The sequence below is a fragment of the Brevibacterium aurantiacum genome, assembly GCF_003932995.1.
Lineage (GTDB): Bacteria > Actinomycetota > Actinomycetes > Actinomycetales > Brevibacteriaceae > Brevibacterium > Brevibacterium aurantiacum.
In genome coordinates this window covers 2,247,578-2,362,920 of record NZ_CP025333.1, presented here as the reverse complement: position 1 = coordinate 2,362,920, position 115,343 = coordinate 2,247,578, and the positions used below count along the sequence as shown (strand labels likewise).

The window sequence follows — 115,343 nt, the reverse complement described above, 5'->3', positions numbered from 1 at the left end:
ATGGTCGAGGTGCAGCCAGATCCCACCGCCCTTGTCCCACCCCAGGGGGCGTGTCCTGTCGGTCGGCGGTGTCCCCGGGACGCGGTTGTAGTCGATGGCGATGATGTAGTCGAAGACCCGTTCGTACTCGGACCCGTAGGCCACCGTCGCCGATGAGGGGAGCCGATCATCCTGGGAGTAGGGGAGCTGGGTCCCCGGATCCTTTTTGTACCCGCCGGCATCGCTGAGAGTGAAGACTCCTATCGGTGAGGTCTTGTCGCCTTCCCGCCGATCGGCCAACCACCCCTTCTTCCCGTTGTGGATGTCGAAGGTCTTGCGCTTCTTCCAGTCGCCGTCGTCGAAGGTGTAGAAGCTCAGCTGTCCTGAATCGGAGCTCGCATCCGAGCCGCTGGCAACAAGGACCTGTGAGGTCTCGGCAGGGATCTGCGACGCAGTCTCCGGTCCGAGTCCTGGCACCGGTACAGAGTGGGCGGGCCCGGTTTCTTCTTTGGGTGCTGTTCCGGGCGGGGTCATCTGAGCAGGGGCGGCGAAATCACCGAGGTCGTTCTGCTGTGCGGGGGCCGCGACCACACCGGAGGGAACGGCGGCGCCGTCATCGTCTTCGCTGTCGGTCGGTGTCCCGCACGACGACAGCGTCAGAGCCAGAACAGCAACCGTCAGGCTGGTCCCGGTCCGGGTTCCACCACTGAACATGGGGTCATCTTCTCACGAACCTTGAGAACGCCGTGGTAATGACTATGCGAAAATGACCCCATGAGCATTCCACCTGTGCCGAACCACCCTCCGCGCCCCGGGCGTCGGAAGCCGGCCGAGGAGTCTCCAGATTCGATCACGACGCAGTTGTTCATCGGTCAGGACAAATCCCCGGCTGCTGATGGTTCAACCCAAGCACTCAGCTCCGAGGAGCTGGCCAGGCTCCGGTCGATGGTGTCCTCCGACGGCGCCGAGGCCACCGAGGTGCTCAGCCTCGACGAGCTGCGCCAGCTGGCCGCAGCAGAGAACGACGCATCCACCGGCAGCAGCGATCCGGTACCTCGAAAGGCAAGTTCCGAGGACATCGCCGAAGCCCAAGCCGCTTCGGCACCGAAACAGTGGAACCCGCAGGGTGCCTCGGCCCCGACCCCGCCGCAGCCCGAGCAGTGGGCGCCGGAATTCGGTGCACCCGGCCCTCCAGCCGGACCCCCACCACAGCAGCCGATCCCTCAACCACATCCCTCTGAACACCCCGGAAGTGAGTCCCACGTGCCCAACGGCGCATCAGCCTACGCCCCACATGCCGCAGCCGCCTACGCGGGAACCGGCGGTCCCGGACCCACGAACGGAGGCTATGGCCCCGGTGGTCCTGGCGGACCCGGTGGATATGGGCCGGGCGGGCCGGGCGGTCCGGGCGGTCCGGGTGGGCCCGGCGGGTACGGTCCCGGCGGTCCAGGCGGATATGGTCCGGGCGGGCCAGGTGGTCCGGGAGGCCCCTATCGACGGGACCCCGATACCAGGAAGGTCCCAGGCTGGCTCTGGGCGCTGGCTGCCATCGCTTTGATCCTCGCACTCGGCATCGTCGGATACATCGCGTGGGACGCAACACAGGGCAAGGACGACGATGCCACCGGCACGTCCTCCCAGGGACCGTCCGAGGGTGCGGGCTCCGAGACCGAGGACCCGGGTGCTTCGACGCCACCGGCCGCGGCAGAGTCGTTCAAGTCACCGTCGGGCAACATCTCCTGCACGATCGATGCAGACCGCACCAGGTGCGTGATCACGTCCTTTGACTACAAGGCTCCGGAGAAACCCGATGACTGCGAACTGGAGAATTGGGGCGCTGTCGTCGTGGCCAATTCCGAGGGCGCGGGCTTCTCCTGCGCGCAGGCGCCTGAGAATTCCGGCCCCGCTCGAGTCCTCGGCTACGGCGAATCGATCACCGCTGAGGGAATGACCTGCACCTCCACCCGAGAGGGCATGACTTGTAAGTCCGATGAGTCCGGCGTCGGCTTCAACATGCGACGAGCCTCGGTCGATTTCCTCGACTAGGCAGAGCCACTTCGGCGATGCAAGGACCTACCACCTCGGCGAGATCAGGACTACGATCTTAGGATTTGGACAGATTTGGGGCGGACGGAGCAACCAGGGCTATGTTGATGGTGTGGCTCACAGGTTGCTCCTCCTTCCTTGCCGCGACGAGTCCTGATCGGACAGCACACTCGTCGCGGAGTTTTTCATATGCTGATTTAGCACACGATGAATGATTGAGGAACCATGAAACTGCAGAAGCCCACTCCCATGCCGTTCAGCAAATACAAGTCCTTTCAGGACCGGATCGCCCTCGATATGCGCGACCGCACCTGGCCAGACCAACTGATTCGCAAGGCTCCGCGCTGGCTGAGCACGGATCTGCGTGACGGCAACCAGGCCCTCATCGATCCGATGACACCCGATCGCAAGCGCAAGATGTTCGACCTCCTCGTCAAGCTGGGCTTCAAGGAGATCGAGGTCGGTTTCCCCGCTGCCAGCCAGGTCGACTTCGATTTCGTCCGCGAGATCATCGAACAGGACGCGATTCCTGACGATGTGCGCATCTCCGTGCTGACCCAGGCGCGTGAGGATCTCATCGAGCGCACCGTGGAATCCCTCGTTGGTGCCAAGAAGCCGACCGTCCACCTCTACAACGCCACCGCACCGGTCTTCCGCAAGGTCGTGTTCGGCTTCGACGGTGAGGGCTTCGACCAGACTCGCGAAATCGCCACCCGCGGCACCCAGGCGGTCATGAAGCACGCCGAGTCACTCCTCGGCGACGCTGACTTCGGCTACCAGTACTCCCCGGAGATCTTCGTCGACACCGAACCCGAATTCGCTCTCGACATCGTCGGCAGCGTCCTCGACATGTGGCAGCCGGCCACCGATCGCGAAACGGTGGTCAACCTGCCTGCCACCGTCGAGCGCGGCACCCCGAACACCTACGCCGACCAGATCGAATGGTTCTGCCGCAACATGCCCTACCGCGACGAGGTGGCGGTGTCCCTGCACCCCCACAACGACCGTGGCACCGGTGTGGCCGCCGCAGAGATGGGCATCATGGCCGGTGCCGACCGCATCGAAGGCTGCCTCTTCGGCAACGGCGAACGCACGGGCAACCTCGACCTGGTCACCGTGGCACTCAACCTCTACACGCAGGGTGTTGACCCCGAACTGGACTTCTCCGACATCGACGAAGTCATCCATACCGTCACCGAATGCAACCAGATCGGCGTCCACGAGCGCCATCCATACGGCGGCGACCTCGTCTTCACCTCGTTCTCCGGCTCGCACCAGGACGCCATCAACAAGGCGTTCGCCGACCGTGAGAAGAGGGCCAACGAGCAGGGCGTGCCCGTGGACCTGATGGAGTGGGACATGCCCTACCTGCCGGTCGACCCGAAGGATCTGGGGCGCTCGTACGAGGCGATCATCCGCGTGAACTCGCAGTCCGGCAAGGGCGGAGTCACCTACCTGCTCAAGAGCGAGTACGGCCTGGATCTGCCGCGCCGCATGCAGGTCGAATTCTCCCGCGCCGTCCAGGCACACACCGAAGGCGGGGGAGAGGTCTCGGCCGAAGAGATCCGCCGCATCTTCAACCACGAATACCTGCCCAGCGATGATCCGGACAACGTCTGGGGCCGCTTCCAGATCGTGGGCCTGCGCACCGACTCCGGCACGGTTGATGACTCCGGGTCTGCCGAGCGCGTCGAGGTCGACCTCATCGTCGACGGCCAGGAACGTACCTACGAAGGACACGGCAAGGGTCCGATCGATGCGCTGGTGAAGATCCTCGTCGAGAACTTCGACGTTGATCTCCGACTCCAGGACTACACCGAGCACGCCATCGGATCGGGTGCCGACACCATGGCCGCAGCCTACGTCGAACTCGCTGTCGAGGACCGTGTGGTCTGGGGTGCCGGACTGCATTCCAACATCACCAAGGCCTCTCTCAAGGCCGTCGTCTCGGCGGTCAACCGGGCGGCACGCGACCGTGACGGAGAGCGCTGAGGTCTGACTCTCGAGACTGAGTCTGCCGGTCGGATCGAGGGCCGGCAGGGTGCAATCTCACAACTGATGTCTGAGTGCGGCGGGGATGATTCCCCGCCGCACTCTGCGATAATGGGCGGGTGCACAACTATCGTGATGAAGGCATCGTGCTCCAGGGGCACAAACTCGGCGAAGCCGACCGCATCGTCACTGTTCTCACCCGCAGCCACGGGCTGATCCGAGCAGTTGCGAAGGGCATTCGCCGCACCAAGTCACGCTTCGGTTCCCGACTCGAGCCCTTCATGCTCGTCGATCTGCAGTGCCACGTCGGCCGCAGCCTCGACATCGTCACCCAGGTCGAACTCATCGAACCCTTTGCCCGCGGCATCGGCGCCGACTATGACGCTTACTCGGCCGCGAGTGTGATGGCGGAGACCGCCGCTCGGATCACCGAGGTCGAACCCCAATCACGGACCCATTTCCTGCTCCTCGTCTCGGCCATCCGGTCCTTGTGCAACGGCGAGCATCCGCCGAGGTTGGCCCTCGACGCGTATCTGCTGCGGGCCATGTCCGTGGCCGGCTGGGCGCCGAGCCTGCTCGACTGCGCACAGTGCGGCAGTCCTGGACCCCACCGTGCGTTCTCGGCTTCCCTGGGCGGTGCCGTGTGCACCACCTGTCGCCCCAGCGGCGCGGCCCTGCCGGACACCGACGCACTCGAACACATGGCGGCGCTGCTCTCCGGTGACTGGGAGCGCGCGGAATCCTCTGATCTCCACGACCAGATCGACGGTTCCAAACTCGTCTCTGACTGGGTGTCGTGGCATCTGGAGCGCAATATCCGATCACTGAGAGTTCTGGAGAGCAGATGAGCTATCCCGCACCGCCTCCGCACCCCAGCGGAGCCCGACCCCCGCGCATCGAGTCGAAATTCGTCCCGAATCACGTGGCCGTGGTCATGGACGGCAACGGCCGATGGGCCAACGATCGTGGTCTGCCGCGCACCGAAGGACACAAGGCCGGAGAGGCCTCTCTTCTCGAAGTCATCCACGGAGCCATCGAGATGGGCGTCGACTATCTGTCCGCATATGCCTTCTCCACCGAGAACTGGAAACGGTCACCCGACGAGGTTCGTTTCCTCATGGGCTTCAATCGTGATGTCATCCGCCGCCGCCGCGATGAGCTCAACGCTTTGGGCGTGCGCATCGTCTGGGCCGGGCGTCGTGGTCGCCTGTGGCGCTCGGTCATCGACGAGCTTGAGACCGCAGCGGAGATGACCAAGCACAACACCGGACTGGTCCTCCAGTTCTGCGTCAACTACGGTGGACGTTCGGAGATTGTCGACGCGGTCAACCAGATCACCGCCGAGGTGGCTGCCGGGAAGCTGAAACCGGGCAAGGTCAGCGAGAAGACCGTTCGTTCCCGTCTCTACGCGGCCGAGGTCCCCGACGTGGACCTGTTCCTGCGCTCATCGGGGGAGCAGCGGACTTCGAACTTCCTGCTGTGGCAGTCCGCTTACGCCGAGATGGTCTTCCAAGACGTGCTCTGGCCCGACGTCGACCGTCGCACCCTGTGGTCGGCGATCGAAGAATACGCACGCCGTGATCGTCGCTTCGGCGGCGCCGTGGACCGCTCAGGCTCCTAGCCGGTCGCGCACGGTCTGAGCAAACACGACAGCCCAGAGGCAAACACGAGGTCCCGCAACGAAAACGTTGCGGGACCTCGTGTCATGTGTGCTCGCTGCGCCGAAGCCGGCTCAGCAGTGCCGGTGGATCAGCACGGCTGGGCGACTGCGCAGCGGCAGCGACTCAGTAGCGGTCGTGTGAGCGTTCGCCGCCGAAGCGGTCATTGCTGAACTTCTTGGCGCCTCCGCGGCGATCATTGCGGAAGTTGCGGCTGTCGCCGGGCTGCTTGTCGAAGTTGCGCTTCTTGAACGGACGAGCCGGACGGCCCGAATCCGGACGGATGTCGATCGGGCGACCCTGGATCTGGGTGTTGGAGAGCTTGCGCATGACCGAAGAATCGAGATCCTTGGGCAGATCGACAAGGGTGTGGTTCGACCGGATGTCGATGTGGCCGATCTCCTTCGAGGTGAGACCACCCTCGTTGGCGATGGCGCCGACGACCGCACCGGGCTGCAGACGCTCATTGCGTCCGATGGCCAGACGGTAGGTGGTCATGTTCTCATCACGCGGACGGGATGAGCGTTCACGGCCGGGCTTGCCGTCGCGTCCGCCGCTGTCGCGGTCACGACCTGGCTTGCCGCGCGAAGGCTCCGGCATGGGATCGGCCTTGAGGGTGTTCGACTCGAGCACCAGAGACGCCAGCGCTGCGGCGATGTCGGTCGCAGGCACGTTGCGGGAGAGCTCGTACTGTTCGATGACGGTCGCGAGCTCGGTCAGTTCGGTCGTGGCGAGCACATCGTCGATGCGCTTGGTGAACTTCTCCACACGGGTGTTCGTCAGCTCTTCGACGCTGGGCATCTTCAGCTGTTCGACCTTCTGCTTCGTTGCGCGCTCGATGGAGCCGAGCAGACGCTGCTCACGCGGGGTGACGAAGAGAATGGCCTCACCGGAGCGTCCGGCGCGGCCGGTGCGGCCGATGCGGTGGACGTAGGACTCGGTGTCGTGAGGAATGTCGAAGTTGACGACCAGGGTGATGCGCTCGACGTCGAGGCCGCGGGCTGCGACGTCGGTGGCGACGAGGATGTCGACCTTGCCGTTGCGCAGCATGTCGATCGTGCGCTCACGTGCCTGCTGGGGAATGTCGCCGTTGATTGCCGAGGCCTTGAAGCCGCGGGCACGCAGCTTCTCCGCGAGCTCCTCCGTGGCCTGCTTGGTGCGGACGAACATGATGATGCCCTCGTACTCCTCGACCTCGAGGATCCGGGTCAGGGCGTCGAGCTTATGGGAGTGCTGGACCATGTGGTAGCGCTGGCGGATGTTCGATCCGGTCTGCGACTTCGACGCGACCCGCACCTCTTTGGGGTTGTTGAGGTACTTGCCGGTCAGGCGGTGGATCGAGGTCGGCATGGTGGCGGAGAACAGAGCCACCTGACGTGAGTCACCGGACTGGCTGAAGATCTCTTCGATGTCTTCGGCGAAGCCCATCTTGAGCATCTCGTCGGCCTCATCGAGGATGAGGTGACGGAGGCTGCCGAGCTTGAGGGAGCCCTTCTTGAGGTGGTCGATGACACGACCGGGCGTTCCCACGACGACCTGAGCGCCGCGCTTGAGCCCGGACAGCTGCGGGCCGTAGGCCTGGCCGCCGTAGATCGGGAGGACGGAGAAGTCGTCGAGGTTCGTCGCATAGGAGGTGAACGCCTCGGCGACCTGGATTGCAAGCTCACGGGTGGGGGTCAGTACGAGAGCGAAGGGGCCGTCGTTGGCGCGACCCGCCTCGGCGAGGTCGGACAGTGCCGGCAGGGCGAAAGCGGCTGTCTTGCCGGTACCGGTCTGGGCGAGTCCGATGACGTCGCGGCCTTCGACCAGTGCGGGAATCGTTTCGGCCTGGATCGGGGTCGGGGTTTCGTAGCCCTGAGCCTGAACTGCCTGGAGGACGAGCGGGTGGAGACCCAGCTCGGAGAACTTCGGTGTTGTCGGATCGTCGGATGAGGACACATCGGTCATGAGTTTTCTCTCTCACGTCGGCACACACTTGATCGCAGATGACTGTAGTGGCGATCTACCCTGCGGCCGCTTGTGCAATCATCGTGAGCAATCCGGGCCGAAACCGTATGAGATCCAAGGCTTGCTTGGACAGACTTGAAAACCGTCAGTACGGAGAAAGGTTTGGGTGTACCTCAATCCTACATGCCACTTGCCCGCCGAGGTGGCTCTGCGGCCCGCTTTAAGTGTGAGTTCCGTCGCCCAGGAGTCGACAGCCACCGATCGCAGCCGAACCGATAGGCTGTACCTGCGAGCCACGGCAGCCGGCCGTCGGCGAACTACCTCAAGGAGAATAAACGTGGCACAGTCCAAGTTGGATGCCGTCATCGCACTGGCCAAACGCAGAGGATTCGTCTTCCAAGCCGGAGAGATCTATGGCGGTTCCCGTTCGGCCTGGGACTACGGGCCGTTGGGTGTTGAGCTCAAGGACAACATCAAGGCCCAGTGGTGGCAGACCTTCGTCCGCGGACGCGAAGACGTCGTCGGACTCGACTCCTCGGTCATCCTGCCCAAACGGGTCTGGGAAGCTTCGGGCCACGTGGCTACCTTCGTCGACCCGCTCGTCGAATGCCTCAGCTGCCACAAGCGCCACCGTGAGGACCACCTCGTCGAAGCCTACGAGGCCAAGCACTCCAAGGCACCCGAGAACGGCATGGCCGACATCGTCTGCCCCGACTGCGGAAACCGCGGTCAGTGGACCGAGCCGCAGGAGTTCTCCGGGCTGGTCAAGACCTTCCTGGGTCCGGTGGAATCGGAAGCGGGTCTGAACTACCTGCGGCCTGAGACCGCGCAGGGGATCTTCGTCAACTTCAACAACGTCGTGACCGCTGCACGGAAGAAGCCGCCGTTCGGCATCGGCCAGATCGGCAAGGCCTTTCGCAACGAGATCACTCCCGGTAACTTCATCTTCCGCACCCGTGAGTTCGAGCAGATGGAGCTCGAGTACTTCGTTCGTCCCGACGAGGCAGACGACTACTACCGCGAATGGGTTGAGGCCTGCTGGAACTGGTTCCTCGACCTCGGCATCTCCGAGGACAACGTGCGTCGCCTCGACGTCCCCGAAGATGACCGGGCACACTACTCGTCGGGCACGATCGACGTCGAGTACCGCTTCGGCTTCCAGGGCTCCGAATGGGGAGAGCTCATGGGTGTGGCCAACCGCACGGACTACGATCTCGGCACCCACACCGAGGCCTCCGGCGCGAAGCTGCAGTACTTCGACCAGGCCAGCGGTGAACGCTTCACCCCCTATGTCATCGAACCGTCCTTCGGACTCACCCGCTCGATGATGGCCTTCCTCATCGACGCCTACACCGAGGACGAGGCACCGAACACCAAGGGCGGCGTCGACAAGCGCATCGTGCTCAAGCTCGATCCGCGTCTGGCTCCGGTCAAGGCCGCAGTCCTGCCGCTGAGCCGCAACGAGAAGCTGTCCCCGCAGGCCAAGGAGCTCGCGGCTCGTCTGCGCAAGCGCTGGAACATCGACTTCGATGATGCCGGTGCGATCGGACGTCGCTACCGTCGTCAGGACGAGGTCGGCACTCCGTTGTGCATCACGTTCGACTTCGACTCACTCGACGACAATGCGGTCACGATCCGCAAGCGCGACGACATGAGCCAGGAGCGCGTGAGCATCGATCAGGTGGAGAACTACCTGGCCGAGCACCTCGGCGTCTGAGGCTCGCCTGGGCCCCGGCAGAATCTGCTGCCGGGGCCTGAGCGGAGACGCGAAACGGCCCCGATTCCTCGTATGAGGAATCGGGGCCGTTGTCTCTGGCGGGCCGTTGTTGCGGGAGCCCTGGCCGAGATCAGCAGATCAGAGCTTGGTCCAGGCTTCGGTCAGAGTTCCGCGGATGATCTGCTCCATCTCGTCGAACTCCTTCTGACCGACGGTCAGTGGAGGCGAGAGCTGGATGACAGGGTCGCCACGGTCATCGGCGCGGCAGTACAGGCCGTCGTCGAACATCTTCGCTGAGACGAAGTTCTTGAGGATGCGCTCCGACTCCTCCTCGGTGAAGGACTCCTTGGTGTCGCGATCCTTGACCAGTTCGATGCCGTAGAAGAAGCCCTCACCGCGGACGTCGCCGACGATCGGCAGGTCCTTGAGCTTCTCAAGCGTGAACTTGAACGCAGCAGCGTTCTCATGCACGTGATCGTTGAGCTTCTCCTTCTCGAACACATCGAAGTTCGCCATGGCGGCCGCACAGGAGACGGGATGTCCGCCGAAGGTGTAGCCGTGGTAGAAGGTCTCGTCCCCGCCGGGACCGAAGGGCTCGAACAGACGATCCGAGGCGATCATCGCACCGAGCGGAGCATAACCGGAGGTGATGCCCTTGGCGCTCGTGATGATGTCGGGCACGTAGCCGAAGTCGTTGCAGGCGAACATGTCGCCGATACGGCCGTAGGCACAGATCGTCTCGTCCGAGACCAGAAGCACGTCGTACTCGTCGCAGATCTCGCGGACACGTTCGAAGTAGCCGGGAGGCGGCGGGAAGCAGCCGCCGGAGTTCTGCACTGGTTCGAGGAAGACTGCCGCAACCGAATCGGCACCCTCGAACTCGATGGCCTCACCGATGCGGTCCGCTGCCCAACGGCCGAAGGCCTTCTCATCGTGGGCGTAGGGCTCGGGTGAGCGGTAGAAGTTCGTGTTGGGTACCTTGATCGCACCGGGGACCAGGGGAGCGAACTGCTCACGCAGATCCGGCAGCGAGGTCACGGACAGCGCGCCGTGAGGTGTGCCGTGGTAGGCCGTGGCACGCGAGATGATCTTGTGCTTGCCCGGCTTGCCCGTGACCTTGAAGTAGTTCTTCGCCAGCTTCATCGCGGACTCGACCGAGTCACCGCCACCGGAGGTGAGGAAGACACGGTTGAGGTCACCCGGGGCATAGCTGGCCAGGCGCTCCGAAACCTCGATGGCCTGCGGATGGGCGAAGGACCACAGGGGCATGAAGGGCAGCTTCATCGCCTGATCCGACATCGCCTTCGCGATCTCCTCGCGACCGTGGCCCACCTGGACGGTGAACAGTCCGGCCAGTCCGTCAAGGTACTTCTTGCCCTTGTCGTCGAAGATGTGGTGGCCTTCACCACGAGTGATGATCGGTGCTTCACCACCGTTGAACAGTGACTGGTGCGGAGCCATATGCATCCACACGTTGTTGCGGATGGCATCCTGATAGCTGGTGCCAGCTCTGGTGACATTCTCTGTCATCGCGTCCCCCAATTGTATTTTTGCTTTTCGAGTGAGAGGTACATGAAGAGCTCGGTGTCCACGACGGCGTCGATCGAACGCAGCTCTTCATTGACGAATTCGATCAGGTGGCGATCCGATTCGCAGACGATCTCGACCAAGATGTCGAACGACCCTGCGGTGACCACGAGATAGTCGATCTCGTCGTAGCCGTGCAGTCGATCGGCGACCTTGGAGATATCGCCCCGAACCTTGACGCCCACCATGGCCTGTCGGGCGAAGCCCAGGCTCAAGGGATCGGTCACGGCGACGATTTCCATCACGCCGGAATCGATGAGCCTGGAGACCCGCTGACGGACGGCAGCCTCGGACAGCCCCACGGACTTGCCGATGGCGGAGTAGGACTTGCGCCCGTCGTGCTGCAATTCGACGATGATCGCTTTCGACTTCTCATCGAGATTGCCCGGGCGGTGATTGCTTCCGCTCGGCATCAAGTGGGCCATTCTTCACCTCCGTGATTTGGTTCTCAACACAATCTACCATTGATTCCGTCGGAATGCGCAGATTCGTATGCGAATTCAGTCGAATACGAAAAACATTCATTCTGGATTCGTCATGAATTGGCATTTTCACCCCTGACAACACGCGTGTGACAGTGATTGACACGGTGTGAGCTGGCTCACCACACTGTAATCATGAATGAGGGTGAGCTGTTCTACGCCGGTGAAGACAACCGGCCGGACGTGCAGGGAATGCGGCCCGGAGCCGAGCAGGGCCGGGCAGGACAGGAAGTCAGGGCTCGCCCACAGCCGCGTCCCGGCGAGGTCGACACGATCGGCGCGAACGAGCTGTCGTTCTCCCCGGATGAGTACCTGGGGCGCATCGCTTCGGTGCGCAATCGCATGATCGACCAGGGTCTGTCTGCACTCATCGTCACCGACCCCGCCAACATCTATTACCTCACCGGGTACAACGCCTGGTCGTTCTACACCCCTCAGCTCCTCTTCGTCCCGGCCTCGGGACCGCTGACTCTGTTCATGCGCGACATGGATGCCCGAGGCGCTATGCACACCTCATGGCTGCCCCCGGAGGACATCGTGGGCTATCCGGAACGCTACGTGCAGCGCCCTCACATCCATCCCTTCGATTGGGTGTCCTTCGCGCTGCGGCAGCGCTGGGAAGTCGCCCGTGCCTCCTCCTCGCCGGTCGGGGTCGAGATGGACTCGCATTTCTTCTCTCCGCGTGCGTTCCGTTCACTGGTCAACGGTGTCCCGGAGTGGCGCCTGGTGGATTCCTTCGAGCTGGTCAATTGGATCCGCGCGATCAAGTCCCCAGCCGAAGTCGCACTGATGCACAAGGCCGCCGAGGTGACCACGGAGTCGATGAACGCTGCCCTGGCGACCATCGGCGACGGTATCGCACAGAATGAGGTGGCGGCTGAGATCGCCGCTGCTCAGGCCCGCGGACGCGGCAGTGCCTGGGGTGACTATCCGGCCATCGTTCCGCTCCTGCCCACGGGGGAGAGCGCGGACACCCCGCACCTGAGCTGGACGAATCGGAAGTTCGTTGCCGATGAGTCGGTGAGCATCGAGCTGGCAGGCGTCCACCGTCGCTATCACGTGCCCTTGGCGCGCACCGCCGTCGTGGGAAAGCCGAAGCAGGAGCTCATCCGACTCGAGGGTGTCGTCTCCGAGGCGCTGGCCGCGGTTCTCGACGTCGCCGCACCAGAGGTGCCCACCGCCGAATTGGCCCGCACCTGGAACCGGGTGCTGGCGCTGGCCGGTCTGGAGAAGCCGAGCCGGCTGGGCTACTCCATCGGCATCGGGTACCCACCCGACTGGGGCGAGCGCACGATCTCGATCAGGACCGAGGACGACCAGATCCTCGAAGCCGGAATGACCTTCCACCTCATCTGCGGCATGTGGATGAACGGCTACGGCTATGAACTCTCCGAGTCCGTCCTCATTACGGATACCGGCTGTGACACGTTCACCGACTTCCCACGCGAGATCATCCGCGTCTGAAGTCCGCGCTTGGGAGCTCAGACCATGAACTGAATCCAGAGGCCGAGGGCCACCGCGTTGATCCCAGCGACGGTCAGTGCCCGTCCCTGGACCCAGGCGATGTCATTCGCCGAGGCGGGGCTTGAGGGGTCTGCCATCTGCACTGACATCGCCACCCGTGGGGGAGCGGCTAGTGCCGCAAGCGAGGCGGCGGCGTTTCCTGCTGCCACCACCGGCAGTGAGGAGACGTGGGAGGCCGTGGCGACCGCGTCGATGGTGCCGGTGAACATGGAGTTGGCGCCGGTGTTCGATCCGGTCACGATGGCTCCGACCGCAGTCAGCCAGGGCGTGAAGAGGACGAGTCCGGCGGGCACCAGGGTCCCGATGGACGCGCTCATCCCGGTCGTCGTCATGATCCAGCCCATGAGCATGAAGGCGGCTGTGCCGGCGCCGATCGGCAGCCAGGAGCGAACGGCGGCGGAGGTGACAGCACCGCGAGAGGTGACCCTGAGCGCGGCGATCACACAGGCGGCGGCCAACCAGAACGGGGGAGAGGCCACGATCTGTGTCACCAGTGACGGGACTGCGGATTCCAGTGCGCGGGCCAAGAGCAGGCCTACGGTGAGGGTCGTGTACGGCAGGACCGCGAGACCCAGCTGACGGGTGAAGCCGGTTCTGCGGCGGCGGATGATGAAGCGGGTGCCCATGACGGCGATGACGAGGAGTGAGCCGATGATGCCGGCTGGGGCCATGCCGATGAGGATGTTTGCGGTGAGGATGCCGGTCCACATCAGAGCCGCGGCGGCAATGATTCCGAAGCAGGAGGAGAGGCCGGGGCGCATGATGAGAATCACCGAGGTCGCCACGATGATGACGGGGATCGCGTTGATCCAGGCCGTCGCGACGCCGAGATCGTCGACGTTGATGCCGGTGAGCGCGGCGGCGACCGTGGTTCCGGGGCCGAGTGCGCCCCAGGGGACGGCGATGAGGCCCAGCAGTCCGAGGATCGCCGACTGCCGCAGTGAACAGCCGAGCAGCCGCAGGACCGGGACTCCGATCGTCACGCCGATGCCGAACCCGGTGACCGACTCGGCGAAGGGGACGAGCCCGAACACGACGAGTCCGACTCCGAGCGCGCGACTGGGCGCCGCTGCTTCGACCCAGGCGGAGATCTCGCCCATCGATCCTGACGACTCGAGCAGGCGTGCCAGAACCATGCCGAAGAGAAGGATGAGGGCGACTTCGAGGATCAGAGGGAAGTAGTCAGCCCCCGATTCGACGAGAACCGATATCGGCGTCGGGAAGAAGAGAATGACAGCCAGGCAGGCGGCGATGACCCCGGCGGCAGCGGCGATCCAGGAGTTCTGTTTGAATACGAGCAGAGCGATCGCGAGCACAATCGGCGTCAGCGCCAGCAGTGGAGTCATGGGAACAGTTCCATCGTGTGAAGAAGTAAGACTTGGTAGAATTCACTCTACTATTCAAGAACAATCTATGATGTCACCATGGTGAACACAGAGGACCTCGGAGCTCGAGTATTCGGCGCGCGCATCAGGGCGCGCCGCAAGTACAACGACCTGACGCTCAACGAACTTGCTGTGCGCGCCGGAATCTCTCGAGCGGCCTTGTCGAAGATCGAACGTGGGGAACAGGACACATCGGTCTCGAACGCCATGGGGCTCTCCCGTGCCCTCGGCGTGGATGTGGGTGAGCTCCTCGCTCCGCCCGAGGTGGTCATCACCTCCAGTGCTGCCATTCCCGCTCACAGCGCATACGGCAGAGGCACTCTGCGCCGAGACCTCCCCGCTCCGCAGGAGAACATGGAGGTCGTGCACTACAAGCTTGATCCGCACTGCGAAACAGCATCCTTCGCCGCTCACCGCAGCGGCTCCCGTGAGACCTTCTTCGTGCTCGCCGGCACCATCGAAATCGTCACGATCGATCGCCGGACCACCCTGCGGGTCGGAGACTGTGCGCAGGCGCCCGGCGATGTTCCGCACCAGCTGTCCAACCCCGGAAACGAGCCGGCGGAGCTCATGCTCATCATCGTCTGAGGTTCGCAACAGCCCTTGACGAGGACAACCGACCTCCGGCATCCTTGACTTGACACATTCCCGGCGAAAGACAGTCATTTCGTGAAGTAATTCCTCATTTCCGCATCATGCGGGTGCTACGGACCCGCAGCGCACTTCTGTGCACGAAATGAGGACACACATGACTGCTGCCGTATCTCTCTCGAAACTCGGCTACCGCCTCGGCGATGACACCGAGATCTTCACTGCTCTCACTGCATCGATCCCGGCCTCCCCTGTCGGACTGGTCGGTGACAACGGGATCGGCAAATCCACCCTCGCCAGAATCATCGCCGGACAGCTTCGCCCCAGCGCGGGCTCCGTCACCGGCGCCGAGGACGCGGTGTACATCGATCAGCTGCTGCCCCATACCGACCTCAGCGTCGCCTCGACCCTGGGAATCAGCGAGATCAGATCGGCACTGTCGAAGGCCCTGGCCGGTGACGCCGATTTCGCCGACTTCGACGTCATCGGCGATGACTGGGACATCGAGGAACGGGCGCTGAGCGCCCTGGCCGATCTCGGACTCACACTCGATGCCGCGGCCCTTGACCGGCGACTGTCGACCTTCTCCGGCGGTCAGGCCATGCGCATCGGACTGGCGCGGGCGGCTCTGGCCGGTGATCGCTGGCTGATTCTCGACGAACCGAGCAACAACCTCGACGAGGTGGGACGTCGCCGGCTGGCCTCCCTGCTGCGGGACCGGACGGGGCCGACACTCGTGATCTCCCACGATCGTGCACTGCTGGCGGAAGTGACGACGATCGTCGAGATGACGGACCAGCTGCGCATCTACGGTGGAGACTTCGACGACTACGAACGCATGGTCGCCGCCGAAGAGGAGGCGAAGCTCGCTCACCTCGTCGACGCCAAGAAGTCCCTGGCGATCGAGAAGCGCCAGCGCATCGAACTCGAGACGAAGCTGGCCAGGGCCGATCGCAAGGCTGCCAAGGACAAGGAGAACAAACGCCGACCCAAGATCGTCATGAATGGTCTGACCGACTTCGCCCAGAAGAGCGCGGCGAAGCGACGCGGAGACAAGGCTGACGACGAGGAGGCCGCCCGTTCCTCGGTGCGCACCGCCAAGGACGCTCTGCGCAGGGACTCAAGCATCCGCCTGGACCTGCCCGAGACCGTGATCCACTCGGCGAAGCGTGTCCTCGAGGTCTCAGGTCCGGTGCTCGAGCAGCCACGTACGATCGTCGGTCCCGAGCGGATCAGGCTGACCGGTGCCAACGGCTCCGGGAAGTCGACCATGCTGTCGGCGATCGCCGGGCGATACGACACCGGTGCCCCGATCAACGAGCTGTTCCCCGATCTGACCTTCACCGTTCCCGTGTCCAGCGGCTTCCTCGACCAGCAGTACAGGCTGCCGCCGACGCTGACCGTCATGGAAGCCGTGAGGGAGGACAACCCTGGTCTCGGACCACACCGAGTTCATGAGGTGTTGGCCGCGATGGGGCTGAGGGCCGGACGGACCGAGCAGCTGTGTTCGACATTGTCGGGAGGGGAGCGCTTTCGAGTGGCTCTGGCGAAGAGTCTGCTCCAAAACCCCGCGCCCCAGCTGCTCATCCTCGACGAACCAGGCAACAACCTCGACCTTTCCTCGCTGACTGCGTTGGTGACCGCCCTGGACGGATTCGGCGGAGCGATGATCGTCATCACCCACGATGATCGTCTCGCCGAGGAGCTGCGCCTCGACGTCGAATGGGACATTCGGGAATTTCTTCTCCCCGAACAGGTTGAAGGAGACGAGCAGGTTGATGGAGACAGGAACGAGTTTGAGGAGGCCTCACATGCGCGATCGTGAGCGGGAGCCAGCCGCCCGTGCCAGTGATCCATCATTTGACTGCTCGGGGATAATGGCATGGTGAGTGTCATCAGCCCTGCCCCAGAATCAGTATCCCCAGCCGCTGCCGAGCCCCTGCGCATCGGTCCCATCGAGCTGTCCTCGCCGGTCGTGCTCGCGCCGATGGCCGGAATCACCAACACCGCCTTCAGGCGCCTGTGCCGCGAGTACGGAGCCGGCCTGTATGTGACAGAGATGGTGACGTCCAGGGCGCTGGTCGAACGCAGCCCCAAGAGCATGCGCATCATCCGGCACGAGCCGTATGAGACACCGCGCTCGGTCCAGCTCTACGGCGTCGACCCGGTGACGATCGGGCAGGCCGTGCGCATGCTCGTCGAGGAGGACCGGGCCGACCACATCGACCTCAACTTCGGATGCCCCGTGCCCAAGGTCACCCGGAAGGGCGGCGGCTCTGCCCTGCCGTGGAAGAAGGACCTGTTCGAGTCCATCGTCACCACAGCCGTGACCGAGGCAGATCGCGGCGGCATCCCCCTGACCGTGAAGATGCGCAAAGGCATCGACAAGGACCACCAGACCTTCCTCGACGCGGGTGAGACTGCCCGCAATGCGGGTGTGGCAGCGGTCGCCCTCCACGGTCGGTCCGCGGCGGATCTGTACTCGGGCCAGGCGGACTGGGACGCCATCGCCCGACTCAAGGACCACCTCGGCGACACCGTTCCGGTTCTGGGCAACGGTGACATCTTCGCGGCAGAGGATGCACTTGAGATGATGCGCCGCACGGGCTGCGACGGCGTCGTCATCGGACGTGGATGCCAGGGACGACCTTGGCTGTTCGGCGACCTCGCCAATGCCCTCAACGGCAGCGATGAACGCTTCCGGCCGGGTCTCGCCGAGGTGGCTCGCGCCGTCTACAAGCACGGCGAGTACCTGGCCGAATACTACGAGGACGAGTTCTACGGCGTTCGTGACCTGCGCAAACACATTGCCTGGTATTTCAAGGGCTATCCGGTTGGGGGAGACCTGCGGCGTCAGCTGGCGATGGTCTCCTCGCTCGAGGAGCTCGCGGGCCTGCTGGCTCAGCTTGATCAGGACGCACCGTATCCTGGTACGGACGCGGAAGGCTCCCGGGGGCGGACGACCCGCCCGAAGAAGCCGCATCTGCCCGAAGGGTGGCTCGACTCCCGCATCTTCGATGTGAGCGGAAAGTCACTGCTCTCCGAGGCGGAACTCGACATCTCGGGAGGATGACAATGCCATTCGAAACTCACCCACGCACCTCGGTGCGCTCGGGGACCGTGGCGGTCTACACGCCGTGGGACGAGGAACGATGGGTGAGCGAACCGGCGAAGAATCCACGCCGCTCGGCCTTTCAACGTGACCGGGCCCGGGTGCTGCACTCCGCGGGACTGCGGCGTCTGGGCGCCAAGACTCAGGTCGTGTCACCAGGCACTGATGATTTCGTCCGCACCCGGCTCACCCACTCTCTCGAAGTCGCTCAGGTCGGGCGCGAACTTGCCCGATACTTAGGCTGCGATCCCGACATCGTCGACACCGCGTGCCTGAGCCATGACCTCGGCCATCCGCCCTTCGGTCACCACGGCGAGACCATCCTCGACGCCCTGTGCATCGACATCGGCGGATTCGAGGGCAATGCGCAGACGCTGCGCCTGGTCACCCGGATCGAGCCGAAGGTGATCGCCGATGACGGCCGACCGGCAGGACTCAACCTCACGCGGGCCAGCCTCGACGCACTCACGAAATATCCCTGGTCACGGAGCGAAGCGTCCGCGGGGCGGCGTGACTCCGGCGTGCGGAAATTCGGTGTCTACGATGACGACAGGGGAGTCTTCGACTTCTACCGCGACGGGATCGAGAACGGCAAACGGTGTATCGAAGCCCAGGTGATGGATCTCGCCGATGACATCTCCTACTCCGTCCACGATGTTGAGGACGCGATCGCCGGGGGCCACCTGCATCTGGGTGAATTCGCTGCGGAGAGCCGTCGGGCTGAGCTCTTCGACATCACCCGCAAATGGTATCTGCCGACCACGAGCGACGAAGAGATGGACAAGGCGCTGTCGCGGCTGCAGGCGGCCGCGTACTGGCCCGCGGATGTCTATGACGGTTCCAGGAAGGCCCAGGCCACGCTCAAGCACATGACGAGTCAGCTCATCGGGCGGTTCGTCGGTGCGGCCGAAGCCGCAACACGTGAGGAGTTCGGCTGGGAGCCCCTGGCCCGTTACGCGGCCTCGCTGGTCGTCCCCGAGCCCACGGTCGTCGAGATCGCCGTCCTCAAGGGTATGGCGACGTTGACGGTGATGGTCGCCGAAGACCGTCTGCGACTCCATGACATCCAGTCTGCCGTCATCACCGAGTTGGCCCAGTGGTACTCCGCGATGCCGACCAAGCTCGACCCGATGTTCAGAGCCGACTACTTCGAAGCTGCCGACGATGCGGCACGGCTGCGTGTCGTCGTCGACCAGATCGCATCACTGACCGACCATTCTGCCTGGGCCCTGTACCACCAGCTCAAAGCAGGGGCGGGGGATCGTCTCTAGACCATGGCCGGACTGATCAAACGTGAGGACATCGACGAGCTGCGCAGTCGAACCCGCATCGACGAGGTCGTCGGTGAGTTCGTCACGCTCAAGACCGCGGGAATCGGCTCACTCAAGGGGTTGTGCCCCTTCCACGATGAGAAGACTCCCTCGTTCACGGTTCGCCCCCAAGTCGGGATGTATCACTGCTTCGGCTGTGGTGAGTCCGGCGACGTGTTCTCGTTTCTGCAGAAGGTCGAACAGCTCAGCTTCGTTGAGACGGTCGAGGCGCTGGCCGGCAAGATCGGGATGCATCTGCGCTACGAGGACGGCAAGGGCCCCGACCGTGAGCAGGCCAGCCGACGACAGCGGCTGCTGGAGATGCACGAAGTCGCACAGCGCTTCTTCACCCAGTGCCTGGAATCCGAGCAGGGGCAGATCGGTCGGGAGTTCCTCGAGGGTCGTGGCTTCCCACTGAGTTCGAGCAAGGAGTTCGGCCTCGGCTTCGCCCCCAAGTCCTGGGATTCTCTGACCAGCCAGCTCAAGCGGGCCGGCTTCACCGAGGAGGAGATCCTCGCCGGAGGTCTGGCCAGTGAAGGCGGCCGCGGCATCTACGATCGTTTCCGCGGCCGGGTTGTCTGGCCCATCAAGGACATGACCTCTCGGACCATCGGCTTCGGTGCCAGGCGACTGTACGACGATGACAAGGGGCCGAAGTACCTGAACACTCCGGAGACGGCTCTCTATCACAAGAACCAGGTTCTCTACGGTCTGGATCTGGCCAAGAAGGACATCGCGAAGACCAAGCGCGTGGTCATCGTCGAAGGCTATACCGACGTCATGGCCGCGCATCTGGCCGGCGTCACACAGGCGGTGGCGACCTGTGGAACGGCTTTCGGGCCTGAGCATGTGAAGATCGTTCGGCGTCTGCTCGGCGATGATCCGACAGGCCAGGTGATCTTCACCTTCGACGGCGACGCGGCCGGACAGAAGGCGGCTCTGCGGGCCTTCGAATTCGAAAGCGAGTTCACCGCTCAGACCTTCGTCGCCGTCGAACCCGATGGGCTCGACCCCTGCGATCTGCGGATGCAGAAGGGCGATGGGGCCCTGCGCGAGCTCATCGACGGTCGAAAGCCGCTCTTCGAGTTCGTCATCACCACCGCAATCTCTCGCTACGACCTCGACTCGGTCGAAGGTCGGATCGCAGCAGTCAAGGCCAGCGCCGAGGTGCTCGCTGACATCCGGGACCGCAATAGTCTCAGCCACTACTACCGTTTCGTCGCCGGCCGCATCGGTGTCGACATCGACGAGGTGGAATCTGCGGTCAGAGATGCCCGGAAACGTCCCAGCAGACCGCAGGCGAACCAGTCTCGTCAGCCTCAGCCTGCCCCGTCCCAGACCCCGCCCGGTGCCCCGCCAGTCGCATCGGGTCTGCCGGGGCAAGCAGGCGCGTCGCAGGCGCAGAGGTACGGATCTCAGGACCAGCAGAGGTCGGGTCATCCTGCATCGAGGCCACAGTCCTCGGGCCAGTACGCGCCGGGACAGCAGGCACGGGGTCAACAGCCATCCGGCCAGCCGACACAGGGACAGCAGCTTTCCGGCCAGCCCGCATCGGGACAGGGCCAGCAGCAGGGGGCGGACGCACAGCGGCCGTCCACGGGATTCGCACCCGCAGGGGGAGGTGCTGGGGGAGACGACACCGCCATCGAGTACGTCTACGATGAGCGCCCCGACGTGTCGAACTTGTCAGCACCGATCAGCCCCGCTCGCCTGAAGACAGAGAAGGGCGCCCTGATGGTGGCGCTGCAGCATCCCGAGTTCGTCAACGCCAAACTGTTCGATTCCCTGTCCGCACGAGCCTTCGAACACCCCGGCTATCGACGGATCCAAGCCGCGGTGAAGGCTGCCGGCGGCCTGAAGTCGGCCGGTGGTGCGCAGACAGCGGGAACCGCCGCCGCTACACGTTGGGCCGACGCGGTCCTCTCCGCCAGCGCCGAGGACCTTAAGCCCTACGTCACACAGCTGCTGGTGACGCCCTTGCCGGTGGCAGACGGCGTCAGCGCGGAAGGGTTTGCCCGCGGCATCGTGGCCCGTCTCTTCGACTACGATCTCGAACGCATCGCCAAGGAGCTGCACTCGCGACTGCAGCGCCAGGACACCACTGACACAGCTGCGCAGACGACTCTTCTGGGGCAGCTCCAGGTGCTCGAACAGCACCGGGCGCGGCTGAAGACTCTCATGTGAAGACACCGATGTGAGGGCTGCGATTCTCGCCTGAGAACGTGAAATAGTGCACAATTGCAATTTTGCAGTTGATGAAATGTTGCATGAGATGCAAAAATGGTCTCATGCGTGAATCCGAACCCGAATCCCTCCGTGCCAAAAAGGCCCGCCAGACGCGTCATGCGCTGCATGACGCGGCGATCACTCGGGTTCTCGATGAAGGACTCGAATGCGCGACGGTGGCGAACATCGCCGCCGACGTCGGCGTCTCCACACGAACCTTCTTCAACTACTACGCGACGAAGGAAGACGCCATCGTCGGACTCGACGAATCCAACATCGACGCCACACTGGTCGATGACTACGTCCACTCCGATTCCGGGGTGGAGAATCTGGCCGAGGACACTGCCCGCTTCGTCCGCGAGGTGCTGCTCATGGGATCGATGGATCCCAGCCTGCCGGCCCGTCGCAGGAAGCTGTTCGCCCGCTATCCGGAGCTGGTCAGCAAGCGCTTTGACCGGGCCGAGGCCCTGGAAGAGCTCGTGGCCGAACACGTGCTGGCGCGTCTGCGCTTTCTGGGCCAGGAGTTCTCCACTGAAGAATCGGCCTGGCGCAGCGCCAGGATGCTCACCCAACTGTGCCGGGTGCCCCTGAACCATGCTGGACAGACGGTCAAACGCTCACCCGAGCGCATTGACGAGAAAACCGGCACACAACCACTCTTCGAAGAATCATTGGGACTCTTCCTCAAGGTTCTGGACCGACTATGACAAAGGCTGAAATGAGAAGCAATCAAGGACTGCGAACCGGGGAGATGCCGAAGACCCCGGAAGACAGCAGCGAGCCAGAGCAGATGAAGACATCTGCGATCATCCTGCTCTTCGTGGGACTCATGATCGCCATGTTCATGTTCTCCCTCAACCAGACGGTGCTGGCGACCGCCCTGCCGACGATTGTCGGTGAACTCGACGGCGTCGACCAGATGCTGTGGGTCTCCACCGCATTCATGCTCGCCTCGACGATCATGATGCCCATCTACGGCAAGGTCGGGGACCTGTTCGGTCGCAAGCCGCTGTTCATGTTCGCGATCAGCTGCTTCCTGCTCGGCTCGGTCTTCGCGCTCATCGCCAACGATATGGGCATGCTCATCTTCGGTCGTGTGCTCCAGGGCATCGGCGGCGGTGGCATGATGATCCTCTCGCAGTCCATCATCGCCTCGGTGGTTCCCGCACGTGAACGCGGCAAGTACATGGGAATCATGGGATCTGCCTTCGCAGTGTCCTCGGTCGCAGGTCCCCTCATCGGCGGCTGGCTGACAGTAGGACCCGGCTGGCGCTGGGCCTTCGCCATCAACTTCCCACTCGGCATCATCGCTCTCTTCGCCGCAGCCATCTTCCTCAAGGTGCCCAAGCGTGCCCCCGGACCACGCCCGAAGATCGACGTCATCGGTATGGCCCTGATCTCGATCGTCACTTCCTGCATCGTCCTCGTCTCCGCCTGGGGCGGGCACGACTACGAATGGGGCTCATGGCAGATCAACGGACTCATCATCGTCGGAGCACTCTCCATCGTCGGTTTCATCTTCGTCGAGCTCAAGGTCAGCGAACCGGTCATCCCGATGTACCTGTTCAAGAACCGTGACTTCCTGCTGTGCACCATCGCCGGCCTGTTCATCGGCATCGGCATGTTCGGTGTCCTGTCCTACATGCCCACCTACCTGCAGATGGTCCACGGAATCGACGCCACAGTGGCCGGACTGATGATGGTTCCCATGATGGGCACGATGCTCATCTCCTCGACCCTCATCGGCTTCGTCGTCTCGCGCACCGGCAAGTACAAGAAGTACCCGCTCATGGGCATCCTGATCATGGCCGCCTCTCTGGTGCTGCTCTCGCAGCTCAAGGCCGAAAGCGCCGCGTGGGAGACCATGGGCTGCTTGGCTCTGCTGGGACTCGGACTGGGTCTGAGCATGCAGACGCTCGTGCTCGTCGTCCAGAATGCCTTCCCCGTTGCCATGGTCGGCACAGCCACCGCGTCGAACAACTACTTCCGCCAGGTCGGAGCGACCCTGGGCATGGCCTTCATCGGGTCGGTCTTCACTCAGCGCCTCCTGGACAACATCAAGGACGGGATGGGTGAGCTCGCCAAGGCCGCACCCTCACAGCCGCTGCCGAAGGTCTCCTCGACGGGGCTCACACCCCAGATCGTCGCCGACCTGCCTGAGCCGCTGCACAGTCTCATCATCACGTCGTACAACGACGCCCTGGTGCCGCTGTTCCTGTGGGTCGCCCCACTGGCAGTCCTCGGGTTCGTCTTCCTGTGCTTCCTGCCCAACACGCCATTGGCGCAGACGCTCAAGGCCGACCCTGCAAAGCGCGTGCTCGTCACGGTCGGGGCCGACTCCTCTGCAAGCCACGCGGATTCGTCCGCCTCTCACGCCGTCACATCCGATAGTCTGGCGGAGAAGGCTAGGCTGAAGGAGTCGACTCATGACGGTACTGACATTACTCAACGCCCCGGGGACGGAGATTCCCGACCAGCTGACTGACCTCGGTCACAGGGAGGGAGTCGAACTTCGGATCGTCGAGGCACAGGATCTCGGCTCTGCTCTCCCCGGCACTGATGTTCTCCTGCTCTGGGACTTCTTCTCCAAAGCGCTGCGCAGCGAGTTCGACCGTGCTGACAGCCTGAAGTGGATCCATGCGGCCGCGGCCGGAGTCGACTCGCTGCTCTTCGATGAGCTGTCGGCCTCGGAGGTCGTCGTCACCAATGCGCGGGGGATCTTCGACCGGCCGATCGCGGAGTTCGTGCTCAACTACATCCTCATCCATGCGAAGAACTCGCTGGGTTCGCTCCAGGACCAGAAAACATCGACCTGGAACCGTCGCTCGACGAAGAACCTCGCCGGATCTCATGCCATGGTCGTCGGAACCGGGTCGATCGGGAGAGAGATCGCCAGAGTACTGAGCGCGCTCGACGTCAACGTCACCGGCGCCGGCAGCCGTGCTCGGACCGGTGACGCCGACTTCGGAACCGTCATCGACTCGGCTCAGCTGAGTTCGCATCTGTCCGGAGTCGACTGGGTGATCAACATTGCACCGCTGACGGAGAAGACGAGGAACCTCATCGACGCCGAGGTGTTCGCCGCCATGGACTCGGATGCCTACTTCGTCAATGTCGGTCGTGGGGAGGGAGTCGTCACCTCCGACCTCGTGAACGCACTTGAGACGGGCCAGATCGCCGGCGCCGGACTCGACGTCTTCGACGAAGAGCCTCTGCCTGCCGATCATCCGCTGTGGCAGGCGGACAACGTCATCGTCACCCCGCACATGAGCGGGGACACCGACGGATGGCGCATGCGTCTGGCCAACCAGTTCGTCGACCTCTTCGACAAGCACATGGCAGGTGAGGCATTCCCGCACACGGTCGACAAAGCAGCGGGATACGTGCGATGAGCGAGAAGTCTGACCATGCTGACGAACGGGCATACCTCGCTCGAGTCGTCAGCGAGCTCATCGCGGTGCGCCGAGCGCGACTGCTGAGCATGCTGGTCTTGGCTCTGGCCATGCTCGTCGCCGGAATCGGTGCGGCGATGCAGGCGCAGGGGACTCGGGTGGACACGGTCCTGCTGTTCTCCGCGTTCAGCCTCATCATGATCGGAATCGTCTGTGCACTGGGGGCGATCCTCGCCTGGACGAGGATCAATCGTGACGTCCTTGACTCGGCGGCCTCGGCCAAACCCGCCCGCGCCAAAGCTCCGAGAACCCGCAATACGGGAATGGCGGTCGCGATCGGCTTCGCGGTGCTCGGGCTTCTGTTCGGATGGATGCTGTTCACGGCGACACCGATCCTGGCCATCGCCATCGTCCTGGCGTGTGCCGTTCTGGCCTGCCTGGGTCCGATCTGGGCCAATGAGCTCTCCACCGCCGATGATCGCTTCGCCGTCATCCTCGACAGCGACGACGAACTGGCCAAACGGTTCAGCACCTACACCCCTATCTGGCTCCACGAAGCGATGGAGAATGAGAAAGCAGGCCAGGACCGAGCCTGAGCGCGCATCCATCACCAAAGACTCAGAGACGAACAAACGCCCGCAGCCATTCAGGCTGCGGGCGTTTCATCTTCCGATCAGAGGAACGGACCGCTGACGATCAGATCAGGGGAAGGCGGGAACGTCGACCCCGGCCATCTTGGCCACGCAGCGGATCACCTGGCAGCTGTAGCCGAACTCGTTGTCGTACCAGACGTAGACGACGACACGGTCATCGTCGACGATCGTGGCCAGACCATCGACGACACCGGCCCGCTTCGAGCCGACGAGGTCGCTGGAGACGAGCTCGGGGGAGGAGACATAGTCGATCTGGTTGCGCAGTTCCGAATTCATCGAGGTCTCACGCAGGAATGCGTTGAGCTCATCGACGCTCGTGGCTTTCTCAAGGTTGAGGTTGAGGATCGCCATCGACACGTTCGGAGTGGGAACGCGGATCGCATTGCCCGAGAGCTTGCCCTTGAGCTCGGGAAGAGCCTTCGCCACTGCCTTGGCAGCACCGGTCTCTGTGAGCACCATATTGAGTCCGGCGGCACGACCACGACGGGAGCCCTTGTGGAAGTTGTCGATGAGGTTCTGGTCGTTGGTGAACGAATGCACCGTCTCGACGTGACCGTTTCGGACCCCGTACTTGTCATGGAGGGCCTTGAGCACAGGGGTGATCGCGTTCGTGGTGCACGAAGCCGCTGACATGACCGTGTCCTCTTCGAGGATGGCCGCGTCATTGACGCCGTAGACGATGTTCTTGACCTCGCCCTTGCCGGGCGCGGTGAGGAGGACCTTCGAGGCACCCGGGCAGGCCAGGTGCTTGGACAGGCTCTCCTCGTCACGCCAGATTCCCGTGTTGTCGACGATGATCGCATCGTTGATGCCGTATTCGGTGTAGTCGACCTGAGAAGGATCGTTGGAGTAGATGACCTGGATCAGGGTGCCGTTGGCCTGGATCGTGTTGGCCTCTTCGTCGATGACGATGCTGCCGTCGAAGCTGCCGTGAACGGAATCGCGGCGCAGGAGCGAGGCACGCTTGACGATGTCATCATCGCTGCCCTTGCGGACGACGATCGCACGCAGGCGCATCCCCGTGCCGCCGGCACGATCGATGAGGATGCGGGCGAGCAGGCGACCGATGCGACCGAAGCCGTAGAGGACGACATCGCGAACGGCGCCTTCTTCAGCATTGCCTCCGGTGACCGATGCCAGCTCCGTGGAGAGGAAGTCCTCGACCGAGGCCGACTGGTCCTGCAGCTTCTGGATGAGGCGACCCAAGTCGATTCGAGTGGGACCGAGATCGAGTTCGGTCAGAGCGCGGACGATCTTCAGGGTCTCTTCGATGTCGAGATCCTCGCCGAGGAAGTGGCGGGCATAACGGTGAGCCTTGATCATCCCGGTCACCGACTTATTCAGCAGAGAACGGCCGAACAGCGTCAGCAGCACATCGTTCTCACGGTAAAGTCGTCCGGTCAGTGGAATGAGTTCTTCGGCGGCAGTCTGCTTGTTCGCCCATTCGTTCAGGCGAGCCGTCGTTGCATCAGTCAAAGGTCGTGTCTCCTCGGTCAGTTGGCGAATTCTCGCTCAGTCTAACGCGTTGTCTACTCGTGTTTCGTCTGGCGCTCATCGAGTCGTCGGAATCCGAGCAGAGTCAGCGCGATGATGCCGGCGCCGGCCAGCAGCGCACCCAGGCTCTGGATCTGGACTCTCGGTTCGACGAAGCGGTATTCGGGCGTGGAATCCTCCTGCGGGCGCGGTAGCGTCGCGGTGCCGATCCAAGCGGCGACGAAGAGGATGATGCGGGCGAAGACATTCATCGTGAGCATGATCGCGATGATCGAACCGAAGACACCAGCAGCCTTGTTGCCGGAGAAGAGGTCGACGAGGACCGTGGCGAAGTTGATGAGAATGGTGAAGGCCAGAGCACCGATGAGGGAGCCCCGGATCTTGGCCCTTTTGCCCACCGGGTGGTCGGGCAGCATGGTGAAGAGGAACATGAAGATCAACCACGCGGCACCGAAGGTGATGAGGGGCGGGATGATGACCAAGAGGGCCCTCGCCCAGCCGGGAAGGCTGAGCAGGTCGCTGATGACGGACCCTAAGCCGGCGCCGACGACGGTCAACGCCACGGTGAGCAGCAGGCCGATGATAAGCCCCAGCAAAGTCACGACGTTGTTGAGGACCTTCTTGACGAACGACTTGTCTTCGATGACATCGTCGAAGTCCGCGTGGAGTTGAGCTCGCACAGCAGCACCGAGGTTGCCGATGAATCCCTGTCCTGTGTAGAGGGCAGCCAGGATGGCGATGATGCCGACCGACTGCCAACTGGTGAGGAAGCTCTCAAGCTGTTCCGTCAGTGACGAGTTGCCGCCTACCTGAGCCTCGATCTGCTCGACGACGACGGGGAGGAGCTCGGGTTTGAGGACATCGAGGACGAAACCGAGGCTCGCGAAGGTGAACATCGCGATGGGCATGACTGCGAGGACCAGGAAGTAGGTGATGGCCGCACCGAACTGGTTGCCCAACCGTTCACCGAAGCGCTTGACGGCCCGCATCAGGTGGGCGGGTCCCGGCTGGGTGATGGCGTTGTGGCCGACTTCGGCGACGGTGTTGCGTGAGGCCAGTACTTTGGCTGGTGCCACTTCGTGCTCCTTCGATCTTGACCCGCAGGTGTCTGTTTCAACACTAACCGCTGGGAGCGTCCTGAGAGGGGTGGGCCGCGCCTCCAATCTAGACTTTTGACCATGCCGACATTATTTTCGACTGCCCCGTCCACAGATCTGCTGCTCTCCGCTGGCTCCTCAGCGGCGGAGAATCTCAGTGGCTTCTCCGGCTGGGCGGTGAGGCTCATGGAGGCGCTGGGTCCTCTCGGCGTCGGGTTCTTGGTGTTCTTGGACAATATCTTCCCACCCATTCCCAGTGAGCTGGTGCTGCCGCTGGCGGGCTTCACCGCCAGCCAGGGAAGCATGAACATCGTCTTGGCGATCATCTTCGCAACAGTGGGCTCCGTCGTCGGCGCGGTGATCTTGTGGGCCCTGGGCAAATGGATCGGTCTTGAGCGCATCTCTCGCATCGCAGTGAAGATGCCGCTCGTCGACGTCGACGATGTGCACAAGACGGTCGGCTGGTTCGACAAGCACGGTGACAAGGCCGTGTTCTTCGGTCGGATGGTTCCGATCTTCCGGTCTCTGATCTCCATCCCCGCAGGCATGCGGAACATGTCGATCATCAAGTTCCTGGTGCTGACCACGGCCGGCAGCGCGATCTGGAACACCATTCTCATCGTCGCCGGCTTCTACCTCGGTGAGAACTGGTCGATCGTGGAGACCTACGCCGGTTACTTCCAGACTCTGGTCATCGTTGCTGTGGTCGTCTTCGTTGTGGTGTGGATCGTGCTCAAGATCCGCAAGCGCTCACGAGCCAAGGCCGCGGATCGCACCGATGCCGCCGGCGAAGACACCGAAGGCCCAGCCGACCCGTACGGGGGCTGAGCCTTCGGTTAGGTTCAGTTCGCAGCTGCGGCCATCACAGCCAGGCTGCTGCGGTGTGTTCCTCAGGAACTTCCTCACCGGCGCGCACCGGCCCGGGTGCGGTGCCTTCGCCGAAGGGTGAACCGCCCAGCTTCTCCCGACCGTGAGGCGAGAGCCAGCCGGAGAGGTCAGGGCCCTTGGGGACGACCTGCGTCGGGTTCACATCGACGTGGACGATGTAGTAGTGCTGTTTGATCTGGGTGAAGTCCACAGTGTCGCCGAATCCCGGCGTCTGGTAGAGATCGCGGGCATAGCCCCAGAGATTCTCGAAATCGCGCAGGGTCTGACGGTTGCACTTGAAATGACCGAAGTAGACCGGGTCGAAGCGAACCAGAGTGGTGAAGAGACGGACATCCGCCTCGGTGATGGAGCCTCCCATGAGATACCGGGAATGGCTCAGACGCTCTTCGATGGTGTCCAGGGCAGTGAACAGTCGGTCGAAGGCGGCTTCGTAGGCCTCCTGCGACCCCGCGAAGCCGCAGCGGTAGACGCCGTTGTTGATCTCGGTGTAGATCAGGCGCATGACCTTCTCCATCTCGTCCCGAGACTCCTCGGGCCAGAGATCAGGGGCGCCGGCGCGGTGATACTGCTTCCACTGTGAGGAGAAGTCTTCGGTGATCTGTGGGAAGTCGTTGGTCACCACTGCGCCGCTGGCGATGTCGACCATGGCAGGAACCGTGATTCCGCGCGGGTAGTCCGGGAACCGGGCAAAGAACGCCTGCTGCAGGCGCTCGATGCCCAGCACCGGGTCGACGCCGCCGGGATCGAGGTCGAAGGTCCACGACCGTGCATCGTGTGTGGGCCCCGGCATGCCGATGGAGATGACGTCTTCAAGGCCCAGCAGCCTGCGGACGATGATCGTTCGATTCGCCCACGGGCAGGCTCGCGCGGCGATGAGTCGGTATCGACCCGGCTCGACGGGCCACTGGGAGTCGGGATCGGCAAGGATTCGGTCCTCGATGTAGTTCGTGTCCCGGTCGAATGCCTCGCCCTTGGCCACATAGCTGTTCATCTGGCTGCTGTCATCGGACATTGTCATCTCCTTCGGAAAGTGCCTTGTTCATCTCGCACAGTCCCAGCCTACTTCCGTCGACCGCAACGCGGTCAGTCGGCACGGAGTCAGTCCACCGCGGAGCGGTCAGTCGGCATAGAGTCCGTCGATGTCGGCTGCGAAGTCTTTGCCGACGAGGTGGCGCTTGACCGACTGCTTCGCCGACAGGTATCCGTTGTCTTCGGAGAGCTCGACGGGCAGGATGGTGAACTTCTTGATGCCTTCGGCCCGTGACACCGTTCTGTTGACGGTTTCGACTGCCTTTTCGACGGCGGCTCGCACTGTTTCGTCGTCCGCTGCCTGAGGCAGATCCATCTCGGGCAGACCGTTGTTCTTCAACCAGGTGGGCAGCATCTCCGAGTCGAGGAAGATCAGCGCTGAGATGTACTTGCGGTTGTCGCCGACGACGACGGGCTGGCCGATGAGCGGGTGGCGACGCAGGGCATCTTCAAGTGGTGCCGGTGCGATGTTCTTTCCGCTCGAAGTGACGATGATCTCCTTCTTACGTCCGCTGATCGTGAGGTATCCGTCTTCATCGAGCGAACCGAGATCGCCGGTGGAGAACCAGCCGTCGTGGAACTCCTTGTCGGTGGCCTCCTGGTTGTTCCAGTACTCGCGGAAGACGGGGACGCCCTTGGCGAGGATCTCGCCGTCAGGGGCGATGGCCACGCTCACACCGGGCAGGGGAACGCCGACGGTGCCGATCTTGGCCTTCTCAGGCACGTTGACGGTGATCGGAGCTGTCGTTTCCGTAAGACCGTAACCTTCGAGGACGACGAGGCCGACGCCCCGGAAGAAGTGGCCGAGGTGGGCGCCGAGAGGACCGCCACCGGAGACAGCGGCGCTGACGTTGTTGCCCATGACCGTACGGAGCTTCGAATACACGAGCTTGTCGAAGAGTGCGTGCTGGAGCTTGAGTGAGACGGGGATCTTCTCGGCATCCATGGCCTTGGAGTAGGCGACTGCGACCCGCTCCGCCTGACGGAAGATCTTCTCCTTGCCGCCGGATTCGGCCGTGGCCAGTGCGGAGTTGAAGACCTTCTCGAAGACGCGGGGGACTCCGAGGATGAACGAGGGTCGGAAGCTGCCGAGTGCGTCTGTGAGCTTCGTCAGGTCGGACTGGTGGGCCAACAGGGCACCGGAGCTGACCGAGAGGACCTCGATGAAGCGGGCGAAGACGTGTGCCTGAGGCAGGAACAGCAGGGCGCGCATGCCGTGCGAGAAGATCTCGGGGATCTGTTCCTGGGCAGCCTGCACGGTCTGGACGAAGTTCCCATGTGTGAGGACACAGCCCTTGGGCTTACCTGTGGTGCCGGAGGTGTAGATGAGAGTGGCAACCGAGTCGCCGGTGACCTGTGAGCGTGCGGCCTCGAGCACATCATCACTGATCTGTCGTCCGGTGGTTTCGAGTTCGGAGAAAGCGCCCTGGTCCCAGACCCACAGCTGTGGGGCGGCAACTCCGGCAGCGGCTGCGGCGGCTTCAACTCGGTCGGCATGCTCACGGGTGCTGACGAGACCGCGTCCGACCGCGGCGTCCTTGATCATCCAGGCAAGCTGAGATTCCGAGGAGGTGTCGTAGAACGGCACGGAGATTCCACCGGCGAACCACACGGCATAGTCGCTGAGAGTCCATTCGAAGGAGGTGGGGCCGAAGATGGCGATCCGGTCTCCGACCTCGACGCCGGAGGCGATGAGCCCCTTGGCTGCGGTTCGGACCTGGGTCAGGAACTCTCCGGCGCTGACTTCGTCCCAGCCGTTGTCAACCGGTTTGGCCAGCAGCGGCAGGTTCGGGTCTTCGGCAGCCTTCGCGAGGAAGACATCGGTCGTCGATGACGTCGTATCAACCTTGAAGCCGACAACTGGAGTGGTCGATTGGGGCATTGTCGCTGGGCTCATGAGCTCTCCTTTGGGGCATAAGTTACTGCCCGGTCATACTACTGGTCCTGGGCTGTGAGGTGAAATCGCTCACGTTTTGCAGCTCAAACCCTCATCGCGGCTCTCTGGGCCAGTCTAGTCAAGCCGAAGCGGGGATTGTTCAGAGTACGATGGTCGAAACCCGCTCACGTCCATTCAGTGAAGGAAGGTAATGACGACGAACCCTGAAGAGACCGGTTTCCGCTACGATGCGGGGCTGGCCGAAAAGATCGAGAAGTCATGGCAGCACACATGGGAACAGGCGGGAACATTCCACGCCCCGAATCCCACCGGTGATCTCAGCCAGGCTGGTGCAGGTCTCGGTCTGCAGGACGTCGACTCCGGCTACGGACCGCCTAAGAACCTCGGCGAGCGTGAGTCCCTCTACATCATGGACATGTTCCCCTACCCCTCGGGAGCGGGGCTGCACGTCGGCCACCCCCTGGGATACCTGGGCACGGATGTCTACGGGCGGTATCAGCGGATGCGCGGGCACAACGTCATGCACGCACTGTCCTACGACGCCTTCGGTCTGCCCGCCGATCTGTACGCCGTCCAGACCGGGCAGCACCCGCGCATCACCACCGATGCCAACATCACCAACATGACCCGACAGCTGCGACGCCTGGGCCTGGCCCATGATGCCCGCCGCAGCTTCGCGACCACTGACGACGACTTCGTTCGGTGGACCCAGTGGATCTTCCTGCAGATCTTCAACTCCTGGTATGACCCGGAGGCAAGTACCGCAGGTGAGAACTCACGTGGTGCGGCGCGACCGATCGGAACCCTGATCGACCAGTTCGCCCAGGGCACCCGACAGACACCCGACGGCCGCCCCTGGACTCAGCTGAGCCCCGCCGAGCAGGAAGATGTCCTGCAGGGCTACCGCCTGGCCTACGTCTCGGAGTCGCCGGTCAACTGGTGCCCCGGTCTGGGCACCGTGCTCGCAAACGAAGAGGTCACCGCCGAGGGACTGTCCGAACGCGGCAACTTCCCCGTCTACACTCGCCGCCTGCGGCAGTGGAACATGCGCATCACAGCCTATGCCGACCGTCTCATCGACGATCTGGACTCGCTGGACTGGCCGAGCGCGGTGCGCAGCATGCAGACCAACTGGATCGGCCGGTCCAAGGGTGCCCTGCTGCGACTGCCCGTGGCCGCCTCGGAGACTCAGGTCGAGGTCTACACGACCCGACCCGACACCCTGTTCGGTGCCACCTACCTCGTGCTCAGCCCCGAACATCCGCAGGTGGAGCAGCTGACCGCGGCCCAGTGGGACGAGCAGACTCCCGAAGGCTGGCGCGGTGGAGAATCCACCCCCGCCGAGGCGATCTCCGCCTACCAGCGCAATGCGGCGGCCAAGACCGACGCGGATCGTCAGCAGAGCAAGGACAAGACCGGCATCTTCACCGGTTCATTCGCGGTCAACCCCGCAACCGGTGAACAGATCCCGATCTTCATCGCCGACTACGTCTTGATGGGCTACGGCACCGGTGCGATCATGGCAGTGCCTGCCGAGGACGCCCGCGACTGGGACTTCGCGAAGTCCTTCGGACTGCCCTATGTGCGCACCGTGCAGCCGCCTGCCGACCACGACGAAGACACCCCGTTCACCGGCACCGGCGTCATGATCAACTCAGCCAATGACGAGATCGACATCAACGGTCTCGACGTCGAAGCGGCCAAGGCCAAGATCACAGCGTGGCTGGCAGACCAGGGGCTGGCCACGGAATCGACCCAGTACCGGCTGCGGGATTGGCTGTTCTCACGCCAGCGCTACTGGGGCGAACCGTTCCCGATCGTCTACAACGAGGCCGGGACTCCCATCGCGCTGCCTGATTCTATGCTGCCCGTCGAACTGCCGGAGGTCGACGAATTCGCTCCGCGGACCTTCGCCGCCGATGACGCCGACAGTGAGCCGGAACCGGCCCTGGGCCGCAACCGCGACTGGGTCGAGGTCGAACTCGACCTGGGCGACGGGCCGCAGAAGTACTACCGCGAGACGAACACGATGCCCAACTGGGCCGGATCGTCTTGGTATCAGCTGCGCTACGCCGATCCGCACAACTCCGAACGCCTGGTCGATCCGGAGAACGAGCAGTACTGGCTGGGGCCCCGCGAGTCCAAGCCGCGCGGCGGAGCCGACCTCTACGTCGGCGGCGCCGAGCACTCGGTTCTGCACCTGCTCTACTCCAGGTTCTGGCACAAGATTCTGTTCGACCTGGGGCATGTCTCCTCCTCGGAGCCATTCCACCGCCTGGTCAACCAGGGCTATATCCAGGCCTATGCCTACACCGATGCGCGTGGCGTCTACGTTCCCGCCGCCGAGGTGGAAGAGACCGTCGCTGACAACGGTGAGTCGACGTTCTGGTACGACGGTGAGCAGGTCAACCGTGAGTACGGCAAGATCGGCAAGTCGCTGAAGAACTCCGTCTCGCCCGATGAGATGTACGACGCCTACGGTGCCGACACCTTCCGCGTGTATGAGATGTCGATGGGACCCATCGAACAGGCCCGCCCCTGGGAAACACGAGCAGTCGTCGGTGCGCAGAGGTTCCTGCAGCGCGTGTGGCGTCTCTTCGTGGACGAGACCACGGGTGAGTCTGTGATCAAGGACGGTGTCGCCGATCCTGAGACTCTCAAGGTCCTCCACCAGGTCATCGACGGTGTCCGTGAGGACATGGACCACCTGCGTTTCAACACCGCGATCTCGAAGCTGATCGTGCTCACGAATCATGCGACGAAGCAGGGCGGTGTCACGGCCGACGTGCTCGAGCCGCTGACCATCATGCTCTCTCCGTTCGCGCCGCACTTGGGCGAAGAGCTGTGGGCGAAACTGGGCCACACTTCGACGCTGACCTACGCGTCCTTCCCCGAGGTCGACCTACAGTATCTGGTCGCCGACCAGGTCACCTGTGTCGTCCAGGTCAAGGGCAAGGTGCGGGCACGACTGGAGGTCGACCCCGATATCTCTGCCGAGGAGCTGGAGAAGCTGGCACTGGAATCGCCGAACGCGCTCAAGGCGCTCGACGGGGCCGGAGTGCGCAAGGTCATCGTGCGTGCGCCCAAACTGGTCAATATCGTCCCCGACGCCTGAGATACGGCGTCTGTCCGGAAGGGTTGAAAACACATATGTCAATGGAAGCTACTCGGGACCAGATCCGGCACGCACTGGGTGTGAGACCGACAATCGATCCGGCGACGGAGATCGCCCGGCGGGTCGAGTTCCTCGCCGACTACATCCTGACCACCGGTGTCAGGGGGCTCACCTTGGGCATCAGCGGCGGACAGGATTCGACTCTGGCCGGACGCCTGTGCCAGTTGGCGGTCGAGGAGCTGCGGCGGCGGGGGGCAGCCGCCGAATTCTGGGCGATCCGTTTGCCGCATCATGTGCAGGCCGATGAGAGTGATGCTCAGGACGCGTTGGAATTCATCCGAGCCGATCATGAACTCGTCATCAACATCGGATCCGCCACAGACGCAGCCGCAGCCGAATACAATACCGCGACCGGAGAGGCCATCACCGACTTCGGCAAGGGCAACGTGAAGGCTCGGATGCGGATGATCGCACAATTCGAACTGGCAGGGGAGAAGCGACTCCTCGTCGCAGGCACCGATCATGCCGCCGAAGCCGTCACCGGCTTCTTCACCAAATTCGGTGACGGAGCCGCCGATGTGGTGCCGCTGGCCGGGCTGAACAAACGGCAGGGCCGTGCACTGCTCGACCACCTCGGCGCCCCAGAACATCTGGTGCGGAAAGTTCCGACAGCCGATCTGCTCGACGATGCACCGGGCCAGACCGATGAATCATCTCTGGGACTCAGCTACGACCAGATCGATGACTTCCTTGAGGGCAGAGACATCGAGAAGGCGGCCGCCTCTCTCCTCATTGAGAAGTACCGCGCCACCGAGCACAAGCGTCGCACCCCTGTGGCTCCGACAGATTCGTGGTGGATTCGCCACTGACGGTGAATACACTGCTGGCGACGAACTCAATCGAGTTCGTCGCCAGCAGTGTATTTCGGCTGTGTTTGACTCAGGCGACGAGCCCGAGCTCCAAAGCTGTCTGGTTGAACTCCCAGCGGGCGGAGACGAACCGGTCGCCGAGGCTCTCGCCGCGACTGCGTGCCTCCGTGTACTCTCTCCATCCGCCCTTGCGGGAGTCACCGGGCCGGATCTCTCGCTTCGTCTTATCGCTGGCAAGCTGCCGTGTCTCTTCGTTGACCCAGATCGACAGGGCCTCAGCTGCCCGATAGAGATTCATGAAAGCGGTGTGCGAACGCGGATTGTCGAAGCTGGACTTCGCGAATTCCTGCCTGAACGTGTGCAGAGGTTCGAGCTCGTCGACCTCGAGAGATCCGAAGGTCGCATCAAGACGCAGTGACTGCACCAGACCGGCCGAGTCCGGGAGCAGACCCAGGATCCGCTGTGCTCGCTCCTCGTCGGGCAGCGCAGTGACCTCCTCATCGACGTGTGTCAGTCCCAGTGTGTCGAGACGTCCGCGCTCGGTGCTGAGCAGTTGGCGCAGCGAATCGATCTGGATCTGCGCACGCCGCCACTCACCGTGGAAGAGGAGCAGGGCAATGATGACGCCCAGGCACAGCACGAGGCCGATGATCCAGGTGAACGGGTGCAGACCGGGAATGGCGAAGGCCACGATGCCCAGCACGCTGAGCACCGCGAACGTCACCGCGGCGGGGGAGTTGGTCAGGAAATCCAAGAAACGCTTCACATTTACAAGGGTACTGTTTCAACCTGCAGATATCGTGGAACCTAGTGGCATATAGTGTGGCTGAAATGCCGGGACGAAGCAGGGAGAACACGGGTTGAAGATTTCAGTCATCGGATGCGGATATCTGGGCGCAGTACACGCGGCGGCCATGGCAACACTGGGACACGAAGTCGTCGGCGTCGACGTCGACGCAGACAAGGTTGCGGCGCTGACCTCCGGCCGGCCGCCCTTCTTCGAGCCGGGACTGAGTGAATTGCTGGTGAAGGGTCAGGATCTCGGCAGCCTCGAGTTCACCACCGACGTCTCGCGTGTCGCAGACTCGCAGATGCACTTCGTGTGTGTCGGGACTCCGCAGAAGCCAGGAGAGTTCGCCGCCGATGTCACCTATGTCGATGCTGCAGTGAATTCGCTGGTTCCGCACTTGTCGTCGACGTCTGTGGTTGTCGGCAAGTCCACCGTTCCAGTCGGCACCGCTGAGCGTCTGGCCGCGATCCTCGCTCCCACCGGAGCGAGCCTGATGTGGAACCCCGAGTTCCTGCGCGAAGGCCATGCTGTCGAGGACACCCTGCACCCGAACCGTCTGGTCTACGGCGTTGCCGAGGGCGAAGCCGGTGAACGGGCCACAGAAAACCTTGATGAGGTCTATGCGACGATGCTCGAGGAGCAGACGCCTCGACTGGTCACAGACTTCGCGACGGCCGAGCTGGTCAAGACCGCAGCGAACTCGTTCCTGGCCACGAAGATCTCATTCATCAACGCCATGGCCGAACTGTGTGAAGCCTCGGGCGCGGACGTGACTCAGCTGGCGGATGCGATCGGAATGGATGATCGCATCGGTCGGAAGTTCCTCAATGCCGGACTCGGCTTCGGCGGCGGTTGCCTGCCCAAGGACATTCGAGCCTTCATGGCACGCGCCGGTGAGCTGGGTGCCGATCAGGCGGTGGCATTCCTACGCGAGATCGACTCGATCAATATGCGGCGTCGAGTGCGCATCGTCGACATCGCCCGGGACACCCTGGACGGGTCGTTCATCGGGAAGAAGATCACGGTGCTCGGCGCTGCATTCAAGCCCAACAGCGATGATGTGCGCGATTCGCCTGCCCTGGCTGTGGCACGCCTGATCGCCACCCAGGGCGGCGTGGTGACAGTGACTGATCCGCAGGCAATCGACAATGCCGCGAAGACGTTCCCCGAACTCAACTATGTCGCGGATGCTTCGCAGGCGCTGGCCGGAGCCGATGCGGTGCTGCTGCTCACCGAATGGCAGGAGTATCGGGATCTTGATCCCGTGGCCACGGCATCGCTGGTGGCCGGCAAGGTCCTCATCGACGGTCGGAATGTGCTCACCCCAGAGGTATGGCGTTCGGCAGGCTGGACGTATCGGGCGCTGGGCCGTCCATGAGAATCGGCCTGGTCACCGATTCGACCGCGCAGCTCTCTGCCTCCGAGGAGGCAGGGCTGCGCGATGTCACCGGTGACCTCTTCGCCGTCGTTCCGCTGACGGTTCTCGTCGGAGGCGTCGCCTTCGCCGACGGTGAACTGGACGCCGGGGATCTGTGCCGGAGGATGGATGAGGGCACCGAGGTTTCGACCTCCATGGCCACTCCCGCCCAATTCACCAACGCCTATTCGACACTGATCGACCATGGTGCTGAGGCGATCATCACTGTGACGATGTCGGGCGAGCTCTCCGGGACCCGAGATTCCGCCGTCGCGGCAGCCGAGAACGAGGACCTGCTGATCAATGTCGTTGACTCCCGGACCACCTCGGCGGGCTTGGCCGGGGCCGTGTCGATCGCGGCCGCCGGAATCTCACAGGGTCATGACGTGGCATCGATTGCCGGCACCGTCGCTGATTGGTGCGCCGCCGAGACCCGTACCGCGTTCGCCCCGGCGACCCTGGAACACCTGCGCCGAGGTGGTCGCATCGGGGCCGCCTCCTCGCTCCTGGGCAGGGCCCTGCAGATCGTCCCGGTCCTCGGACTCAACGCCGGGGTCGTGGCACCCGTCGCACGAGTCCGCACCCGCACGAAGGCACTTGAGCGTATGGCCGTGTTGGCAGGCGAGGCCGCGGCAGAGATCGCCTCAGACGAGCAGGACGTGTACGTAGAGATCCAGCACGCAGACGGCGAGCCCTCCCACCCTGATGTGCTTGCGCTGCAGGAGAAGATCGAAGCCAGTGGTCTGCCGACGACGTTTCGGACACTCTCGGCCATCATCACCGCCCACGTCGGATCCGGCACGATCGGAATCACGGTTCAAAGACGACCCTGAGCAGGCCCCACCCACTCGCGGTCGCCGTCATGTGGATGACTGGCCGACTCATGTGCCCATGACCTGTGGATGTGCAGACGGTGTCCACAGGCAGCAATCTGGGCCTGGTGCCCTCGTGATCGCCGAGCATAGCTTGTCGACATGGCTGTCTCTCCCGATGATCGCTTCGCAGGCCTCATCAACTCCAGCGCCGAGCGCGGCGGCTGGGTCCCCGGAGACGTCTTCGGCAGCGACAGCGAAGGAGAGGACGAACCGGTAGAGCCGCGTCGAGTGCGCCTGCCCATCCTCGTAGCTCTGGCAGTTGTGACCATTGCTGTGCTCGTCATCGCCTTTCTCCTCTTCCGGCCGGCCCCACAGCACGCGGCGTCTGAGGATCAGGCGGGTACTGTCGACGATCACGGCTCCGCCTCTCACGATGGACCGGGTACCGCCTCCGGCGACAAGGGTGGGCCCGAAGTCGAAGCCGCATCTGCAGCCCCCAGCACCGAGTCCGGCGATGTCATCGTTCACGTCACCGGGGCGGTGCAAAGCCCCTCTGTGGTGATCTTGGCACCCGGTGCTCGAGTCCAAGATGCGGTGGAGGCGGCTGGCGGTCTGAAGAGCGAAGCGGATGCGGAGGCGATCAATCTCGCTCGGGTGCTCCAAGACGGTGAGCAGATCCATATTCCTATGCGCGGAGAGGACCCAGGACCGGGCGCATCCGATGCAGACAGTGCCGGCACGAACGCGGCAGGGGGTGCCGAGCAAGGCGCAGGAGGCGGTGCTGGACAGGACGGCAGCTCCGGCAGCGCAGGCAGTTCCGGTACCTCGGACAGTGCAGGTGCGTCAGGCAGTGCGTCCGCAGATCCGAATTCGGGTACCGCCGTCAATCTCAACACCGCTGACCTCACCACCCTGGAGACATTGCCGGGGGTAGGACCGGTCACTGCTGAGGCGATCATCGCCTACCGGGAGGAACAGCCCTTCGCCACCGTCGACGACCTGCTGCTGGTCCCAGGGATCGGGCCCAAGACCTTTGAAAGCCTCAAAGACCTTGTCATCGTCGGGTAGGGCCGAAGCGGCGAAGGAACGGCTGAGGGGTGCACTGGCGTGGGTGCGCGGTGCTGCGAAGGTCTGGCCCGGGTCCTTCCGCCTGCTCATCTGTGCGCTGAGTCTGTGGATCACCGCTCTGGCGGCACCCGGTCCCTGGGCACTCTTCACCGTCCCACCCCTCGTCTGTCTCGGGTTCCTCTGCCTGCGCAGACACCACCACCTCGGCGTGCTCCTCATCGTCTTCGCGTGCCTGCTCACGGTGCAGACCACGATGCTCGGGTCTGCACGCGGGCCCGATGAGGCTACCGAGGTGGAGGGCATCGCGGTCGGGCACAGCCAGCCGGGTGACTCGGGGTGGTCACGGCTGACCGTGCTGACGTCGACAGGGATCACCGAGGTGCTCAGCCCCTCGGCGCCACCCGACGGTGCCCACGTGTCACTGCGCACCGAAGCCCTCGATGACATCCGCATCAGCAACGATGACGCTCGCATCATCCGTGCGCCCAACGGAGTCTGGAAGTGGCGGGCAGATCTGCGCCTGCAGCTGCGCCACGACTCGCTGGCCTCGGGGCACAGCGGGGGCGCACTGCTGCCGGGTCTCGTGGTCGGAGACACCGAACCCCAGGATGCGCGAATGGAAGATGACATGCGCGTTGTGTCCCTGACGCACATTTCTGCTGTCTCGGGCAGCAATGTCACGATCGTCAGCCTCGGCGCCGGACTGCTTGCCGGACTGTGCCGGGCGGGCCCTCGGACACGGGTGGGCGTCGGGGTGCTCACCTGTGTGGGATATGTCTTCATCGTCGGATTCGAACCCAGTGCCATACGCGCTGCGGGTATGGCCATCGCGGTTGCTCTCGTGTTCCTGCGTGGGGGAGGGATCTCACCGGTGGCGGTGATGAGCTCAACCGTATGCATCCTGCTCAGCTTTGTTCCCGTGTTGGCAACCTCTGTGGGGTTCGTCCTCTCCGTCGTCTCCACCGCCGCGATCCTGTTCGTCGTTCCGATCATTCTGCGGCGTCTGAGCCTGCACTTGTCCATGGTCCCCACGATCGTCATCAGTGCACTCATCGTGCCCTTGGTTGCTCAGCTGGCCTGTACCCCGGTGCTCGTGGCGATCGACCCGCGGATCGGGCTGTGGTCGGTGGCAGCGAACGCGCTCGCCGCCCCTGCTGTCCTGCCGGCCACCGTTCTGGGGTTCGTGTCGATGGTGTGCGGGGGACTCGGGCTCCTCGGCGTTCCCGGCCTGCTGTGGTGTGCGCAGGTGCCCGCCTGGCTCGGTTCACTGTGCGCATGGTGGATCGTCGGCGTGGCCAGGATCTGTGCCGGACTGCCCGGGGCAGCCCTGGACTGGCCGAAACCTCCTGTGGGGACACTGGCAGCACTCGGGCTCCTCATCCTGCTGGCCGCGGGCCTATGGATGCTGGTGCGCAGGAAGCTGTGGGGGATCCCCACCGTCGTCGTCTGCATCTGCCTGACGGCGCTGATCATCGTCGTCGGCAGGACGAAGCCACCGGCCGATGACTGGCTGGTCATGATCTGCGATGTGGGGCAGGGCTCGGCAACGGTGATCAACCTCGGCGAGGGGGCAGGGCTCGTCGTGGACACGGGGAAGGATCCGAAGCCCGTCGATGTGTGCCTCGATGAGGGTGGGATCGAGGACTTCGACCTCGTCATCTCCCACTTCGACGCCGATCACAGCGCCGGGTATGCCGGGACCACCTGGTCGCGGATCCTCCATCGTCTGTGGGTCTCCAGCAACGTCAGTGGGGGAGCAGAGGTCCGCGGTCTCGTCGCAGACACCGGTGCGAAGGTAGTGCCGACAACACGTGGACGCAGCCTCGACGCAGATGGGGCCCGAATCGAGGTGCTCTGGCCGCCGGCGCGAGAGACCGCAGAGACAGATAGAGGGGAGGAAGCAGACGGGAATGAGGAGACAGACGTGGGTGAAGAGACAGTGGGGACCGAGGTGCGCAATGAAGACTCCCTGGTCCTACGGGTCGAACTCGAGGGGCTGAGCTTCCTCGTCCCCGGCGACATCGGCGAAGACGAACAGTTCATTCTCGCCCAGAGCCTGGAACCCGTTGATCTGCTCATCGCACCCCACCACGGTTCCTCGGACCTGGCAGAGGACTTCTTCACGGCAGCAGGCGCTCGCCTCGGAGTCATCTCCGTGGGCGAGAACAGCTACGGACATCCCACCCCGCGTGCCCAACGGGCATTCGGTCCGGTCCCCGTCCTGCGCACCGACCGCTGCGGCACCGTCGCCGTCTACGCACACGCGAAGTACAGCACCGCGCGAGACTGTCACGGGGACGAGCAATGAGCCTATCGAGGGAGACACCTGTGACCGTTGCGCATCGTGTCCGCGGCTGACGATAGGCTTGGCCCATGGCAGTGAAGAAGACCCTGATCCCGTGGAGTTCCGCGAAGCCCGCGCCCGTTGTGATGATCTCCGGGAACGAGCCGGTGCTCATCCGTATGGCTAAGGACCGGATCGTGGCTGCCGCACGGAAGAAGGACCCGGAAGAGGTGGAATTCGACGCCGCCGGATATCAGGGTGGAGAGCTGCTCATGGCCGCTTCACCCTCCTTGTTCTCCACTGCGAAGCTCATCATCGTCGACAGCGTTGAGAAGTGCTCGGAGGCGTTCCTGGCTGATGCGCTCGCCTACCTCGATGAACCCAATGACGACGCCGTCGTCCTTCTCCTCCACGGAGGCGGCAATCGCGGTGCCAAATTGGTCAAGAAGATCGAGGCCAACGGTTTCCCCCGGGTCGATGCGGCGGCACTGAAGAATGAGAGTGACCGGGCCAAGTTCGCTCAGGGTCGGTTCAAGGCCGCGAAGAGGCAGATCGACGAATCCGGGATGGCAGCGCTGATGTCTGCGCTCGGAGCTGATCTGTCCGAACTCAATGCCGGAGTCGAACAGCTCATCGAGGACACTGAGGGCACCATCACCGCTCAGATCGTCGATCAGTACTACGGCGGCCGAGTGGAGGCCACTGGCTTCAAGGTCGCCGACGCTGCAGTCGGGGGAGATGTGAAGAGTGCGCTGAGCCTGCTGCGTCACGCTCTGTCGACCGGTTCCGACCCTGTTCCCCTGGTGGCCGCCGTTGCGATGAAATTGCGGGGGATGGCCAAGGTGCAGGGCTTCTCTGGATCAAGCGGTGAACTGGCAGCGGAGCTGAAGATGGCTCCGTGGCAGGTCGACCGTGCCAGGCGTGAGGTGCGCCGGTGGAACGAAGTGGCACTGGGACAGTCTCTGATCGCGGCGGCCGAGGCTGATGAGGCGGTCAAAGGCGGCGGTCGTGACCCGGTCTATGCCGTCGAATGGTTCGTCTCCGAAGTCTGCCGGCTGGCTCGCCAACGCTGAACCGAACAGTGAGCCGAACCGAACGGTGAATAGTTGAGGGGCCCGATCCAAATGGATCGGGCCCCTCGAAGCTATAGCCTCAGTGATCGACTCAGAGAGCGTTGATCTGCGTGGCCATGCGCGACTTGCGGTTCGCAGCGTTGTTCTTGTGCAGAACACCCTTCGAAACAGCCTTGTCGAGCTTGCGGGCGGCAACAGCATAAGCCTGCTGTGCTTCGTCCTTCTTGCCGGCAGCAATGTTCTCGCGGACGACGCGGACGTGTGACCGAACCTCGGACCGCACAGCCTTGTTGCGCTGGCGAGCCTTCTCGTTGGTTTCAATCCGCTTGATCTGTGACTTGATATTAGCCAATTTCAACACTCTTTCGTGTTAGTGGAACATGGTCGTGAGGGCACATCTGACCGACATACTCATCTCCGCGGGGAAACACATCGACGATATCGAGCCTGATGGCATCTTCACCCGACCTAGACGAGACACACGCCATTGATGAAGATACACAGCCAACGATACAGGCTGAACCGGTCAAGCAGAAATTATCGGTGTCCGGGATTCGACTCAGCCCGCGTTGACGTTGTTCGCGACCTGTTCGAAGATCTCGCGAGGCATGATCGAGCCTTCGCGGCGGATGGTCTCCGGATCGAGTCGGATCACACGGTCGAGACGGATCTCAGAGGGCCTGCCCTGTGAGTCCCACTCTCCGCTGCCGATGTTCATCCACTTGGCGTGGCGGTCCTCGCGGACCTCTCCGACGCCACCTGGAATGTGGTCCGTGCTGGTGAGCATGAGTGCCAGTACCCAGCGTCCGTCTTTGCCCACGACCAAGGACGGGCGATCCTTGCCTTGGCTGTGGTCCTCTTCGAAGGGGATCCATCCCCAGACGACTTCGCCCGGATCGGCGTCGCCGTCGAGATCGGGTGCATAGGAGACGTTGACCGCGCCGCGGTAGTCACCGGGGTAGTCGCCTCCCTTCGCCGAGGCGGATCCCGACGACCGTCCATCACCCTGTGGGGGACCGCTGGGGCGCGGTTCCGAACCCTGCGAACCTGACTTCTTCCGCTGTGAATCTTTGTAGTATTTGACGCCTTCTCTGACGCCGATCCTGACGACGCGACTGACCAGTGATTTCCAACTCATGTGCACTGATCCTAATCGACGCGGCGCAGAACCGCTTCGACCGGAAAGTGGTCGGAGGGATATTCGCCACCAGCGGAGAAGGTATTGATCCGGGTCGACACGGTCTGCAGGTCTGATGTCGTGAGGATCCAATCGATGCGAGGGTCGCCGTCCTTCGGCCCCTTGTAGCGGTGGAAGGTGCCGATGTTCTCACCCGGGACGGCAGCCCCTGTGTCGGTGAGTCCCAGCTCGGTGCAGAAATAGTTGTACACGGGGGATCCGGTGGCGACATTGAAATCTCCGGTGACCACGCAAGGTCCGGCCGCCTCGGCGAGGTGATCGGCCATGATCTTCCCCGACTCCAGACGAGCCTCCTCTGATCTGTGGTCGAGGTGGGTGTTGAGCAGGCGCAGCGGCTGCTTGGTCACCAGGTCACGGAAGTCCACGACCGTCAGGGTCCGGGCATGGGAGACGCCCCAGGATTCGGAGGCGACTGTCTCCGGCTGTTCGGAGAGCCAGCTGATGTCGACCCTGTCGACGTCGAAGCGGGACGAATCGTAGATGACGGCGGTGAATTCCCCGGAGTTGCCGCCCGAATGGCCCTCGCCCAGCCAGACGTACTCCTTGGGGAGAAGACTGATGAGATTCTCGAGCTGGTCGAGTTCACCCTCCTGCGTGCCGATGATGTGAGGGCGAGCCTGGGTGATGAGCTCGGCGGCGATGGGCAGCCGTGTGGCCACGGGGTGCCCGTCGAGAGCGGGATATCTGAGGTTGAAGGTCATGATCGAGAAGTCGCTCATGGCACAATCTTCGCCGATCAGGGCCGAAAGTGGGGGATCAGAGCCCGAATTCTCGGTGAGTTCGTGTGACTTCGTCCCGACTCTATGTGTGGCTTTGCAGAGCAGGGGAGAGCACGCTCGGGGGTGCGGAGGATTCCAGTCTGGCGCACAACCCATGGAACAATGGAGATTCTGGTCTGTCGAAGGAAGGGCGTTCATGTCACCTCAGGTGAAGCCACAAGCACTCGAACGGATTTCTCCGTCCGCTACATCACCCGAGTTGATCCGCAATTTCTGCATCATCGCTCACATCGACCACGGCAAATCGACCCTGGCCGACAGGATGCTCCAGGTTACCGGTGCGGTTCAGCCGCGTGATATGCGTGCTCAGTACCTCGACCGGATGGACATCGAACGCGAACGCGGAATCACGATCAAGTCCCAGGCTGTGCGTATGGCCTGGGAGAACGAGGGCACTCCCTTCGCTCTGAATATGATCGACACTCCGGGACACGTTGACTTCAGCTACGAGGTCTCCAGGTCCCTGGCTGCCTGCGAAGGTGCCCTCCTCCTCGTCGACGCAGCACAGGGCATCGAAGCCCAGACGCTGGCCAACCTCTACATGGCCATGGAGAACGATCTTGCGATCATTCCAGTGCTCAACAAGATCGACCTCCCCGCTGCCCAGCCTGAGAAGTACGCGGAAGAACTCGCGAACCTCATCGGCTGCGAACCGGAGGACTGCCTGCTGGTGTCCGGCAAGACCGGCGAAGGCGTCGACGCGGTCCTCGACCGCATCATCTCCGACATTCCTGCACCTGTCGGCGATGCCGATGCCCCGGCGCGAGCCATGATCTTCGACTCCGTCTACGACACCTACCGGGGTGTCGTGACGTACGTCCGCCTCATCGACGGTGCCCTGCACCCGCGTGAGAAGCTGACGATGATGTCGACCGGCAGCACCCACGAACTTCTTGAGATCGGGGTCTCCTCTCCGGAGCCGAAGGCTACGAAGGGCCTCGGCGTCGGTGAGGTCGGCTACCTCATCACCGGAGTCAAGGACGTGCGCCTGTCCAAGGTCGGCGATACTGTCACCCTGAATTCCGCTCCAGCTACGCAGGCGCTCGACGGCTACAAAGAACCCAAGCCCATGGTGTACTCCGGGCTGTTCCCGATCGACGGTTCGGACTACCCGGTCCTGCGCGACGCGCTCGACAAGCTCAAGCTCAACGACGCTTCGCTGGCCTATGAGCCGGAGACCTCGACGGCGCTGGGCTTCGGCTTCCGCTGCGGGTTCCTCGGGCTCCTCCACCTCGAAGTTCTGCGCGACCGACTCGAACGCGAATACGACCTCGACCTCATTTCCACCGCACCCAGCGTGATCTACGACGTCACCCTGGAAGACGGAACGGAGATGGAGGTCACGAACCCCAGCGAGTATCCGACGGGCAAGATCAAAGAGGTCCGCGAACCCATGGTCAAGGCCACGATCCTCACCCCGAGCGACTACATCGGTGCGGTCATGGAACTGTGCCAGACGCGTCGCGGCAGCCTGCAGGGGATGGACTATCTGTCCTCAGACCGAGTCGAGATCCGCTACCGACTGCCGTTGGCGGAGATCGTCTTCGACTTCTTCGACCAGCTGAAGTCGAAGACCAAGGGCTACGCGACCCTCGACTACTCCGATGACGGACAGGACGCAGCGGATCTGGTCAAGGTCGATATCCTGCTCCATGGGGATCAGGTCGATGCCTTCTCTGCGATCGTCCACCGCGACAACTCTTACTCCTACGGCGTGCTCATGGCTGGCAAGCTGCGCAAACTGATCCCGCGCCAGCAGTTCGAGGTGCCGATCCAGGCCGCCATCGGTTCGCGCATCATCGCCCGCGAGACCATTCGTGCCATCCGCAAGGACGTTCTGAGCAAGTGCTACGGCGGCGACATCAGCCGTAAGCGCAAGCTGCTCGAGAAGCAGAAGGAAGGCAAGAAGCGGATGAAGGTGGTCGGCAACGTCGAGGTCCCTCAGGAGGCCTTCATCGCCGCGCTGTCCTCCGATGAGCCGGAGACCAAGAAAGACGCCAAGAAGTAAGTGCCGGCACAACCGACTGGGGAGACTCCACCGCTCGACGGTTCGCTGCCGGCGTCGGCCGGGGTCGGCGCGGCCGCTCGCGGCCTGAGCCTCTACGTTCACGTCCCCTATTGCCGAGTCCGCTGCGGCTACTGCGACTTCAACACCTACACGGCAGAAGATCTGGGCCCTGGGGCCTCCCGCGACGACTACCGCAGCAATCTTTCCCGAGAGCTCGACCTCTCGGTCCGTGTCCTCGCCGAGGCGGGTGCTGGTGACCGTGAGGTGACGACGATCTTCTTCGGTGGCGGCACCCCGACGATGTTGGCCGCCGAGGTGTTGGCCGGGGTGATGGATGACATCCGTGATCGTTTCCGGCTGGCTCCCGATGTGGAGGTCACGACCGAAGCGAACCCGGACACTTTGGATCCGGCTTATATCGCGACCCTGGCCGCTGCCGGGTTCACCAGGATCTCCTTGGGCATGCAGTCAGCCGTGCCCCATGTGCTCGCTACCCTCGATCGCACTCACGATCCGGCGAAGATTCCGGATGTGGCTCGGTGGATCAAAGAGGCCGGTCTGGAACTCAGCCTCGACCTCATCTACGGAACACCGGGGGAGTCCATCGACGACTGGCGCAGGTCACTTGAGGTGGCGCTGAGCAACGACGTCGACCATATCTCTGCCTATTCGCTCATCGTCGAACCCGGCACGAAGATGGGCGCCATGGTTCGCCGTGGTGAACTGCCGATGCCCGACGAAGACGATCTGGCCGATAAGTATGAGATCGCCGATGCCGCCATGGCGGCTGCTGGTCTGCACTGGTACGAGGTCAGCAACTGGTCGACGTCAGCCGAGACCCGCTGTGACCACAACATGGCCTACTGGCGCAATGCCGATTGGTGGGGTTTCGGACCCGGAGCCCACTCGCACGTCGGGGGAGTGCGGTTCTGGAACGCCAAACATCCCCGTGCCTGGTCCGACCGATTGCTCGCAGGCGAGTCACCTGCCATCGGGCGTGAGGTCCTCGACGAGTCGACGCAGGAGATCGAGCGGATCATGCTCGCAGCCCGCATCGATTCGGAACTGCCACTGGACTCGTTGGGAGCAGGCAGCGAGCGGGCGATCCGCGGCTTTGTGAAACAGGGATTGCTCGATGGTGACGCCGTGGACGAAGGTCGCTTCGAACCCACTCTGCAGGGACGGCTCATGGCGGACTATATGGTTCGTATCCTGACCGACTACGTGGACTGAATCGGCTCCGAGGCCTGAACTCGGTCAGCTGAACGCAGGCCCAGCGAACTGAACCGAACGCGAAGAAGCCGCTGTCATCGATTGCGATGGCAGCGGCTTCTTGATGCTGAAACGACTCTCAGCTCATGGGGTGGACCTGATCACTTCACGAAGTTGATCACGAGGGGGAACTGATAGCCCTCTCCCTTGCTCCCGGCTACAGCGGCGATGATGTAGAGCACCGTGTAGAGGAGCGGGACGAGGAATGCCAGGAAATAGACGAAGAACCCGAGACCGAAGGTGACGAGCGCGAGGACGAAGCCGATGACCATGAACACCATGACGGCCGCGAACGTGGCGATGAGGTTCGTGATCATGGCGTTGAGGCCCTGTCGTGAATGTTCGCGCACGTAGGGCGATTCGTCCTTCTTGATGAGGAACATGATCAGGGGCAGGAACCCGACGATGATCGACCCGAGGTGTGTCCAGAGAACTGTGGTTCTGTCGTTCTCGCTGGCCTGCCAGAACATCTCGGAGCCGGGGCCGTAGGCATTCTCCGGGAGCATCCGTGAGTCGAACAGCGCCGGATTTCCGACCGGTTGTCCTGGTCCGTAGCCGTACGCCTGCTGCCCATAGGGCTGCTGGGCATACTGCTGTTGACCCTGCCCATACTGTCCCTGGCCGTACGCTTGCTGTTGCCCGGACTGCTGCTGGCCGCTGTAGGCCTGCTGCGAACCGTAACCTGGCTGCTGCGAACCGTAGTTCGGCTGCTGACCGGGCTGCTGCGATCCGAAACCGGGCTGAGCCGGCTGGCCCTGCTGTGAACCGTAGGTCTGCGGAGCGGGATTCGGCTGCTGGGAACCATAGTTCTGGTTCTGCTGGCTGTAGGGCTGTTGGGGTCCAGAGGCCTGAGAATAGTTCGGTGGCATGGGACGCGACTGGTCAGAGCCGTTGTTGGGCTGCTGGGGGTTATAAGACATGCGGGTCCTTTCAGAGCTTCTGGTCATTCACACTATCGGAAATGCTCTGGCGCCGAATGGGGGAAAGCCCGAATCGTGTACCAGATCGATCACAAACTCCCTGGGGCCTCAACTGACCTGCGTTTTCCCCGTCCCGGTGGCTTATCCGAACGGCGTCTCACCCGACCGTCACAAAGTCGATGAGCTCCTCGACTCGACCGGAGAGCGTGGGTTCGACGTCGGCGATGGTGCTGACCTTGCCCAGAATGCGAACCCAGCCGCGTGCCACATCCCGGTGATCGGCGTGGGGCCAGCCGATTCGCTTCAGGATTCCCGTCTTCCAGTCCTCGCCCCGGGGGACGACGGGCCATTCCCTGATGCCCACGACATGAGGCTTGACCGCCTGCCAGATGTCGACATAGGGGTGTCCGATGATGTGGACGACATCGCGATAGCGAGGATCGGCACGCACCGCATCGGCGATCTTGGACTCCTTGGTGCCAGAGACCAGATGGTCGGCGAGAACCCCGACGCGGTGCTCCTTGTCGGGACCGAAGGCAGCGAGCTTGTCAGCGACGTCATCCAAGCCGCCCAGGGGTTCGACGACGACTCCCTCGATGCGCAGATCGTCACCCCAGATCTTCTCCACCAGTTCAGCATCATGTTTGCCCTCGACCCAGATGCGCGATCCCCGAGCCACTCGAGCCCGCGCATTGCCGACTGCCCGCGACCCCGAGGCCGTGCGACCTGGGGCCGATTTCTTCTTGGCAGGGAGCTTGATGTCTACGGGTTTGCCCTCAAGCAGGAAGCCGGGCCCCAGCGGGAATGCGCGGACCTTGCCTGCACGGTCCTCGAGATTGACGACGACGCCGGCGGTGGTCTTCTCGGCGCCGACGACGGCACCGACATATCCGGTCATGGCATCCTCGAGGACCATTCCGAGTGCGAGCTCGACAGGGGTGGACTTCTTGGGCCGGTGCGAGGAAGGAGAGGAACCTGCCAGTACATCGGGTCCGTAGCGATCAAAGGTATTCACGGTCAACCACCCTAATCAAGGACTCGGCGCGATGGGCGGTGACCCGCTGGGACAGGGGCGAAAGTGAATTCGAACTGCAAGAGGCGTAGAATTGGCACTCAAGGCAGATGAGTGCCAAATGCAGCGCCGAACTCAAGGAGGGACGAATGAACGACAGCAGACGAGCACAGGTTCTGCGTGCGATCGTCGAAGACTTCGTCGCCACCAATGAACCCGTCGGTTCGAAGGCCATCGTTCAGCGCCATACGCTCGGAGTTTCGCCGGCCACGATCCGCAACGACATGGCTCACCTCGAGCAGGAGGGCTACATCGCGCAGCCCCATACCTCCGCCGGTCGGATCCCAACCGACCTGGGCTACCGGATGTTCGTTGACCGCATCGACGACTTCAAACCGCTGACCCAGGCTGAGCGGCGTGCGATCTTCCAGCTCATCGACGGAAACGGGGACCTCGATGACATGCTCGACCGTACGGTGCGAGTCCTCTCGGGTCTGACCCACCAGGTGGCCCTGATCCAGTACCCGACGGTCTCTCGCGCCACGATCAAACACATCGAGGTCGTGGGCCTGGGGCCCAACCGCATCCTCGTCGTCCTCATCACCGATGCCGGTCAGGTCGAACAGAAGGTCGTGATCACACCGGGAGTCATCGACGACGAATCACTGCGCGGAATCCGCGATGAGGTCAACACCGAATTCTCCGGCCAGAAGCTCTCAAAGGTGATGAGCACGGTCACCCCCAGCACCACGGGCGCGGTCGCCGACGGCACCGAGACAGAACCCCTCGGCGGAGCCAACTCAGTCGGCGCTGAGCTCGCCGCGGCTCTGACGCAGGTGCGAGCCGCAGTCACAGATCTTGTCATCGCCACGCGTGAAGAACGCATCATCATGGCAGGCACCGCGAACCTGGCTCGCTCCGGACGGGAGTTCGGTGAGAAGATGGCACCGATCCTCGAAGCTTTCGAAGAGCAGGTCGTACTGCTCAAGCTGCTGACATCGATGGCCGAGGACCAAGAGGAGATCAGCGTTCGGATCGGTCGTGAGAATACTCACGAGTCATTCAGCTCGACATCCCTCGTGGCCGCCGAATATGGTCATGACGCGGGCTCCTCCGCGCGATTGGCTGTGCTCGGGCCGACCCGGATGGACTATCCGACGACGATCACCGCTGTGCGAGCCGTGGCGAAGTACGTCTCCTCTGTCCTCGATCAGAGCTAGATGTACCGATCCGACAGCGCACAGCACAGCGCGAACAAGCACCACTGCGAACAGGCACGACAACGCGAACAACCCACACCACCAGGGAGAGAGAAGTTTCTGTGGCCGATCACTATGAAACACTCGGAGTGTCCAAAGACGCTTCGGCGGCTGAAATCAAATCGTCCTACCGAAAGCTGGCCCGGAAGTATCACCCCGATGTGAACCCCGGCCACGAGGATGAGTTCAAAGCCATTTCCCTTGCCTACGACGTTCTCTCCGACTCGGAGAAGCGCCGCAACTACGACATGGGCGGCGGCGAGAACGGACAGGGCTTCCCTGCCGGCGGTGGCGGCTTCGGCGGCTTCGGCGACATCTTCGAAACCTTCTTCGGCGGAGGGGCCGGCTCAGCCGGTGGCCCGATGCCGCGCACGCAGCGTGGCAAGGACGCGCTCGTGGGAGTCAACATCGACCTGGAGACCGCCGCATTCGGCGGCAACATCGACCTCGACGTCGCTACTGCCGTGGTCTGTGACACCTGTTCGGGTGCTGGAACACAGCAGGGCACCTCCGTTGAGACCTGCACCCTGTGCCACGGAGCCGGCAGCGTCCAGCGCATGACCCGGACACTGCTGGGCCAGATGGTGACTAACCAGACCTGCAACTCCTGCCACGGCTACGGCACCGTCATTCCCAACCCCTGCCTCAACTGCCAGGGAGACGGCCGCGTCCGCAAGCAGCGGACCATGAAGATCCGCATCCCCGCCGGAGTCTCCGACGGAACGCGCATCCAGCTCTCCTCCCAGGGCGAGGTGGGACCCGGAGGTGGACCTGCCGGCGATCTCTTCGTCGAGGTCATGGTGACCCGTCACGAAGTCTTCCAGCGCGACGGTGACAACCTGCGCGCCTCCGTTTCGGTGCCGATGACCGCGGCCGCCCTCGGCGCCTCGATCCCGTTCGATACCTTCGACGGCACTCAGGATCTCTCGATCGAGGCCGGCATCCAGTCCGGCACCGTCGTCAAGCTTCCCGGACTCGGCGCCTCCCGTCTGCGTTCGGAGACCCGAGGCGACCTCCTCATCACGGTCGACGTGATGACACCGGACAAACTCGACGATGAGCAGAAGGACCTGCTGTCGCAGTTGGCGAAGCTGCGCGATGAGGAGACTCCACGCGCGCAGATCACCACCCAGAACCGAGGCATGTTCTCCCGCATGCGTGAGAAGTTCGCCGGTCGGTGAGTCTTCCCGTCTTCTTCTCCTCCCAGGTCGCCGAGGCGGCCGCCGGTCAGGTGCTCACTTTCGGTGAGGACGTGGCCGGGCACGCGGTCCGAGTCCGCAGACTCGGACCCGGGGATGAGCTCGAAGTCGTCGACGGAGCCGGCACTCGCGTGCGCGGAACCGTCACGAGCGCCTCGGCGAATGAAATGGGACTTCAGGTTGCTTCGGTGACCCACGCCGAGGTGGAACGACCGCGGTTGGTCCTCGTGCAGGCTCTGGCGAAAGCCGACCGCGATCTGCAGGCGATCGAAGCCGCCACAGAGATCGGAGTCGACGAGGTGGTCCCGTGGGCCGCCGAACGCTCGATCGCCGATTGGCCCGCGAAGAAGCGCGACAAACTCGCCGCCAAATGGGACAACGTCCTGCGGGCTGCGTCTCTGCAGGCCAGACGCGCCCGCTTCCCACTGCGTCACGATCTGGTCCGCGGCACCGGATTGGCAGGGGCACTGTCCGAGGGCGATACCGTCTACGTCCTCCACGAGGCGGCCGAGCTGAAACTCTCCCAGGCACTGTCTCGGTTTGATGCCGGTTCGGACCGCATCGTCTTGGTCGTGGGACCCGAAGGCGGCATCAGCGACGCCGAGCTCGAGGCCCTGTCGGCCATCGGCGCCGACACAGTGCTCCTGGGCCCGACGGTCCTGCGTTCGTCCTCGGCCGGAGCAGCCGGCCTCGTCATGGCTCAGAATTCATTGGGCCGTTGGTGACGAAGCGGACTACGATGGAAGCACACAATTGCAGTACTCCCACAAGTACTCACAGTCACTAAGGATCATTCTGGACACCTCCACTCAGCCCACGAACTCTGTGAACAGCACACCTGCCGAAGCAGCCTCATCGGACACAGTGCGTCTCGTGATTCCCGACTCCATCGATCTGGTCGAGTTCTTCGGGCCGGGGGAGTCGAACCTGCGGAAGCTCGAGCGCGTCTTCCCCGAGCTCAATCTGCATGTGCGCGCCAACCAGGTGCAGGCCAGCGGTGAGCCGACGCGCGTGGCGGCATTCGTCTCCGTGATCGGGGAACTCAAGAAGCTGCACGCCTCGGGCCACCGCATCAACGAGGAGACGATCGACAGGGTCGCGTCGTTCTCCTCTGAAGGACAGGCCGCCTCGGCGGTGATGGGCACGAACATCCTGTCCACACGCGGAAAGTCGATCCGTCCCAAGACGATGGGCCAGCACGACTACGTGAAGGCGATCCGCAATCACACGATCACCTTCGGCATCGGTCCTGCAGGCACGGGCAAGACGTACCTCGCCATGGCGATGGCCATCAACGCCCTGCAGCACAAAGAGGTCTCACGCATCATCCTCACCCGCCCGGCCGTCGAGGCAGGGGAGAGCCTGGGCTACCTGCCCGGGACGCTGAACGAGAAGATCGACCCCTACGTGCGTCCCCTCTACGACGCCCTGCACGACATGGTCGACCCCGAGTCGATCCCGCTGCTCATCGAAACGGGCACGATCGAGGTGGCCCCGCTGGCGTATATGCGCGGCCGCACTCTCAACGATGCGTTCATCATCCTCGACGAGGCGCAGAACACGACCGGTGAGCAGATGAAGATGTTCCTCACCCGTCTGGGCTTCGGAGCTCGCATGGTCGTCACCGGTGACGTCTCTCAGATCGACCTGCCGGGCAAGACCCGCAGCGGTCTCAACGTCGTCCAGGACATCCTGACCGGAATCGAAGACCTGAAATTCTGCCACTTGGGCAGCAAGGACGTCGTCCGCCACTCGCTGGTGACGAAGATCGTCGACGCCTACGACCTGTGGGGAAGCAGCGAATGAATACCGAGATCTCCAACGAAACCGATGAGTCGATCGACCTCGACGAGGTTGTCGCTCTGACCGAATACCTGGGTCAGGCTCTGCACATGCACCCCGGCGCCGAACTCGCGGTGACCATGGTCGATGCCACGGCGATGGCAGAACTCCACGTCACCTGGATGGACCTCGAGGGACCCACCGACGTGATGTCGTTCCCGATGGACCAGCTCACCCAGGGCCAGCCCGGTGCTCCCACCGAGGGCCAGATGGGCGACATCATCATCTGCCCCGAGGTGGCCGCTGCCCAGGCATCGTCGTCTGGCCATACGACCATGGACGAGGTGCTGCTGCTGACGGTCCACGGTTTCCTGCACCTGCTCGGCTATGACCACGGTGAGCCCGCGGAGAAGGAAGAGATGTTCACCCTGCAGCGTCATCTTCTGCTGACCTTCTTCGCCGCCCGCTACGACGGTCGCACCGACATCCCCTCACCGACCGAGGTCTGAGCCGTGCTCTGGCTGTTCCTCGGCGCCGCCCTGTGTCTCGTGATCTCGGCGACGCTGTCCGCGGTGGACGCGGCTCTGCTCAGCGTCTCCCATCAGGCGATCCAGGATGCGAAGGACGAAGGTAAGAAGGCCGCATTCCGGGCCGAGAAGATCCTCGTCGATCTGCCCACCAACATCAACGTCATCATCTTCGTCCGCAACTTCCTCGAAGCACTGGCGACGGTCTTCATCGCGTTGGCGTATAACTCGATCTACTCGGTGGGACCGCTCATGGTCGTGCTCACCGTGCTGACCGCCTCGATCGCGGTCTTCGTCGTCGCCGGAGTGTCCCCGCGGACCATCGGGCGACGTCGTTCCCTGGCCGTGTGCCTCAACCTCAGCTGGGTCGTGGGTGCGGCACTCGTCGTGCTCAAGCCGCTGACGAAGATCCTCGTCCTCCTCGGCAACCTGCTGACCCCGGACCGCGTCTACAAGGACGGACCGTTCGTGACCTCGGATCAGCTGCGTGACCTCGTCGAGCGAGCCAGCGAATCGGATGTCATCGAAGACGGCGAACGCGAGATGATCCAGTCCGTGTTCAACCTCTCCGACACCTCGGCGAATGAGGTCATGGTTCCGCGCACGGACCTCGTGACCGTCAACTCCGGCACTCCGCTGTCGAAGGTGATGAACCTCTTCTTCCGGTCGGGATTCTCACGGATTCCCGTCAGCGGTGAGGACCTCGATGACATTCGCGGGGTCGCCTACCTCAAGGACGTCGCCCGCCGCCTCCACCTCCACCCGGAGGACGCGGAGCGACCGGTCGACATCCTGGCGCGAGGAGTTCTCTTCGTTCCCGAAACCAAACCCGCCGATGAACTGATGGAGCAGATGCAGGTCGATTCGACGCACCTGGCGATCCTCATCGACGAATACGGCGGCACCGCCGGACTCGTCACCATCGAAGATATCGTCGAGGAGATCGTCGGCGAGATCGAAGACGAATACGACACCAGCGATGATGAGCTCGTCGAGGTCGATGACGGGTCATTCGTCATCAGCACCCGCATGTCCATCTCCGACTTCGCCGACTACTTCGATGTGAAGATCGACGAAGATGACGTCAACAGCGTCGGCGGACTTCTCACGAAGCTCATCGGCCGCGTTCCCATCGACGGCTCGAACGCACGGATCGAGGGTCTCATCATCGAAGCGATGGAGGGCCAGGGCCGCCGCCACCGCATCACCCACGTCAGGGTCACGAAGGAAGAGAACTGAAATGGAATTTCGCACGGACTATCCTGAGAACTACCGAGCCGGGTTCGCCTGCTTCGTGGGCCGACCGAACACCGGGAAATCGACGCTGACGAACGCTCTGGTGGGGGAGAAGGTGGCGATCACCTCGGCGAAGCCCCAAACCACACGGCACACGATCCGCGGCATCGTCCACAAAGACGATCACCAGCTGATCCTCGTCGACACCCCGGGACTCCACAAGCCGCGGACGCTGCTGGGCAGCCGCCTCAACGACCTCGTGGCCTCGACGCTGAGCGAAGTCGACGTCATCGGCTTCTGCCTGCCCGCCGATGAGCCCATCGGCCCCGGTGACCGATACATCGCCTCACAGCTCGAACTCCTCGACGGCCGCACCCCGATCGTGGCGCTGGTGACGAAGACCGACAAGGTCCCCCAGGAGAAGGTCGCCGAGGCGCTGCTGGCAGTCGGCCAACTCGCCGACTTCGCCGATGTGGTCCCCGTCTCCGCCGTCGACGGGTTCCAGATCGACACGGTCGATACCGTGCTGACCGGTCACCTGCCCGTCTCACCGCCGCTCTACCCGGAGGGCGAGCTCACCGACGAACCCGAAGAGATGATGATCGCCGAACTCGTCCGCGAGGCCGCGCTCGAGGGAGTCCGTGATGAGCTGCCCCACTCCCTGGCCGCACAGGTCGAGGAGATGTATCCCCGTGAGGGACGCAGTGAGGACAATCCGCTGTGGAACGTCCACGTCAATCTCTATGTCGAACGATCCAGCCAGAAGGCGATCATCATCGGCAAGGGCGGCAGTCGACTCAAGGCGATCGGCAGCGAATCCCGGCGCGGCATCGAAGCACTGCTCGGAACCAAGGTCTACCTCGATCTGCATGTGAAGATCGCCAAGGACTGGCAGCGTGATCCCAAGCAGCTGGGGCGTCTGGGCTTCGACTTCAGCTGAGAGGACTCTCACGCCGGGCTCAGTTGATTGACAGCGTGTGGCCTGCAATAGACTAGGCCGGGTGAATGCCGAGCAGACTCTGGTCGCCCTGAGCGACCGTTCCCCCCAAGTTGCACCCGACGAACTCATTGCGGGCCTCGTCCCGCCACCGCAGTTCCATGACGTGTCCTTCGCCAGCTACCGCACCGACGACACGGAGCCCTCGCAGGCTCAGGCGCGCAACAAGCTTGAGGAATTCGTGGCGTCGTCGACGTCGAAGGGCTTCCTCGGCAAACTGTTCTCGAAGGGCAAGGACGGGCCCAAGGGCGTCTACCTCGACGGCGGCTACGGTGTGGGCAAGACCCACCTCCTGGCCTCGGCATGGCATGCCAATGAGAAGCCGGCGACCTTCGGCACCTTCGTCGAATACACGAACCTCGTCGGCGCCCTCGGCTTCGTCCGTGCCCGAGACGACCTCTCGAAGATGAAACTCGTCTGCGTCGACGAGTTCGAACTCGACGATCCCGGCGACACGGTGCTCATGTCACGACTCATGCGTGAACTCACCGATGCCGGCGTGAAGATCATCGCGACCTCGAACACCCTGCCCGGGTCGTTGGGAGAGGGACGCTTCGCGGCACAGGACTTCCTCCGCGAGATCCAGGCGCTGGCTGACCAGTTCGACATCTACCGGATCGAAGGCAAAGACTACCGTCACCGAGGTCTGAGCGAGCCGGCCGCGCCTGTTGCGGCAGAGAACCTCGATGCTGCCACCGCGGAACTCACGGGCACGGTCGCCCGCGACGACTTCCCGACGCTGCTGAAGCATCTCTCCACGGTCCATCCCTCCCGGTACGGCCGGATGGTCGACGGCGTCGACGCAGCAGTGTGGGAGGACGTGGAGACGATCGATAACGAGGGCGTGGCTCTGCGCTTCGTCGCACTTGTCGACCGGCTCTATGACCGCAACGTCACGATCATCAACTCGGGACAGGCGCTGAACAAGGTCTTCACCGAGGAATCGTTGGCCGGCGGCTATCGGAAGAAGTACATGCGCTGTCTCTCGCGTCTGACAGCGCTCTCCTCGCAGTAGGCGGGTCTCGCAGCGTTACTGCAGGTCGCTATTGCAGGTCGAGGTATCTGAGGACTTCGAGCTCGGGAACCCAGTCGGGGATCCCGATGATCTTGAATACTGCCCAGACGACCACGGCGACGAACGCCGCGGTCACTGCGCCGACGGTCCAGCGCACCCATAGGGGCTGCGCCATGATCCAATGTGTCCACTTCTCCACGTTGACTCGGACGAAGTGCAGGATCCTCTGCGCCCAGCGGAACTCGCTGGAGATGATGAACAGGCCGATGATGACGATGAGCCAACCGGGGCCCGGCAACGGTACGAGCAGCAGTCCGATGAGGACGATGAGTGTGCCCAGTCCGCCGACGATCATTCGGTAGAGGCGTGCCGTGTGCGGGTTGGCTGTGATAGTTCCGCGCCAGCGCAGAAAGCTCAGGCGGGTTCTGCGCCACGGTCGCACTCCGTGTTTGTGATGGCGCGACAGCCACCCTTCGGGGCGCTTGTCCTGGGGATGGTCATTCACTCTTCCAATATAAGTCGATGAGTCTGAAAGCTTGATTTGCGTGTGTGAGCACGATCACTCCGATTCGATTTTGCATGGACCGCCACCTGCGTATAGAGTTATATCTCGTTGCCAGGGAAACCGGGCAGCGAGAAATGCGGATGTGGCTCAGCTGGTAGAGCATCACCTTGCCAAGGTGAGGGTCGCGGGTTCGAATCCCGTCATCCGCTCGAAGGCGTCATGGCACTGCCTTGATGGTGGCGTGGCCGAGAGGCGAGGCAGCGGCCTGCAAAGCCGTATACACGGGTTCGAATCCCGTCGCCACCTCGGATTTTCCGTTGGTTTTCCATCGGTGAGTCGGCGCGATTGGCGCAGCGGTAGCGCGCTTCCTTCACACGGAAGAGGTCACTGGTTCGATCCCAGTATCGCGCACAGGGACCTTGTGTTCCGGTGCAACAAATGAATAAGGCGCGATTGGCGCAGCGGTAGCGCGCTTCCCTGACACGGAAGAGGTCACTGGTTCGATCCCAGTATCGCGCACAGAAGAAGCCCCGAGTGAATCACTCGGGGCTTCGTGCATTCATCCTCGGTCGCCGTCTGACCCATGCGTGAGCCTCGGCTTCGCCCGATGTGTCGGCCGTGTGTCAGGACTGCCACGCGTTTGTCATGGGGAAAGAGACTCATTCACTAGTACGCTAGTGAGGGTAACCATCGACGAAGACTTCGGAGCACTCATGTCTACTCCTCAGAACCCGTACGAACCGAACAACGGTTCTGGAAATCAGAACCCCAACGGTTCGGGCCCCGACAACCAGCCGCCCAGCGCGCCTGGCTTCTCGGGCGATCAGAACAGCGCGCCGCAGTACGGCTCGCAGAACAACGGACAGCAGCCGCAGTACGGCTCACAGAACGACCCGAACCAGCAGCCTCAGTACGGCTCCCAGCCTCAGTACGGCTCCCAGCCCCAGTACGGGCAGCAGAACGACGCAGGTGCCCCAGGCTACGACCAGAACCAGGGCGGCTACGACCAGAACCAGGGCGGTTACGACCAGGGCTATGGCGCCAACAGTCAGGGCTATGGCCAGGACCCCTACGGTCAGAACCAGGACGGCTACGGTCAGGGCTACGACGCCAATGCGCAGGGCTATGACGCGAACCAGTACGGCCAGCAGCCAGCCTATGCCGGTGCTGACGGTTCCTCGGACCAGTTCATCCCAGCCAACCCCAATGCGAGCTACGGATCCTATTCGGCCGGCTCGGGTAACAGCACATCGAAGAACATCTGGGGCATTCTCGCGCTGATCGGCGGCATCGTCGGCATCTTGCTGTCGATCTTCTTCGGGATCGGGTTCCTGTTCGGAGCTGCCGGTGTGATCTTCGCGTTCGTTGGTCTCTCCGCGATCAAGAAGGGGCTTGCCAACAACAAGGGTATGACGATCACCGGCATGATCCTCAGCTTCATCGCCATCCTGTTCTCGATCATCTCGGTCATCGTGACCCTGATCTTCGGCGGAATGTTCATCTCAGCGTTCGACGAAGCTGCCGACGAGCAGGCTGCTGAAGAGCAGGAAAAGGAGAATCCATTTGCCGAACCCACCACGATACCTCCTTCTGAACCAGTAACGGATCCTTCTGAATCCAGTGATTCGGGACCAGAACCAGCTCTTCCTGTCGAAAGCGGAGGCGTTGAGATCGGCACCGATCTGATCGCGGCTGTTGCCGTGAAATCGGACACTGCTGCCGATACTGCTGCTGGTGCGGAGGACACCAATGGCCAGATCGCTGTCGTGACCGTGACTTTGAAGAACAACTCCGGCTCCGATATCGATATGAGCAGCGCTCAGATGTCTGCGGACGATGGCGCCGGCAAGGAATATGCCGACGTCTTCGAGAGCGGCAAGTACAAGGCCAGCCTCGTGTTCGACACAACGGTTCCTGCCGGCGGCGAAAAGACCGTCCAACTCGCATATGGTGTTCCTTCGTCTGAACTCGACAAGGTCCACCTGAAGCTCGCGCTGGGCGAAGATCTGGGCAAGGGCAAGAATTTCGAATTCAGCAAGGCCGCGTGATCGAAGTCGGGACGACGCTCCGATCCCGACTGACATAACAGGAAACAGCGCAAGCATCGAAAATTGCGTATGATTCACCAGTTGGGTGGCAGTCTCACGACTGCCACCCAACTGATTTGGCACCGTCGTTTTGGTATTAGACTCTAATGGCGAGGCACCCCAACACAGACGAACGGAGAAGATCAGTGGCAGACAGCATTGACTGCGCGGGAGAGACCATTCCTTGGAAACAGGGGCTGACTGGCACGGAGATCTTCTCCACGGACCGCACGGTCGTTGCAATGTGGCTCGATGGGCAGCCTGTCGACCTCAGTTGCGAACTTGCCGCTGGCGACCAGATCGCCCCGATCACCATTGACTCTTCGGCAGGACTCGACATCCTGCGCCACTCGGCCGCGCACGTGACCGCTCAGGCTGTCCAGGACCTGTTCCCCGAAGCGAAGCTCGGCATCGGCCCCTACATCACCGATGGCTACTACTTCGACTTCGACGTCGCAGAGCCCTTCACCCCTGAAGACCTCAAGGCGATTCAGAAGAAGTCCGCCCAGATCGTGAAAGCCGGTCAGATCTTCAACCGCGTCGTCGTCACCGAAGACGAGGCGAAGGCGCGCATGGCCAACGAGCCCTACAAACTTGAGCTCATCACCGACAAGGGTGCTGGTTCCGATGATTCTGCCTCCATTGAGGTCGGCGCCGGCGAGCTCACCGTCTATGAGAACCTCGACCGCAAGGGTGAAGTCGTATGGCAGGACCTCTGCCGCGGACCGCACCTGCCCACCACCAAACTGATCGGCAACGGATTCGCCGTCACCCGCTCCTCGGCGGCCTACTGGCGCGGAGACCAGGCCAATGCGAGCCTGCAGCGCGTCTACGGCACGGCTTGGGCCTCGAAAGAGGATCTCAAGGCCCACCAGGATCGCCTCGCGGAGGCAGAGCGCCGGGACCACCGGAGGCTCGGTGCCGAACTCGATTTGTTCTCGTTCCCCGAGGAGCTCGGTTCCGGCCTGCCCGTTTTCCACCCCAAGGGCGGTGTCGTCAAGCGCGAGATGGAGGATTACGTCCGCGCCCGCCACATCGAGGAGGGCTTCGAATACGTCGGCACTCCGCACATCTCGAAGGAAGCCCTCTACTACACCTCCGGGCACCTGCCGTACTACGGCGAGAACATGTTCCCGCCGATCTCCGTCGACGAAGTCCGCGACGAAGCGGGAGAGATCGTCAAGGAGGGTACTCCGTACCGCCTCAAGGCGATGAACTGCCCGATGCACAACCTCATCTACCGCTCGCGGGGCCGGTCCTACCGCGAACTCCCGCTGCGTCTCTTCGAATTCGGCACCGTCTACCGTGACGAGGCCTCGGGCGTCGTCCACGGACTCACCCGTGTGCGCGCACTGACCCAGGACGATTCGCACTCCTATGTCGCTCAGGAGGACGCCGCGAAGGAGATCCGTCACCTGCTCGAGTTCGTCCTCAGCCTGCTGCGCGACTTCGGTCTCAACGACTTCTACCTCGAACTGTCCACCCGGGACGAAGATGGGAAGAAGAAGGACAAGTTCATCGGCTCGGATGAGCAGTGGGCCGAGGCCACACAGGTTCTCGAAGAGGTCGCCTCGGAGACCGGACTCGAACTCGTCCCCGATCCCGGTGGAGCCGCCTTCTATGGCCCCAAGGTCTCCGTCCAGGCCCGCGACGCCATCGGCCGGACCTGGCAGATGTCGACCGTGCAGCTCGACTTCAACCAGCCCGAACGCTTCGGTCTCGAATATCAGGCCGCCGACGGAACCCGCAAGCAGCCGGTGATGATCCACTCGGCGAAGTTCGGCTCCATCGAACGTTTCATGGGCGTGCTCATCGAACACTATGCGGGCGCATTCCCCGTGTGGTTGGCTCCCGTCCAGGTCACCTGCATCCCCGTGGCGGAGGAATTCAACGACTACCTCGCCGAGGTGGCCGCACAGCTCAAGGCCGCCGGCGTTCGCGTCGAGATCGATGACAGCGATGATCGGTTCCCGAAGAAGATCCGCAACGCCTCGAAGTCGAAGGTGCCCTTCGTCCTCATCGCCGGCGGGGATGACCGCGACGCGAACGCCGTGTCGTTCCGTTTCCGCGATGGTGAGCAGGACAACGGCGTATCGGTCGCCGAGGCGGTCAGCAGGATCGTCGAATCCATCGAAACCAAGGCCCAGGTATGACGGAGGACCCACACAACCACCTCGGCCAGGGCAGCCCCGATCACCTTCGCGACATTCCTGAGCCGGAGGCGGCTGCGGGCTTTCCCGGGGAGCCTGATGGCTTCCAGCGGCTGTGGACACCGCACCGCATGGTCTACATCGGGGGACAGGACAAGCCCAAGGACTCCGGCATCGCCGAGTGCCCGTTCTGTACGGCGCCGACGAAGTCCGACGAGCAGGGCCTGATCGTGGCCCGTGGTGCGGAGGTGTACGCGGTGCTCAACCTGTACCCGTACAACCCCGGCCACCTCCTCATCTGCCCCTACCGTCACGTTGCCGACTACACGGATCTGAGCGAGTCGGAGACCGCTGAACTCGCTCACTTCTCGCAGAAGGCGATGACCGTGATCCGTGCCGTCTCGTCCCCGGACGGCTTCAACCTGGGAATGAACCAAGGACCCGTGGCAGGTGCCGGCATCGCCGCGCACCTCCACCAGCACATTGTGCCCAGATGGGGCGGGGACTCGAACTTCCTGCCCGTCGTAGCACAGACCAAAGCTCTGCCGCAGGTGCACGCCGATGTGCAGGCAGCGCTGTCAAAGGAATGGAACAGATGAACCCCGAAGACCTCGACGCCCTCGCCGAGTACTCATCCCCACTGGTGCGAGGCAGCGAAGCCGTCATCACGATCACCCGCCCCGATCTGGAGTCCAACAGCTACCTCTCGCAGCTGTTCGCCCTGTCCGGGGAGTCCTCGAGACGGCTGACCCACAATTGGCGCGACTACGCTCCCGAGATCCGCAGCAGCTGGTCGGGATACCTCAGTGCGGCCAAGAAGGAAGCCGGCCAGCTCTTCGTCGGCTCCACCCTCGAAACGGCTCACCGGATCACGGACAACCACCTCGGCGTCTCCGAATTCGCACTCGATGACGAGGGTGCACGGGCGCTCTACGTCGCACGGGTGGCCGAACCGGGTCGCTATGGCCAGGACGAGGACATTCCAGCCAGTGAGGAAGCTCCACGGCGGATCACCTCGGCGGCTTACCTGAGCAATGGTCTCGGGTACACGAACGACCGTCCGGCACGGGCATTCATCGTCGACCTCGTCGAACCGGGACTGGGGAAGTCGGGCATCGCCGGCGGTGCCGAAGTCCCACTGTCCACGCTCCTGAAGACTCCGGAGTCCGATGTCCACGACCCGCAGTTCTCACCCAGCGGAAACCGCGTCAGCGTGGTTGCCGCACTGGCGCCTGACCACGGTGAGCCCGACCTGCGCTCGACCGTGTGGCTGCTCGGCGGGGATCACCCGGAGGCACTGCAGCTGCCGCGGATGAGCGTGCACCTGCACCGCTGGGTCGACGACGAGACCGTGCTGCTCGTCGGCAACGAACTGGTTCGAGACGAACTCGACTTCGTCGCTCAGATGCCAGGACTCTTCGTCCACGATACGACTGCCGGCACGACCCGACGCCTGAGTGACCCGGAGACCGTCGCAATCACCTCCATCCGGCCTCAGATCGTGGGCCACGGCATCGACGGCTCAGTCCTCGACGACGCCTCTGTCATCGCCGTCGTGGACGCAGACGGTGCCTCCCGCATCGTGTCGATCGATCTCACGGCTGAGAATGTGGGCTTCGACGAACTGACTTTCCTCACGGATGAGACGACCGTCGTCAACGGCTTCGACCTCGACGGCGACACGGTGGTCTTCACCGCTCAGACCCCGAGCAACGGCGCAGTCCTGGCACAGGCGGGCATCACCACCTCACGTGATGCCCACGCGAATGCGGACGCTTCCCGGCCGGCTGCAGCCACACTCCGTGAGCATCCAGCGCCCGCGAACTCCGTCCTTCCACAGGTCCTGCGCGTCGACGGTGAGGGCGGACCCATCACCGGATGGCTGGCCAAACCCACCGGAGAGGGACCGTTCCCGGTCATTCTCAACATCCACGGCGGACCCTTCGCGCAGTACACACACGGATGGTTCGACGAGACTCAGGTGCTCACCTCGGCGGGATATGCCGTGGTCTACGCGAACCCTCGCGGCTCAGGCGGACGCACCCGCGAATGGGGGACAGCGGTGCAGGGGAACATGGCGGCCCCAGCGATGGCCGACGTCCTCGCAGTCCTCGAGCACGCACTGGCCGGTGACCCGCAGCTCGATTCCAGCCGCCTCGGCGTCCAGGGCGGTTCCTACGGCGGCTATCTCACCGCCATGATCACCGCCGCCGACCATCGGTTCCAGGCAGCCATCGTCGAACGCGGCTATCTTGATCCCGACAGCTTCGTCGGCACCTCCGATATCGGACGGTTCTTCACCGAGGAGTACACCACCCGTGACCGGCAGGCCATCGACAGGCAGTCGCCTTTGGCACACGCCTCACAGGTGCGCACACCCAGCCTGGTGATGCACTCGGAACTGGACTTCCGCTGCCCGCTCGAACAGGCTCAGCAGTACTATGCCGCCCTGCAGCGTGCCGGGGTGGACACCGAACTGCTCATCTTCCCCGGAGAGAACCACGAACTCTCACGCGCGGGTCAGCCGCGGCACCGCCGGCAGCGCTTCGAAGCGATGCTCGACTGGTGGGATCAGCATCTGGGCGGAAACGTCGATGCTGACCTCGACGATCCGACCACCTCGGCGAACAGCTGAGCCGATGACCATCCCCACCGCCTCCAAGGCGCTCACCCGACCCCTCCTGTACCTGGCCAGAACACACCCCAAGTCGGTGATTCGTCACATTGACCGCCTCCAGGTTGGTCGAGTGGACACTTCCCGATATCGTTCTGTCGGTTACGATTGCGGTCTTGCTGCTTGCTTGCCGCTTCACTATTCTGCACAGACTGCGTCCGTCCATCGTCAACTCCTGGAGAACCATGAAACCTCGTAAAGCCTCACGGGTCGTATTACTCAATGAGCGCGACGAGGTTCTCCTGATTCGAGCTCAGGACCTGCTCACGCCCACACACCAGTGGTGGATGACCTGCGGCGGCGGTTCCGAACTGGGGGAGTCGGCCGCTCAGACCGCAGCCCGCGAACTCGCCGAGGAGACCGGAATCGAATGCGAACCCGGCGAACTCATCGGCCCCTTGGCCACTCGTGATGAGGTCTTCGAATTCACGGAGAAGTCGCTGCATCAGCAGGAGACCTACTTCGCCTTCCGAACGAGCGAGGACATCGAGCTCGAAGACGCCGTCTGGACGGACATCGAGAAGCGCAGTCTGCTCGAATTCCGGTGGTGGTCGCGGGAAGAGCTGATGACGACGACCGAGACGATCTATCCGAAGAATCTGCTCAGCCTCATGGACCTCGTCACGGCAGGCTCTGTGCCCGACGTTCCTCTCGTCATCGACTGAGGGACCCTCGTCGTCGGTTGAGAGACCGTGGCGCAGGCGCAGGGAGCTGCCTTGCGTGGCTCAGCGCACATGACGGTGTGCTGAGCGTATAGACTCTAGGGGCTGTATCTATAGGAAGGAACACCAGTGTCAGGTCATTCCAAGTGGGCAACGACTAAACACAAAAAAGCTGCCATCGATTCGAAGCGGGCCAAGCTCTTTGCCAAGCTGATCAAGAACATCGAGGTTGCCGCTCGCAACGGTGGACCTGATCTCGACGGCAACCCGACGCTGTTCGATGCTGTGCAGAAGGCGAAGAAGAACTCCGTTCCCGCCGACAACATCACCCGTGCGGTCAAGCGCGGCGGCGGTCTCGACGGCTCTGCCGTCAACTACGAGAACATTCTGTACGAAGGCTACGCCGCCGGCGGTGTCGCCCTCCTCATCGAGTGCCTGACCGACAACCGCAACCGTGCGGCCTCCGAGGTCCGTGTGGCAGTCACACGCAACGGCGGCACCATGGCCGACCCCGGATCGGTGACCTACAACTTCGACCGCAAGGGCGTCATCATCGTGCCCGCAGAGGGTACCGACGAGGACTCGATCCTCTTGGCCACCATGGACGCAGGAGCCGAAGAGGTCAAGGACGAAGGCGAGAACTTCGAGATCATCTGTGAAGCCACCGACTTGGTTGCCGTGCGCACAGCACTCGTTGATGCAGGCATCGACTATGACTCGGCAGAGGCCTCGTTCGTGCCCGGAATCGAAGTCAGCTTGGACGCGGACACCGCCAGCAAGGTCTTCAACCTCATCGATGCGCTCGAAGACAGCGACGAGGTGCAGAACGTCTACTCCAATGCTGATGTCAGCGATGAGGTTCTCGCCGAACTTGATTCCTGATGAGACTGAATCGGGTGACTGGTGAGAATCCTCGGCGTTGATCCGGGCCTGACACGTTGCGGGCTGGGTGTCATCGACACCCTGCCCGCACGCAAGGCGAAGATGGTGTCCGTGGATGTGCTGCGCACACCGTCGACCGATTCCGTGGACCTGCGCTTGGGCGCCCTCGCCGAGGCGTTCGACAGCTGGCTCGACACCTACCGTCCTGATGTCGTGGCCATCGAGCGGGTGTTCGCCCGCAACGACGTCTCCACGATCATGGGCACCGCCCAGGTCTCCGGCCTGACCATGGGGCTGGCCGCCAGGCGCGGACTGCCCGTGGCGATGCACACGCCCTCCGAAGTCAAGGCAGCCATCACCGGTTCGGGACGGGCCGATAAGAAACAGGTCACGAACATGGTGACCCGAATCCTCGAGCTCGAGGCCGCACCGAAGCCCGCCGATGCCGCGGACGCACTGGCGATCGCCATCTGCCACTCATGGCGCGGGGCTCTCAGCGGGCAATCGACCCCTGGAGCGAACAAGGACCTCAACGAGCGCAAGAGCGCCGGCCGTCAGGGCACAGGTCTGACAAAAGCTCAGGAGCAGTGGGCCAAAGCGCTACGCAACGCTAAGTAGGGTTCTCGCGTCGCGAGCCTTGGTATCGTCGGTATGTCGAACCTGGTGCTCAACGCCAAGCTGATAGCCTGGATTCGTACACGTGTTCCCACTCGAAAGGCAGGCCGTGATCAGTTTCCTCAGCGGTACGGTTCATCGCATCGCAGCTGACCACCTCGTCATTCTCACCTATGGTGTCGGACGCAGAGTCAACGTCACTCCGGATACCCTGTCGAACACCCGCCACGGCGCCGATATCGAACTCGTGACCACGCTCGTGGTCCGTGAAGACTCGATGACGCTCTTCGGCTTCGGCACCGAAGATGAGAATCACACCTTCGAAGTGCTGCTGTCGATCTCCGGAATCGGGCCGCGCCTGGCCATGGCGATCCTGTCTGTGATGGGCCCCGGTGAACTTGCCGCAGCGATTTCGAACCAAGACGCCAACGCACTGACACGAGTGCCTGGCATCGGCAAGAAGGGGGCCTCCAGGATCATTCTCGAACTTGAGAACAAACTGCCGAAGCTCTCCGCCTCGGAACCCGGACCGCAGCTGTCGTTCGGCGGCGCGAACCAGCAGGTTGTCGATGCCCTGGTCGGACTCGGCTGGAAAGAGGCCCAGGCGGCAGACGTCGTTCAGGAAGTGGTCAATGATCTTGGCCAGAACGCCGGCACATCGGCGTTGCTGAAGGCCTCGCTCAAGGTTCTGGGTGCTCGGAAGTGACGAGCTCCTTTGATGACGGCAGCGCCTCCTACGAACTGGAATTCGGTGATCAGAAGCTGACCGGCGCCGAAGAGGAACGGCTGGTCTCAGGTCGAGCAGAGACCGCCGAACGCGATGCGGAAGCCGCCCTGCGTCCTAAGGGACTGCAGGACTTCATCGGCCAGCCCCAGGTCCGAGAGCAGCTCTCCCTGGTACTCGATGCTGCGAAGGCCCGAAATCGAGCCCCTGACCATGTCCTTCTCTCCGGTCCTCCCGGATTGGGAAAGACGACGCTGGCGATGATCATCGCGCATGAGATGCAGACGAGCCTGCGAGTCACTTCGGGCCCGGCTGTTCAACATGCCGGTGACCTGGCCGCGATCCTCTCGTCGTTGGAGGAGGGGGAAGTCCTCTTCATCGATGAGATCCACCGGATGGCTCGTGCCGCAGAAGAGATGCTCTACGTCGCGATGGAGGACTTCCGCGTCGACGTCATCGTCGGCAAAGGTCCCGGTGCGACGGCTATTCCACTCGACCTGCCCCAGTTCACGATGGTCGGCGCCACAACCCGGTCCGGTCTGCTTCCCGCGCCATTGCGAGACCGCTTCGGATTCACGGGACTCCTCGACTTCTACTCAAGCAACGACTTGCTGACCGTGCTCAAACGTTCAGCTCACATGCTCGGAATCGAAGCAGAACTTGCAGGTCTGAAAGAGATCTCAACCAGATCTCGCGGCACTCCGCGCGTAGCCAACCGACTTCTGCGAAGAGTCAGAGACTGGGCGCAGGTGCGCGGAACAGGCATCATCGATGAGGCCGCGGCCCTGTCGGCCCTGAAGGTCTACGAAGTCGACGAACTCGGCCTTGATCGCCTTGACCGGTCCGTGCTGCAAGTGCTGTGCAAGCGATTCGGCGGGGGACCGGTCGGTCTGGGGACCATCGCAGTCTCCGTCGGAGAAGAGGCCGACACCGTGGAGACAGTTTCGGAACCCTACCTTGTGCGAGAAGGTCTGATCAGTCGCACTCCGCGAGGCCGGGTTGCCACATCCGCGGCTTGGAAGCACCTGGGAATGCAGATCCCAGCAAACTATGAGTTCTGATCCCGGCAATTGAGTTCGCCTTGAGTACTGACTACGAACTAAGGTAGTGGACTGGTTCGTTCTTATGAAAGGTAGATACCTGTGGATTTATTGATCCCTCTCGCGCTTGCTGCGTTGCTTATTTTTTTCCTGTTCAATTCTCGGCGTAAGCAGAAGGCGCGTGCAGAGGAGATCAAGTCGGGCCTTGTCCCCGGCGCTACCGTGATGACGACGTTCGGCGTATTCGGCACCGTCCTGTCCATCGACGAGGAGAACAACCAGGTCACCCTCGAATCGGGTCCCGGCACCGTGCTTCGAGTCCACCGCCAGGCCATCGGCCAGATCAGCAATCCTGAAGCTACAGGCGCTGCCGCTGGCGGTGCTGTTGCAGACGCACCAGAGGCTGCTGATGATGCTGAGAGCACCGACACCCCGGCGATCACCGACGCTGAACTCGACGCGATGAATGAGCGTAAGCGGGCCGAAAAGACCAACGGCGACACCGATCTTCCAGCGGACGACGTTGTCGATTCCGATTCGGAACTGAAGTCGGACGCCACTCAGGTTGACGCAGACGAGACCGATTCCGTGATCGATGACGCCACCGGCTCGAAGAATGCCGACGATGCTGTGGATGGCGCCGGTGAGACCGATGCGGACGCATTCGGCACCGATTCTTCCGATCCTGAGAATCCCAAGAAGAACTGACTTCGCTCACTGCACTCAATCGAAAGCTGAAACGTGTCCGATATTGAAGAAAAGCCACGTCCTGGTTTGCGCTTCGTGTGGCTGGGGATCGTTACTGCACTGCTCCTCGGCATCATCGCCGCAGGCGTCGTGTGGTCTGATGCCACAACCACGCCGAAGCTCGCTCTCGACCTCGAGGGCGGAACCTCGATCATCCTGGAACCCCAGGTATCGGAGGACACGGACATCAGCAAGGAGCAGCTTGACCAGGCTGTGTCGATCATTCGACAGCGCGTCGACTCGACCGGTGTCTCTGAAGCAGAGATCACGACTCAGGGTGACCGCAACATTGTTGTGAACCTGCCGGGCAATCCGGATGAGGAAACACGCAATCTGGTTCGTTCTTCCGCGCAGCTCGTCTTCCGTCGAGTCGCCCTTGTCGGTGACCCGCGTTCCCAGGAGCAGATCCAGAAGGAACAGGAGCAGGGCGGCGGGGAAGAACAGCAGGACCCCTCCGAGGGACTCACCGACGAGCAGAAGAAACGCCTCGAGGAACTCACCGGTGGCAGCGCCGGCGCTCAGGCGGATGCCGGAGCGCAAGGCGATGGCAGCGGACAGGGCGGTGCAGAAGCACCTGCAGGCGGCGGCGAAGTCGCCAAGTCTGGCAGCGACGCCGCCAATTCTGGTGGCGATGTCGCCAACGCCGGTGGAAGCGTTCCCGGACCAGCAGGCAAAGACGCTGAGAAATCCGGAGAAGCGAGCAGCGAACAGGCGACCGAAGAGAGCGGGTCCGCTAAGGGCGACGACACGAAGGTCACTGATTCGACGCCGCGGCCACTCTTCGATCCTGAGAAGGACGTCGACGAATGGCAGACCGACAAGATCATCAAGAAGTACACGGAGCTTGACTGCACCGATCCGAAGAACCGGACCGGTGGACAGCAGCAGCCAGCAGATGAACCAGTCGTCGCCTGTGGCAAGGACGGAGAGGCCAAGTACATTCTGGGCCCCGTCGAACTCTCAGGCGAGCACCTAGCGGACGCAAACTTCGGCTATGCGGCGGGCGCCAACGGAGTCCAGACTAACCAGCCGGCTGTGAACCTCAAGTTCGACAGCGTCGGGCGCGAAATCTTCAAGCAGATCACCTCGGACATCACCGGGAAGCAGCAGCCGTACAACCAGTTCGCCATTGCTCTTGACGGGAATGTGCTTTCGGCACCGTCATCGAACGCTGCGATCACCGACGGCAACGCCGAGATCTCAGGCAACTTCACCCTTGACGAGGCTCAGACCCTGGCCGATCAGCTCAAGAACGGCTCCCTGCCGTTGAGCTTCCAGGTCCAGAGCGAGGACCAGATCTCACCGACATTGGGTTCCAACTACCTCAACATCGGTCTCCTCACCGGTCTCGTCGGACTCATCCTCGTCGTCATCTATTCGCTCCTGCAGTACCGGGTGCTCGGACTCGTCACAGTCTCGAGCCTCGTTGTCGCCGGTGTGCTGACCTATCTGCTGCTGCTCTTGGCTTCGTGGCGATACGGCTACCGGCTGTCATTGGCAGGTGTCGCCGGTATCATCATCGGCATCGGCATGGCCGCGGACTCGTTCATCGTCTACTTCGAACGAGTCAGAGACGAGTTGCGCAGCGGTCGAAATCTGCTCTCCGCAGTCGAAGTCGGTTGGGACCGCGCCAAGCGCACCATCTGGGCATCCAAGGCAGTGAACATGCTCGCCGCGGTCATCCTCTACATCTTGGCTGTCGGCTCCGTGCGAGGCTTCGCCTTCACCCTGGGACTGACCGTGATCATCGACGTGCTCATCGTCTTCCTGTTCACACACCCCATGTTGGAAGTCCTCGCCCGCACCAAGTTCTTCGGCCAGGGCCATCCGATGTCCGGTATGGATCCGCGTCTGCTGGGAGTCAAGCCCGCCGCCTATCGTGGTGCGCTCAACCTCAGCATCGATGACGACGAGAAGTCACCCGAGGCACGCCGACGGGAGAAGGCTCGAACCCGGAAGGCAGGAATGTCGTCCGACACCGAGGCGGAATCGACCGAAGAATCGACTGTCGATTCGACATCCTCATCGACTGAATCCTCGTCCGCATCGTCGAAGTCGAAGGCAGGTGCCGAATCAGAATCTTCGGGCCAGCCTCGCGGCACGACGACGACCAAACGGTCGAAGAAGCCTCAGTCCTCCGACTCCGACGAGGTCTCAGCTTCCGCCGAGCCAGCCGATGAGGCGACCGAGGCGGAGCCCAAGAAGAAGCCTAAGAAGAAGACGAAGTCTGCGACGAATCCGGCACCAGCCGGTGGCACCATCGCGGAGCGGAAGGCGGCTGCGAAGAAGGCAGCCGAAGAATCTGCCGACAAGGGCAAGGAGGCAGACAAGTGAAACGGTTCTTTGCTTGGGGCAACCGGCTCCACAACGGTGAGTCGTCGATTCCCTTCGTCGGGAAGGCCAAACTCTGGCTGATGATCTCCGGCGCCCTGGTGCTCCTGTCACTTCTCGTGCCGTTGATCGCGGGATTCAACTTCGGTATTGCCTTCAAGGGCGGATCTCAGTTCCAAGTCGACCACGTCTCAGACACTGCACCTGCCAAGGGCGAAGATCTCGTCTCTGAGGTGGTGCCGGGCTCTGAACCGCGCCTGACTCCGACGAGTGACACTGCGGTGCGCATCGAGACGAACCAGCTCAGCGATGACCAGATGCAGGAAGTCCGTGACGCTCTCGTAGGCGGCTACGACGTTAAAGCAGAGGACGTCACATCGACGTTCGTCGGTCCTGAGTGGGGCCAAGACGTGACTGAGAAGATGATTCGGGCCCTTGTCATCTTCGTCGGCATCGCCATGGTCGTGATGGCTCTGTACTTCCGGACCTGGAAGATGTCTCTGGCCGCGATCGTGGGACTGTTCGTCGTCATGATCGTGACGACGGGCATCTATTCCGCGACAGGGTTCGAGATCACCCCCGAGGCCGTGATCGGGTTCCTCACCGTCTTGAGCTTCTCGCTCTACGACACCGTGGTGGTCTTCGACAAGATCAGAGAGAACACGACGCGGTTCAAGGACAAACGCGACCTGAAGTTCTCCGAGCTGGTCAACCTCGGCATCAACCAGACGACAGTGCGCTCGATCAACACCTCGGTCGTCTCGGTGCTGCCGATCGCCTCGATTCTGTTCATCGGTGTGTTCCTGCTGGGTGCCGGCACATTGGTCGACATCTCTCTGTCGCTGTTCATCGGTACGATTGTGGCAGCAGCTTCGACGTTGTTCGTTGCCAGCCCTCTCTACGCCCTGCTGCGGGCGAATGAACCCGCAGTCAAGGAGCAGGAAGAGGCCGTGCGTGAATTACGCTTGAAGAATGGAGCAGAAGATGTTCCACCGGTGATTCACGCCGAGGTCTGAGCAGAAAGGGGATGTCATGGCTTCTTCCGCCGATTCGCGCCGTCCGCGAGGCATCTCCCGCTTAGCTTGGTGGGCGGCCAGGGCACAGAACAACCCTGGCTACCCCCGTGTCCTGGGTCCGATGATCAGGGCACTGCAGTCCAACCACCCGAAGGCCGATATCGACCTGGTGGTCCGGGCGTACAAGATCGCAGAGCAGGCTCATCGTGGCCAGACCCGGAAATCCGGTGATGACTACATCACCCACCCGGTGGCGGTGGCCACGATCTTGGCCGAGATCGGCATGCTGCCGGTCACCCTCGCCGCTGCGCTGCTGCATGACACGGTCGAGGACACGTCCTATTCGCTGAATGAGCTCACCGAGGAATTCGGCCCCGAGGTCGCAGCCATGGTCGATGGGGTGACCAAGCTCGACAAACTCACCTACGGTCAGGCTGCGCAGTCTGAGACCGTGCGCAAGATGATCGTCGCGATGGCCAAGGACATCCGCGTCCTCGTGATCAAACTGGCCGACCGTCTTCACAACGCCCGCACGTGGCGTTTCGTGCCCGCTTCGTCGAGTACGAAGAAGGCTCGGGAGACCCTCGAGATCTATGCGCCGCTGGCTCATCGACTGGGCATGAACACGATCAAGTGGGAACTTGAGGATCTGTCCTTCCAAGTTCTCCACCCCAAGGTCTATGACGAAGTGGTCCGGCTCGTCGCGGACAGGGCACCCGAACGCGAGAAGTACCTGGCCACTGTCTCCAACGAACTCCAGTCCGAGCTCGTGGAGTCCAATATCCAAGCCGCGATCACGGGCCGCCCGAAGCACTACTATTCGATCTATCAGAAGATGGTCGTGCGCGGGCACGAGTTCGCTGACATCTACGACCTCGTCGGTGTCCGTGTCCTCGTTGAGACCGTTCGCGAATGCTATGCCACGCTGGGCATCGTGCACGCCCGGTGGAATCCAGTCCCCGGACGGTTCAAGGACTACATCGCGATGCCGAAGTACAACATGTACCAGAGCTTGCACACGACGGTGATCGGCCCGAACGGCAAACCCGTGGAAATCCAGATCCGCACCCATGAGATGGATCGCCGCGCTGAATTCGGTGTTGCCGCCCACTGGAAGTACAAGGATCGACGCAACGTCTCGAAGGCCGTGACGTCGAATACCGCTCGCTCGGTCAAGGTCTCCGACGACGGCGAAGTCGATGACGCGGCATGGCTGCGGCAGCTGCTGGAATGGCAACGTGAGGTCAGCGACCCTGACGAGTTCCTCGACAATCTCCGCTATGAGGTGAACTCCAGGGAGGTCTACGTGTTCACCCCCAAGGGTGACGTGATGAGCCTTCCTGCGGGGGCGACTCCTGTCGACTTCTCCTACGCGGTTCACACCGAGGTCGGGCATAAGACCATGGGCGCCCGAGTCAACGGTCGTCTGGTCGCACTCGACACCGAACTGAAGAACGGCGACTCTGTCGAAGTCTTCACGTCCAAAGATGAGAATGCGGGCCCCAGCCGTGACTGGCTGGGCTTCGTCAAGAGCCCCCGCGCACGCAGCAAGATCCGCCAGTGGTTCTCGAAGGAACGCCGCGAGGAAGCGATCGAGAACGGTCGCGAACAGCTGGCGCGGGCAATGCGCCGCCACACTCTGTCGGCTTCGTCGCTGATGAGCCAGGAGGCACTGCAGGTCGTCGCCACTGAGCTGCGGCTGCCAGATGTGTCCGCGCTCTACGCTGCTATCGGCAATGGAGTGAGCTCGGCGGCTCATGTCGTCGATCTGCTGGCCAAGGAGGTCGGAGGTGTTGACGATGATGAGACCGTGTTGCCGCCGTCGCCGCGCAATCGCACCGGCCAGTCCTCGGGACACCATTCGTCGTCCGGGGGAGTCACGGTCAGAGGTGTCGACGATGTCCTGGTGAAACTGGCACGATGCTGCACACCGGTTCCCGGCGATGAGATCCTCGGATTCGTCACGCGCGGTTCGGGAGTATCCGTCCACCGTGTGGACTGTCCTAACATCGCCTCTCTGGAGCGAGAGCCTGAGCGGATGGTCGATGTCTCCTGGGGTGAGACGACCAGCGGTATCTATCTGGTTCAGATCCAGGTGGAGGCCCTGGATCGTTCCGGTCTGCTCTCAGACATCACGAAGGTGCTCACCGAGACCCACGTCAATATACTCTCTGCCACGGTCGCCACCTCACGGGCCAGAGTAGCCCAGTCGAAGTTCGTCTTCGAGATGAGCGATGCGAGCCATCTCGACACCGTGCTCTCGGCAGTTCGCAAAGTCGAAGGCGTCTTCGACGTCTACCGCATCGCCGGCGGCTGACACCGCCGTCACTGCGCCTGGATGCAACGTCAGCGACGGTGGCAACGTCAGCGTCTGTCGCGGTCTGAGGCGGCGCAGGCGCGTTCGAAGACGGTGCGCATATGAGCGACGTAGGGTCGGCGCGACATCTCCGCCATATACAACCGGAACTGCTGCCGGGCCTGGCTGGGGAGTTCATCGACGAGATTCCTCACCGTCTGAGCAGACCATTCGTCGGGACTGCGCAGGTGTGGAAGCAGCAGATCGTAGAGCGTTCTGTCCGGTGTCGTGATGGGCAGATCGTTGATGAGCTCCCACTCGTGCGCAGCTATCGTGAGTTCATGAACGACGACATCGGCCCCGTCGACGTAGCGGCGTCTCGGGTAGGTGATGAACGTCAGCGGACTCGGGGCCCTGCCAAGGCCGCTGTGGACCCACCACGCAATGTCATGGGAGAGCACAAGACGTGGAGGGATCTGCGCACGCAGCGCCGTGATTCTGTCCTCGGCGTTGAGCACAGCGCCCTTGCGCACCCAGGTGGACTCGGTCAGGCGTGTCAGCAGCCCGTCAAGAGTCAGTTCCGTGAGGTGTTCATAGCTGTAGTCGCGCAGATGAAACATCGCCTCCATACAGCCACTATTGCGCTGTAGGGAGGCGATGTTCAAGGCCGCAGGGTCAATCTGTGGATAAAGCGCGACTCATGCTCGTGGTGCTGTGGACGCCGAATCAGTCCAGCTCAGCCGCGGTCTGAGCCAGCTGGTCACGCCAGGCGCGACGCGCATCGAGTGCGGACTGCGCATCAGCGACAGCCTTCTCATCGCCACCCGCCTTCGCCTTCTCGTACTTCTGCTCCAACTCGGCAATCGAGTCGTCGAGCTGGCTCAGCGCACCGGACGTGCGGGCCTTGGTCTCGGGGTTGCTGCGCTTCCACTCAGCATCTTCTGCATCGGCGAGGGCCCGTTCGACCTCACGCAGCCCGTTCTCCATGCGCGAGACGTCGGCACGAGGAACCTTGCCCGCAGCCTCCCATTCGTCCTGAATGACGCGCAGCTCCTTCTTCGCCACACTGATATCGCCGATCGGCAGCAGCCCCTGAGCTCTGGCCAGAATCTCCTCTTTGACCCCAAGGTTGCCCTTGTACTCCTCATCAACGGCAGCATTCTCTGCATCACGGGCGGCGAAGAAAACGTCCTGAGCGGCCCGGAACCGAGCCCACAGGGCATCGTCGTCCTTGCGTGAGGCCCGCGGAGCCTTCTTCCACTGGCTCATGAGGTCCTTGTACTTCTGGGACACATTGCGGAAGTCTGTCGAGTTCGACAGCGACTCCGCCTCGACCACGAGCTTCTCCTTGATGCGTTTGCCCTCGGAGTTCTGCTTGTCGAGCTCGGAGAAGAACTCCTTGCGCTTGTGCTCGAAAGTATTGCGAGCCTGCGAGAAGCGGCCCCACAGCTCCTGGTCCACTGCACGCGGCAGTCGGGGACCGCTGCGCTGCATGTCCTTCCACTGGCCGAAGAGCTCACGCAGACGTGCTCCGGACTGCTTCCACTGGATCTTCGAGGGATCGCGCTTGGCCAGCGATTCAGCCTCGGCGACGATCTCTTCACGTTCCTGTGCGGCTTCGAGCTTGGCTGCCTCGGCACGGGCAGCCTGCTTCGACTCGGTGGCCTGCGCATCTGAGATCAGGGTGTCCAAGGTGGCGGACAGACCCTTGAGATCGCCGACGACGTTGGCCTCGGGCAGGGTCTCCTGCAGCGTCTTCGCTGCCGAGACGATCTCGCGACCCGGGGCACCGGCGGAGAGTCGATTGCGCAGAAGTGCCGCGTTCTCCATGAGATCCACGTACTTCTTGGCGAAGTATTCCAAGGCTTCCTCGGGAGTGGCATCGGGATACTGCCCGACCGCACGCTCGCCGTCGGCCGTGACGACGAAGACGTTGCCCTCCTGATCCGCGCGACCGTGCTCGACTGCGCGCCGGACTTCCGCATCATGATCAACGGTTGTCCCGGTCACTGTCTGGGCCGCCTGTGGGCGGGGCAGAGAGGACGGGCGCGGGACCGGCTTCGGTGTCGGGGTCGACATGATTCTCACCTTGTTTCCATCGGTCGAACCTGCAGGACTCTGTGCCTGCAGATCACTCGATTTCCTGATTGACGTTATCCCAGCATAACCAAGCCCCAGGCTCTGGATAGACTTTGAGCATGGATGTATTTGTGACCAGCGCCGAATTTCTCGAAGTCAACTGTTATGCCGTGCGTGCCGAAGGCCATGATGAGGCCATATTCATCGACTCCGGATTCGATTGCGCACCGGGACTTGCCGAAATCGTCGCCGAGGAGGATCTGGTGCCCAGCGCCGTCTTCCTCACCCACGGCCACCCCGACCACATCCTCGGCCTGACCAACGTCCTCAGCCGCTGGAACGTGCCCGTCTACCTGGGAGATGCCGACCGCTACCGCCTGGACAAACCAGCCGAAACCCTCAGCCCGCAGTTCGCTCAGATGCTGCAGCCACTCGTCGAAGGCTGGTCCGCCCCCGAGGTCACCGCCCTTGTCGACGCCCAGACCGTGGAGGTCGCCGGTCTCACGATCACCGCTGTGGCCGCTCCCGGGCACACCGAAGGATCGACCCTCCTGCGAGTCCAAGCCGACGATGAGGAGATCATCTTCACCGGTGATGTGGTCTTCGCCGGAGCGATCGGACGGGTCGACCTGCCAGGGGGAGATGCCTCGGCGATGGCAGAATCACTGCGGGCGTTTGCGACGCTTCCCGACGTTCCCATCTATCCTGGACACGGTCCCGGCTCCCGAGTCGGTCACGAGCTGGCGACGAACCCGTTCTTCTAGAGTTGAACCAGGTTCCCTGACGGCGACGACCGATCACAGGCAGCACCCGAACCCCACCAGAGACGAAGAGCACCAAGGAGAACAATGGCGAAGTCAGCCCGACTGTCCGGATTCCCGGAACGACTTCCAGCAGAACGCGTGATCGAGAAGTCGATCATCGACATCCTCGACCACACCTTCGCGCTGCATGGATACTCGGCACTCAACCACCGGGCAGTCGAACCGATCAGCCAGCTCGCCAAAGACGGAGAGATCGACAAGGAGATCTTCGCCGTCAGCCGCCTGCACTCCGAAGGCACGGAGCGCAATCCACTGGGGCTGCACTTCGACCTCACGGTGCCGCTGGCACGATTCATCGCCGACAACGCGAACGAGCTCTCCTTCCCCTTCAAAGCCGCCCGAATCCAGCCGGTCTGGCGCGGCGAACGCCCCCAGCAGGGCCGCTACCGCGAGTTCATCCAAGCCGATATCGATGTCATCGCCGAGGCGGAGCTGCCCGGACACTTCGAAGTGGAGATTCCGCTTGCCGTCGCCGATGCCTTCAGCAGGCTGGCGCCCTTGGGCGTGCCCGGAGTCAAGATCGTCGTCAACGATCGCAGGCTCCTCGAAGGATTCGCTCGTGGCATCGGGCTGACCAACATCCAGGCTGTCCTGCGCTGCCTGGACAAGTACGACAAGATCGGTCCCGCCGAGGTGGGCAAACTGTTGGCCACGGAAGCCGAGGCCGACGAGGAACAGCAGCGACTGTGCCTGGCCCTGGCCGCGATCGAATCGGATTCGCCGGACTTCGCCGACGAAGTGCGTGCGCTCGGAGTCGAACACCCCCTGCTGGAGGAGGGCCTCGATTCTCTGACCACGATGCTCCGGGCCGCCCATGAGCGCGCCCCCGGCGTTGTCGTGGCACAGCTGAAGATCGCACGCGGACTCGACTACTACACGGGAGCCGTCTACGAGACTCAGCTGATCGGGCACGAAGAGCTCGGCTCGGTCGCCTCCGGCGGTCGCTATGACTCGCTCGTGACGGTGGGGAAGAAGAGCTACCCGGGTGTCGGAATGTCGATCGGCGTCTCTCGCCTCATGGCCTTCATCCTCGATGCGAACAGCGGCATCAAAGCCACACGCGGAACACCCTCGGTCGTCGTTGTCGCCGTGACTGATGAGGACAAGCGCGGGGAAGCCGATGCGGTTGCCACCGCTCTGCGTGCCCGCGACATCGCCTGCGAGGTCTCACCGAGTGCGGCGAAGTTCGGCAAGCAGATCCGCTATGCCGAACGTCGGGGGATTCCCTTCGTATGGTTCACCGATGGTGAGTCTGGTCACGAAATCAAGGACATCCGCTCCGGCGAGCAGGTCACGGCAGACCCGGCGACCTGGGAGCCTGTCGAGGCAGATCGCAAGCCACGGGTGTACCGCGACTGATCAGCCTCAGGAATCGCTCACGGGCGGGTCGGGTGCCAGGGATCCGTCCGGGGCGATGTGCTCGAAGATCTCTCGCACCATGGAGACCACGTGCGGGTCATCGACGGTGTAGAAGATCCGCCTCCCGTCACGGCGGGAGGAGATCAGGCCAGCCAACCTCATCTTCGCCAGATGCTGACTCACGGTGGGCACTGCCGCACCGATCGCCTCGGCGAGGGAAGAGACATCGAGTTCCTGATTGACCAGGGTCCAGACCAGCCGCAGACGCGTCCCGGAGGCGAGCATGCGAAACGTCTCCGCTGCCACCTCGACCTGCGCCGAGGTGGGGTCACCTCCCAAATCCGCGGCGGGATCTTCCGGGCCTGTACCACCAGTGCTCATGTCATCCTCTTCATCGTCCCCACAGCAGTCGGCCCGCAGTGGGCCGTGCCAGCAAACATGCAGCGAGCGACTATCATTGTTCACGCGCTGCCACATAAACATCGTAAAGGAGCCCTAGGTGCTGCGAAGCCATGAAACCGGAAGCCTGCGAGCCTCACACGCAGGACAGACCGTCACCCTCTCCGGGTGGGTCGACCGTCGTCGCGATCACGGAGGTGTCGCCTTCATCGATCTGCGTGACGCATCGGGGATCGTCCAGGTCGTCGTCCGTGAGGACGATGCCCACGCACTGCGCAACGAATCCGTCGTCAAGGTCACCGGTACCGTGTCCCTGCGCCCCGAGGGCAACACCAACGCGAACCTGCCCACAGGTGATATCGAGGTCATCGACACGAAGGTCGAGATCCTCAGCCAGGCCGAGGCTCTGCCCTTCCAGGTCTCCGACCATGCCGAAGATGCCGGCACCGTCGGCGAAGAGACCCGCCTGCGCTACCGCTACCTCGACCTGCGTCGCTCCGGTCCCGCCGCGACCATGCGTCTGCGTTCGGCAGCGAACCGGGCAGCCCGCAACGTCCTCGACGAGCAGGACTTCCTCGAGATCGAGACCCCGACCCTGACCCGGTCCACACCTGAGGGTGCCCGCGACTTCCTCGTTCCGGCTCGTCTGCAGCCCGGCTCCTGGTACGCGCTTCCGCAGTCACCGCAGCTGTTCAAGCAGCTGCTGCAGGTTGCCGGCATGGAACGCTACTACCAGATGGCACGCTGCTACCGCGACGAGGACTTCCGCGCCGACCGTCAGCCCGAGTTCACCCAGCTCGACATCGAAGCCTCCTTCGTCGAGCAGGAGGACATCATCGAGCTCGCCGAGAAGATCCTCGTGGCTCTGTGGAAGCTCATCGGCCACGAGATCACCACCCCGATCCCACACATCACCTACGCCGAGGCGATGGAGAAGTACGGCAGCGACAAGCCAGATCTGCGCTTCGAGCTCGAACTGCACAACCTCACGGATTTCTTCAAGGACACCCCGTTCCGGGTCTTCCAGTCCGAGTACGTCGGCTCCGTCGTCTACCCCGGCGGCGGCTCCCTGCCCCGTCGTCAGCTCGACGGCTGGCAGGACTGGGCCAAGCAGCGCGGTGCCAAGGGCCTGGCCTACGTTCTCGTGGCCGAGGACGGCACCCTGACCGGCCCCGTGGCCAAGAACATCTCCGAGGATGAGAAGGCCGGCCTCGTCGAAGCCGCCGGAGCCAACCCCGGTGACGCAATCTTCTTCGCCGCCGGTGACCCTGCGAGCTCACGCTCGCTGCTGGGTGCCGCCCGCAACGAGATCGCTGAGCGCACCGGCTTGATCAAGGAAGGCGACTGGGCCTTCGTGTGGGTCGTCGACGCACCGCTCTTCGAATCCGCAGCCGCAGCGCAGGCCGCGGGCGATGTCGCCGTCGGTGAAGGATCATGGACCGCCGTCCACCACGCCTTCACCGCTCCGAAGCCCGAATTCCTCGACACCCTCGAATCCGATCCCGGCGCTGCCCTGGCCTACGCCTACGACATCGTCTGCAACGGCAACGAGATCGGCGGCGGTTCGATCCGCATCCACCGCAAGGATGTCCAGGAACGCGTCTTCAAGATCATGGGCATCTCGGAAGAGGACGCACAGGAGAAGTTCGGCTTCCTCCTCGAAGCCTTCAAGTTCGGCGCACCCCCACACGGAGGCATCGCCTTCGGCTGGGACCGCATCGTGTCCCTGCTGGCCGGAGTCGACTCGATCCGCGAGGTCATCGCCTTCCCGAAGACCGGTGCCGGATACGATCCGCTCACCCAGGCACCCGCACCGATCACCGACGCCCAGCGCGCCGAGGCCGGCGTGGACTTCGAACCGGAAGACGACGACGCCGAGGCCTGATGACCAACGGTCCTGACCTCTTCTCCTCCGACGGCCCGGACCAGGGACTCCCTGGTCCGGGCGTCGGCGGTTCCTCTGCCGATTCGGGCCGTGCCCTCGATCCGCTGGCAGTGCGGATGCGTCCGCGCACCATCGCCGAGGTGGTCGGCCAGGACCATCTGACGTTCCCCGGCTCACCGCTGGTTCAACTCGTCGAAGCCAGCGGGGGAGACCGGGCCGGAGCCTCCTCGGTGATCCTGTGGGGTCCGCCCGGGGTCGGCAAGACCACCCTGGCTCACGTCATCTCCCACGCACCCGGGCGCACCTTCGTCGAACTCTCCGCGATCACCGCCGGGGTCAAGGACGTGCGCCAGGTGATCGAGAACGCCAGGCGTGAACGTGACATGTACCAGCGCACGACGGTGCTCTTCCTCGACGAGATCCACAGGTTCTCCAAGGCACAGCAGGACGCACTGCTGCCGGCCGTGGAGAACCGCCTCGTCGTCCTCGTCGCAGCCACGACCGAGAACCCGTCCTTCTCCGTCATCTCCCCGCTGTTGTCCCGCTCGCTCCTGCTCACACTGCGCCCACTCGACGACGCGGCCATCGCCGATCTCCTCGATCGTGCAGTCGTCAGCGAGCGAGGTCTGGCCGGTCAGTTCGAACTTGAGCCGGCGGCCAAGGACTTCATCGTGCGCATCGCCGGTGCCGATGCCAGACGCTCCCTGACGATCCTCGAAGCCGCGGCAGGCATCGCCGCCGCACAGGCAGAGTTCGCCGAGGCTGCTGCCAGTGACGATTCTGCTGTCGACTCAGTTGATGACACCGACGCTGATGATGACGACGTCGCCGATGAAGGCATCGAGGACCCAACCGAGTCCGAAGATTCAGCCGACACCGACGACTCGGAGACGTCACCAGCCGAGGGCCGCGCGATCCTCATCACCGAGGCTGCCTGTGCTGAGGCGAGTTCGGAAACGGTGCTGCGCTACGACAAGAACGGCGACCAGCACTACGACGTCGTCTCCGCATTCATCAAATCCATCCGCGGCTCAGACGTCGACGCCGCACTGCACTACCTGGCCAGAATGATCGTCGCCGGGGAGGACCCTCGCTTCATCGCCCGCAGGGTCGTCATCTCGGCCGCCGAAGACATCGGCATGGCCGATCCGCAGGCGCTTCCCATCGCGGTCGCGGCATCAACTGCCGTGCAGAACATCGGCATGCCCGAAGGACGTATTCCCCTCGCCGAGGCGGTCACCTATCTGGCCATGGCGCCGAAGTCGAACGCCAGCTACCGGGCTCTCGACGCGGCAATCGCCGACGTGAAGAACGGGTTCTCGGGGCAGGTGCCGACTCATCTGCGCGACGCCCACTATCCCGGTGCCAAGGAGCTCGGCCACGGTGAGGGCTACAAATACTCCCACGATCATCCGCACGGGGTCGCGGCTCAGGAGTACCTGCCCGAGACGCTGCGCGGGAAGCGCTACTACGAACCGACCGGCAACGGTATGGAGCGGTCCCTGGGGGAGCGACTCGAGATGCTGCAGAGACTGCTGCGCCCCTAAGTTCAACGACGGATGTCTTAGCGCTGAGCCTGCGGACACGGTAGTTTTGTGCACAGGGTGAAAGCGTGCCGCGGCCAGGGTCGGTGAGTCGGCGCAGTAGGGCCGAGGAGGGTCGACGTGCAGGACATCATCGTCACCATTTCCGTCGCTCTGGCTCTGGGGTTGGTCGCGTATGAACTGCGCATTCCGCCGTTGGTCGGTTTCCTCGGTGCCGGTTTCCTGCTGCACTTCCTCGGCTTCTCCGCCTTCGATGGAATCGAACAGGTCTCCGACCTCGGCGTGGTACTGCTCCTCTTCACCATCGGGCTGAAGTTCGACCTGCGTTCCCTTCTGCAGCCCGAGGCCTATGGCACGGCTGTTCTCCACATGATCTCCGGCGTCCTCGTCGGGGCCGGCACGATCGGATTTGCCGCGGTCGTCGGAATCGTTTCGCTCGACGGTGGCCTGGGAACAATCGGTCTGCTCGGATTCGCGTTGTCATTCTCGTCAACAGTGCTCGTCGTCAAGGTGCTCGAAGATCGTTCCGACGACGGTTCCTACTATGGCCAGATCGCCATTGCGGTCCTCGTCATCCAGGACATCGCCGCCGTCGCCTTCATCACCGTGGCGGGGGAGGAGCCGCCGAGTCCCTGGGCCTTCGCTCTCGTTCTCCTGGTTCCTGCGGCGTGGGTGGCACGTCGAATCCTTGACCGTGTCGGCCGCGGTGAGCTGCTGGTGCTCTTCGGCGTGGTCATGGCTCTGGGGCCGGGCTATCTCGCCTTCGAATCTGTCGGCATCCACGGTGACCTAGGGGCGCTGGTGATGGGGCTGCTCTTCGCCAGCCATCGGCGTTCGACCGAGTTGTCGAAGTCGCTGTTCAGCGTCAAGGAGCTCTTCCTCGTCGCCTTCTTCGTCGTCATCGGGCTTCAGGCGGTCCCGACCTGGGCCGACCTGTTCATGGCACTGCTGTTGTGTGTGATCCTCCTGCCCTTCAACTTCGCAAGCTTCTACCTGATGGGTCGACTTTTCGGTCTGCGCAATCGGACCAGCATCCGCACCAGTCTGGCGCTGAGCAACTTCTCCGAATTTGCGCTCATCGTCGTGGCGGTCGGGGCAGGCAACGGACTGTTCGAGGAAAGTTGGCTGACAGTGACTGCTTTGGCCGTTGCGATCGGGATGATCATCTCGTCTTTGGCCAATGCCTACAGCCTGCAGATCGTTGCTCGACTCGATGAGATCCTGCCCGATGAGAATGAGGCCAAGCTGCGTCCCCCGGATCGGGCGATCGACACCGGTGACGCCGAGGTTGTGGTGCTGGGGATGGGCCGCATCGGTCGCGGGGCCTACGAGCGACTGGTCGACACCGGCGGGCTGTCTGTCATCGGGGTGGACAACGACCACCTGGTGGTGGAGGAGCTCAAACGCGAAGAGTTCAACGTGCTCGAAGGTGATGCCACCGACCACGAGTTCTGGCATCGGCTCGTTGTCGGCGGTACGGCTCGAACAGTCATCCTGGCCATGGCCATCCACGACTCGAACACGTTTGCCTTCGAACAGCTGCGCATCGCCGGTTTCGACGGTGCCATCGCCGCAGTCGTGCAGCGCCAGGACCAGGCCGACCGGTTCATCAGAGCAGGTGTGCATACCGTCGTCAACATCTACAGCGGTTCGGGAGCTGAAGTCGCCGATGCGGCAATGCAGCTGCCGAGCAACCGGCGAGCCGACGGTGATGCAGATCATGCCGAAGGCTGAGATTTCAGCCGGTGTTCGGGGCATCTCTGCTTTGCGCCGACCCGCCGACTTCCGCTAAGATAGGTTGCTGTTGTGCCTGCAAGCTAAAGGCGGTCGGTGCGAGCGTATCTCGACGCTCAATCCCTCTTTCCCATCCTGGGAAACAACCGTTTCGACTCGGGCGAGAACCTATGGCCAGTCGTGACACACCATATTGATGAAAGGTAATACAGTGCCAGCACCAGCACGTAACCGCCGGATGACGCGCGTCTCGCGCGCCCTCGGCATGCCGCTGACTCCGAAGGCGGAGAAGTACTTCGAGCGTCGCCCGTATCCTCCAGGCGAGCACGGCCGCGCACGTCGTCGCAATGACAGCGACTACTCGGTCCGTCTCAAGGAGAAGCAGCGTCTTCGCGCCCAGTACGGCATCCGTGAAGCTCAGATGCTCAAGACTTACAAAGAAGCCAGCCGCCTCTCCGGTCTGACCGGTGAGACCATGGTTGAGCTCCTCGAAATGCGTCTCGACGCCCTGGTCCTGCGTTCGGGCTTCGCCCGCACCATCGCCCAGGCACGTCAGTTCGTCGTGCACCGTCACATCACCGTTGACGGACAGCGCGTCGACCGCCCCTCCTTCCGCGTGAAGGAAGGACAGACCATCCAGGTGCACGAGCGCAGCGCATCGATGGATCCGTTCCAGGTCGCTGCAGCCGGTGGACACAAGGATGTTCTCCCTGCAGTTCCGGGTTACCTCAACGTCAACCTCGAGGGACTGCAGACCACTCTGCTTCGTCGCCCGAAGCGCGAAGAGGTTCCTGTGACCGTCGACGTTCAGCTGGTCGTCGAGCACTACTCGCGCTGATCACCCCAGAGGGATCGCACGGCAGCAACTGCCCGGAACATCGAGTTCCGGGCAGTTGTGCATTCACCCCCCAATTCGTTCGGACGGTGAACAACCGCCCGACAATCGCTCAACCACAGGACCGAACCGAAAGCTGATCTCGGGGTGACCAGCGGGTCGGCGGCGCGCAGCGTCGGCACCTCGCATAATGTGGTTGAGTCACTAAACTAGTCACTGATGAGTGCAAGAGTGCACACGCAACATGTGAAAGGCCTTGGATGAAGACGGCAGAGATCAAACAGCGCTGGTTGGACTACTTCGAAGCGAACGGGCACGCGGTCGTCCCCTCAGCGTCGGTGATCAGTTCCGATCCATCGATCCTGTTCAACATCGCAGGAATGGTGCAGTTCATCCCTTACCTCACCGGTCGGGAACCCGCTCCGTTCAATCGGGCCACGAGCGTGCAGAAGTGCGTGCGCACCGGCGACATCGAAGAAGTCGGAAAGACCACCCGCCACGGCACGTTCTTCCAGATGAACGGCAACTTCTCCTTCGGCGATTACTTCAAGCGCGAGGCCATTCGCTTCGCCTGGGGCCTGCTGACGAACTCCGTGGACGACGGTGGACTCGGCTTCGACAAGAACCTCCTGTGGGCAACGGTCCACGAGGACGACCTCGAGACCATCGACCTGTGGCTCGAGGAGACCTCGATTCCCCGTGAGCGCATCCAGCCGCGCGACAACGAGGACAACTTCTGGCACACCGGGCAGCCCGGTCCCGGCGGTTACTGCTCCGAGATCTACTTCGACCGCGGCCCCGACTACGGAGTCGAAGGCGGCCCTGTGGCCGACGAGGATCGCTACATCGAGATCTGGAACCTCGTGTTCATGGAGTTCGAGCTCAGCGAAGTCCGGTCCAAGGTCGACTTCGACATCGCTGGCGAACTCCCTGCCAAGAACATCGACACCGGCATGGGCCTGGAACGCGTCGCCTTCTTGCTCCAGGGCGTCGAGAACATGTATGAGATCGACGAGGTCTTCCCCGTCATCGAAGCCGCCAGCCGGCTCTCCGGCCACCGCTACGGTGCCGATCACGACGCCGATGTGCAGATGCGCGTCGTGGCTGACCACGTGCGTTCCTCCCTCATCATCATCGGCGACGGTGTCCGCCCCGGCAACGAAGGACGCGGCTACATCCTGCGCCGTCTCCTGCGCCGGGCCGTACGTGCAATGCGTCTCCTCGGCGTGACCAGCGAGGTCCTGCCCGAACTGCTCCCGGTGTCGATGGAGTCGATGAAACTCTCCTACCCGGAGCTTGAGACGGACTTCGATCGCATCTCCCGCATCGCTTATGCCGAGGAGAAGGCGTTCCTGCGGACTCTGGAGTCCGGCACTCAGCTGTTCCAGAACGCGGCAGCCTCACTGCCCGCATCGGACAAGACTCTCAGCGGCGACGTTGCGTTCGCTCTGCATGACACCCATGGCTTCCCCATCGACCTGACCTTGGAAATGGCCTCCGAGCAGGGCGTGAATGTCGACGAAGAGGGATTCCGTGCCCTCATGAGCGAACAGCGGACCCGGGCGAAAGCCGACGCGAAGGCGAAGAAGGGCGGCGGACATGCCGACCTCTCGGCCTATTCGGCACTGCTCGAAGACGGTGCCTCCGAATTCGTCGGCTACGACAGGCTCGAAGCCGACTCCCGGGTGCGCGGGATCGTCGTCGATGGTCTCGCCCAGGAAGTCCTCACACCAGGACAGACCGCCGACCTCATCCTCGATCTGACCCCGTTCTACGCCGAGGCAGGCGGGCAGCGTGCCGACATCGGCCTCATCAAGGGTCATGGCTTCACCGCTCGTGTCCTCGACGTGCAGAACCCCATCAAGGGTCTGCCCGCCCACAGGGTCGAAGTCATCGACGGCGAGATCCACGTCGGCGCCGAGGTTCTGGCCGTCGTCGACCACGACCACCGGTTCCAGGGTTCACAGGCACACACCGCCACCCACCTCGTCCACGCAGCACTGCGGGAGATCCTGGGCACGCACGCCGTGCAGGCCGGATCGATGAACCAGCCCGGCTACATGCGCTTCGACTACTCGTTCCCCGAAGCACCCAGCCAGCAGATGCGTGCGGAGATCGAAGACGTCGCCAACCTCGCAGTTCGCTCGAACTATGAGGTCGGCACCGAATTCCTGCCCTTCGAAGACGCCCGGAAGTCCGGTGCGATGGCGCTCTTCGGTGAGAAGTACCCGAACATCGTGCGAGTCGTCGATATCGGCGGTCCCTTCTCCCGTGAACTCTGCGGAGGCACCCACGTCGGTTCCTCCTCGGAAGTCGGGCCCATCTCTGTGCTCTCCGAAGCCTCCGTGGGCTCCGGCGTGCGCCGTATCGAAGCCGCAGTCGGCATGGACGCCTTCCGCTCCCTGGCCGCAGAACGCAGCATCGTGTCCTCCCTCTCCGACATGCTCAAGGTGCCAGGCACCGATGTGAAGGAACGCGTCGGGGACCTGATGAGCAAACTCAAGGACGCGGAGAAGGAGATCGCCCGCCTGAACTCCCAGCAGCTGTTGGCCTCAGCCGGCAAGTTCCTCGACAATGCCGAGACCGTGGGATCAACCCTGTTCGTCGTCGCCGACCTCGGCGACGTCACCAACGCAGGGGACATCCGCACCGTCGTCACCGACCTGCGCGGCAGAGTCAACGAACGGTCCGCTGTGGTTCTGGGAATCGGCACAGGCAACTCGAAGCCGGTCGTCGTGATTGCCACGACCGCCGCCGCACGTGAAGAGGGACACCAGGCTGGGAAGCTCGTCTCCCTGGCCTGCGGTGAACTCGGCGGCGGCGGAGGCGGCAAGCCTGACCTCGCCCAGGGCGGCGGCAGCGATGTCAGTGCGATTCCCTCTGCCATCGCAGCAGTCAAGGCAGCTCTCCAGTGAGTTTCCGCCGGGGCCGTCGATTGGGCCTCGACATCGGTTCGGTGCGCATCGGGGTGGCCGCCAGCGACCCCGATGGCATCCTCGCCACACCACTGACCGTGGTGAGGCGGACCGATGAACCCGCAGCGTTGAAGACGCTGCGGGAGATCATCGACGAATACGAACCGATCGAACTACTCATCGGCGACCCGAAATCCCTCGACGGATCGGCCCGAGCGGCAGCAGCAACAGCCTTGGAGTTCGCGAAGCGGATCAGCGCTGCCACGGCGACGCCGATCCGCCTCGTCGATGAGCGCTTCACCACTGTCGAAGCCCACCACGCCCTCGCAGCCGCAGGGAAGAACTCGCGTCAGCGCCGAGAGATCGTCGACGCCCAGGCCGCAGTCATCATTCTGCAGAACGCCCTCGAATACGAACACAACACCGGACAACCGGCCGGTCGAGCAATGCCCGACGAGGAGAGTGAGCAATGAGCCCGTTCCCAGGCGAGTTTTCGGAAGACGAAGGGCTGTCCAGGTCCGATCTCAAAGCCAAGAAGCACCGCCGGATGATGCGCAGACGCAGGACGACGGCCATCGTCGTCGTCTGTGTTCTCGTCTTCGGCATCGGCGGTTTCTTCGGTGTCAGAGCCGCCGGCGGAGTCTTCGACGACCTGTTCGGTCCCAAAGGCGACTATGAGGGCGCCGGCACCAGCGAGGTCTCTGTGGAGATCCCGCCGGGAGCCTCGGCCCGTTCCGTGGCCAACCAGCTCGTCGAAGCGGGAGTGATCATGAACTCCGAGCCGTTCCTCGATGAGGTCGAACGTCGAGACATCACGATTCAGGCCGGTCCGATCATCTTGCGCGAGAAGATGAGTTCCAAGGCAGCAGTCGAAGCGTTCGTCAATCCCATCAAACCGCCCAAGATCACGATCGCCGAGGGGCGCAAGATCGAGCAGATCAAGTCCACGATGGTTGAATCGGGGATGAAGGCCGAGGCGGTCGACAAAGCCATCGACGATAAGACCCCGAAGGACTACGGCCTCGACGTCGATGCTCCCAGCCTTGAGGGCTATCTGTACCCAGCGACGTACGATCTCGACAAGGAGAAGACCGCCCAGGCTGTTGTGTCCGAAATGGTCGCCAAGACGAAGACCGAGATCGAGAACGCCGGCATCGACCTTGATGACGCGAATCGGATCATGACTCTGGCCAGCCTCGTCGAGATCGAATCGCCTGGTGACGAGGACGTCCGGAAGAAGGTGGCGCGCGTCTTCCTCAACCGCATCTCCGATGATTCGAAGACCGGCAAACTCCTCCAATCCGATGCCACCGTCGCCTACATCCACGGTGCCCGCAGCGACCTGACGACGACGAAGGAAGAACGCCAGTCAGACAGCCCGTACAACACGTACAAGCAGAAGGGGCTGCCTCCAGGGCCGATCAACTCGCCGAGCTCCGGTGCTGTCGATGCCGCACTCAACCCGACAGAAGGCGACTGGCAGTTCTTCGTTGCCACGAACCCGGACACAGGGGAGACCAAGTTCGCCGACACCTTCGACGAGCACCGGAAGAACGTCGAGATCTACCGGAAGTGGCTTAAGGAACATAACGAAGGCAACGGCGACGGATGACGATTTCGGCTGCGGTGCTCGGTCGCCCGATCGCTCATTCCAAGTCACCGCTGCTTCATCGTGCGGCGTTCCAAGCGCTGGGACTTCACGGCAGCGAATACGCCAGCTACGACCTCGGCGCCGATGAGCTCGAGGCGTTTCTGGCGGGTCATGATCATGAAGTCGGATTCTCCCTGACGATGCCGCTGAAAGAGCAGCTCGTCGAGCTCGCACGCGCTCATGGGTGGGATCTCGACGACACTGCCGGGCTGACCGGTGTCGCGAACACCCTTGTCCGTTCAGCGAGTTCGACGGCAGTGGCCAATACCGATGTCCAGGGGATCGTGCGAGCCCTGGCACCAGGGCTGACCACGAGCGACACGGAATATGGTGACAGGGCCACGATCCTCGGTGCGGGAGCGACTGCGGCCTCTGCGCTGCTGGCCTGCCACGAATTGGGCATCACCTCGATCGAGTTCCTCGTGCGGAACCCTGATCGGGCGCGTCGGGTCCTCGAACTCAGTCAACGGCTCGGGATCACGGCGACCACCGCACCGCTGAGGCGGATCGAACCCGCTGCCATCGTCATCTCCACCCTCCCCGCCGAGGCGGTTCCCGAGCTGCAGTGGTCACCCGACTTTCACAGCGGAGTGGCACTTGATGTCGCCTATGCCGCCGAATCCGGCTTCCTTCGAGCGGCCGAGGCACATGGCCTGATCCCGGTCGAAGGCACGGTGATGCTCGTCGAGCAGGCTGTGGCGCAGTCGGAGATGTTCATCGCCGCAGCCGAGTCGCAGAACGCTGAGGCTGAGTTGCGGAACACGGAGACTGCAGACGGCGGAGACCGACGCACGAGGGACTCTGCACGTCGAGCAGCCATCACCGTGGCCATGTATCGAGCCCTCGAGGACGCACCTGGACCGGTAGGCGACTGACGACGGAGACGGGAAGGGCAGGCGAGGGTGGACATCGGAGTTCTCCACGTATGGCCGATCGGGGTCAGCGCCCTCATCAGCGCTGGCTTCGGACTGCTCCTGTCTCGCTCGACTTCATGGTGGACAGCCGATGACGGACACGTCGGCGTGCTCGCGAGATCACATGCCTTCCGCCCGCTGCCCTTGGCAGTCCTGGGCATCGTGCTCGCAACCGTTGCCACCCTGCTCTTCCCCGGGATCGGTCCCGCCTCCGTCGCTGGATCCTCGACGGCTTCCAACCCCGTCGCTGGCTCCTCGGCTGGCCTAGGGGCGTTCGACGCATTTCTGCTGGCGCTGAGCCTGGGCACAGCAGCCGCGGCCACACCATTCCTCGTCGTCGTCGACTTCGTCATCCACCGGCTGCCGGACAGGATCATGTACCCGCTCATCGGCGCCGAACTGTTGGTCCTCGCCCTCGGATCGCTCCTGGGAGAGTCCCAGATGTGGGTTCTGGCCCTGATCGCCGGTGGCGCCGGGGTGCTGTTCTTCGGCATCCTCCACCTGATCGGGCGAGTCATGCATGCACGCACCATGGGCCTCGGCGACGTCAAACTCGCCTTCGTCGTGTTCGGCGTGCCCACGCTGTTCTCGGTATGGGCGCCAGCTCTCGTCCTCATCATCATGATGCTCATCGCCGGCCTCGCGGCACTGCTGTCGGCGGCCGCACGACGCAGTCTGAAGACGACGACGATCGCATTCGGACCCGCAATGCTATCCGGAATGTGGTTCGGGTCGGTGCTTGCGCCAATCCTTTTGTAGAATCGGTTGAATGTTGAGATGGCTGACTGCAGGCGAATCCCACGGCGAAGCGCTGACTGGGATCATTGAAGGGCTTCCCGCCCACGTTCCGATCACCAGGGAAGATATCCGCGCGAGATTGGCTCGACGCCGATTGGGCTACGGCCGTGGAGCACGGATGAAGTTCGAAGCCGACGAGGTTCGCCTCCTCGGCGGAGTCCGACACGGTCAGACACTGGGTTCACCGGTGGCCGTTGAAGTCGGGAACACCGAATGGCCCAAATGGGAATCCGTGATGAGCCCCGACCCGATCGACGAGGACGAGCTCGCCGGTCAGGCCCGCAACGCCCCGCTGACCCGCCCGCGGCCCGGCCACGCCGATATCGTCGGAATGCAGAAATACGGGTTCGACGAGGCACGCCCGATCCTCGAACGCGCCTCCGCCCGAGAGACCGCGATGCGTGTAGCCCTGGGAACTATCGCCGCGAACTTCCTCGGCGAACTGGGCATCACACTCGTCTCCCACACCGTGGCAATCGGCACGGCTGCGGAGTCCACAGAAGCCACGTCCGAGCCAGCTTTGCCGCTCGCCTCGGACGTCGACGCACTCGACGCCGATCCCGTGCGCTGCTTCGACCCGGAACTCTCCGCACGCATGGTGGCCGAGATCGATGCTGCGAAGAAGGCCGGGGACACCCTCGGCGGTGTCGTCGAGGTCCTCGCCTACAACCTTCCGCCCGGACTGGGCTCGCATGTCCACTGGGACCGTCGGCTCGACTCCCGACTCGCTGGAGCCCTAATGGGCATTCAGGCGATCAAGGGCGTCGAGGTCGGCGACGGCTTCCTCACCACCCGGCGCCCCGGGTCCGCGGCCCACGACGAACTCGCTGTGGGTGACGACGGCATCCGACGCGTGAGCAACCGAGCCGGCGGCACCGAAGGCGGAATGTCGACAGGTGGTCCGCTGCGAGTCCGTGCAGGCATGAAGCCCATTGCCACGGTCCCACGCGCCCTGGCCACCGTCGACGTCGTCACCGGTGAACCCGCCAAGGCCAACCACCAGCGCTCCGACGTCTGTGCGGTTCCGGCGTCGGGAGTCGTGGCCGAGGCCATGGTGGCTCTCGTTCTCGCCGAGGCAGTGGTGGAGAAGTTCGGGGGAGACTCCGTGGCCGAGACCAAACGGAACCTGGATGCCTACGTGGCGGCCATTCCGGAGAACCTCCGAATCGGCCAATGACTCAACGCCCGCACCCGAAACCGGTTCCACCATTGGAACCGGTCCCGGCCTCGCAGTCGCGCATCGTCCTGACCGGGCCGCCTGCCGCCGGCAAATCCACGATCGGTCGGCTCTTGGCCGATCGACTCGATCTGCCGCTCATCGACACGGATGCGAATATCGTCGACAAGTACGGTGTCATCGCAGAGATCTTCGTCGAACGCGGTGAGGACCACTTCCGGCGGATCGAACGCGAGGTCGTCCGACGTGCCCTGCGTCGTCTCCTCGACCGTCCGGGAATCGTATCCCTGGGCGGGGGAGCGATCCTCAATTCGGGCACCCGAGCGCAGCTGGGTCATCCGGCGATCAAGGTCGTGCACATCGATATCGACGTTGACACCGTCATGACGCGATTGAACTCGCCGCATCGGCCTCTGCTGCGGGGTGCGGGAACGCCGGTCGAGAACTGGTTGGCACTCGTGAAAGAACGGGAGCCGCTCTACGACCAGGTCGCGACCTTCCGCGTCCACGCGTCGAATTCGCATCCTTCGACCATCGTCAACCGCGTCGTCGATGTCCTCACCGGGCTGCAGCGAGCCGAAGAGTATGCCAAGTACTCGGACCGGGAAGCAGAGAGTTAGGCTTGGGGACGCAAGACGTTCAGAAGTCAGCCACCGCGGTCATCACCGACGCGGAGGCAGCAAAGGGGAAAGTGCACGAATGAGTCTCACACGCATCAACGTCGAAGCCGGCGGGAACTACCCGGTTCTCGTGGGGCAGGGGCTCCTGGGTGAACTTCCCGAGCTTCTGGGGCCACGGGTCGAGAAGGTGCTCGTCATCCATCCTCGGGCTCTGCGGACGACGGGGGAGACGGTCCGTGACGACCTGCGCGCAACCGGCCTCGATGCCATCGTCGCCGAGATCCCCGATGCCGAGGAAGCCAAGCACGTCCAGGTCGCAGCATTCTGCTGGCAGGTGCTCGGCCAGAGTGATTTCACTCGCTCCGATGCCATCATCACGGTCGGCGGGGGAGCTGTCTCCGACCTCGGCGGCTTCGTCGCGGCCACCTGGCTGCGGGGAATCTCCGTCATCCACATCCCCACCACGGTGCTGGGAATGGTCGATGCGGCCATCGGCGGCAAGACGGGCATCAACACCGCCGAAGGCAAGAACCTCGTCGGTTCCTTCCATGCCCCCTCGGGTGTCCTCGTCGACCTCGACACGCTGCAGACGCTGCCGGAGAACGAGCTCTTCACCGGCCTCGCCGAGGTGGTCAAGACCGGCTTCATCGCCGATCCCAAGATCCTCGATCTGGTGAGCAGTCATTCGAAGGCAGAGATCGCCGAGGTGGACGGTCCCGTCCTGCGCGAGCTCATCGAACGCTCCATCGCTGTCAAGGCCGAGGTCGTCGCCGATGACTTCAAGGAATCCGGTCGACGCGAGATCCTCAACTACGGCCATACCTTGGCACACGCCATCGAGCACAAGGAGCGATACCAGTGGCGCCATGGTGCCGCCGTGTCCGTGGGCATGGTCTTCGCCGCCGAGGTGGCGGCGATGGTCAAGAGTCTTCCTCCCGAGACCGTCGACCTCCACCGTGAGCTGCTGACCAAACTGGGTCTGCCCGTGGCCTACCGTGCCGATGTCTGGCCACAGCTGCTGGACACTATGAAGCGCGACAAGAAGGCCCGCGGCTCCATGCTGCGCATGGTGCTGCTGGGTGAGGTCGGGGCACCTTCGACCGTGGAGATCCCAGATGTCTCGATCCTCCATACGGCCTACCAGGAGATCGGGGAGGACTCGCCGCGGGTCATGCTCGGTGCGGACCTGGGCTGAAGTCAGCGCTCGGGGCAACCTGAGAGCGCATCCTGAGCCGAGTTCGCGGGCCCGAGATGGCAGCCCCCGCAGGAGCTTGCTAGAATTGCTGTTTGGCGAAACTGCCAACCAATGCCAAACACACCCAATCACCTCGCGGTGGCCAAGACTGACACGAAGAAGGACGGATTAGTGGCTTCAACCAACGACCTGAAGAACGGCCTTGTGCTCAATATCGACAAGCAGCTGTGGCAGGTGCTGGAGTTCCAGCACGTCAAGCCCGGCAAGGGTCCGGCATTCGTCCGCACCAAGCTCAAGAACGTCATCTCCGGCAAGATCATCGACAAGACCTTCAACGCCGGAACCAAGGTCGAGACAGCCAACGTCGACCGTCGCGACATGCAGTACCTCTACCATGACGGCACCGACTACGTGTTCATGGACGCTGAGGACTACGACCAGGTCAGCGTCTCGCCTGAGCTCGTCGGTGATGCCGCCAACTACATGCTCGAGAACCAGAACCTGCAGATCTCCTTCCACGAGGGCACGGCGCTCTCCGTAGAGCTGCCGCCGTCGGTCGAGCTGCTGATCACCCACACCGAGCCCGGCCTGCAGGGCGACCGCTCCACCGGCGGCTCGAAGCCTGCGACGCTTGAGACCGGATACGACATTCAGGTGCCCCTGTTCCTCGAAGAGGGCACCAAGGTCAAGGTCGACACCCGCAACGGCGACTACCTGGGTCGCGTCAAGTAAGTGTCAGCACGTACGCGGGCCCGCCGTCGGGCCCTGGAACTGATGTTCGAGGCCGGTCAGCGACGCCTCGACACCGAGCAGATCGTGACCATGAGGTCCAACGATCCCGACTATCCGATGAAGGCCTACGCGGTGGAGATCGTCGAAGGAATCACGAGTCATCGTGAGGAGATCGACGAGATCATCGCCACCTATGCGGAGGGCTGGACTCTGGAGCGGATGCCGGCCGTTGATCTGGCGCTGCTCCAGATCGGGACCTGGGAGATCATCTTCAATGACGAGGTGCCCGACAAGGCAGCGATCGACGAAGCGGTGTCCCTGGCCAGGCAGTTCTCAACCGATGACTCACCCGGCTTCATCTCGGGTCTGCTGTCACGCGTCCTGGACGTCAAGCCGACCCTGATCTGAGTCCGCGGGTCCGGAATCCGGACCCGCGAACCGACCTCGCTCAACCGAGGTCTACAATCGAATCGAACCACTCCTTTAACCACCGTCCGGAGAGGCGGAGAAGGGGAAGCATGACACAGCGAACAGTGCTCGATGCCCCAGATATGAAACGGGCAATGACCCGTATCGCCCACGAGATCATCGAGTCCAACAAGGGCAGCGATGACCTCGTCCTCCTAGGGATTCCACGCCGCGGGGTGCCCCTGGCCACCCGGCTGGCCGAACAGATCGCCTCGATCTCGGCACGACCGGAGATGGCAGGCGAACTCGTCGGCAGCCTCGACATCACCATGTACCGTGATGACCTGCGCAGCGGCGCCTACCGCGCCCCGGAGCCCACCACCATTCCCGCCGCCGGCATCGATGCCAAGACCGTCGTCCTCGTCGACGATGTGCTCTTCTCCGGCCGCACCATCAGAGCCGCACTCGATGCGCTCTCGGATCTGGGCCGTCCGTCCAAGGTTCGGCTGGCCGTGCTCGTGGACCGTGGCCACCGGGACCTGCCGATCAGGGCCGATCACGTCGGGAAGAACCTCCCCACCTCCAGCAGCGAACGCGTCAATGTCTCCCTGGCTGAGATCGACGGCGAAGACGGCGTGACCATCTCGGGAGGCCGCGAATGAAGCACCTCCTCGACACCGTGTCGCTGAGCCGCGAGGACTCCATCTCGATTCTCGACATCGCCGAAGAGATGACACAGGTCTCTGACCGTGAGGTCAAGAAGCTGCCTGTTCTGCGTGGACGCACCGTGGTCAACCTCTTCTTCGAAGACTCGACACGGACCCGTCTTTCCTTCGAGGCAGCGGCCAAGCGGCTTTCCGCCGACGTCCTCAACTTCTCCGCCAAGGGCTCTTCGGTATCCAAGGGCGAGAGCCTGCAGGACACCATCCAGACGATCTCGGCCATGGGCGCCGATGCGCTCGTCGTTCGGCATCCCGGATCCGGCACCCCGCATCGCCTGGCCCACACCGGTTGGATCGATGTTCCCGTCGTCAACGCCGGCGACGGCACTCACGAACACCCCACTCAGGCACTGCTCGACGCCTTCACCCTGCGCCGTGCCCTCGGCGGATTCTCCGCCTCGGGTGCTGTCAAGGACGGCCCACGCGGACGCGGTCTCGACGAGGCGAAGGTCGCCATCGTCGGCGACGTCCTCCACTCCCGGGTAGCCCGCTCGAATGTTCACCTGCTGGCCAACCTCGGCGCCGAAGTCCATCTGGTCGCACCCCCGACGCTGCTGCCCTGGGGCGTCGAGACCTGGCCTGTGACCCTGCACTACGACCTCGACGAGGCGCTGCACAGCGAAGACTTCGCAGCCGTGATGATGCTGCGTGTCCAGCACGAGCGCATGCACGAATCGTTCTTCCCCAACGAACGCGAATACGCACGATTGTGGGGACTCTCCGCGGCCCGCCTGGCGGGACTGCCGAAGGAGACCTTCATCATGCACCCGGGGCCGATGAACCGCGGCTTCGAAATCTCAGCGGCAGCCGCCGACTCACCGCGCGCCCTCATCCTCGACCAGGTCGAGAACGGAGTCAGCGTGCGCATGGCGGTCCTGTACCGCCTCTTGACAGGCCAGGAGGAGACCAATGACTGACTATCTGATCCGCGGTGCGAACGTGCTGGGCCAGGGAAGTGCCGATATCGCCATCAAGGACTCGACGATCGTCGATCCGGATCTGCTCGATCCCGACGACACCTCGGTGGAAGTCGTGAGTGCAGAAGGACTGATCGCTCTGCCTGGGCTCGTCGACATGCATACGCATCTTCGCGAACCGGGAAAGGAAGACGCGGAGACGATCCTGAGCGGGTCACGAGCGGCCGCGGCGGGCGGGTTCACCTGCGTCCATGCGATGGCGAACACCGCACCTGTCGCCGACACCGCAGGCGTGGTCGAACAGGTCCACCGCCTCGGGCGTACCGCCGGCTACACCGAAGTCGTGCCCATCGGTGCCGTGACAATCGGACTCGAAGGCAAGAACCTCGCCGAAATCGGAGCCATGGCCCGATCGGCGGCTCGCGTCCGCATCTTCTCCGACGACGGGATCTGCGTCTCCGACCCGCTGCTCATGCGCCGGGCCCTCGAATACGTCAAGACCTTCGACGGAGTCATCGCCCAGCATGCACAGGAACCGCGCCTGACCGAGGGCGCGCAGATGAACGAGGGTGTCGTCTCCGCTGAGCTGGGACTGCCCGGCTGGCCCGCCGTCGCCGAGGAATCGATCATCGCCCGCGATGTGCTCCTGGCCGAGCATGTGGGCTCACGGCTGCACATCTGCCACGTCTCGACCAAAGGCAGCGTCGACATCATCCGCTGGGCGAAGTCGCGCGGAGTCGAGATCACCGCCGAGGTGACCCCGCACCATCTCATGCTCACCGACGAACTCGTCCGCAGCTTCGACCCTGTATACAAGGTCAACCCGCCGCTGCGCACCGAGGCCGATGTCACCGCACTGCGCGAGGCGCTGGCCGACGGCACGATCGACGTCATCGGCACCGACCACGCCCCACACACCGCCGAACACAAATGCAGCGAGTGGACGGCCGCGGCCATGGGCATGGTCGGCATGGAGACGGCACTGTCCATCGTCGTCGAGGCGATGGCGGACTACGACTTCGACTACGGCGACCTCGCCCGGGTCATGTCGGTGACTCCGGCGCGGATCACCGGGGCCACCGGCCATGGCAGCCTCGAAATCGGCTCCAGTGCCAACATCGTGCTCATCGACCCGAACTCGACGCACACGATCGTGCCCGATGACCACGCGACGAAGGGCCGCAACAACCCCTTCGCCGGTCTTGAGGTCTCCACCTCGATCACCGACACATTCTTCTACGGCCACCGGGTTCTCTCCGGCGGACGACTCAGCACACCCCATCCGGCAGGAGCATCATGGACAGACCAGTAAGCGTCATCATCATCGCGGTCGTCTTCCTGCTGCTGGTCCTCGCCATCACCTGGGGGTGGAGCCGACGAAAGAAGAGCCAGACCGACGTCCCGCAGCCAGCGAAGCCGCATATGGGAATCAAGCCCGTCGCAGAACCTGTCGAAGGCTCCTATGTGTCGACGACCCTGGCCGGGCACCCACTCGAACGCGTCGCCGTCCATGGTCTCGGCATCCGCACCACGGGAGAGATCGTCGTCACCGACGGGGGAGTCATCATGGACCTCGCCGGACGTGAGGACTTCCTTATCCCCAGGCGCGACATCGTCTCCGTCGACACCACCGCCGGCATGATCGGCAAATTCGTCGAACGCGGCGGCATCGTCCGCATCACCTGGCGGCTGGGGGAGACCCTCGTCGACACAGGCTTCCGCGCCCGTTACGCCGCCAGCACCACCCCCACCGTCGACCGCATCCGCGAAATGATCGAAGAGGCACAATGACACTGTCCACCACACCTGCCGTCCTCGTCCTCGAAGACGGACGCACCTTCCGAGGCTCTGCCTACGGCGCCATCGGAGAGACCCTGGGCGAAGCGGTCTTCGTCACCGCCATGTCGGGCTATCAGGAGACACTGACCGACCCGTCCTATCACCGTCAGATCGTGATCCAGACCGCGCCGCACATCGGCAACACGGGAATCACCGATGATGACGACGAATCGGCCAAGATCTGGGTCGCCGGCTATGTCGTCCGCGACGCCTCCCGCGTGTCCTCGAACTGGCGCTCCATCGGAGACCTGTCCACGCGCCTCGAAGAATCCGGCATCGTGGGCATCAGCGACGTCGACACCCGTGCCCTGACCCTGCATCTGCGCGAAGCCGGTGCCATGCGCATGGGCATCTTCTCCGGTCCCGCCGCCGATGCCGATGACAAAGAGCTGCTGGCCAAGGTCCAGGCCTCACCGCATATGGCCGGCGCGAAACTGGCCGAAGAGGTCTCGATCACCGAGCCCCAGCTCATCCCCGCTGTGGGAGAGCGGAAGTTCAGTGTCGCGGCCCTGGACCTGGGCATCAAATCGATGACGCCGGAACGCCTGAGCGAACGCGGCATCGACGTCCACCTCCTGCCCGCCACGACGAGCTTCGACGAGATCAAGGCGCTGGGCGTCGACGGAGTCTTCTTCTCCAACGGCCCCGGGGATCCGGCGACCGCCGATGACCAGGTCGGACTCCTGCGCGAGGTCCTGGCTGCGAAGATCCCGTTCTTCGGCATCTGCTTCGGCAACCAGCTGCTGGGCCGAGCACTGGGCTTCGGCACGTACAAACTGCCCTTCGGTCACCGCGGCATCAACGTCCCGGTCATGGACCGCACCACCGACAAGGTGGAGATCACCTCGCAGAACCACGGATTCGCCGTCGACGCGCCCCTGGAGGGCGAGACGCAGGCACCACACGACGCGGACTTCGGTCGAGTCACCGTCTCCCACGTGTGCCTCAATGACGACGTGGTCGAAGGCCTCCAGTGCCTCGACATTCCGGCGTTCTCCGTCCAGTTCCACCCGGAGGCCGCCGCCGGGCCTCACGATTCGAGCTACCTGTTCGATCGCTTCATCGACCTCATGTCCACTTCCCAGGTCGCACAGGCCTAAGGAGCACTCATGCCACTCAGACAAGATCTCAAATCCGTCCTGGTCATCGGTTCCGGACCGATCGTCATCGGTCAGGCCTGTGAATTCGACTACTCGGGCACCCAGGCCTGCCGTGTGCTGCGCGAAGAGGGCCTGCGCGTCATCCTCATCAACTCGAACCCGGCGACGATCATGACCGATCCCGATGTCGCCGACGCCACCTATGTCGAGCCCATCGATCCCGACATCATCGAATCGATTATCGAGAAGGAACGCCCCGACGCGATCCTGCCGACCCTGGGCGGTCAGACGGCGCTCAACGCCGCGATCGAACTCCACGACGCAGGAACCCTCGAGAAGTACGGGGTCGAACTCATCGGCGCCGACGTCGAAGCCATCCAGCGCGGCGAGGACCGTCAGAAGTTCAAGACCATCGTCGAAGAGTGCGGCGCAGAATCGGCCAAGTCCGTCATCTGCCACACCATCGACGAGGCACTTGCTGGTGCCGAAGAGCTCAACTATCCCGTCGTCGTGCGGCCGTCGTTCACCATGGGCGGGCTCGGCTCGGGCATGGCCTATGACGAAGCCGACCTGCGCCGCATCGCCGGAGCTGGACTGGGCGATTCGATGAACCACGAGGTGCTCCTCGAGGAATCGATCCTCGGCTGGAAGGAATACGAACTCGAACTCATGCGCGACCACAAGGACAACGTGGTCGTCATCTGCTCGATCGAGAACGTCGACCCTGTGGGCGTGCACACCGGTGACTCGATCACGGTGGCACCCTCGCTGACGCTGACCGACCGCGAATACCAGAAGATGCGCGACATCGGCATCGACGTCATCCGCGCCGTCGGCGTCGCCACCGGCGGCTGCAACATCCAGTACGCCGTGGATCCGAAGACCGGCCGCATCGTCGTCATCGAAATGAACCCGAGAGTCTCGCGCTCCTCGGCCCTGGCTTCGAAGGCCACCGGATTCCCGATCGCGAAGATGGCCGCGAAGCTGGCCGTCGGCTATTCGCTCGACGAGATCCCCAACGACATCACGAAGGTCACCCCTGCCAGCTTCGAACCGACGCTGGACTATGTCGTGGTCAAGATCCCACGGTTCACCTTCGAGAAGTTCCCCGCAGCCGACCCGACGCTGACGACGACCATGAAGTCCGTGGGCGAGGTCATGGCCCTGGGCCGTAACTTCACCACCGCCTTGCAGAAGGCCATGCGCTCGATGGAGCAGCGAAAGGCCTCATTCTCCTGGACCGACCTGCCCGACATCAGCGACGAGGACGTCAGAGAGTCCGTCCTCGAAGCCATCTCGCATGCCACCGCGGATCGCATCCACTCCGTGCAGCGGGGTCTGGCTGCGGGACTGACCAATGCGGAGGTCTTCGAGGCCTGCGAGATCGATCCCTGGTTCCTCGACCAGATCGAACTCATCAATGAGGTCGCCGAGTTCATCTCCGCAGCAGACGAACTCGATCCCCAGGTGCTCAAGGTCGCGAAGAACCACGGTTTCTCCGATGAGCAGATCGCCGAACTGCGCAGCATGGAGACCGGTGTCGTCACCGGTGTCCGCCACGCCCTGCGGATCCGCCCCGTGTTCAAGACCGTTGACACCTGTGCCGGTGAGTTCGCCGCACACACCCCGTACCACTACTCGAGCTACGACGAGGAGACCGAGGTCGCCCCGCGTGAGAAGCCGGCCGTGCTCATCCTCGGTTCGGGTCCGAACCGGATCGGTCAGGGCATCGAGTTCGACTACTCATGCGTGCACGCGACGATGGCCATCTCCGAGGCAGGCTTCGAGACCATCATGGTCAACTGCAACCCCGAGACCGTGTCGACGGACTATGACACGGCCGATCGTCTCTACTTCGAACCTCTGACCTTTGAGGATGTCATGGAGGTCTACCACGCCGAGGTGGCCGCCGGTCCCGTGCTCGGTGTCGTCTGCACCCTGGGTGGGCAGACCCCGCTGGGCTTGGCCGATAAGCTCAAGGCCGCAGGCGTGCCGGTCCTCGGCACCCAGCCTGAGGCCATCGACCTGGCCGAAGACCGCGGCGAGTTCGGGGCCGTGCTCGACCGTGCCGGGCTCACCGCACCGAAGCACGGCACCGCCGTGACCTACTCCGAGGCCGAGAAGATCGCCGAGGAGATCGGCTACCCGGTCCTCGTGCGTCCGTCCTATGTTCTCGGTGGCCGCGGAATGCAGATCGTCTACGATCGCACGCAGCTGGTGGACTACATGGCCACGGCCACGGAGATCTCCGTGGACCGTCCGGTCCTCGTCGACAGGTTCCTCGAAGATGCCATCGAAATCGACGTCGATGCCCTCTATGACGGCACCGACATCTTCATCGGCGGCATCATGGAGCACATCGAGGAGGCCGGTATCCACTCCGGTGACTCGGCGTGCGTGCTGCCCTCGCTGACCTTGGGCGAGGATGTGCTCGAACGCGTGCGCACCGCCACCGCGGCGATCGCCGAAGGCACCAATGTGCGCGGACTGCTCAATATCCAGTTCGCCATCACCGCCGACGTGCTCCACGTCATCGAGGCCAACCCCCGCGCCTCGCGAACCGTGCCCTTCGTCTCGAAGGCCACGTCCACTCAGCTGGCCAAGGCAGCAGCGCTCATCGCGGTCGGCCGCACCATCGCAGATCTGCGCGGGGACATGCTCCCCGAGACCGGCGACGGTTCGCGGCTGCCTCTGGACCACCCGATCGCGGTCAAGGAAGCGGTCCTGCCGTTCCGACGGTTCAGGACCGTCGAGGGCAAGGTCGTCGACTCGATCCTCGGACCGGAGATGCGCTCTACGGGTGAGGTCATGGGCATCGACCACGACTTCCCGACGGCCTTCGCCAAGGGTCTCCTGGGCGCATCGGTGAAGCTGCCGACCTCCGGTACGGTGTTCGTCTCGGTCGCTGACCGGGACAAGCGCGCCATGGTCCTGCCCGTGAAGGAACTCGTCGACATGGGCTTCGACGTCGTCGCGACCACCGGCACGGCCGCGGTCCTGTCCCGCTACGGCATCAAGACCACTCAGGTGCACAAGCACTTCGAGGCCGATGCCGAGGATCGCACCATCCTCGACTACCTGGCAGCGGGGACGATCGATATGGTCATCAACGTTCCGTCCGGCCGTCAGGAACGCGCAGACGGCTACGAGATCCGTGCTTCTGCCACAGCGAACTCCGTGCCGCTGATCACCACTTTGGCCGAATTCGCCGCGGCAGTCACCTCGCTCGAGGTCGTCCGCGACAAGACGTTCAAGGTTCGCAGTCTGCAGGATTGGAGCGCGTGATGTTCGGCGCCCGCCTCCAGGCGGCCATGGACGAGCACGGACCACTGTGCGTGGGCATCGACCCCCACGATCATCTTCTCGAGGCCTGGGGACTGCCGCGCACGGCGGAAGGTGTGCGCGAATTCTCTCTGCGCACGGTGTCTGAACTGTCCGGGACTGTGGCCGCCGTGAAACCGCAGTCGGCCTTCTACGAACAATACGGTTCGGCCGGGGTCGCTGCGCTCGAAGAGACTCTGGCTGCCTGCCGGGAACACGAGCTCATCAGCGTCCTCGACATCAAACGCGGGGACATCGGGTCGACCATGGGAGCGTACGCACGCGCCTACCTGGAGCCCACCTCGGCGCTGGCAGCGGATTCGATCACGGTCTCCCCGTATCTCGGATTCGGGGCACTGGACCCGGCGTTCGACCTCGCCGAGGCGCATGATCGGGGTGTATTCGTCCTGGCTCTGACCTCGAATCCCGAAGGTGCGGAAGTTCAGCACGCACGACGTGGTGAGGCCGCAGGCGGCTTCGGTGACTCGGTCGCCGGGTCGATCGTGTCCCAGGTCGCCGCGCGCAACGAGGCAGACTCCACCGAGGGCTTGGGCCGGTTCGGCCTGGTGGTCGGTGCCACGATCGGATCCGCGGCCCGTGACCTCGGCTTCGACCCGGCCGCATGCGGCGGTCCGATTCTGGCACCCGGGGTCGGTGCTCAGGGAGCAGGGATCGCCGAGCTGATCGATGTCTTCGGATCCGAGGCCATCGCGGCCAACCAGATCCTAGCCACAACATCGCGGGCCGTGCTCAGCGCAGGACCCGAGGGCGTGCGGGCAGCGGCGAAGTCGCTCAACGAGTCCCTGACACAGGTGATCTGAGACTCGCAGGACATGTCAGCCGGTCGCGCAGGAGCTGTTTGAGACCACCTGAGCGTGTGTCTGATCTCACTGCGCTTAAGGCGTGCAGGCAGCGTCATTGTGCGGCCTGCACGCCTTCTCTCGTTGCCTGCTCTGTGCCGATTGCCTGAATGCTCTCCTCCGATTTTCTGCGTCGCCTGAGGTGGAGCGGGGTGGACCCGGAATGAGCAGTTCTGCGAGCAATTGAGTTTTCTTTGCCGCTTTATGCCTCTCACGAGGGTTTTTGTTTTAGACTGAAGCAACTTCCCTACCTGCCCGTTCATGGTGACAGAGGAGATAATGTGGCACTCGAACCTTTGACCCCGCAACAGCGTTCAGCCGCTCTTGACAAGGCTTTCAAAGCGCGTCAGGCGCGAGCCGAGGTCAAATCAGCGCTGAAGAATGGTCAAACCGATCTCGCCGCCGTGCTGAAGAAGGCCGACGCAGACGAAGCACTCGCGAAGATGCGCGTTGTCGATCTGCTGAGATCCCTTCCGGGAGTCGGCGACCGGCGTGCGGAAGCGGCCATGGACGACGTGGGCATCGCCTCGTCACGTCGGATCAAGGGCCTGGGCGTACACCAGAAGAATGCCCTGTTGGAGAAATACTCCTGAATGTGTGAACAATAGATCTGTGAATAATCGACTGACCGTTCTCGCGGGTCCCACCGCGGTCGGAAAAGGCACCATCAGCGCGTACATCAGAGATCACCATCCCGAGGTCTGGTTCTCCGTCTCCGCCACCACGCGGCCACGGCGGCCCGGCGAAGTCGATGGTGTTCATTATCACTTCATCAGCGATGACGAATTCGACTCGCTCATCGCCGCCGGTGAGCTGCTCGAGTACGCCGTGGTCCATGGTCGCCACCGCTACGGCACGCCCTCGGCCCAAGTGCAGGAGAAGCTTGCTCAGGGGATTCCGGCCCTGTTGGAGATCGATCTGCAGGGCGCACGCCAGGTCAAGGACAAGATGCCGGAGGCGCTGTTCGTCTTCCTGGCACCACCCAGCTGGGACGAGCTCGTGTCGAGACTCACCGGTCGCGGAACGGAATCAGAGGCCGAACAGGAGCGTCGACTCACCACTGCCAAGCAGGAATTGGCGGCCGAATCCGAGTTCAACGTCACCATCGTCAATGACCACGTTCGCACTGCGGCCGAAGAACTCATATCATTGATGGGTATATCCACTACCGATTAGATTGGACATTCATTGCCTGCACAACCTGAAGGCATCACCAATCCACCGATTGATGATCTGCTGGCCGTGACCAGCTCGAAGTACGAACTGGTATCGATTGCGGCTCAGCGAGCTCGCCAGATCAATTCCTACTACGCCCAGCTCCAAGAGGGACTGCTCGAAAACGTCGGTCCGCTGGTGACCCCCGGCACCCATGAGAAGCCGCTGTCGATCGCGCTCCGCGAGATCAACGAGGGCAAGATCGTGGCCCGCGAAGTCACCGAAGCCGACTTCGGTGGCCTCAGCCAGGAGCCTGCGCAGCCCGCTGCCAGCAACGATGGCGCACTGGACTTCAGCGACCAGTGAGAACCGTACTCGGCGTCGCCGGTGGAATCGCTGCCTACAAGGCGTGCCATGTCATTCGGCGGCTCCGGGAGCTCGGGCACAGCGTCAAGGTCGTGCCCACTGCCAGCGCGCTGAACTTCGTCGGTGCTGCCACCTTCGAGGCGTTGTCCTCGCAGACGGTGACCACCGACGTCTTCGACGAGGTCGAGTCGGTCAACCATGTCCGCATCGGGCAGGATGCCGAACTCGTCGTCATTGCGCCGGCCACAGCCAATACCCTGGCCAAACTGGCCGCAGGAATCGCCGATGATCTGCTCACCGCGACGGTCCTGACGACGACCGCCGAGGTGGTCGTCGCTCCGGCCATGCACACCGAGATGTGGCAGAACGCTGCCACCGTCGCCAACATTGCGACCTTGAAGCAGCGAGGCATCCATGTCCTCGAGCCCGCTGTGGGACGACTCACCGGACCCGACTCCGGTCCCGGGCGCCTGCCCGAACCCGAGGCGATCGTTGATTTCGCCCTTGCCGCCGCTGCGAACGCTGCGGCCGCCAAGCTCGGCGGACCGCTGCAGGGCAAGCACCTTGTCGTCAGTGCCGGCGGAACCCGAGAACCACTCGATCCCGTGAGATTCCTCGGCAACCGCTCGTCAGGCAAGCAGGGCATCGCGCTGGCACGAGCCGCCGCAGCAGCCGGCGCCGAAGTGGATCTGGTTGCTGCCAACATCGACACGGGACTGCTGTCCGGCCTGCCGGACAACGTGCGCATCACGAACGTCGAATCCACGCTCGAACTCCAGACCCAGATGCTCGCCTCTCAACCCGAGGCCGATGCCATCATCATGGCCGCAGCCGTCGCCGACTACCGGCCGGCACAGCGCACCGATTCGAAGATGAAGAAGTCCGGCGGTGAGGGCCTGACCCTCAACCTGGTGCAGAACCCCGATGTGCTCGTTGGGCTCGTGCAGTCACGCCCCGAGTCGCAGATCATCGTCGGATTCGCCGCCGAGACCGGAGATTCTCATCACAGTGCGCTCGAGTACGCCAAGGCGAAGTTCCGGCGCAAGGGTGTCGACCTCCTGGTCTTCAACAATGTCTCCGAGGACAGAGCCTTCGGCCACGATGACAACGCCGTCCAGATCCTCAGCGCTGACGGCACTGACGTCGACGCATCCGTGGAATTCCACGGCAGCAAGGACGATGTTTCGGAAAAGGTCATCGCGGCTCTCGTGAATCGAATGGAATGCGTAGAATCGACGCCGTGAGTCAATCAAATCTGCGTTTCTTCTCGTCCGAATCCGTCACCGAGGGCCATCCCGACAAGATCTGCGACCAGATCAGCGATGCCGTTCTCGACGATCTGTTGAGTCAGGACCCGAACGCCAAGGTCGCAGTCGAGACGATGGTCACCACCGGTCTCGTCCACGTCGCCGGCGAGGTCAACACCGCGGCCTACGCCGATGTCGCCGGCATCGTCCGCCGGCTCATCACAGGAATCGGCTATGACTCCTCCGACACCGGATTCGACGGACACTCCTGCGGAGTCTCCGTGTCCATCGGCAGCCAGTCCACCGACATCCATTCCGGTGTGACCAACCCGCTGGACTTCCGTGAAGCCGTGGAATCCGACCACGGCTCAAGCCTGGGCGCCGGAGACCAGGGGTTGATGTTCGGCTATGCCGACAACGCCACCGATGTCCTCATGCCGGTGCCGATCCACCTGGCCTCACGCATGGCCGAGAAGCTGTCCGAGGTGCGCAAGACCGGCGCCCTTGACTACCTGCGCCCCGACGGCAAAACCCAGCTGACACTCGGCTACGATGGCGACGAAGCCGTGTCGATCGAGAACATCGTCGTCTCGACCCAGCACGCGGCACACGTGAACCAGGCCCAGCTGCATTCCGAGATCAAGGACTTCGTCATCGATCCGGTCATCGCCGGTTCCGGTCTCGACGACTCTCATGCCAACATCCACATCAACCCGGCCGGTCCCTTCGTCACCGGCGGACCGATGGGCGATGCCGGACTGACCGGTCGCAAGATCATCGTCGACACCTACGGCGGCTACTCCCGCCACGGTGGAGGTGCCTTCTCTGGGAAGGACCCGTCGAAGGTCGACCGCTCTGCTGCCTATGCCATGCGTTGGGTGGCGAAGAACGTCGTGGCGGCCGGGCTCGCCGACCGCGCCGAGGTGCAGGTCTCCTACGCCATCGGCCGTGTCGACCCGATGGGCCTCTACGTCGAGACCTTCGGCACCGAGAAGGTCGACCCGAACGCGATCTCGAAGGCGATTCGCGAGGTCTTCGATCTGCGACCGGCCGTGATCATCCGGGACCTCAACCTCCTGCGCCCGATCTACTCCCAGACGTCGACCTACGGTCACTTCGGCCGCGAGCTCCCTGATTTTACTTGGGAGGTCACGGACCGCGCCGACGATCTGCTGCGTGCAGTCTCCTCGGCTTGATGGACGAACCTCTTCCGATCGACACCGGCACCTCTGCCCTCGGACAGGTGCCGGTGGCTGCGGAGGATCCCGTGGCCCGAGTGCTCATCGATCACCCGGTGCCGCACCTGGCCCGTGCCTTCGACTACGCGGTGCCGGAGAAGTTCGCCGACACCGCCCGTCCGGGTGTACGAGTACGGGTCAAGTTCGCAGGTAGGCTGCGTGACGGTTTCCTGCTCGAGCGGGTCGAGTCATCCGATCACATCGGACCACTGGCCACGATCGAACGCATCACCAGTCCGGTCGCAGTCCTCACCCCCGAGCTGCTGCGTCTCGGCACCGCCACCGCCCGCCGCTACGCCGGCACACTCTCCGACGTCCTTCGGCTGGCGATCCCACCACGCCACGCCCGCGCCGAGAAGGCCGTTCTCAAGGCTGAGAAGACGCGTGAGCAGAACGCGAGCAGTTCCAGCGCACCGACAGACTCCGGTAACGCGAGCACGGCGTCCGAGAACTCGACCACCGCTGCAGACAACGAGACGGCGACTGCCGAGGACACGGTCGGCCGCCTCGGCGAATGGGTCCTCAGACATTCCCCGTCCGACCAGGCAGAGGACTTCCCCGCCGCCGAACATCCGCGCATCGCACTGACCTGCGTACCCGGGCCCACCCCGGGACTCAGTTGGATCACCGCCGGACTGGCCGCAGCCAGGGCCACACTGGCCGCGGGGGAGTCCGTGCTGTGGCTGGTGCCCGATCACCGCGAACTTGCTGTCCTCTCAGCGGCCCTCGACGCCAGCGCGGACATCGACTCGCACTCGGTGCTCAGCGCCGACCAATCGCCCGAACAGCGGTGGAATGCCTGGCTGCGGGGACTGCTGGGACACACACGCATAACGATCGGCACCAGAGCCGCGGCCTTCGCTCCCGTCGCAGACCTGGGCCTCATCATCTGCTTCGACGACTCGAACTCGAACTACCTCGACCAGCACGCTCCCTACCCGCACGCCAGAGAGGTCTGCCTGCTGAGGTCGACCATCGAGACCACCGGGCTGCTGTTCGTCTCCACCGACCGCAGCGCCGAGATCCAGCGTCTCGTGGAAGTCGGGTGGCTGCGCGACAGTACGCCCACCGGCCCGGAACGTCGCGAGGGAGCACCCCGAGTATTCGTCCCCGATGAGGAACGTGACCCCTTCGCCTGGCAGCGCATCCCCTCGCGGGCCTGGCAGCTCATGCGTGGTGCCCTGCGCCCCGGAACCAAGGACACCAACGCGGTCGGCCCCGTCCTCGTCCAGGTCCCACGAGCCGGGTATTACCCGGTGTTCGCCTGCGCACGATGCCAAGAGGTCGCCCGCTGCCCCAACTGTTCGGCCACGCTGACCACCCAGTCCGAGGTGGGGCCCTTCGCCTGCCGATCCTGCGGCTTCCACTCCGAGACCTTCTCCTGCGGGCGCTGCCGCTCGAACCAGGTGCGGTCGATCGTGCGCGGCAGGGGTCGCACCGTCGAAGAGCTGCGCAAGGCCATGCCGGGGATCGAAATCCTAGAATCCGGCGGGGATGACATTCCCGTCGCCATCGATGACACTGCCCGCATCGTCGTCGCCACCACCGGAGCCGAACCCTATGTTCTCGGGGGCTACGCCTGCGCCATTCTGCTCGACTCGCTGTGGCCTGGGCCTTGGATGCGCTCAACCGACGAGGGGATCAGCCGACGACTGCGTGCGGCAGTCCTCGTGAGATCACGCACTGCCGGGGGAGTCGTCTACCTCGGCGACACCGACGAGGCAATCCGGAGCACGGTGACCACCTTCGACCCGGTCACCAGCATGTCCAGAGCACTCGGCGATCGCAGGGAACTCGGATTCCCGCCCTACCGTCGCATCGTCGAACTCACCGGTCCCGGCACCGGCATCGACGCAGTCCTCGCCGAGGTGCCCGAACTGACCGAACTCATCCGCGACTCCGACGGCGATGACCAGAAAGCGGTCGCAGCCTATCCGATCGCGGCTGGCGACGCGGTGGGGGAATCACTGGCCCATCTCATCGCCTCGCGGTCGGCGAAGAAGCTGCCCCAAGTCCGTATCCGCATCGACGATCCGCGGTCGCTGTGAGCCCGATGATGCCCGGGCGCCGCACCTGCGGACCGAACAAGTAGAATTCCTCAAGTGGATATCGTCTTCGCCGGAACCCCGGATGCCGCAGTGCCAGCCCTCGAGGCCTTTGTCGAATCTCGACACCGCATCCGTGCCGTCCTCACCCGACCCGACGCCCCGGTGGGACGCAAGCGAGTCCTCACCCCCTCGCCGGTCAAGGCCCGCGCACTTGAGCTGGGTCTCGATGTCATCGAAGCGAGTCGTCTCCGCGGTGAGGTCATCGCCGAACTCCGCGCGCTCAAGGTCGATGCCGTGGCCGTCGTCGCCTATGGAGCAATCGCCGGACCGGCAGCCCTATCCACCGCCGAACTCGGCTGGTTCAACCTCCACTTCTCCCTCCTGCCCGCCCATCGCGGAGCCGCACCCGTCCAGCGAGCCCTGATCGAGGGCCGACAGCACAGCGGGGTGAGCGTGTTCAGAATCGACGAGGGCATGGACTCCGGCCCCGTCCTGCGTCGCCTCGAACTGCCGCTTGACCATCCCGACGTCGCCACCGCACTCGATGACTACGCTCACAAAGGCGCGGCAGAACTGGTCGCCGCCTTCGACGACCTCGAGGACGGAACCGCAGTCCTCACCCCACAGTCCGGAGAGGCGACCCACGCGGACAAGATCGGCGTCGATGATGCTCATCTCGACTTCACCGAACCAGCACAGGCCATCATCGACCGCTCCCGGGGAGTCAGCCCCAGCCCCGGACCATGGGCCGATGTCGATGAGAAGCGGACCAAACTCTTCGGTCTCACACCTGCTCCCGAGGTCACCGACCCGCCAGAGGTCGGCCTCCTGACATCCTGGGAGAAGACCGCCGTGCTTGGCTGCGGCGACGGATGGGTCCACGTGGCGGAGATCCAACCCTTCGGCAAAGCACGCATGGCCGCCGTTGACTTCCTGCGCGGCCGCGGCGACATCCGATTCGATCCCCTGGAAACCAGCGCCGAGCCGGCGGCCGATCCCGAGCAAGGAGCATGAGACAGATGCCAGCAGAAGAGCGCAGGCCACGGAAGCAGCCAGCCGGGAACGCAGCCGGCAACTCACGCCGGAAAGCAGGTGGAGCCGGCAGGAAGTCGGCTCCGCGCCGACAGCAGACGGAGCGTGAGCCCAGACAGGCGAAGAACCTGCCGCGGCGCATCGCCTGGGAGGTCCTCGTCGACGTAGAGACGAAGGACTCCTACGCGAACCTGCTCCTGCCCGCCAAGTTGGCCCGCACGCACATGGAACCCCAGGACGCGGCGTTCACAACGGAACTGACGTACGGCGCCCTGCGCCAACAGGAGTTCTACGATGCGATCATCGCCAGGGCCGCGAACCGGCCCATCGACAGCATCGACGCCGAACCGCTGGCCGGAATGCGCCTCGGCGCCCACCAGATCCTGTCCATGCGCGTGCCCGACCATGCAGCACTGTCTGAGACCGTCGCCGTGATCAAGACCAATGCACCGAAGACCGTCGGATTCGTCAACGCCGTGCTGCGTCGGATCTCCGAGGTCGACCGGGCCGAATGGCTGCGTCGCGTGACTGACGGTGCCACCGCTGTGGGCGAACAGGCCATCGAATACTCTCATCCCGAATGGATCGTTCGGGCCATGACCCAAGCACTCAAGGGCCATGGTCGTCAGGCCTCCGAACTGCAGGCACTGCTGGAGGCAGACAATGCGGCGGCCAAGGTCAGCGTCTCCGCCCTGCCCGGACTCGTGGACCGCAGCGAGCTGCCTGGGGCCCCGACCGAATTCTCTCCCATCGGCGTCACCCTCGAGACCGCCGTGCCCAAGAACGTCGATGCCGTCGCCACCGGCCGCGCCCGTGTGCAGGACGAAGGCTCCGCACTGGTGGCGCTGGCGCTGGCACAGGTTGAGGCACCGGCAGGCAACTGGGCAGACCTGTGCGCCGGCCCCGGCGGCAAGGCCGCAGTCCTGGCAGCGATCGCCAAACAGCAGGGCGGTGCCCTCGACGCTTTCGACTCCAGTGAGCACCGGGTTGAACTCGTGAGGTCTTCCACCCAGGCACTCGTCAACGTCACCACCCGCGTCCAAGATGCCCGTGATGCCACCGGTCCCTACGCGAAGGTCCTCGTCGACGTCCCCTGCTCGGGCCTCGGCGCCCTGCGGCGTCGTCCCGAAGCCCGCTACCGGCGGCGCCCCGAGGACATCAATGCCCTGGCTGGGCTGCAGCGCGAGCTTCTGCGTGCGGCCTTGGACGCCTGCGCTCCCGGGGGAGTCGTGGCCTACTCCACCTGTTCTCCCCACTACGCAGAGACCGTGCTCGTCGTCGACGATGTCCTGCGCAAAACCGACGTCGAGATCCTCGACGCACCGGCGGTCCTCGCCGAGGTCACCGGAACCGACGCCGAGGGGTTTGCCTCGGTGACCAGGGGAGCGGGACGGTACGCTCAGCTGTGGCCCCATGTCCACAACACCGATGGAATGTTCTTGGCTCTGATGCGGAAGGCGAACTGAAATGGCGATCGAGATCAATCCCAGCATCCTCAGCTCCGATTTCTCGGACCTGCGGGGCGAACTGGCGAAGATCAGCACGGCAGATATGGCTCACATCGACGTGATGGATAACCATTTCGTCCCCAATCTGACATTCGGTCCTCCCGTGGTCGAACGGATCCAGGCGATCAGCCCGATCCCACTCGACGCTCACCTGATGATCGCCGAGGCGGACAGGCACGCCCCCGTCTACGCCGAACTCGGCTGTGCCTCGGTGACCTTCCACGCCGAGGCGGCCGCCGCACCCGTGCGTCTGGCCAGGGAGATCCGGAAGCTGGGAGCCAAAGCCAGCCTCGCACTCAAGCCGGCGACTCCGATCGAACCCTTCATCGACCTCCTCGGCGAGTTCGATCAGATCCTCATCATGACCGTTGAACCCGGGTTCGGCGGGCAGAAGTTCCTCGATGTGTGCCTGCCGAAGATCCGGCGCACGCGTGAAGCGATTTCGGCTTCCGGGCTTGAGATCAAACTTCAGGTCGATGGGGGAGTGTCGACCTCGACGGTCGAACGCGTTGTCGACGCCGGTGCCGATGTGCTCGTGGCCGGCTCCGCCG

At 63.4% G+C, this 115,343-nt stretch carries 97 protein-coding genes and 4 tRNA genes (2 of these 101 running past the window's edge); 82 read left to right on the top strand and 19 right to left on the bottom strand.

Annotated elements, in window-relative coordinates:
* Nucleotides 1–693: the 5' portion of a L,D-transpeptidase family protein gene (locus CXR25_RS10975; RefSeq protein ID WP_009884422.1), read on the bottom strand. Its footprint begins 123 nt before the window's first position; only the first 693 of its 816 coding nucleotides appear in the window; its start codon is at nt 691–693; its stop codon lies off the left edge, out of view.
* 60 nt (nt 694–753) lie between these two features.
* Between CXR25_RS10975 and CXR25_RS18800 the strand changes: the two genes are divergently transcribed.
* From CXR25_RS18800 to CXR25_RS10955, 4 genes are all read left to right on the top strand, one after another.
* Nucleotides 754–2,025, top strand: a complete 1,272-nt coding sequence (locus tag CXR25_RS18800) for a DUF6636 domain-containing protein (RefSeq protein ID WP_069600283.1) — start codon at nt 754–756, stop codon at nt 2,023–2,025.
* A gap of 225 nt (nt 2,026–2,250) precedes the next feature.
* The gene (gene leuA, locus CXR25_RS10965) at nt 2,251–4,017 is read left to right on the top strand and encodes a 2-isopropylmalate synthase (protein ID WP_009881509.1); all 1,767 of its coding nucleotides are present in this window, start codon (nt 2,251–2,253) and stop codon (nt 4,015–4,017) included.
* A 119-nt stretch (nt 4,018–4,136) separates the two neighbouring features.
* A complete protein-coding gene (gene recO / locus CXR25_RS10960; RefSeq protein WP_009881508.1) occupies nt 4,137–4,865 on the top strand; it encodes a DNA repair protein RecO in 729 nt (242 codons plus the stop codon).
* On the top strand, nt 4,862–5,638 hold the full coding sequence (locus tag CXR25_RS10955; RefSeq protein WP_009881507.1) for an isoprenyl transferase: 777 nt from the start codon (nt 4,862–4,864) through the stop codon (nt 5,636–5,638). The genes recO and CXR25_RS10955 overlap by 4 nt, the downstream gene beginning before the upstream one ends.
* 163 nt (nt 5,639–5,801) lie before the next feature.
* Here the strand turns inward: CXR25_RS10955 and CXR25_RS10950 are convergent, their stop codons facing one another.
* Nucleotides 5,802–7,622, bottom strand: coding sequence for a DEAD/DEAH box helicase (locus CXR25_RS10950; RefSeq protein WP_009881505.1), 1,821 nt, complete (start codon nt 7,620–7,622; stop codon nt 5,802–5,804).
* 337 nt (nt 7,623–7,959) lie between these two features.
* Here CXR25_RS10950 and CXR25_RS10945 point away from each other — a divergent pair, with 337 nt between their 5' ends.
* Entirely contained in the window at nt 7,960–9,339 is a 1,380-nt protein-coding gene (locus CXR25_RS10945; protein ID WP_009881504.1) for a glycine--tRNA ligase, read from the top strand.
* A gap of 138 nt (nt 9,340–9,477) precedes the next feature.
* Here the strand turns inward: CXR25_RS10945 and CXR25_RS10940 are convergent, their stop codons facing one another.
* Together CXR25_RS10940 and CXR25_RS10935 are read right to left on the bottom strand one after the other, a co-directional pair.
* Nucleotides 9,478–10,869, bottom strand: a complete 1,392-nt coding sequence (locus CXR25_RS10940) for an aspartate aminotransferase family protein (RefSeq protein ID WP_009881503.1) — start codon at nt 10,867–10,869, stop codon at nt 9,478–9,480.
* A complete protein-coding gene (locus CXR25_RS10935; protein WP_009881502.1) occupies nt 10,866–11,351 on the bottom strand; it encodes an Lrp/AsnC family transcriptional regulator in 486 nt (161 codons plus the stop codon). The genes CXR25_RS10940 and CXR25_RS10935 overlap by 4 nt, the downstream gene beginning before the upstream one ends.
* 192 nt (nt 11,352–11,543) lie before the next feature.
* Here CXR25_RS10935 and CXR25_RS10930 point away from each other — a divergent pair, with 192 nt between their 5' ends.
* Nucleotides 11,544–12,872, top strand: coding sequence for a M24 family metallopeptidase (locus CXR25_RS10930; RefSeq protein ID WP_180957314.1), 1,329 nt, complete (start codon nt 11,544–11,546; stop codon nt 12,870–12,872).
* Between the two features lie 17 nt (nt 12,873–12,889).
* Here CXR25_RS10930 and CXR25_RS10925 read toward each other — a convergent pair whose 3' ends face one another.
* Nucleotides 12,890–14,278 (bottom strand): L-lactate permease, encoded by a 1,389-nt coding sequence (locus tag CXR25_RS10925; RefSeq protein WP_069600279.1) that lies wholly within the window; start codon nt 14,276–14,278, stop codon nt 12,890–12,892.
* 78 nt (nt 14,279–14,356) lie between these two features.
* On the opposite strand from CXR25_RS10925, the gene CXR25_RS10920 reads away from it, so the two are divergent.
* From CXR25_RS10920 to CXR25_RS10880, 9 genes are all read left to right on the top strand, one after another.
* Entirely contained in the window at nt 14,357–14,905 is a 549-nt protein-coding gene (locus CXR25_RS10920; protein ID WP_009881499.1) for a helix-turn-helix domain-containing protein, read from the top strand.
* A 160-nt stretch (nt 14,906–15,065) separates the two neighbouring features.
* Nucleotides 15,066–16,733, top strand: coding sequence for an ABC-F family ATP-binding cassette domain-containing protein (locus tag CXR25_RS10915; protein ID WP_096158805.1), 1,668 nt, complete (start codon nt 15,066–15,068; stop codon nt 16,731–16,733).
* Nucleotides 16,734–16,790: 57 nt separating this feature from the next.
* A complete protein-coding gene (gene dusB, locus CXR25_RS10910; RefSeq protein ID WP_009881497.1) occupies nt 16,791–17,981 on the top strand; it encodes a tRNA dihydrouridine synthase DusB in 1,191 nt (396 codons plus the stop codon).
* A gap of 2 nt (nt 17,982–17,983) precedes the next feature.
* Nucleotides 17,984–19,291 (top strand): deoxyguanosinetriphosphate triphosphohydrolase, encoded by a 1,308-nt coding sequence (locus tag CXR25_RS10905; RefSeq protein ID WP_009881496.1) that lies wholly within the window; start codon nt 17,984–17,986, stop codon nt 19,289–19,291.
* 3 nt (nt 19,292–19,294) lie between these two features.
* Nucleotides 19,295–21,514 (top strand): DNA primase, encoded by a 2,220-nt coding sequence (gene dnaG / locus CXR25_RS10900; RefSeq protein ID WP_096158804.1) that lies wholly within the window; start codon nt 19,295–19,297, stop codon nt 21,512–21,514.
* Nucleotides 21,515–21,618: 104 nt separating this feature from the next.
* Nucleotides 21,619–22,263, top strand: coding sequence for a TetR/AcrR family transcriptional regulator (locus tag CXR25_RS10895; protein ID WP_009881494.1), 645 nt, complete (start codon nt 21,619–21,621; stop codon nt 22,261–22,263).
* An 11-nt stretch (nt 22,264–22,274) separates the two neighbouring features.
* The gene (locus CXR25_RS10890; protein WP_241212329.1) at nt 22,275–24,041 is read left to right on the top strand and encodes an MDR family MFS transporter; all 1,767 of its coding nucleotides are present in this window, start codon (nt 22,275–22,277) and stop codon (nt 24,039–24,041) included.
* A complete protein-coding gene (locus CXR25_RS10885; RefSeq protein WP_096158802.1) occupies nt 23,983–24,948 on the top strand; it encodes a D-2-hydroxyacid dehydrogenase in 966 nt (321 codons plus the stop codon). The genes CXR25_RS10890 and CXR25_RS10885 overlap by 59 nt, the downstream gene beginning before the upstream one ends.
* Complete coding sequence (locus CXR25_RS10880) at nt 24,945–25,544, top strand: hypothetical protein (RefSeq protein WP_009881491.1); 600 nt, start codon at nt 24,945–24,947, stop codon at nt 25,542–25,544. Before CXR25_RS10885 ends, CXR25_RS10880 begins: the two co-directional genes overlap by 4 nt.
* Nucleotides 25,545–25,649: 105 nt before the next feature.
* Here CXR25_RS10880 and CXR25_RS10875 read toward each other — a convergent pair whose 3' ends face one another.
* Both CXR25_RS10875 and CXR25_RS10870 read right to left on the bottom strand, forming a co-directional pair.
* The gene (locus tag CXR25_RS10875) at nt 25,650–27,077 is read right to left on the bottom strand and encodes a glyceraldehyde-3-phosphate dehydrogenase (RefSeq protein WP_125240547.1); all 1,428 of its coding nucleotides are present in this window, start codon (nt 27,075–27,077) and stop codon (nt 25,650–25,652) included.
* Nucleotides 27,078–27,130: 53 nt separating this feature from the next.
* A complete protein-coding gene (locus CXR25_RS10870; protein WP_125240546.1) occupies nt 27,131–28,171 on the bottom strand; it encodes a YhjD/YihY/BrkB family envelope integrity protein in 1,041 nt (346 codons plus the stop codon).
* 102 nt (nt 28,172–28,273) lie between these two features.
* Between CXR25_RS10870 and CXR25_RS10865 the strand changes: the two genes are divergently transcribed.
* The gene (locus CXR25_RS10865) at nt 28,274–29,020 is read left to right on the top strand and encodes a DedA family protein (protein ID WP_164513960.1); all 747 of its coding nucleotides are present in this window, start codon (nt 28,274–28,276) and stop codon (nt 29,018–29,020) included.
* 34 nt (nt 29,021–29,054) lie between these two features.
* On the opposite strand, the gene CXR25_RS10860 is transcribed toward CXR25_RS10865, so the two are convergent.
* Nucleotides 29,055–30,092 (bottom strand): glutathione S-transferase family protein, encoded by a 1,038-nt coding sequence (locus CXR25_RS10860; RefSeq protein ID WP_009881487.1) that lies wholly within the window; start codon nt 30,090–30,092, stop codon nt 29,055–29,057.
* A gap of 105 nt (nt 30,093–30,197) precedes the next feature.
* Complete coding sequence (locus CXR25_RS10855; RefSeq protein WP_180957317.1) at nt 30,198–32,006, bottom strand: AMP-dependent synthetase/ligase; 1,809 nt, start codon at nt 32,004–32,006, stop codon at nt 30,198–30,200.
* Nucleotides 32,007–32,196: 190 nt separating this feature from the next.
* On the opposite strand from CXR25_RS10855, the gene leuS reads away from it, so the two are divergent.
* Both leuS and nadE read left to right on the top strand, forming a co-directional pair.
* A complete protein-coding gene (gene leuS / locus CXR25_RS10850; protein WP_096160770.1) occupies nt 32,197–35,121 on the top strand; it encodes a leucine--tRNA ligase in 2,925 nt (974 codons plus the stop codon).
* A gap of 41 nt (nt 35,122–35,162) precedes the next feature.
* Complete coding sequence (gene nadE / locus CXR25_RS10845) at nt 35,163–35,990, top strand: ammonia-dependent NAD(+) synthetase (protein ID WP_009881484.1); 828 nt, start codon at nt 35,163–35,165, stop codon at nt 35,988–35,990.
* A 70-nt stretch (nt 35,991–36,060) separates the two neighbouring features.
* On the opposite strand, the gene CXR25_RS10840 is transcribed toward nadE, so the two are convergent.
* Nucleotides 36,061–36,756 (bottom strand): hypothetical protein, encoded by a 696-nt coding sequence (locus tag CXR25_RS10840; RefSeq protein ID WP_240516310.1) that lies wholly within the window; start codon nt 36,754–36,756, stop codon nt 36,061–36,063.
* A gap of 94 nt (nt 36,757–36,850) precedes the next feature.
* Between CXR25_RS10840 and CXR25_RS10835 the strand changes: the two genes are divergently transcribed.
* From CXR25_RS10835 to holA, 5 genes are all read left to right on the top strand, one after another.
* Nucleotides 36,851–38,158: a UDP-glucose dehydrogenase family protein gene (locus CXR25_RS10835; RefSeq protein WP_009881482.1), complete on the top strand. Its 1,308-nt coding sequence runs from the start codon at nt 36,851–36,853 to the stop codon at nt 38,156–38,158.
* A complete protein-coding gene (locus CXR25_RS10830) occupies nt 38,155–39,030 on the top strand; it encodes a DegV family protein (RefSeq protein ID WP_069600271.1) in 876 nt (291 codons plus the stop codon). The genes CXR25_RS10835 and CXR25_RS10830 overlap by 4 nt, the downstream gene beginning before the upstream one ends.
* 141 nt (nt 39,031–39,171) lie before the next feature.
* Nucleotides 39,172–40,080 (top strand): helix-hairpin-helix domain-containing protein, encoded by a 909-nt coding sequence (locus CXR25_RS10825; RefSeq protein WP_009881480.1) that lies wholly within the window; start codon nt 39,172–39,174, stop codon nt 40,078–40,080.
* The gene (locus CXR25_RS10820) at nt 40,064–42,388 is read left to right on the top strand and encodes a ComEC/Rec2 family competence protein (RefSeq protein WP_226830030.1); all 2,325 of its coding nucleotides are present in this window, start codon (nt 40,064–40,066) and stop codon (nt 42,386–42,388) included. Before CXR25_RS10825 ends, CXR25_RS10820 begins: the two co-directional genes overlap by 17 nt.
* 65 nt (nt 42,389–42,453) lie before the next feature.
* A complete protein-coding gene (holA, locus tag CXR25_RS10815; RefSeq protein WP_009881478.1) occupies nt 42,454–43,437 on the top strand; it encodes a DNA polymerase III subunit delta in 984 nt (327 codons plus the stop codon).
* Between the two features lie 91 nt (nt 43,438–43,528).
* Here holA and rpsT read toward each other — a convergent pair whose 3' ends face one another.
* The 3 genes from rpsT to CXR25_RS10800 form a co-directional block, all read right to left on the bottom strand.
* Nucleotides 43,529–43,789, bottom strand: coding sequence for a 30S ribosomal protein S20 (rpsT, locus tag CXR25_RS10810; RefSeq protein WP_009881477.1), 261 nt, complete (start codon nt 43,787–43,789; stop codon nt 43,529–43,531).
* A 207-nt stretch (nt 43,790–43,996) separates the two neighbouring features.
* Nucleotides 43,997–44,575: a type II toxin-antitoxin system PemK/MazF family toxin gene (locus CXR25_RS10805; protein ID WP_009881476.1), complete on the bottom strand. Its 579-nt coding sequence runs from the start codon at nt 44,573–44,575 to the stop codon at nt 43,997–43,999.
* Between the two features lie 11 nt (nt 44,576–44,586).
* A complete protein-coding gene (locus CXR25_RS10800) occupies nt 44,587–45,354 on the bottom strand; it encodes an endonuclease/exonuclease/phosphatase family protein (protein WP_009881475.1) in 768 nt (255 codons plus the stop codon).
* Nucleotides 45,355–45,550: 196 nt separating this feature from the next.
* Here CXR25_RS10800 and lepA point away from each other — a divergent pair, with 196 nt between their 5' ends.
* Nucleotides 45,551–47,422 carry a translation elongation factor 4 gene (gene lepA / locus CXR25_RS10795; RefSeq protein WP_035277969.1) on the top strand — a complete coding sequence of 624 codons (1,872 nt, stop codon included), beginning with the start codon at nt 45,551–45,553 and terminating at the stop codon, nt 47,420–47,422.
* Nucleotides 47,423–48,655, top strand: a complete 1,233-nt coding sequence (gene hemW, locus CXR25_RS10790; RefSeq protein WP_009881473.1) for a radical SAM family heme chaperone HemW — start codon at nt 47,423–47,425, stop codon at nt 48,653–48,655.
* A gap of 140 nt (nt 48,656–48,795) precedes the next feature.
* On the opposite strand, the gene CXR25_RS10785 is transcribed toward hemW, so the two are convergent.
* Together CXR25_RS10785 and CXR25_RS10780 are read right to left on the bottom strand one after the other, a co-directional pair.
* Complete coding sequence (locus CXR25_RS10785; protein ID WP_069600270.1) at nt 48,796–49,614, bottom strand: DUF4870 domain-containing protein; 819 nt, start codon at nt 49,612–49,614, stop codon at nt 48,796–48,798.
* A gap of 157 nt (nt 49,615–49,771) precedes the next feature.
* A complete protein-coding gene (locus CXR25_RS10780; protein ID WP_009881471.1) occupies nt 49,772–50,635 on the bottom strand; it encodes a DUF3097 domain-containing protein in 864 nt (287 codons plus the stop codon).
* 140 nt (nt 50,636–50,775) lie between these two features.
* On the opposite strand from CXR25_RS10780, the gene hrcA reads away from it, so the two are divergent.
* The 8 genes from hrcA (at nt 50,776) to zapE (ending at nt 58,641) form a co-directional block, all read left to right on the top strand.
* Nucleotides 50,776–51,846 carry a heat-inducible transcriptional repressor HrcA gene (gene hrcA / locus CXR25_RS10775; RefSeq protein ID WP_069600269.1) on the top strand — a complete coding sequence of 357 codons (1,071 nt, stop codon included), beginning with the start codon at nt 50,776–50,778 and terminating at the stop codon, nt 51,844–51,846.
* A gap of 101 nt (nt 51,847–51,947) precedes the next feature.
* Complete coding sequence (gene dnaJ, locus CXR25_RS10770) at nt 51,948–53,066, top strand: molecular chaperone DnaJ (RefSeq protein WP_009881469.1); 1,119 nt, start codon at nt 51,948–51,950, stop codon at nt 53,064–53,066.
* Nucleotides 53,063–53,809 carry a 16S rRNA (uracil(1498)-N(3))-methyltransferase gene (locus CXR25_RS10765; RefSeq protein WP_009881468.1) on the top strand — a complete coding sequence of 249 codons (747 nt, stop codon included), beginning with the start codon at nt 53,063–53,065 and terminating at the stop codon, nt 53,807–53,809. The genes dnaJ and CXR25_RS10765 overlap by 4 nt, the downstream gene beginning before the upstream one ends.
* A gap of 28 nt (nt 53,810–53,837) precedes the next feature.
* Complete coding sequence (locus tag CXR25_RS10760; protein WP_009881467.1) at nt 53,838–54,890, top strand: PhoH family protein; 1,053 nt, start codon at nt 53,838–53,840, stop codon at nt 54,888–54,890.
* Complete coding sequence (gene ybeY / locus CXR25_RS10755) at nt 54,887–55,375, top strand: rRNA maturation RNase YbeY (RefSeq protein WP_009881466.1); 489 nt, start codon at nt 54,887–54,889, stop codon at nt 55,373–55,375. The genes CXR25_RS10760 and ybeY overlap by 4 nt, the downstream gene beginning before the upstream one ends.
* 3 nt (nt 55,376–55,378) lie before the next feature.
* Complete coding sequence (locus CXR25_RS10750; protein WP_096145611.1) at nt 55,379–56,632, top strand: hemolysin family protein; 1,254 nt, start codon at nt 55,379–55,381, stop codon at nt 56,630–56,632.
* A 1-nt stretch (nt 56,633) separates the two neighbouring features.
* Complete coding sequence (gene era, locus CXR25_RS10745; RefSeq protein WP_009881464.1) at nt 56,634–57,569, top strand: GTPase Era; 936 nt, start codon at nt 56,634–56,636, stop codon at nt 57,567–57,569.
* A 61-nt stretch (nt 57,570–57,630) separates the two neighbouring features.
* Nucleotides 57,631–58,641 (top strand): cell division protein ZapE, encoded by a 1,011-nt coding sequence (gene zapE / locus CXR25_RS10740; RefSeq protein ID WP_009881463.1) that lies wholly within the window; start codon nt 57,631–57,633, stop codon nt 58,639–58,641.
* A 28-nt stretch (nt 58,642–58,669) separates the two neighbouring features.
* Here the strand turns inward: zapE and CXR25_RS10735 are convergent, their stop codons facing one another.
* On the bottom strand, nt 58,670–59,146 hold the full coding sequence (locus tag CXR25_RS10735) for a PGPGW domain-containing protein (RefSeq protein WP_240518047.1): 477 nt from the start codon (nt 59,144–59,146) through the stop codon (nt 58,670–58,672).
* Nucleotides 59,147–59,282: 136 nt separating this feature from the next.
* On the opposite strand from CXR25_RS10735, the gene CXR25_RS10730 reads away from it, so the two are divergent.
* The 17 genes from CXR25_RS10730 to CXR25_RS10650 all read left to right on the top strand — a co-directional run bounded on the left by CXR25_RS10730 (nt 59,283) and on the right by CXR25_RS10650 (nt 76,391).
* Nucleotides 59,283–59,355 (top strand) — tRNA-Gly (locus CXR25_RS10730).
* Nucleotides 59,356–59,381: 26 nt separating this feature from the next.
* A tRNA-Cys gene (locus CXR25_RS10725) sits at nt 59,382–59,452 on the top strand.
* A 33-nt stretch (nt 59,453–59,485) separates the two neighbouring features.
* Nucleotides 59,486–59,557: transfer RNA gene (locus tag CXR25_RS10720), tRNA-Val, on the top strand.
* Between the two features lie 36 nt (nt 59,558–59,593).
* A tRNA-Val gene (locus CXR25_RS10715) sits at nt 59,594–59,665 on the top strand.
* A gap of 194 nt (nt 59,666–59,859) precedes the next feature.
* Complete coding sequence (locus CXR25_RS10710; RefSeq protein WP_241212328.1) at nt 59,860–61,194, top strand: DUF4352 domain-containing protein; 1,335 nt, start codon at nt 59,860–59,862, stop codon at nt 61,192–61,194.
* 185 nt (nt 61,195–61,379) lie between these two features.
* The gene (thrS, locus tag CXR25_RS10705; protein WP_125240544.1) at nt 61,380–63,386 is read left to right on the top strand and encodes a threonine--tRNA ligase; all 2,007 of its coding nucleotides are present in this window, start codon (nt 61,380–61,382) and stop codon (nt 63,384–63,386) included.
* A complete protein-coding gene (locus CXR25_RS10700) occupies nt 63,383–63,982 on the top strand; it encodes an HIT family protein (protein WP_009881459.1) in 600 nt (199 codons plus the stop codon). Before thrS ends, CXR25_RS10700 begins: the two co-directional genes overlap by 4 nt.
* Nucleotides 63,979–66,018: an alpha/beta hydrolase family protein gene (locus CXR25_RS10695; RefSeq protein WP_096145608.1), complete on the top strand. Its 2,040-nt coding sequence runs from the start codon at nt 63,979–63,981 to the stop codon at nt 66,016–66,018. The genes CXR25_RS10700 and CXR25_RS10695 overlap by 4 nt, the downstream gene beginning before the upstream one ends.
* 224 nt (nt 66,019–66,242) lie before the next feature.
* Nucleotides 66,243–66,722, top strand: coding sequence for an NUDIX hydrolase (locus tag CXR25_RS10690; protein ID WP_050773326.1), 480 nt, complete (start codon nt 66,243–66,245; stop codon nt 66,720–66,722).
* 126 nt (nt 66,723–66,848) lie between these two features.
* Entirely contained in the window at nt 66,849–67,601 is a 753-nt protein-coding gene (locus CXR25_RS10685) for a YebC/PmpR family DNA-binding transcriptional regulator (protein WP_009881456.1), read from the top strand.
* 21 nt (nt 67,602–67,622) lie between these two features.
* Entirely contained in the window at nt 67,623–68,219 is a 597-nt protein-coding gene (gene ruvC, locus CXR25_RS10680; protein WP_069600263.1) for a crossover junction endodeoxyribonuclease RuvC, read from the top strand.
* Nucleotides 68,220–68,301: 82 nt separating this feature from the next.
* A complete protein-coding gene (gene ruvA / locus CXR25_RS10675) occupies nt 68,302–68,922 on the top strand; it encodes a Holliday junction branch migration protein RuvA (protein ID WP_009881454.1) in 621 nt (206 codons plus the stop codon).
* On the top strand, nt 68,919–70,001 hold the full coding sequence (gene ruvB, locus CXR25_RS10670) for a Holliday junction branch migration DNA helicase RuvB (RefSeq protein WP_371860635.1): 1,083 nt from the start codon (nt 68,919–68,921) through the stop codon (nt 69,999–70,001). Before ruvA ends, ruvB begins: the two co-directional genes overlap by 4 nt.
* A gap of 81 nt (nt 70,002–70,082) precedes the next feature.
* Nucleotides 70,083–70,688: a preprotein translocase subunit YajC gene (locus tag CXR25_RS10665; protein WP_240513535.1), complete on the top strand. Its 606-nt coding sequence runs from the start codon at nt 70,083–70,085 to the stop codon at nt 70,686–70,688.
* 33 nt (nt 70,689–70,721) lie between these two features.
* Nucleotides 70,722–73,061 carry a protein translocase subunit SecD gene (gene secD / locus CXR25_RS10660; RefSeq protein WP_236850413.1) on the top strand — a complete coding sequence of 780 codons (2,340 nt, stop codon included), beginning with the start codon at nt 70,722–70,724 and terminating at the stop codon, nt 73,059–73,061.
* Nucleotides 73,058–74,074: a protein translocase subunit SecF gene (gene secF, locus CXR25_RS10655; protein WP_069600261.1), complete on the top strand. Its 1,017-nt coding sequence runs from the start codon at nt 73,058–73,060 to the stop codon at nt 74,072–74,074. The genes secD and secF overlap by 4 nt, the downstream gene beginning before the upstream one ends.
* A gap of 16 nt (nt 74,075–74,090) precedes the next feature.
* The gene (locus tag CXR25_RS10650) at nt 74,091–76,391 is read left to right on the top strand and encodes a RelA/SpoT family protein (RefSeq protein WP_009881449.1); all 2,301 of its coding nucleotides are present in this window, start codon (nt 74,091–74,093) and stop codon (nt 76,389–76,391) included.
* A gap of 47 nt (nt 76,392–76,438) precedes the next feature.
* Here CXR25_RS10650 and CXR25_RS10645 read toward each other — a convergent pair whose 3' ends face one another.
* Both CXR25_RS10645 and CXR25_RS10640 read right to left on the bottom strand, forming a co-directional pair.
* The gene (locus tag CXR25_RS10645) at nt 76,439–76,999 is read right to left on the bottom strand and encodes a hypothetical protein (protein WP_241212327.1); all 561 of its coding nucleotides are present in this window, start codon (nt 76,997–76,999) and stop codon (nt 76,439–76,441) included.
* A 97-nt stretch (nt 77,000–77,096) separates the two neighbouring features.
* On the bottom strand, nt 77,097–78,449 hold the full coding sequence (locus CXR25_RS10640; protein ID WP_125240543.1) for a DUF349 domain-containing protein: 1,353 nt from the start codon (nt 78,447–78,449) through the stop codon (nt 77,097–77,099).
* A 119-nt stretch (nt 78,450–78,568) separates the two neighbouring features.
* Here CXR25_RS10640 and CXR25_RS10635 point away from each other — a divergent pair, with 119 nt between their 5' ends.
* Both CXR25_RS10635 and hisS read left to right on the top strand, forming a co-directional pair.
* Complete coding sequence (locus tag CXR25_RS10635; RefSeq protein WP_164513959.1) at nt 78,569–79,213, top strand: MBL fold metallo-hydrolase; 645 nt, start codon at nt 78,569–78,571, stop codon at nt 79,211–79,213.
* Nucleotides 79,214–79,297: 84 nt separating this feature from the next.
* The gene (gene hisS / locus CXR25_RS10630; RefSeq protein WP_009881446.1) at nt 79,298–80,632 is read left to right on the top strand and encodes a histidine--tRNA ligase; all 1,335 of its coding nucleotides are present in this window, start codon (nt 79,298–79,300) and stop codon (nt 80,630–80,632) included.
* A gap of 6 nt (nt 80,633–80,638) precedes the next feature.
* Here hisS and CXR25_RS10625 read toward each other — a convergent pair whose 3' ends face one another.
* Nucleotides 80,639–81,013 carry an ArsR/SmtB family transcription factor gene (locus CXR25_RS10625; RefSeq protein WP_009881445.1) on the bottom strand — a complete coding sequence of 125 codons (375 nt, stop codon included), beginning with the start codon at nt 81,011–81,013 and terminating at the stop codon, nt 80,639–80,641.
* Nucleotides 81,014–81,131: 118 nt separating this feature from the next.
* Here CXR25_RS10625 and aspS point away from each other — a divergent pair, with 118 nt between their 5' ends.
* The 30 genes from aspS to rpe form a co-directional block, all read left to right on the top strand.
* On the top strand, nt 81,132–82,916 hold the full coding sequence (gene aspS, locus CXR25_RS10620; RefSeq protein WP_009881444.1) for an aspartate--tRNA ligase: 1,785 nt from the start codon (nt 81,132–81,134) through the stop codon (nt 82,914–82,916).
* The gene (locus tag CXR25_RS10615; protein ID WP_114384914.1) at nt 82,916–84,463 is read left to right on the top strand and encodes a replication-associated recombination protein A; all 1,548 of its coding nucleotides are present in this window, start codon (nt 82,916–82,918) and stop codon (nt 84,461–84,463) included. The genes aspS and CXR25_RS10615 overlap by 1 nt, the downstream gene beginning before the upstream one ends.
* Before the next feature lie 117 nt (nt 84,464–84,580).
* On the top strand, nt 84,581–86,194 hold the full coding sequence (locus tag CXR25_RS10610) for a cation:proton antiporter family protein (RefSeq protein WP_241211272.1): 1,614 nt from the start codon (nt 84,581–84,583) through the stop codon (nt 86,192–86,194).
* Between the two features lie 238 nt (nt 86,195–86,432).
* A complete protein-coding gene (gene rpsD, locus CXR25_RS10605) occupies nt 86,433–87,032 on the top strand; it encodes a 30S ribosomal protein S4 (protein WP_009881438.1) in 600 nt (199 codons plus the stop codon).
* Nucleotides 87,033–87,289: 257 nt separating this feature from the next.
* On the top strand, nt 87,290–89,944 hold the full coding sequence (gene alaS / locus CXR25_RS10600) for an alanine--tRNA ligase (RefSeq protein WP_009881437.1): 2,655 nt from the start codon (nt 87,290–87,292) through the stop codon (nt 89,942–89,944).
* Nucleotides 89,941–90,417: a Holliday junction resolvase RuvX gene (ruvX, locus tag CXR25_RS10595; protein ID WP_029416490.1), complete on the top strand. Its 477-nt coding sequence runs from the start codon at nt 89,941–89,943 to the stop codon at nt 90,415–90,417. Before alaS ends, ruvX begins: the two co-directional genes overlap by 4 nt.
* On the top strand, nt 90,414–91,556 hold the full coding sequence (gene mltG / locus CXR25_RS10590; protein ID WP_069600251.1) for an endolytic transglycosylase MltG: 1,143 nt from the start codon (nt 90,414–90,416) through the stop codon (nt 91,554–91,556). Before ruvX ends, mltG begins: the two co-directional genes overlap by 4 nt.
* Nucleotides 91,553–92,470 carry a shikimate dehydrogenase family protein gene (locus tag CXR25_RS10585; protein WP_009881434.1) on the top strand — a complete coding sequence of 306 codons (918 nt, stop codon included), beginning with the start codon at nt 91,553–91,555 and terminating at the stop codon, nt 92,468–92,470. The genes mltG and CXR25_RS10585 overlap by 4 nt, the downstream gene beginning before the upstream one ends.
* A gap of 27 nt (nt 92,471–92,497) precedes the next feature.
* Nucleotides 92,498–93,268 (top strand): A24 family peptidase, encoded by a 771-nt coding sequence (locus CXR25_RS10580; RefSeq protein ID WP_009881433.1) that lies wholly within the window; start codon nt 92,498–92,500, stop codon nt 93,266–93,268.
* 10 nt (nt 93,269–93,278) lie between these two features.
* Nucleotides 93,279–94,484, top strand: a complete 1,206-nt coding sequence (aroC, locus tag CXR25_RS10575; protein WP_029416487.1) for a chorismate synthase — start codon at nt 93,279–93,281, stop codon at nt 94,482–94,484.
* A complete protein-coding gene (locus CXR25_RS10570) occupies nt 94,481–95,104 on the top strand; it encodes a shikimate kinase (protein ID WP_009881431.1) in 624 nt (207 codons plus the stop codon). The genes aroC and CXR25_RS10570 overlap by 4 nt, the downstream gene beginning before the upstream one ends.
* Before the next feature lie 79 nt (nt 95,105–95,183).
* On the top strand, nt 95,184–96,299 hold the full coding sequence (gene aroB / locus CXR25_RS10565; protein ID WP_009881430.1) for a 3-dehydroquinate synthase: 1,116 nt from the start codon (nt 95,184–95,186) through the stop codon (nt 96,297–96,299).
* Nucleotides 96,300–96,470: 171 nt separating this feature from the next.
* Complete coding sequence (gene efp, locus CXR25_RS10560) at nt 96,471–97,031, top strand: elongation factor P (RefSeq protein WP_009881429.1); 561 nt, start codon at nt 96,471–96,473, stop codon at nt 97,029–97,031.
* A complete protein-coding gene (gene nusB / locus CXR25_RS10555) occupies nt 97,032–97,439 on the top strand; it encodes a transcription antitermination factor NusB (RefSeq protein WP_029416485.1) in 408 nt (135 codons plus the stop codon). It abuts the gene before it with no gap.
* A 110-nt stretch (nt 97,440–97,549) separates the two neighbouring features.
* Entirely contained in the window at nt 97,550–98,101 is a 552-nt protein-coding gene (gene pyrR / locus CXR25_RS10550) for a bifunctional pyr operon transcriptional regulator/uracil phosphoribosyltransferase PyrR (protein ID WP_009881427.1), read from the top strand.
* Nucleotides 98,098–99,078: an aspartate carbamoyltransferase catalytic subunit gene (locus CXR25_RS10545; RefSeq protein WP_009881426.1), complete on the top strand. Its 981-nt coding sequence runs from the start codon at nt 98,098–98,100 to the stop codon at nt 99,076–99,078. The genes pyrR and CXR25_RS10545 overlap by 4 nt, the downstream gene beginning before the upstream one ends.
* Entirely contained in the window at nt 99,071–100,390 is a 1,320-nt protein-coding gene (locus CXR25_RS10540; protein WP_009881425.1) for a dihydroorotase, read from the top strand. Before CXR25_RS10545 ends, CXR25_RS10540 begins: the two co-directional genes overlap by 8 nt.
* Nucleotides 100,375–100,869, top strand: coding sequence for a PH-like domain-containing protein (locus CXR25_RS10535; RefSeq protein ID WP_009881424.1), 495 nt, complete (start codon nt 100,375–100,377; stop codon nt 100,867–100,869). Before CXR25_RS10540 ends, CXR25_RS10535 begins: the two co-directional genes overlap by 16 nt.
* On the top strand, nt 100,866–102,017 hold the full coding sequence (carA, locus tag CXR25_RS10530) for a glutamine-hydrolyzing carbamoyl-phosphate synthase small subunit (RefSeq protein ID WP_009881423.1): 1,152 nt from the start codon (nt 100,866–100,868) through the stop codon (nt 102,015–102,017). The genes CXR25_RS10535 and carA overlap by 4 nt, the downstream gene beginning before the upstream one ends.
* A gap of 9 nt (nt 102,018–102,026) precedes the next feature.
* Nucleotides 102,027–105,302: a carbamoyl-phosphate synthase large subunit gene (gene carB, locus CXR25_RS10525; RefSeq protein ID WP_009881422.1), complete on the top strand. Its 3,276-nt coding sequence runs from the start codon at nt 102,027–102,029 to the stop codon at nt 105,300–105,302.
* Nucleotides 105,302–106,159, top strand: a complete 858-nt coding sequence (gene pyrF / locus CXR25_RS10520; RefSeq protein WP_096177760.1) for an orotidine-5'-phosphate decarboxylase — start codon at nt 105,302–105,304, stop codon at nt 106,157–106,159. The genes carB and pyrF overlap by 1 nt, the downstream gene beginning before the upstream one ends.
* Nucleotides 106,160–106,479: 320 nt before the next feature.
* Nucleotides 106,480–106,791: an integration host factor, actinobacterial type gene (gene mihF, locus CXR25_RS10515; RefSeq protein WP_096158782.1), complete on the top strand. Its 312-nt coding sequence runs from the start codon at nt 106,480–106,482 to the stop codon at nt 106,789–106,791.
* A 19-nt stretch (nt 106,792–106,810) separates the two neighbouring features.
* Entirely contained in the window at nt 106,811–107,374 is a 564-nt protein-coding gene (gene gmk / locus CXR25_RS10510; protein ID WP_009881419.1) for a guanylate kinase, read from the top strand.
* 12 nt (nt 107,375–107,386) lie between these two features.
* On the top strand, nt 107,387–107,719 hold the full coding sequence (rpoZ, locus tag CXR25_RS10505) for a DNA-directed RNA polymerase subunit omega (RefSeq protein WP_009881418.1): 333 nt from the start codon (nt 107,387–107,389) through the stop codon (nt 107,717–107,719).
* Nucleotides 107,716–108,963: a bifunctional phosphopantothenoylcysteine decarboxylase/phosphopantothenate--cysteine ligase CoaBC gene (coaBC, locus tag CXR25_RS10500; RefSeq protein WP_096177761.1), complete on the top strand. Its 1,248-nt coding sequence runs from the start codon at nt 107,716–107,718 to the stop codon at nt 108,961–108,963. The genes rpoZ and coaBC overlap by 4 nt, the downstream gene beginning before the upstream one ends.
* Nucleotides 108,960–110,162 carry a methionine adenosyltransferase gene (metK, locus tag CXR25_RS10495; protein ID WP_009881416.1) on the top strand — a complete coding sequence of 401 codons (1,203 nt, stop codon included), beginning with the start codon at nt 108,960–108,962 and terminating at the stop codon, nt 110,160–110,162. The genes coaBC and metK overlap by 4 nt, the downstream gene beginning before the upstream one ends.
* Nucleotides 110,162–112,252, top strand: a complete 2,091-nt coding sequence (locus CXR25_RS10490; RefSeq protein WP_096177762.1) for a primosomal protein N' family DNA-binding protein — start codon at nt 110,162–110,164, stop codon at nt 112,250–112,252. Before metK ends, CXR25_RS10490 begins: the two co-directional genes overlap by 1 nt.
* Before the next feature lie 54 nt (nt 112,253–112,306).
* Nucleotides 112,307–113,266 (top strand): methionyl-tRNA formyltransferase, encoded by a 960-nt coding sequence (locus CXR25_RS10485; protein WP_096145597.1) that lies wholly within the window; start codon nt 112,307–112,309, stop codon nt 113,264–113,266.
* A 5-nt stretch (nt 113,267–113,271) separates the two neighbouring features.
* Nucleotides 113,272–114,750, top strand: a complete 1,479-nt coding sequence (locus tag CXR25_RS10480; protein WP_096177763.1) for an RsmB/NOP family class I SAM-dependent RNA methyltransferase — start codon at nt 113,272–113,274, stop codon at nt 114,748–114,750.
* A gap of 1 nt (nt 114,751) precedes the next feature.
* On the top strand, nt 114,752–115,343 hold the 5' portion of the coding sequence (rpe, locus tag CXR25_RS10475) for a ribulose-phosphate 3-epimerase (RefSeq protein WP_009881412.1). Its footprint extends 71 nt past the window's final position; the window shows 592 of its 663 coding nt (coding positions 1–592); it begins with the start codon at nt 114,752–114,754; its stop codon lies beyond the right edge, outside the window.

What these genes read in the sequence shown, in the direction of transcription:
- CXR25_RS18800 (WP_069600283.1), top strand. Translation starts at nt 754, where the DNA reads ATGAGCATTCCACCTGTGCCGAACCACCCTCCGCGCCCCGGGCGTCGG.
- leuA (WP_009881509.1), top strand. Translation starts at nt 2,251, where the DNA reads ATGAAACTGCAGAAGCCCACTCCCATGCCGTTCAGCAAATACAAGTCC.
- CXR25_RS10955 (WP_009881507.1), top strand. Translation starts at nt 4,862, where the DNA reads ATGAGCTATCCCGCACCGCCTCCGCACCCCAGCGGAGCCCGACCCCCG.
- CXR25_RS10950 (WP_009881505.1), bottom strand. Translation starts at nt 7,622, where the DNA reads ATGACCGATGTGTCCTCATCCGACGATCCGACAACACCGAAGTTCTCC.
- CXR25_RS10940 (WP_009881503.1), bottom strand. Translation starts at nt 10,869, where the DNA reads ATGACAGAGAATGTCACCAGAGCTGGCACCAGCTATCAGGATGCCATC.
- CXR25_RS10935 (WP_009881502.1), bottom strand. Translation starts at nt 11,351, where the DNA reads ATGGCCCACTTGATGCCGAGCGGAAGCAATCACCGCCCGGGCAATCTC.
- CXR25_RS10930 (WP_180957314.1), top strand. Translation starts at nt 11,544, where the DNA reads ATGAATGAGGGTGAGCTGTTCTACGCCGGTGAAGACAACCGGCCGGAC.
- CXR25_RS10925 (WP_069600279.1), bottom strand. Translation starts at nt 14,278, where the DNA reads ATGACTCCACTGCTGGCGCTGACGCCGATTGTGCTCGCGATCGCTCTG.
- CXR25_RS10920 (WP_009881499.1), top strand. Translation starts at nt 14,357, where the DNA reads ATGGTGAACACAGAGGACCTCGGAGCTCGAGTATTCGGCGCGCGCATC.
- CXR25_RS10915 (WP_096158805.1), top strand. Translation starts at nt 15,066, where the DNA reads ATGACTGCTGCCGTATCTCTCTCGAAACTCGGCTACCGCCTCGGCGAT.
- dusB (WP_009881497.1), top strand. Translation starts at nt 16,791, where the DNA reads ATGGTGAGTGTCATCAGCCCTGCCCCAGAATCAGTATCCCCAGCCGCT.
- CXR25_RS10905 (WP_009881496.1), top strand. Translation starts at nt 17,984, where the DNA reads ATGCCATTCGAAACTCACCCACGCACCTCGGTGCGCTCGGGGACCGTG.
- dnaG (WP_096158804.1), top strand. Translation starts at nt 19,295, where the DNA reads ATGGCCGGACTGATCAAACGTGAGGACATCGACGAGCTGCGCAGTCGA.
- CXR25_RS10895 (WP_009881494.1), top strand. Translation starts at nt 21,619, where the DNA reads ATGCGTGAATCCGAACCCGAATCCCTCCGTGCCAAAAAGGCCCGCCAG.
- CXR25_RS10890 (WP_241212329.1), top strand. Translation starts at nt 22,275, where the DNA reads ATGAGAAGCAATCAAGGACTGCGAACCGGGGAGATGCCGAAGACCCCG.
- CXR25_RS10885 (WP_096158802.1), top strand. Translation starts at nt 23,983, where the DNA reads ATGACGGTACTGACATTACTCAACGCCCCGGGGACGGAGATTCCCGAC.
- CXR25_RS10880 (WP_009881491.1), top strand. Translation starts at nt 24,945, where the DNA reads ATGAGCGAGAAGTCTGACCATGCTGACGAACGGGCATACCTCGCTCGA.
- CXR25_RS10865 (WP_164513960.1), top strand. Translation starts at nt 28,274, where the DNA reads ATGCCGACATTATTTTCGACTGCCCCGTCCACAGATCTGCTGCTCTCC.
- CXR25_RS10860 (WP_009881487.1), bottom strand. Translation starts at nt 30,092, where the DNA reads ATGTCCGATGACAGCAGCCAGATGAACAGCTATGTGGCCAAGGGCGAG.
- CXR25_RS10855 (WP_180957317.1), bottom strand. Translation starts at nt 32,006, where the DNA reads ATGAGCCCAGCGACAATGCCCCAATCGACCACTCCAGTTGTCGGCTTC.
- leuS (WP_096160770.1), top strand. Translation starts at nt 32,197, where the DNA reads ATGACGACGAACCCTGAAGAGACCGGTTTCCGCTACGATGCGGGGCTG.
- nadE (WP_009881484.1), top strand. Translation starts at nt 35,163, where the DNA reads ATGGAAGCTACTCGGGACCAGATCCGGCACGCACTGGGTGTGAGACCG.
- CXR25_RS10830 (WP_069600271.1), top strand. Translation starts at nt 38,155, where the DNA reads ATGAGAATCGGCCTGGTCACCGATTCGACCGCGCAGCTCTCTGCCTCC.
- CXR25_RS10825 (WP_009881480.1), top strand. Translation starts at nt 39,172, where the DNA reads ATGGCTGTCTCTCCCGATGATCGCTTCGCAGGCCTCATCAACTCCAGC.
- holA (WP_009881478.1), top strand. Translation starts at nt 42,454, where the DNA reads ATGGCAGTGAAGAAGACCCTGATCCCGTGGAGTTCCGCGAAGCCCGCG.
- CXR25_RS10805 (WP_009881476.1), bottom strand. Translation starts at nt 44,575, where the DNA reads ATGAGTTGGAAATCACTGGTCAGTCGCGTCGTCAGGATCGGCGTCAGA.
- CXR25_RS10800 (WP_009881475.1), bottom strand. Translation starts at nt 45,354, where the DNA reads ATGAGCGACTTCTCGATCATGACCTTCAACCTCAGATATCCCGCTCTC.
- lepA (WP_035277969.1), top strand. Translation starts at nt 45,551, where the DNA reads ATGTCACCTCAGGTGAAGCCACAAGCACTCGAACGGATTTCTCCGTCC.
- CXR25_RS10785 (WP_069600270.1), bottom strand. Translation starts at nt 49,614, where the DNA reads ATGTCTTATAACCCCCAGCAGCCCAACAACGGCTCTGACCAGTCGCGT.
- hrcA (WP_069600269.1), top strand. Translation starts at nt 50,776, where the DNA reads ATGAACGACAGCAGACGAGCACAGGTTCTGCGTGCGATCGTCGAAGAC.
- ybeY (WP_009881466.1), top strand. Translation starts at nt 54,887, where the DNA reads ATGAATACCGAGATCTCCAACGAAACCGATGAGTCGATCGACCTCGAC.
- era (WP_009881464.1), top strand. Translation starts at nt 56,634, where the DNA reads ATGGAATTTCGCACGGACTATCCTGAGAACTACCGAGCCGGGTTCGCC.
- CXR25_RS10710 (WP_241212328.1), top strand. Translation starts at nt 59,860, where the DNA reads ATGTCTACTCCTCAGAACCCGTACGAACCGAACAACGGTTCTGGAAAT.
- CXR25_RS10700 (WP_009881459.1), top strand. Translation starts at nt 63,383, where the DNA reads ATGACGGAGGACCCACACAACCACCTCGGCCAGGGCAGCCCCGATCAC.
- CXR25_RS10695 (WP_096145608.1), top strand. Translation starts at nt 63,979, where the DNA reads ATGAACCCCGAAGACCTCGACGCCCTCGCCGAGTACTCATCCCCACTG.
- CXR25_RS10690 (WP_050773326.1), top strand. Translation starts at nt 66,243, where the DNA reads ATGAAACCTCGTAAAGCCTCACGGGTCGTATTACTCAATGAGCGCGAC.
- CXR25_RS10650 (WP_009881449.1), top strand. Translation starts at nt 74,091, where the DNA reads ATGGCTTCTTCCGCCGATTCGCGCCGTCCGCGAGGCATCTCCCGCTTA.
- CXR25_RS10645 (WP_241212327.1), bottom strand. Translation starts at nt 76,999, where the DNA reads ATGGAGGCGATGTTTCATCTGCGCGACTACAGCTATGAACACCTCACG.
- CXR25_RS10640 (WP_125240543.1), bottom strand. Translation starts at nt 78,449, where the DNA reads ATGTCGACCCCGACACCGAAGCCGGTCCCGCGCCCGTCCTCTCTGCCC.
- CXR25_RS10635 (WP_164513959.1), top strand. Translation starts at nt 78,569, where the DNA reads ATGGATGTATTTGTGACCAGCGCCGAATTTCTCGAAGTCAACTGTTAT.
- hisS (WP_009881446.1), top strand. Translation starts at nt 79,298, where the DNA reads ATGGCGAAGTCAGCCCGACTGTCCGGATTCCCGGAACGACTTCCAGCA.
- CXR25_RS10625 (WP_009881445.1), bottom strand. Translation starts at nt 81,013, where the DNA reads ATGAGCACTGGTGGTACAGGCCCGGAAGATCCCGCCGCGGATTTGGGA.
- CXR25_RS10615 (WP_114384914.1), top strand. Translation starts at nt 82,916, where the DNA reads ATGACCAACGGTCCTGACCTCTTCTCCTCCGACGGCCCGGACCAGGGA.
- rpsD (WP_009881438.1), top strand. Translation starts at nt 86,433, where the DNA reads ATGACGCGCGTCTCGCGCGCCCTCGGCATGCCGCTGACTCCGAAGGCG.
- alaS (WP_009881437.1), top strand. Translation starts at nt 87,290, where the DNA reads ATGAAGACGGCAGAGATCAAACAGCGCTGGTTGGACTACTTCGAAGCG.
- mltG (WP_069600251.1), top strand. Translation starts at nt 90,414, where the DNA reads ATGAGCCCGTTCCCAGGCGAGTTTTCGGAAGACGAAGGGCTGTCCAGG.
- CXR25_RS10585 (WP_009881434.1), top strand. Translation starts at nt 91,553, where the DNA reads ATGACGATTTCGGCTGCGGTGCTCGGTCGCCCGATCGCTCATTCCAAG.
- aroC (WP_029416487.1), top strand. Translation starts at nt 93,279, where the DNA reads ATGTTGAGATGGCTGACTGCAGGCGAATCCCACGGCGAAGCGCTGACT.
- CXR25_RS10570 (WP_009881431.1), top strand. Translation starts at nt 94,481, where the DNA reads ATGACTCAACGCCCGCACCCGAAACCGGTTCCACCATTGGAACCGGTC.
- aroB (WP_009881430.1), top strand. Translation starts at nt 95,184, where the DNA reads ATGAGTCTCACACGCATCAACGTCGAAGCCGGCGGGAACTACCCGGTT.
- pyrR (WP_009881427.1), top strand. Translation starts at nt 97,550, where the DNA reads ATGACACAGCGAACAGTGCTCGATGCCCCAGATATGAAACGGGCAATG.
- CXR25_RS10545 (WP_009881426.1), top strand. Translation starts at nt 98,098, where the DNA reads ATGAAGCACCTCCTCGACACCGTGTCGCTGAGCCGCGAGGACTCCATC.
- CXR25_RS10540 (WP_009881425.1), top strand. Translation starts at nt 99,071, where the DNA reads ATGACTGACTATCTGATCCGCGGTGCGAACGTGCTGGGCCAGGGAAGT.
- CXR25_RS10535 (WP_009881424.1), top strand. Translation starts at nt 100,375, where the DNA reads ATGGACAGACCAGTAAGCGTCATCATCATCGCGGTCGTCTTCCTGCTG.
- carA (WP_009881423.1), top strand. Translation starts at nt 100,866, where the DNA reads ATGACACTGTCCACCACACCTGCCGTCCTCGTCCTCGAAGACGGACGC.
- carB (WP_009881422.1), top strand. Translation starts at nt 102,027, where the DNA reads ATGCCACTCAGACAAGATCTCAAATCCGTCCTGGTCATCGGTTCCGGA.
- pyrF (WP_096177760.1), top strand. Translation starts at nt 105,302, where the DNA reads ATGTTCGGCGCCCGCCTCCAGGCGGCCATGGACGAGCACGGACCACTG.
- CXR25_RS10490 (WP_096177762.1), top strand. Translation starts at nt 110,162, where the DNA reads ATGGACGAACCTCTTCCGATCGACACCGGCACCTCTGCCCTCGGACAG.
- CXR25_RS10480 (WP_096177763.1), top strand. Translation starts at nt 113,272, where the DNA reads ATGCCAGCAGAAGAGCGCAGGCCACGGAAGCAGCCAGCCGGGAACGCA.